The 115,343-nt window shown below is 34.6% G+C and carries 118 protein-coding genes, 2 pseudogenes and 1 riboswitch (1 of these 121 cut by a window edge); of the genes and pseudogenes, 75 read left to right on the top strand and 45 right to left on the bottom strand.

Annotated features, from left to right (window positions below):
• Positions 1 to 29 precede the first annotated feature (29 nt).
• Entirely contained in the window at positions 30 to 362 is a 333-nt protein-coding gene (locus ACIQXJ_RS12070) for a DUF6176 family protein (protein ID WP_403053790.1), read from the bottom strand.
• 551 nt (positions 363 to 913) lie between these two features.
• Between ACIQXJ_RS12070 and ACIQXJ_RS12065 the strand changes: the two genes are divergently transcribed.
• The 3 genes from ACIQXJ_RS12065 (at position 914) to ACIQXJ_RS12055 (ending at position 2,376) form a co-directional block, all read left to right on the top strand.
• A complete protein-coding gene (locus tag ACIQXJ_RS12065) occupies positions 914 to 1,375 on the top strand; it encodes an NUDIX hydrolase (protein ID WP_403053787.1) in 462 nt (153 codons plus the stop codon).
• 178 nt (positions 1,376 to 1,553) lie between these two features.
• On the top strand, positions 1,554 to 1,943 hold the full coding sequence (locus ACIQXJ_RS12060) for a tautomerase family protein (protein WP_403053784.1): 390 nt from the start codon (positions 1,554 to 1,556) through the stop codon (positions 1,941 to 1,943).
• Positions 1,944 to 2,019: 76 nt separating this feature from the next.
• Positions 2,020 to 2,376 (top strand): hypothetical protein, encoded by a 357-nt coding sequence (locus ACIQXJ_RS12055; protein ID WP_403053781.1) that lies wholly within the window; start codon positions 2,020 to 2,022, stop codon positions 2,374 to 2,376.
• 113 nt (positions 2,377 to 2,489) lie between these two features.
• Here ACIQXJ_RS12055 and ACIQXJ_RS12050 read toward each other — a convergent pair whose 3' ends face one another.
• Positions 2,490 to 3,554 carry a branched-chain amino acid aminotransferase gene (locus ACIQXJ_RS12050; protein ID WP_403053778.1) on the bottom strand — a complete coding sequence of 355 codons (1,065 nt, stop codon included), beginning with the start codon at positions 3,552 to 3,554 and terminating at the stop codon, positions 2,490 to 2,492.
• Between the two features lie 417 nt (positions 3,555 to 3,971).
• Here ACIQXJ_RS12050 and ACIQXJ_RS12045 point away from each other — a divergent pair, with 417 nt between their 5' ends.
• Positions 3,972 to 4,835 (top strand): AraC family transcriptional regulator, encoded by an 864-nt coding sequence (locus ACIQXJ_RS12045; RefSeq protein ID WP_403054902.1) that lies wholly within the window; start codon positions 3,972 to 3,974, stop codon positions 4,833 to 4,835.
• A 147-nt stretch (positions 4,836 to 4,982) separates the two neighbouring features.
• Here the strand turns inward: ACIQXJ_RS12045 and ACIQXJ_RS12040 are convergent, their stop codons facing one another.
• A complete protein-coding gene (locus ACIQXJ_RS12040) occupies positions 4,983 to 5,246 on the bottom strand; it encodes a phospholipase A2 family protein (RefSeq protein ID WP_403053775.1) in 264 nt (87 codons plus the stop codon).
• A 363-nt stretch (positions 5,247 to 5,609) separates the two neighbouring features.
• On the opposite strand from ACIQXJ_RS12040, the gene ACIQXJ_RS12035 reads away from it, so the two are divergent.
• From ACIQXJ_RS12035 to ACIQXJ_RS12025, 3 genes are all read left to right on the top strand, one after another.
• Complete coding sequence (locus ACIQXJ_RS12035; protein WP_403053772.1) at positions 5,610 to 6,656, top strand: DUF418 domain-containing protein; 1,047 nt, start codon at positions 5,610 to 5,612, stop codon at positions 6,654 to 6,656.
• A 148-nt stretch (positions 6,657 to 6,804) separates the two neighbouring features.
• Entirely contained in the window at positions 6,805 to 7,515 is a 711-nt protein-coding gene (locus ACIQXJ_RS12030; RefSeq protein ID WP_403053769.1) for a hypothetical protein, read from the top strand.
• A gap of 22 nt (positions 7,516 to 7,537) precedes the next feature.
• Positions 7,538 to 8,803, top strand: coding sequence for a glutathionylspermidine synthase family protein (locus ACIQXJ_RS12025; RefSeq protein WP_403053766.1), 1,266 nt, complete (start codon positions 7,538 to 7,540; stop codon positions 8,801 to 8,803).
• Between the two features lie 94 nt (positions 8,804 to 8,897).
• Here ACIQXJ_RS12025 and ACIQXJ_RS12020 read toward each other — a convergent pair whose 3' ends face one another.
• Positions 8,898 to 9,371, bottom strand: a complete 474-nt coding sequence (locus tag ACIQXJ_RS12020; protein ID WP_403053763.1) for a YbaK/EbsC family protein — start codon at positions 9,369 to 9,371, stop codon at positions 8,898 to 8,900.
• A gap of 138 nt (positions 9,372 to 9,509) precedes the next feature.
• Between ACIQXJ_RS12020 and ACIQXJ_RS12015 the strand changes: the two genes are divergently transcribed.
• From ACIQXJ_RS12015 to ACIQXJ_RS11970, 10 genes are all read left to right on the top strand, one after another.
• Positions 9,510 to 9,875: a cupin domain-containing protein gene (locus ACIQXJ_RS12015; RefSeq protein ID WP_403053760.1), complete on the top strand. Its 366-nt coding sequence runs from the start codon at positions 9,510 to 9,512 to the stop codon at positions 9,873 to 9,875.
• Between the two features lie 249 nt (positions 9,876 to 10,124).
• Complete coding sequence (locus tag ACIQXJ_RS12010; protein WP_403053757.1) at positions 10,125 to 10,646, top strand: GNAT family N-acetyltransferase; 522 nt, start codon at positions 10,125 to 10,127, stop codon at positions 10,644 to 10,646.
• A 78-nt stretch (positions 10,647 to 10,724) separates the two neighbouring features.
• A complete protein-coding gene (locus ACIQXJ_RS12005) occupies positions 10,725 to 11,621 on the top strand; it encodes a DUF2268 domain-containing putative Zn-dependent protease (protein ID WP_483869689.1) in 897 nt (298 codons plus the stop codon).
• Positions 11,622 to 11,631: 10 nt separating this feature from the next.
• A complete protein-coding gene (locus tag ACIQXJ_RS12000) occupies positions 11,632 to 12,495 on the top strand; it encodes a hypothetical protein (RefSeq protein ID WP_403053751.1) in 864 nt (287 codons plus the stop codon).
• A gap of 156 nt (positions 12,496 to 12,651) precedes the next feature.
• Positions 12,652 to 13,083, top strand: a complete 432-nt coding sequence (locus ACIQXJ_RS11995) for a hypothetical protein (protein WP_403053748.1) — start codon at positions 12,652 to 12,654, stop codon at positions 13,081 to 13,083.
• A 40-nt stretch (positions 13,084 to 13,123) separates the two neighbouring features.
• Positions 13,124 to 13,297 (top strand): hypothetical protein, encoded by a 174-nt coding sequence (locus ACIQXJ_RS11990; protein WP_403053745.1) that lies wholly within the window; start codon positions 13,124 to 13,126, stop codon positions 13,295 to 13,297.
• Between the two features lie 93 nt (positions 13,298 to 13,390).
• Positions 13,391 to 13,828: a replication initiation and membrane attachment family protein gene (locus ACIQXJ_RS11985; protein ID WP_403053742.1), complete on the top strand. Its 438-nt coding sequence runs from the start codon at positions 13,391 to 13,393 to the stop codon at positions 13,826 to 13,828.
• Between the two features lie 265 nt (positions 13,829 to 14,093).
• On the top strand, positions 14,094 to 14,549 hold the full coding sequence (locus ACIQXJ_RS11980; protein ID WP_403053739.1) for a GNAT family N-acetyltransferase: 456 nt from the start codon (positions 14,094 to 14,096) through the stop codon (positions 14,547 to 14,549).
• Between the two features lie 102 nt (positions 14,550 to 14,651).
• Positions 14,652 to 15,305, top strand: coding sequence for a DUF3885 domain-containing protein (locus tag ACIQXJ_RS11975; RefSeq protein ID WP_403054900.1), 654 nt, complete (start codon positions 14,652 to 14,654; stop codon positions 15,303 to 15,305).
• Between the two features lie 49 nt (positions 15,306 to 15,354).
• On the top strand, positions 15,355 to 15,846 hold the full coding sequence (locus ACIQXJ_RS11970; protein WP_403053736.1) for a hypothetical protein: 492 nt from the start codon (positions 15,355 to 15,357) through the stop codon (positions 15,844 to 15,846).
• A 251-nt stretch (positions 15,847 to 16,097) separates the two neighbouring features.
• Here the strand turns inward: ACIQXJ_RS11970 and ACIQXJ_RS11965 are convergent, their stop codons facing one another.
• Complete coding sequence (locus tag ACIQXJ_RS11965; RefSeq protein ID WP_403053733.1) at positions 16,098 to 17,768, bottom strand: S-layer homology domain-containing protein; 1,671 nt, start codon at positions 17,766 to 17,768, stop codon at positions 16,098 to 16,100.
• Positions 17,769 to 18,020: 252 nt separating this feature from the next.
• On the opposite strand from ACIQXJ_RS11965, the gene ACIQXJ_RS11960 reads away from it, so the two are divergent.
• From ACIQXJ_RS11960 to ACIQXJ_RS11950, 3 genes are all read left to right on the top strand, one after another.
• A complete protein-coding gene (locus ACIQXJ_RS11960) occupies positions 18,021 to 18,455 on the top strand; it encodes an NUDIX hydrolase (RefSeq protein WP_403053730.1) in 435 nt (144 codons plus the stop codon).
• A gap of 687 nt (positions 18,456 to 19,142) precedes the next feature.
• On the top strand, positions 19,143 to 20,054 hold the full coding sequence (locus ACIQXJ_RS11955) for a glycine betaine ABC transporter substrate-binding protein (RefSeq protein ID WP_403053727.1): 912 nt from the start codon (positions 19,143 to 19,145) through the stop codon (positions 20,052 to 20,054).
• Positions 20,055 to 20,197: 143 nt separating this feature from the next.
• On the top strand, positions 20,198 to 20,938 hold the full coding sequence (locus ACIQXJ_RS11950; RefSeq protein WP_403053724.1) for an alpha/beta hydrolase: 741 nt from the start codon (positions 20,198 to 20,200) through the stop codon (positions 20,936 to 20,938).
• A 75-nt stretch (positions 20,939 to 21,013) separates the two neighbouring features.
• Here ACIQXJ_RS11950 and ACIQXJ_RS11945 read toward each other — a convergent pair whose 3' ends face one another.
• On the bottom strand, positions 21,014 to 21,886 hold the full coding sequence (locus ACIQXJ_RS11945; protein ID WP_403053721.1) for a DMT family transporter: 873 nt from the start codon (positions 21,884 to 21,886) through the stop codon (positions 21,014 to 21,016).
• A 328-nt stretch (positions 21,887 to 22,214) separates the two neighbouring features.
• Here ACIQXJ_RS11945 and ACIQXJ_RS11940 point away from each other — a divergent pair, with 328 nt between their 5' ends.
• The 8 genes from ACIQXJ_RS11940 to ACIQXJ_RS11905 all read left to right on the top strand — a co-directional run bounded on the left by ACIQXJ_RS11940 (position 22,215) and on the right by ACIQXJ_RS11905 (position 26,968).
• A complete protein-coding gene (locus tag ACIQXJ_RS11940; protein ID WP_403053718.1) occupies positions 22,215 to 22,706 on the top strand; it encodes a GNAT family N-acetyltransferase in 492 nt (163 codons plus the stop codon).
• Positions 22,707 to 23,177, top strand: coding sequence for a DinB family protein (locus ACIQXJ_RS11935; RefSeq protein ID WP_403053715.1), 471 nt, complete (start codon positions 22,707 to 22,709; stop codon positions 23,175 to 23,177).
• Positions 23,178 to 23,198: 21 nt separating this feature from the next.
• Positions 23,199 to 23,744, top strand: coding sequence for a hypothetical protein (locus tag ACIQXJ_RS11930; RefSeq protein WP_403053712.1), 546 nt, complete (start codon positions 23,199 to 23,201; stop codon positions 23,742 to 23,744).
• Between the two features lie 16 nt (positions 23,745 to 23,760).
• A complete protein-coding gene (locus ACIQXJ_RS11925; protein ID WP_403053709.1) occupies positions 23,761 to 24,087 on the top strand; it encodes a hypothetical protein in 327 nt (108 codons plus the stop codon).
• A 112-nt stretch (positions 24,088 to 24,199) separates the two neighbouring features.
• A complete protein-coding gene (locus ACIQXJ_RS11920; protein ID WP_403053706.1) occupies positions 24,200 to 24,829 on the top strand; it encodes a class I SAM-dependent methyltransferase in 630 nt (209 codons plus the stop codon).
• A 66-nt stretch (positions 24,830 to 24,895) separates the two neighbouring features.
• Entirely contained in the window at positions 24,896 to 25,660 is a 765-nt protein-coding gene (locus ACIQXJ_RS11915; protein WP_403053703.1) for a DUF4085 family protein, read from the top strand.
• Between the two features lie 206 nt (positions 25,661 to 25,866).
• The gene (locus ACIQXJ_RS11910; protein ID WP_403053700.1) at positions 25,867 to 26,520 is read left to right on the top strand and encodes a hypothetical protein; all 654 of its coding nucleotides are present in this window, start codon (positions 25,867 to 25,869) and stop codon (positions 26,518 to 26,520) included.
• 130 nt (positions 26,521 to 26,650) lie between these two features.
• On the top strand, positions 26,651 to 26,968 hold the full coding sequence (locus ACIQXJ_RS11905; protein WP_403053697.1) for a hypothetical protein: 318 nt from the start codon (positions 26,651 to 26,653) through the stop codon (positions 26,966 to 26,968).
• A gap of 124 nt (positions 26,969 to 27,092) precedes the next feature.
• On the opposite strand, the pseudogene ACIQXJ_RS11900 reads toward ACIQXJ_RS11905, so the two are convergent.
• Positions 27,093 to 27,677, bottom strand: a pseudogene (locus tag ACIQXJ_RS11900) (methyl-accepting chemotaxis protein); the annotation flags it as partial.
• Between the two features lie 34 nt (positions 27,678 to 27,711).
• Here ACIQXJ_RS11900 and ACIQXJ_RS11895 point away from each other — a divergent pair.
• The 9 genes from ACIQXJ_RS11895 to ACIQXJ_RS11855 all read left to right on the top strand — a co-directional run bounded on the left by ACIQXJ_RS11895 (position 27,712) and on the right by ACIQXJ_RS11855 (position 33,084).
• Positions 27,712 to 28,572: a phosphotransferase family protein gene (locus ACIQXJ_RS11895; RefSeq protein WP_403053694.1), complete on the top strand. Its 861-nt coding sequence runs from the start codon at positions 27,712 to 27,714 to the stop codon at positions 28,570 to 28,572.
• Positions 28,573 to 28,738: 166 nt separating this feature from the next.
• On the top strand, positions 28,739 to 28,996 hold the full coding sequence (locus ACIQXJ_RS11890; protein WP_403053691.1) for a DUF3953 domain-containing protein: 258 nt from the start codon (positions 28,739 to 28,741) through the stop codon (positions 28,994 to 28,996).
• A gap of 74 nt (positions 28,997 to 29,070) precedes the next feature.
• On the top strand, positions 29,071 to 29,220 hold the full coding sequence (locus ACIQXJ_RS11885; RefSeq protein ID WP_403053688.1) for a hypothetical protein: 150 nt from the start codon (positions 29,071 to 29,073) through the stop codon (positions 29,218 to 29,220).
• 33 nt (positions 29,221 to 29,253) lie between these two features.
• Positions 29,254 to 29,436, top strand: a complete 183-nt coding sequence (locus tag ACIQXJ_RS11880) for a hypothetical protein (protein ID WP_403053685.1) — start codon at positions 29,254 to 29,256, stop codon at positions 29,434 to 29,436.
• A gap of 115 nt (positions 29,437 to 29,551) precedes the next feature.
• Entirely contained in the window at positions 29,552 to 30,340 is a 789-nt protein-coding gene (locus ACIQXJ_RS11875) for a GNAT family N-acetyltransferase (RefSeq protein ID WP_403053682.1), read from the top strand.
• Between the two features lie 76 nt (positions 30,341 to 30,416).
• Entirely contained in the window at positions 30,417 to 30,857 is a 441-nt protein-coding gene (locus ACIQXJ_RS11870; protein WP_401008635.1) for a cell wall hydrolase, read from the top strand.
• A 196-nt stretch (positions 30,858 to 31,053) separates the two neighbouring features.
• Complete coding sequence (locus tag ACIQXJ_RS11865) at positions 31,054 to 32,199, top strand: PstS family phosphate ABC transporter substrate-binding protein (RefSeq protein ID WP_403053679.1); 1,146 nt, start codon at positions 31,054 to 31,056, stop codon at positions 32,197 to 32,199.
• Positions 32,200 to 32,230: 31 nt separating this feature from the next.
• A riboswitch (guanidine-I (ykkC/yxkD leader) is annotated at positions 32,231 to 32,328 on the top strand.
• 100 nt (positions 32,329 to 32,428) lie between these two features.
• Positions 32,429 to 32,770 carry a DMT family transporter gene (locus tag ACIQXJ_RS11860; RefSeq protein WP_401008631.1) on the top strand — a complete coding sequence of 114 codons (342 nt, stop codon included), beginning with the start codon at positions 32,429 to 32,431 and terminating at the stop codon, positions 32,768 to 32,770.
• A complete protein-coding gene (locus tag ACIQXJ_RS11855) occupies positions 32,770 to 33,084 on the top strand; it encodes a DMT family transporter (RefSeq protein WP_403053676.1) in 315 nt (104 codons plus the stop codon). Before ACIQXJ_RS11860 ends, ACIQXJ_RS11855 begins: the two co-directional genes overlap by 1 nt.
• Before the next feature lie 215 nt (positions 33,085 to 33,299).
• On the opposite strand, the gene ACIQXJ_RS11850 is transcribed toward ACIQXJ_RS11855, so the two are convergent.
• The 4 genes from ACIQXJ_RS11850 to ACIQXJ_RS11835 all read right to left on the bottom strand — a co-directional run bounded on the left by ACIQXJ_RS11850 (position 33,300) and on the right by ACIQXJ_RS11835 (position 37,198).
• Positions 33,300 to 34,175: a glycine betaine ABC transporter substrate-binding protein gene (locus tag ACIQXJ_RS11850; RefSeq protein WP_401008628.1), complete on the bottom strand. Its 876-nt coding sequence runs from the start codon at positions 34,173 to 34,175 to the stop codon at positions 33,300 to 33,302.
• 88 nt (positions 34,176 to 34,263) lie between these two features.
• Entirely contained in the window at positions 34,264 to 35,118 is an 855-nt protein-coding gene (locus ACIQXJ_RS11845; RefSeq protein WP_401008626.1) for an ABC transporter permease, read from the bottom strand.
• Positions 35,111 to 36,310: a quaternary amine ABC transporter ATP-binding protein gene (locus ACIQXJ_RS11840; RefSeq protein ID WP_401008624.1), complete on the bottom strand. Its 1,200-nt coding sequence runs from the start codon at positions 36,308 to 36,310 to the stop codon at positions 35,111 to 35,113. The genes ACIQXJ_RS11845 and ACIQXJ_RS11840 overlap by 8 nt, the downstream gene beginning before the upstream one ends.
• 252 nt (positions 36,311 to 36,562) lie before the next feature.
• Positions 36,563 to 37,198 carry a GntR family transcriptional regulator gene (locus ACIQXJ_RS11835; RefSeq protein WP_401019088.1) on the bottom strand — a complete coding sequence of 212 codons (636 nt, stop codon included), beginning with the start codon at positions 37,196 to 37,198 and terminating at the stop codon, positions 36,563 to 36,565.
• Positions 37,199 to 37,471: 273 nt separating this feature from the next.
• Here ACIQXJ_RS11835 and ACIQXJ_RS11830 point away from each other — a divergent pair, with 273 nt between their 5' ends.
• The 8 genes from ACIQXJ_RS11830 to ACIQXJ_RS11795 all read left to right on the top strand — a co-directional run bounded on the left by ACIQXJ_RS11830 (position 37,472) and on the right by ACIQXJ_RS11795 (position 45,107).
• Positions 37,472 to 38,197: a GTP cyclohydrolase II gene (locus ACIQXJ_RS11830; RefSeq protein WP_403053671.1), complete on the top strand. Its 726-nt coding sequence runs from the start codon at positions 37,472 to 37,474 to the stop codon at positions 38,195 to 38,197.
• Positions 38,198 to 38,217: 20 nt separating this feature from the next.
• Positions 38,218 to 39,327 (top strand): bifunctional diaminohydroxyphosphoribosylaminopyrimidine deaminase/5-amino-6-(5-phosphoribosylamino)uracil reductase RibD, encoded by a 1,110-nt coding sequence (ribD, locus tag ACIQXJ_RS11825; protein ID WP_403053668.1) that lies wholly within the window; start codon positions 38,218 to 38,220, stop codon positions 39,325 to 39,327.
• On the top strand, positions 39,324 to 40,409 hold the full coding sequence (locus tag ACIQXJ_RS11820) for an FAD-dependent monooxygenase (protein WP_403053665.1): 1,086 nt from the start codon (positions 39,324 to 39,326) through the stop codon (positions 40,407 to 40,409). The genes ribD and ACIQXJ_RS11820 overlap by 4 nt, the downstream gene beginning before the upstream one ends.
• Before the next feature lie 16 nt (positions 40,410 to 40,425).
• Positions 40,426 to 40,989, top strand: a complete 564-nt coding sequence (locus tag ACIQXJ_RS11815) for a 5' nucleotidase, NT5C type (protein WP_403053662.1) — start codon at positions 40,426 to 40,428, stop codon at positions 40,987 to 40,989.
• Between the two features lie 1,165 nt (positions 40,990 to 42,154).
• Positions 42,155 to 43,003, top strand: a complete 849-nt coding sequence (locus tag ACIQXJ_RS11810) for an ABC transporter ATP-binding protein (RefSeq protein WP_403053659.1) — start codon at positions 42,155 to 42,157, stop codon at positions 43,001 to 43,003.
• 3 nt (positions 43,004 to 43,006) lie between these two features.
• On the top strand, positions 43,007 to 43,663 hold the full coding sequence (locus tag ACIQXJ_RS11805) for an ABC-2 transporter permease (protein WP_403053656.1): 657 nt from the start codon (positions 43,007 to 43,009) through the stop codon (positions 43,661 to 43,663).
• A 32-nt stretch (positions 43,664 to 43,695) separates the two neighbouring features.
• Positions 43,696 to 44,376, top strand: coding sequence for an ABC-2 transporter permease (locus tag ACIQXJ_RS11800; protein ID WP_403053653.1), 681 nt, complete (start codon positions 43,696 to 43,698; stop codon positions 44,374 to 44,376).
• Positions 44,377 to 44,411: 35 nt separating this feature from the next.
• Positions 44,412 to 45,107, top strand: coding sequence for an ABC-2 transporter permease (locus tag ACIQXJ_RS11795; RefSeq protein ID WP_403053650.1), 696 nt, complete (start codon positions 44,412 to 44,414; stop codon positions 45,105 to 45,107).
• A gap of 512 nt (positions 45,108 to 45,619) precedes the next feature.
• Here ACIQXJ_RS11795 and ACIQXJ_RS11790 read toward each other — a convergent pair.
• The 4 genes from ACIQXJ_RS11790 to ACIQXJ_RS11775 form a co-directional block, all read right to left on the bottom strand.
• Positions 45,620 to 45,823, bottom strand: a complete 204-nt coding sequence (locus tag ACIQXJ_RS11790; RefSeq protein WP_403053647.1) for an IclR family transcriptional regulator domain-containing protein — start codon at positions 45,821 to 45,823, stop codon at positions 45,620 to 45,622.
• Positions 45,741 to 45,923 (bottom strand): IclR family transcriptional regulator domain-containing protein, encoded by a 183-nt coding sequence (locus ACIQXJ_RS11785; RefSeq protein ID WP_403053644.1) that lies wholly within the window; start codon positions 45,921 to 45,923, stop codon positions 45,741 to 45,743. Before ACIQXJ_RS11785 ends, ACIQXJ_RS11790 begins: the two co-directional genes overlap by 83 nt.
• Before the next feature lie 110 nt (positions 45,924 to 46,033).
• The gene (gene solA, locus ACIQXJ_RS11780; RefSeq protein ID WP_403053641.1) at positions 46,034 to 47,152 is read right to left on the bottom strand and encodes an N-methyl-L-tryptophan oxidase; all 1,119 of its coding nucleotides are present in this window, start codon (positions 47,150 to 47,152) and stop codon (positions 46,034 to 46,036) included.
• A gap of 117 nt (positions 47,153 to 47,269) precedes the next feature.
• Positions 47,270 to 47,902 carry a nitroreductase family protein gene (locus ACIQXJ_RS11775; protein ID WP_403053638.1) on the bottom strand — a complete coding sequence of 211 codons (633 nt, stop codon included), beginning with the start codon at positions 47,900 to 47,902 and terminating at the stop codon, positions 47,270 to 47,272.
• A gap of 129 nt (positions 47,903 to 48,031) precedes the next feature.
• Between ACIQXJ_RS11775 and ACIQXJ_RS11770 the strand changes: the two genes are divergently transcribed.
• Positions 48,032 to 48,376, top strand: a complete 345-nt coding sequence (locus ACIQXJ_RS11770) for a winged helix-turn-helix transcriptional regulator (RefSeq protein ID WP_340825448.1) — start codon at positions 48,032 to 48,034, stop codon at positions 48,374 to 48,376.
• A gap of 283 nt (positions 48,377 to 48,659) precedes the next feature.
• Here ACIQXJ_RS11770 and ACIQXJ_RS11765 read toward each other — a convergent pair whose 3' ends face one another.
• Positions 48,660 to 50,012: a uracil-xanthine permease family protein gene (locus ACIQXJ_RS11765; RefSeq protein WP_340825447.1), complete on the bottom strand. Its 1,353-nt coding sequence runs from the start codon at positions 50,010 to 50,012 to the stop codon at positions 48,660 to 48,662.
• Positions 50,013 to 50,123: 111 nt separating this feature from the next.
• Positions 50,124 to 51,494: a guanine deaminase gene (gene guaD, locus ACIQXJ_RS11760; protein ID WP_403053634.1), complete on the bottom strand. Its 1,371-nt coding sequence runs from the start codon at positions 51,492 to 51,494 to the stop codon at positions 50,124 to 50,126.
• A 383-nt stretch (positions 51,495 to 51,877) separates the two neighbouring features.
• On the opposite strand from guaD, the gene ACIQXJ_RS11755 reads away from it, so the two are divergent.
• From ACIQXJ_RS11755 to ACIQXJ_RS11740, 4 genes and pseudogenes are all read left to right on the top strand, one after another.
• Positions 51,878 to 52,519, top strand: coding sequence for a hypothetical protein (locus tag ACIQXJ_RS11755; RefSeq protein WP_403053631.1), 642 nt, complete (start codon positions 51,878 to 51,880; stop codon positions 52,517 to 52,519).
• A 271-nt stretch (positions 52,520 to 52,790) separates the two neighbouring features.
• Entirely contained in the window at positions 52,791 to 53,984 is a 1,194-nt protein-coding gene (locus ACIQXJ_RS11750; RefSeq protein WP_403053628.1) for a YbfB/YjiJ family MFS transporter, read from the top strand.
• 63 nt (positions 53,985 to 54,047) lie between these two features.
• Positions 54,048 to 54,218, top strand: a pseudogene (locus ACIQXJ_RS11745) (HAD hydrolase-like protein); the annotation flags it as partial.
• 226 nt (positions 54,219 to 54,444) lie between these two features.
• The gene (locus ACIQXJ_RS11740) at positions 54,445 to 55,578 is read left to right on the top strand and encodes an Rpn family recombination-promoting nuclease/putative transposase (RefSeq protein ID WP_403053625.1); all 1,134 of its coding nucleotides are present in this window, start codon (positions 54,445 to 54,447) and stop codon (positions 55,576 to 55,578) included.
• 55 nt (positions 55,579 to 55,633) lie between these two features.
• Here the strand turns inward: ACIQXJ_RS11740 and ACIQXJ_RS11735 are convergent, their stop codons facing one another.
• The 9 genes from ACIQXJ_RS11735 to ACIQXJ_RS11695 form a co-directional block, all read right to left on the bottom strand.
• Positions 55,634 to 58,018, bottom strand: a complete 2,385-nt coding sequence (locus ACIQXJ_RS11735) for an ABC transporter permease (protein ID WP_403053622.1) — start codon at positions 58,016 to 58,018, stop codon at positions 55,634 to 55,636.
• Between the two features lie 3 nt (positions 58,019 to 58,021).
• Positions 58,022 to 58,780, bottom strand: coding sequence for an ABC transporter ATP-binding protein (locus ACIQXJ_RS11730; RefSeq protein ID WP_403053619.1), 759 nt, complete (start codon positions 58,778 to 58,780; stop codon positions 58,022 to 58,024).
• A gap of 162 nt (positions 58,781 to 58,942) precedes the next feature.
• Positions 58,943 to 60,382: a HAMP domain-containing sensor histidine kinase gene (locus ACIQXJ_RS11725; protein ID WP_403053617.1), complete on the bottom strand. Its 1,440-nt coding sequence runs from the start codon at positions 60,380 to 60,382 to the stop codon at positions 58,943 to 58,945.
• 13 nt (positions 60,383 to 60,395) lie between these two features.
• On the bottom strand, positions 60,396 to 61,103 hold the full coding sequence (locus ACIQXJ_RS11720; RefSeq protein WP_403053614.1) for a response regulator transcription factor: 708 nt from the start codon (positions 61,101 to 61,103) through the stop codon (positions 60,396 to 60,398).
• 25 nt (positions 61,104 to 61,128) lie between these two features.
• A complete protein-coding gene (locus ACIQXJ_RS11715; protein ID WP_403053611.1) occupies positions 61,129 to 61,830 on the bottom strand; it encodes an ABC transporter permease in 702 nt (233 codons plus the stop codon).
• A 16-nt stretch (positions 61,831 to 61,846) separates the two neighbouring features.
• Positions 61,847 to 62,725, bottom strand: coding sequence for an ABC transporter ATP-binding protein (locus ACIQXJ_RS11710; protein ID WP_403053608.1), 879 nt, complete (start codon positions 62,723 to 62,725; stop codon positions 61,847 to 61,849).
• A 176-nt stretch (positions 62,726 to 62,901) separates the two neighbouring features.
• A complete protein-coding gene (locus tag ACIQXJ_RS11705; protein WP_403053605.1) occupies positions 62,902 to 63,918 on the bottom strand; it encodes an ABC transporter permease in 1,017 nt (338 codons plus the stop codon).
• Positions 63,915 to 64,643: an ABC transporter ATP-binding protein gene (locus tag ACIQXJ_RS11700; protein WP_403053603.1), complete on the bottom strand. Its 729-nt coding sequence runs from the start codon at positions 64,641 to 64,643 to the stop codon at positions 63,915 to 63,917. Before ACIQXJ_RS11700 ends, ACIQXJ_RS11705 begins: the two co-directional genes overlap by 4 nt.
• A gap of 55 nt (positions 64,644 to 64,698) precedes the next feature.
• Entirely contained in the window at positions 64,699 to 65,595 is an 897-nt protein-coding gene (locus tag ACIQXJ_RS11695; protein WP_403053600.1) for a hypothetical protein, read from the bottom strand.
• A 298-nt stretch (positions 65,596 to 65,893) separates the two neighbouring features.
• Between ACIQXJ_RS11695 and ACIQXJ_RS11690 the strand changes: the two genes are divergently transcribed.
• Entirely contained in the window at positions 65,894 to 66,325 is a 432-nt protein-coding gene (locus ACIQXJ_RS11690) for an NUDIX domain-containing protein (RefSeq protein ID WP_403053597.1), read from the top strand.
• Between the two features lie 122 nt (positions 66,326 to 66,447).
• Here ACIQXJ_RS11690 and ACIQXJ_RS11685 read toward each other — a convergent pair whose 3' ends face one another.
• Both ACIQXJ_RS11685 and ACIQXJ_RS11680 read right to left on the bottom strand, forming a co-directional pair.
• Positions 66,448 to 66,759 carry a hypothetical protein gene (locus ACIQXJ_RS11685; RefSeq protein WP_403053594.1) on the bottom strand — a complete coding sequence of 104 codons (312 nt, stop codon included), beginning with the start codon at positions 66,757 to 66,759 and terminating at the stop codon, positions 66,448 to 66,450.
• A 207-nt stretch (positions 66,760 to 66,966) separates the two neighbouring features.
• Complete coding sequence (locus tag ACIQXJ_RS11680) at positions 66,967 to 67,848, bottom strand: LysR family transcriptional regulator (RefSeq protein ID WP_403053591.1); 882 nt, start codon at positions 67,846 to 67,848, stop codon at positions 66,967 to 66,969.
• 105 nt (positions 67,849 to 67,953) lie between these two features.
• Between ACIQXJ_RS11680 and ACIQXJ_RS11675 the strand changes: the two genes are divergently transcribed.
• Entirely contained in the window at positions 67,954 to 69,132 is a 1,179-nt protein-coding gene (locus tag ACIQXJ_RS11675; RefSeq protein ID WP_403053588.1) for a YbfB/YjiJ family MFS transporter, read from the top strand.
• A 48-nt stretch (positions 69,133 to 69,180) separates the two neighbouring features.
• Here ACIQXJ_RS11675 and ACIQXJ_RS11670 read toward each other — a convergent pair whose 3' ends face one another.
• The 5 genes from ACIQXJ_RS11670 to ACIQXJ_RS11650 form a co-directional block, all read right to left on the bottom strand.
• Positions 69,181 to 70,041 carry a YitT family protein gene (locus ACIQXJ_RS11670; RefSeq protein ID WP_340825419.1) on the bottom strand — a complete coding sequence of 287 codons (861 nt, stop codon included), beginning with the start codon at positions 70,039 to 70,041 and terminating at the stop codon, positions 69,181 to 69,183.
• 57 nt (positions 70,042 to 70,098) lie between these two features.
• Positions 70,099 to 70,635: a helix-turn-helix domain-containing protein gene (locus tag ACIQXJ_RS11665; protein WP_340825417.1), complete on the bottom strand. Its 537-nt coding sequence runs from the start codon at positions 70,633 to 70,635 to the stop codon at positions 70,099 to 70,101.
• Between the two features lie 378 nt (positions 70,636 to 71,013).
• Entirely contained in the window at positions 71,014 to 71,187 is a 174-nt protein-coding gene (locus ACIQXJ_RS11660) for a hypothetical protein (protein WP_340826544.1), read from the bottom strand.
• Positions 71,171 to 72,598, bottom strand: a complete 1,428-nt coding sequence (locus ACIQXJ_RS11655) for a recombinase family protein (RefSeq protein WP_403053585.1) — start codon at positions 72,596 to 72,598, stop codon at positions 71,171 to 71,173. The genes ACIQXJ_RS11660 and ACIQXJ_RS11655 overlap by 17 nt, the downstream gene beginning before the upstream one ends.
• Before the next feature lie 329 nt (positions 72,599 to 72,927).
• Complete coding sequence (locus tag ACIQXJ_RS11650) at positions 72,928 to 73,533, bottom strand: hypothetical protein (RefSeq protein ID WP_401008558.1); 606 nt, start codon at positions 73,531 to 73,533, stop codon at positions 72,928 to 72,930.
• A gap of 267 nt (positions 73,534 to 73,800) precedes the next feature.
• Between ACIQXJ_RS11650 and ACIQXJ_RS11645 the strand changes: the two genes are divergently transcribed.
• Positions 73,801 to 73,950: a hypothetical protein gene (locus ACIQXJ_RS11645; RefSeq protein ID WP_173478347.1), complete on the top strand. Its 150-nt coding sequence runs from the start codon at positions 73,801 to 73,803 to the stop codon at positions 73,948 to 73,950.
• Positions 73,951 to 74,119: 169 nt separating this feature from the next.
• On the opposite strand, the gene ACIQXJ_RS11640 is transcribed toward ACIQXJ_RS11645, so the two are convergent.
• Positions 74,120 to 74,776: a CatB-related O-acetyltransferase gene (locus ACIQXJ_RS11640; protein WP_403053582.1), complete on the bottom strand. Its 657-nt coding sequence runs from the start codon at positions 74,774 to 74,776 to the stop codon at positions 74,120 to 74,122.
• A gap of 376 nt (positions 74,777 to 75,152) precedes the next feature.
• Between ACIQXJ_RS11640 and ACIQXJ_RS11635 the strand changes: the two genes are divergently transcribed.
• Positions 75,153 to 75,893 (top strand): hypothetical protein, encoded by a 741-nt coding sequence (locus ACIQXJ_RS11635; RefSeq protein WP_403053579.1) that lies wholly within the window; start codon positions 75,153 to 75,155, stop codon positions 75,891 to 75,893.
• 320 nt (positions 75,894 to 76,213) lie between these two features.
• On the opposite strand, the gene ACIQXJ_RS11630 is transcribed toward ACIQXJ_RS11635, so the two are convergent.
• Positions 76,214 to 76,771, bottom strand: a complete 558-nt coding sequence (locus ACIQXJ_RS11630; RefSeq protein WP_403054898.1) for an Ltp family lipoprotein — start codon at positions 76,769 to 76,771, stop codon at positions 76,214 to 76,216.
• 399 nt (positions 76,772 to 77,170) lie between these two features.
• On the opposite strand from ACIQXJ_RS11630, the gene ACIQXJ_RS11625 reads away from it, so the two are divergent.
• Positions 77,171 to 77,905 (top strand): hypothetical protein, encoded by a 735-nt coding sequence (locus ACIQXJ_RS11625; RefSeq protein WP_403053576.1) that lies wholly within the window; start codon positions 77,171 to 77,173, stop codon positions 77,903 to 77,905.
• Positions 77,906 to 77,991: 86 nt separating this feature from the next.
• Here the strand turns inward: ACIQXJ_RS11625 and ACIQXJ_RS11620 are convergent, their stop codons facing one another.
• A complete protein-coding gene (locus ACIQXJ_RS11620; RefSeq protein ID WP_403053573.1) occupies positions 77,992 to 78,531 on the bottom strand; it encodes a hypothetical protein in 540 nt (179 codons plus the stop codon).
• A 760-nt stretch (positions 78,532 to 79,291) separates the two neighbouring features.
• Between ACIQXJ_RS11620 and ACIQXJ_RS11615 the strand changes: the two genes are divergently transcribed.
• Together ACIQXJ_RS11615 and ACIQXJ_RS11610 are read left to right on the top strand one after the other, a co-directional pair.
• Positions 79,292 to 79,465 carry a type II toxin-antitoxin system HicA family toxin gene (locus ACIQXJ_RS11615; protein ID WP_403053570.1) on the top strand — a complete coding sequence of 58 codons (174 nt, stop codon included), beginning with the start codon at positions 79,292 to 79,294 and terminating at the stop codon, positions 79,463 to 79,465.
• A gap of 50 nt (positions 79,466 to 79,515) precedes the next feature.
• The gene (locus tag ACIQXJ_RS11610) at positions 79,516 to 79,899 is read left to right on the top strand and encodes a type II toxin-antitoxin system HicB family antitoxin (RefSeq protein WP_403053568.1); all 384 of its coding nucleotides are present in this window, start codon (positions 79,516 to 79,518) and stop codon (positions 79,897 to 79,899) included.
• A 135-nt stretch (positions 79,900 to 80,034) separates the two neighbouring features.
• Here ACIQXJ_RS11610 and ACIQXJ_RS11605 read toward each other — a convergent pair whose 3' ends face one another.
• Positions 80,035 to 81,324: a hypothetical protein gene (locus ACIQXJ_RS11605; protein WP_403053565.1), complete on the bottom strand. Its 1,290-nt coding sequence runs from the start codon at positions 81,322 to 81,324 to the stop codon at positions 80,035 to 80,037.
• A 451-nt stretch (positions 81,325 to 81,775) separates the two neighbouring features.
• On the bottom strand, positions 81,776 to 83,386 hold the full coding sequence (locus ACIQXJ_RS11600; RefSeq protein ID WP_403053562.1) for a glycosyl hydrolase family 18 protein: 1,611 nt from the start codon (positions 83,384 to 83,386) through the stop codon (positions 81,776 to 81,778).
• 385 nt (positions 83,387 to 83,771) lie between these two features.
• Here ACIQXJ_RS11600 and ACIQXJ_RS11595 point away from each other — a divergent pair, with 385 nt between their 5' ends.
• The 4 genes from ACIQXJ_RS11595 to ACIQXJ_RS11580 all read left to right on the top strand — a co-directional run bounded on the left by ACIQXJ_RS11595 (position 83,772) and on the right by ACIQXJ_RS11580 (position 87,911).
• Entirely contained in the window at positions 83,772 to 84,371 is a 600-nt protein-coding gene (locus ACIQXJ_RS11595) for a TetR/AcrR family transcriptional regulator (RefSeq protein ID WP_403053559.1), read from the top strand.
• Between the two features lie 199 nt (positions 84,372 to 84,570).
• Complete coding sequence (locus tag ACIQXJ_RS11590; protein ID WP_403053556.1) at positions 84,571 to 86,661, top strand: MMPL family transporter; 2,091 nt, start codon at positions 84,571 to 84,573, stop codon at positions 86,659 to 86,661.
• A gap of 185 nt (positions 86,662 to 86,846) precedes the next feature.
• Positions 86,847 to 87,470: a hypothetical protein gene (locus ACIQXJ_RS11585; protein WP_403053553.1), complete on the top strand. Its 624-nt coding sequence runs from the start codon at positions 86,847 to 86,849 to the stop codon at positions 87,468 to 87,470.
• A 78-nt stretch (positions 87,471 to 87,548) separates the two neighbouring features.
• Positions 87,549 to 87,911 (top strand): hypothetical protein, encoded by a 363-nt coding sequence (locus tag ACIQXJ_RS11580; protein WP_401008541.1) that lies wholly within the window; start codon positions 87,549 to 87,551, stop codon positions 87,909 to 87,911.
• 298 nt (positions 87,912 to 88,209) lie between these two features.
• Here the strand turns inward: ACIQXJ_RS11580 and ACIQXJ_RS11575 are convergent, their stop codons facing one another.
• From ACIQXJ_RS11575 to ACIQXJ_RS11565, 3 genes are all read right to left on the bottom strand, one after another.
• Positions 88,210 to 88,617 (bottom strand): DUF2000 family protein, encoded by a 408-nt coding sequence (locus ACIQXJ_RS11575; RefSeq protein ID WP_401008535.1) that lies wholly within the window; start codon positions 88,615 to 88,617, stop codon positions 88,210 to 88,212.
• A gap of 105 nt (positions 88,618 to 88,722) precedes the next feature.
• Complete coding sequence (locus tag ACIQXJ_RS11570; RefSeq protein WP_403053550.1) at positions 88,723 to 89,499, bottom strand: AraC family transcriptional regulator; 777 nt, start codon at positions 89,497 to 89,499, stop codon at positions 88,723 to 88,725.
• Between the two features lie 25 nt (positions 89,500 to 89,524).
• Positions 89,525 to 90,100 carry a LysE family translocator gene (locus ACIQXJ_RS11565; RefSeq protein ID WP_403053548.1) on the bottom strand — a complete coding sequence of 192 codons (576 nt, stop codon included), beginning with the start codon at positions 90,098 to 90,100 and terminating at the stop codon, positions 89,525 to 89,527.
• 482 nt (positions 90,101 to 90,582) lie between these two features.
• Here ACIQXJ_RS11565 and ACIQXJ_RS11560 point away from each other — a divergent pair, with 482 nt between their 5' ends.
• From ACIQXJ_RS11560 to ACIQXJ_RS11550, 3 genes are all read left to right on the top strand, one after another.
• Positions 90,583 to 93,453, top strand: a complete 2,871-nt coding sequence (locus tag ACIQXJ_RS11560) for an NEAT domain-containing protein (protein ID WP_403053545.1) — start codon at positions 90,583 to 90,585, stop codon at positions 93,451 to 93,453.
• 524 nt (positions 93,454 to 93,977) lie between these two features.
• Entirely contained in the window at positions 93,978 to 94,772 is a 795-nt protein-coding gene (locus ACIQXJ_RS11555; protein ID WP_403053542.1) for a methyltransferase domain-containing protein, read from the top strand.
• Positions 94,773 to 94,799: 27 nt separating this feature from the next.
• A complete protein-coding gene (locus tag ACIQXJ_RS11550; protein WP_403053539.1) occupies positions 94,800 to 96,095 on the top strand; it encodes an opine metallophore biosynthesis dehydrogenase in 1,296 nt (431 codons plus the stop codon).
• Between the two features lie 59 nt (positions 96,096 to 96,154).
• Here the strand turns inward: ACIQXJ_RS11550 and ACIQXJ_RS11545 are convergent, their stop codons facing one another.
• The gene (locus ACIQXJ_RS11545) at positions 96,155 to 96,418 is read right to left on the bottom strand and encodes a TetR/AcrR family transcriptional regulator (protein ID WP_403053536.1); all 264 of its coding nucleotides are present in this window, start codon (positions 96,416 to 96,418) and stop codon (positions 96,155 to 96,157) included.
• A 523-nt stretch (positions 96,419 to 96,941) separates the two neighbouring features.
• Here ACIQXJ_RS11545 and ACIQXJ_RS11540 point away from each other — a divergent pair.
• From ACIQXJ_RS11540 to ACIQXJ_RS11520, 5 genes are all read left to right on the top strand, one after another.
• Positions 96,942 to 97,451, top strand: coding sequence for a phage tail protein (locus ACIQXJ_RS11540; protein WP_403053533.1), 510 nt, complete (start codon positions 96,942 to 96,944; stop codon positions 97,449 to 97,451).
• Between the two features lie 13 nt (positions 97,452 to 97,464).
• Positions 97,465 to 97,965: a phage tail protein gene (locus tag ACIQXJ_RS11535; RefSeq protein WP_403053530.1), complete on the top strand. Its 501-nt coding sequence runs from the start codon at positions 97,465 to 97,467 to the stop codon at positions 97,963 to 97,965.
• Between the two features lie 20 nt (positions 97,966 to 97,985).
• Positions 97,986 to 98,510 carry a phage tail protein gene (locus ACIQXJ_RS11530; RefSeq protein WP_403053527.1) on the top strand — a complete coding sequence of 175 codons (525 nt, stop codon included), beginning with the start codon at positions 97,986 to 97,988 and terminating at the stop codon, positions 98,508 to 98,510.
• Positions 98,511 to 98,557: 47 nt separating this feature from the next.
• Positions 98,558 to 103,495: an S-layer homology domain-containing protein gene (locus ACIQXJ_RS11525; RefSeq protein ID WP_403053524.1), complete on the top strand. Its 4,938-nt coding sequence runs from the start codon at positions 98,558 to 98,560 to the stop codon at positions 103,493 to 103,495.
• Between the two features lie 359 nt (positions 103,496 to 103,854).
• On the top strand, positions 103,855 to 104,943 hold the full coding sequence (locus ACIQXJ_RS11520) for an ABC transporter substrate-binding protein (RefSeq protein WP_403053521.1): 1,089 nt from the start codon (positions 103,855 to 103,857) through the stop codon (positions 104,941 to 104,943).
• 97 nt (positions 104,944 to 105,040) lie between these two features.
• Here ACIQXJ_RS11520 and ACIQXJ_RS11515 read toward each other — a convergent pair whose 3' ends face one another.
• A complete protein-coding gene (locus ACIQXJ_RS11515; protein ID WP_403053518.1) occupies positions 105,041 to 105,715 on the bottom strand; it encodes an MBL fold metallo-hydrolase in 675 nt (224 codons plus the stop codon).
• The gene (locus ACIQXJ_RS11510) at positions 105,705 to 106,346 is read right to left on the bottom strand and encodes a TetR/AcrR family transcriptional regulator (protein ID WP_403053515.1); all 642 of its coding nucleotides are present in this window, start codon (positions 106,344 to 106,346) and stop codon (positions 105,705 to 105,707) included. Before ACIQXJ_RS11510 ends, ACIQXJ_RS11515 begins: the two co-directional genes overlap by 11 nt.
• Positions 106,347 to 106,989: 643 nt before the next feature.
• On the opposite strand from ACIQXJ_RS11510, the gene isdC reads away from it, so the two are divergent.
• From isdC to ACIQXJ_RS11485, 5 genes are all read left to right on the top strand, one after another.
• A complete protein-coding gene (isdC, locus tag ACIQXJ_RS11505; RefSeq protein WP_401008508.1) occupies positions 106,990 to 107,655 on the top strand; it encodes a heme uptake protein IsdC in 666 nt (221 codons plus the stop codon).
• Positions 107,656 to 107,727: 72 nt separating this feature from the next.
• A complete protein-coding gene (isdE, locus tag ACIQXJ_RS11500; protein WP_403053512.1) occupies positions 107,728 to 108,651 on the top strand; it encodes a heme ABC transporter substrate-binding protein IsdE in 924 nt (307 codons plus the stop codon).
• A 21-nt stretch (positions 108,652 to 108,672) separates the two neighbouring features.
• Complete coding sequence (locus ACIQXJ_RS11495; RefSeq protein ID WP_403053509.1) at positions 108,673 to 109,641, top strand: FecCD family ABC transporter permease; 969 nt, start codon at positions 108,673 to 108,675, stop codon at positions 109,639 to 109,641.
• A gap of 15 nt (positions 109,642 to 109,656) precedes the next feature.
• The gene (locus ACIQXJ_RS11490; protein ID WP_403053506.1) at positions 109,657 to 110,427 is read left to right on the top strand and encodes an ABC transporter ATP-binding protein; all 771 of its coding nucleotides are present in this window, start codon (positions 109,657 to 109,659) and stop codon (positions 110,425 to 110,427) included.
• Between the two features lie 372 nt (positions 110,428 to 110,799).
• Complete coding sequence (locus tag ACIQXJ_RS11485) at positions 110,800 to 113,973, top strand: NEAT domain-containing protein (RefSeq protein WP_403053503.1); 3,174 nt, start codon at positions 110,800 to 110,802, stop codon at positions 113,971 to 113,973.
• 578 nt (positions 113,974 to 114,551) lie between these two features.
• Here the strand turns inward: ACIQXJ_RS11485 and ACIQXJ_RS11480 are convergent.
• Positions 114,552 to 114,878, bottom strand: coding sequence for an antibiotic biosynthesis monooxygenase (locus tag ACIQXJ_RS11480; protein WP_401008498.1), 327 nt, complete (start codon positions 114,876 to 114,878; stop codon positions 114,552 to 114,554).
• A gap of 216 nt (positions 114,879 to 115,094) precedes the next feature.
• Here ACIQXJ_RS11480 and ACIQXJ_RS11475 point away from each other — a divergent pair, with 216 nt between their 5' ends.
• A protein-coding gene (locus ACIQXJ_RS11475) for an ABC transporter substrate-binding protein (protein ID WP_403053499.1) crosses the window boundary here: on the top strand, positions 115,095 to 115,343 show its beginning. 720 nt of this gene lie beyond the right edge of the window; 249 of the gene's 969 nt are visible here — the first part of the coding sequence; it begins with the start codon at positions 115,095 to 115,097; the stop codon falls past the right edge of the window.

Genomic DNA, 115,343 nt, shown 5'->3' with positions numbered 1-115,343 from the left:
AACTTCATATTCAATGCAAAGAAGGAAATTTAGGTACTGCGAGATAGAATCATGACTACCTCAGTTTGCAACTCTACAGGTTTGAAGGTTTTATCAATACATTCATCCCAGTATTCAATGTGCTTTTTATCAAGCCAATGTTCGGATGTTTCGTCGTCAATTCCGCCAGTGCCTTGAACAACATACCAATACAAATATTCCTCTTCATTTAAAACTTCTCGAAAAATCGTTTCAACATACATTCGCTCGCCTTCAAGGGTAACGAGTACATCGTCCATATGTTCATTCAAGAAAGCTAACCACTCATTTACTTTTTCTGTTTTACCTTGTTTCACGCGATATCGTGTGCACTCAATATTCACTACTTCCTATTCCTTTCTGTTATGTATTCAACAATCTTTATTTCAATATTTTAAAATATTTAATTTTATTTTCATATTTATCGAAGTGCACCGTTCAAAAGACATTTATAATTGAAAAGCATGAGGAAGTGCCATATGCTGGTGGATTGAAGGCTTTTAACATAGTGTTGGGCTGTAGGAATGTTAAAAAGTATAATCAATCTGTAGACATTCTTGTTTATGAACATAAGTAAAATGGAACTTTTCCTTTGGAGCATGATTATTTATTAAGTTATTTATTTCCTTAGGAACCCTTTTAAGAACCTATAAAATTTAAACTAGCTCTATATACTTGAGCTAATTTTTAAAATGGCTTTCTCCATCAAACATTCAGATGATTGAAGTTATTCAAAAATGTGCGAAAAAATGACATTATTAATATAAAATAGAAATACCTGTATCTCTTTTGAGAATTGAAATAAGCTAAGGAGATCAGATGGGGGATTTGACGGAGTAATAACTTAAAAGGGAAGAGAAGTCTAAAATTGACTCCCTATATCAAGGAGGGAAAAATGAGTTACATACAAACAATGCGGCAGCTCATTGGCAATGAAATGCTAATGACGGTAGGGTGCGGTGTTATTCTTGAACATGACAATCAAATTTTACTACAACATCGAACGGATCGAGATGTTTGGGGCATACCTGGTGGCATAATGGAGCCTGGCGAGTCGTTTCTTGAAGCGGCCGTAAGAGAAACTTATGAAGAAACAGGTTTAAAAGTTGAACAATTAGCGTTGTTTGGTATTTATTCTGGTGAAGAAGGATTTGCAGCATATCCGAATGGCGATAAAGTTTTTAGTGTCCAAATTATTTTTCACTCAAGCTGTTTTTCGGGAGAATTAATTCAACGTTCGGAAGAAAGTCACGAACATCGATTCTTTTCCCGGAACAACCTTCCGCAGTTAAACGTTCATCAAGAAAGATTTATTTATGATTGGGTAAACAAGGTGAGCTTGCCAGTAATTAAATAATAGGCGATAGGTAGAGGGTATTTAGAAAAAGCTCTAGACCTAGTAATCGTAATAGAGTTAATTTCTATTGCAAAATCAATTACTTAGGTTAGTGGTGTTCCCCTTGTGCAGTACCATTATTCGTGGATTATTTTTATGTATTAGAAATAAGTGGTTAGAAGAGAAAGGTGAGATGAGCATGAGCCAAATTAAAATATATGGTGTTAAGGACAGGTTAAATCCTATTAAGGCAGCATTATCAACTATTATTCATTGTTGTATGATGGAGGCACTGACATTGCCATCCGATAAGAAATTTCATCGTTTTTTCCCAATGGATAAAGAAGATTTTTACTTTCCTAGTGAAAGAACTGAAGCATATACCATTATTGAAATTAGTATGTTCGAAGGTCGAACGATGGAAACGAAAAAACAATTACTCGCATTGCTATTTGAAAAAATTAACAGTCAATTGAGTATAGCTCCTCAAGATATAGAAATTACTATTTTTGAAACACCTAAGCATAACTGGGGGATACGAGGACTTCCTGGGGATGAGTTAGCATTGAATTATAAAGTTAATGTTTAAGTTTTTTCATTGAGAAAAAGTAGAGGCATTTTTAAATTTTAAGCCCTGTTAACAGATCAAAGAGGGGTTGAACATAGTGATAAGAAAAGGATACTTTATCGACAAAGAAAAAAAACAGATTTATCATGATGAAGTGGTAGTTTCAAGTAAAATTTACTCTGAACTATTTACGTTACAGGAACTGGGACAAATGATTTTTAATGGCGAAGTAGAAGAAATATTCATCTGTAACTATCAAACGGAACGAAAAAGTAAATTAGAGTGTTTATTAATAAATGATGTTAAGTCAGAATGGAATACAAAGTATAAAAATAACATTTGCCTTGATGATGAAGCATATTTAAATGATTTTCCAAATGGTTATTGCTTTTTTGTTGAGCTTTGGGAAAGCGAAGAAGGTACAACTATTTTGGTGTTATTCCAATATCATTAAAGGTCAAAAAAGTGGAGACGGCTATTTCAGTGGCTTACGTTGCGCTACAAAAACGTTCACAGTAAAAAAGTGTTAGATTGATTGCGGTCAATCTAACACTTTTTTGTATATTTTTATAATTTAATCGTCCAACCAAATGTATCTTCAAGCGTGCCATTCTGGATGCCTGTTAATGTTTCGTAAAGCATTTGTGACACTTCACCAATCTCACCGTTATTAATCACTATTTTTTCATCTTGCCATTTTAATTCTCCTACAGGTGAAATAACCGCTGCTGTTCCTGTACCAAATGCTTCTTCCAAAGTTCCATTATGATAAGCCTCTACCACTTCATCGATTGAAATACGACGTTCCTCAACTGGAATGTTTTTCGCCTTTAATACTTTAAGCATTGAATTACGTGTAATCCCAGGTAAGATGCTACCATTTAATGCTGGTGTGATGACAGTTCCGTTTATTTTGAAGAATATATTCATGCTACCTACTTCTTCGATGTAACGGTGTTCCTTACCGTCTAGCCATAAAGTTTGAGAGTAGCCTTCCTTATTGGCAATTTCTTGTCCTTTTAAGGCGCTCGCATAGTTACCAGCAGTTTTTGCTTCGCCGGTGCCGCCAACTACAGCTCTTACAAAATGTTGTTCCACCATGATTTTTACTGGATTAATGCCCTCTTTGTAGTAAGAGCCTGATGGAGACATAATGATGATAAATTTATAGTTTTTAGAAGGGTGTACACCCAAGTGTGGCTCAGTAGCAATAATAAATGGACGGATATAAAGAGATGTTCCAGGTGCCTTTGGAACCCATTCACGATCCAATGTTACTAACTGCTTTAACGCCTCTAACGCCAATTCTTCATCAATTGCTGGAATGACAATACGCTCATTCGAATGATTTAAGCGGTTAAAATTACGGTCAGGACGAAATAAAAGGACCCTATTATCCACTGTTGCATAAGCTTTTAATCCTTCAAATACAGCTTGTCCATAATGGAAAACCGCTGCCGAAGGATCTATAGAAAGGGGCTGATACGGGATAATGCGTGGATCATGCCAACCCATACCTTCTGTGTAATCGACTATAAACATATGATCTGTAAAAAATTGACCAAAACCTAATTGGTCTACTGCAGGTTTTTCTTTTGGGTTTGTTGTTATCTCTTTTGTTATTTCTAACATGTCATATCCTCCGCGTATTGTGTCATTAGATGAAATATCTATAATACTTAATAATACTGTTTATTTTAAATTAATTAAATACTAAGAATCTACTAATAATTAATAAAATTGCTCATTTATATATTTTCATCAACAAATCACACTCATTGCAAAGATTTTATTCGTAGCGTAACGCTACAAGCGGACGCTTTCCGCTCACTTAAATATTCATGTGCTTCTTGAAATTTTTATGTTATTGCTTCTTATAAATAATTATTATTGAAGGAGTAGCACCTTTTAAGTAAAGGTTTGGAAAATTGACGATATGTAGTAGACTATGCATACAACTGAGTGGACCAGTCCAAAGATAGCATAAAAAGACAGGAAGAAAAAACTAGTATACGTTAATCTTTAATCAAGGAGTGAGGGCATTTGAGTTTGAGTTGGATTGAGTCGATTCAAAAGGCAATAAATTATATAGAGGAGCATTTGCAAGAAACGATTACAATGGAGCAGATCGCAAACGAAGTGAATGCATCTGTTTTTCATTTTCAACGAACATTTTCTATTTTAACGGATATGTCAATTGCGGATTATATAAGACGAAGAAGATTGACTTTAGCAGCACAGGAATTAATCAATACAGATGTAAAAGTAATCGATCTCGCCTTCAAATATGGCTACGACTCTCCTGAAGCTTTTACAAAAGCATTCCGAAAGCAACATAATGTAACGCCGAGTGAAGCACGAAAACAGCAAGGACCATTACAATCATATAACCGCCTCGTAATCCAGGTGAGTCTGAAGGGAGCAGAACCAATGAAGTATAACATTGTAGAAAAAGAAAAGTTCCAAGTTGTAGGAGTGAAAAGAACGTATAATTGTCAAAAAGGCGAGAATTTGCAAGGCATACCTCTATTTTGGGATGAAGTAAATCGCCAAGGAATGGACGAGCAATTATTTGCATTAAATGACGGACAAATTAAAGGGGTACTGGGTGTTTGTGTACCAGACGAAAACTATAAAGAAAATAATTTAATGGAATATTGGATTGGAACAGATCACGTAGGGGATATACCGGAAAATTTATTAGCAATGGAAGTGCCAGCATCAAAATGGGTTGTGTTTGAAGTACATGGCCCAATGCCGGATGCGATGCAAAATGCATGGAAGCAAATTTTCTCTGAATGGTTCCCATCCAATCCATATGAACCTGCTGGTACAGCTGAATTAGAGGTATACACGGACGAAGACCCATCAAGTGAAAATCTCTATTCGGAAATTTGGATCCCGATTAAGTAAAAGTGCCCTTAAAAGTGCCAGGCACTCAAACAATTCTCAAACAATTTTGCGGCAAGCGCCGCCCGTAGCGGAAATCAACGGCAAAAGACATCTATATTACTTTGAAGCCAAGAATGTAACTTGTTGTTCATTCTTGGCTTTTGACGTTTAAAAGAAATTATTACGCAAATCGAAAACTTTGTAGAACAGTCTAGCATTTCTGCCCATTTTGCTATTGGTATTCATATGTGCTAATAAACATTGTTGAAACAATACATCGCATTTTTTTGTTCTACCGTATCTTGAATAACATTCATCATGCTTCTTACAACAAGAATCAACAGCATTTGTTGGTGAACCAGGTCCTGAACATCCAGGTCCGCAATATTTATAGCCAGGATAACAAAATCTTAATCTTCTATTCCTCTTCACCTTGGTCACCTCTTTTCAAATTCAAAATGTCTACATACTATAAATTATGTTGTCTTAACTTTTGAAAAGGGATGAAAAACTAATGAAACATGAAAAAGAATGAGACAAAATTTCACATTCCATTAGCTGCTGATACATTAGATTACGCTTGATAATATCATAAATAAAAGAATGGTCTTGGAAATTAATTCAGACCTTTTTTAGTGTGTGCGTAAGAAACTGCAATTTTAAATATATCGTTAAGATAAATGAAAATCCTTCAGTTAAGGTTTTTGTAAGCTAATCAACAAACTGCTGTAAGGTTGCGTAGATATAATAGCCAAGGAGCATGAATTGCAGTATTGAAGATAAGGAGTTGAAAGCATGAATCCATCTATTACACAAAAAGAAAGAATTATGTCCTTAGATATTATTCGTGGATTAGCGTTATTTGGCATTCTATTTATTAATGTAGGTGCCTATCAAATAGTAGTTGAAGGAGGACCGGTGCCTGCCTATAGTAAATTCAATAGTATTATTGATACACTAATTGATATATTCATTGAGAAAAAATTCTTTTCCATTTTTTCATTTCTTTTCGGTGTCGGTTTTTATATTTTTGCTTCCCGCGCTGAAGCAAGAGGTGATAAGCCTCGATGGCGTTTTGCAAGACGTTTACTAGCATTATTTGTTATTGGGATTGTCCATATAATTTTTTTCTGGGGTTCGATTCTTTCTGCATATGCAGTAATTGGTTTATTCTTACTACCATTTTATCGAGCGCAGATTAATACAATTCGTAACTGGCTTATTGGCATAATCACTGTTCACATTGTAAGCATACTTGGACAATTGTTTTTGCCAAACCTAGCTATCCTTTCAACAGTTTTCGATGTATTAGGAAATGATACAATAACTATTTTTATTATGTTTTTAACAGGTTTTCTAGTAGCAAAAGCTGATTGGATAAGAAATGTGAGACAACTTACCAAACAAATAAAGTTGGTATTATATGTAACAGGTCCAATATTTGTAGCTATGTCTAGTTGGATTTGGTTTGCATCTCAAAATGATGATAATCAAAAGCTACAATTATTACTAGGATTAGGTGTAATCCCGACTACATATTTTTATTTAGCGAGTTTATTCCTGATTCTAGAACACAAAAAAGTTGTGAAAATTCTAGAGCCAATTGGACGTGTCGGACAGATGGCGTTTACAAATTACTTAGCTCAGAGTTTTATAGGGTTAGCTATTATATCTCTAATGGGACTCGAAGTGCTTTCGACTTCCTATATTGTCATCATTGCCATTATGATTTTTGTAATTCAAATGATCATTAGTATCATTTATTTTAAATTTTTCAAAATCGGGCCATTGGAAAAAGTATGGAGATGGATGACATACGGAAGAAAAGTAACGACAAAATAATGATTTCAACGTCAGAGTATCATGGCTCTGACGTTTTTTTATAGGAATATTATTGTGCTATTATTTTATAGTATAAATTTGTAAACAAAATGAAACTAAATATCAGGTTATTCGTAAATTAAGTATTGATAATAAGGAGCGTAAGAATATGGCAAAGCAATTAAAAAAATATATGGCAGTGACTACTGCATCATTTATGGTCATGCAATTAGCAGCGTGTGGCAATACTGAATCACAGACAAACGAAGAGTCTAATGATCCCGTCAATACGACGAATACGTCAGGAACTAATAATGAACCTGCTAATAATGAGGATATATTAAATGTACATAACAGTGAAATGGCTGATGCTTGTGATGAATGGCAAGAAGGTGATGATGGTTCGTTTGAATGTTTAGATGAAAATTCACCGTATTACGCCCAACATTTTTTTAATGGCTTAATGTATGCCACTGCAGGTGCAATGATTGGAAGTGCCATCTATAAAAGCCGCAATCTGAAAAATGGAACAGACAAGGACGATAACAGTAGCGGTTCGGCAGGATCATCGACAACGTCTACTAAAAAATCGAACGCTACAAATGCGAATTCAAATGGCATTACAACAGGTGGCTCCTCTTCGCCTTCATCTGGTACATCAACAAATAGTTCTACATCAAATAACCCAACGTCTAGTGGCTCAAATACTAATTCGAGTAACACGAATTCTTATTCGAGCGGTCAGCGTTCATATTCGAATGGTTCAAGCTCTTCTTCAAGTAATACGAGCTCTTCTAATTCGTATTCGAACGGCTCGTCATCTGGAAAATCAGGCTTTGGATCTGGAGGCGCATCTAGGGGAGGCTCTTCATCGTCCTAACGATTGAAAAAGGAGAATCTCGATGGAACAAGATACTTATAGTAAACAACGGCAAAAATTCTATTCACAATTTCCTAATTTCTTTTCCGATTTTGAAGATTTAGAGTATGCATTATATGATGTGATGGAGCTGACAAAGGAGAAAATAGACGAACTTTATTACGCGTCGAAGATTCTTTGGCAAATCTTTTTAAAAGTAGGTAAACAATTTAAGCATTTAACTGATGAGCAGCTTTTTGCTCTTGGTATTCGTTCAGAAATGACACCTTATATTGAATTGGATTATTTACAACAACAGTCTATACTTGCTCGTTTTGATTTTGTTTGTACTGAGGACGGCAACATAAAATGTCTCGAACTGAATGGAGAAACGCCTTTTCTTGTGCAAGAAACGTTTGAGATGAATGATCAGCTTTGTCAGCATTTTCATCTAGAAAATCCTAATGATGTGTCCGCATTACATAAAACGTTATCCGGTGCACTTTTTGCCGCAATGCAGTATTTAGAGGATGTGAAAAAGCCTAAAATCGTTATTACAGGTAAAACAGCAGAAGAGGATTATGAGGAGTATTGTCAGGTACATTTTTTGAAAACATGTGTGCCGTTTGATGTTGAATATGTACCTATCGAAAAGCTTATAATTTTTTCTGATGATACGCCAGATGTAAAGAGAGGGCTCTATACGCCTTCAATGGAGAGAATCGATATTTTGTATCGACCCGCACATCCAATAGAATTTATAATTGATGATGTAGCCCCCGATGGCGAAAGAATCGGTCTGCAATTATTGGATCTTGTGAAAGATCGTAAGCTTGCGATTATAAATGCTCCAGCGGCATATGTCCTTCAATCGAAAATTTTGTTATGGCTAATTTGGGAACGTAAAAATGATCCATTGCTATTTAATGCTGAGGAGCGAGCTGCAATTAATAAATATATGTTACCAACGCATTTATCAGCAAAGCCATTATTAGTAGATGGAGTGCCTTATGTGAAAAAACCTGTCTATTCTCGAGAAGGAAATACGGTAGAAATATATGCAGGAGATGGCTCTAAAACAACTGGTTCTGCGTACAATCATTATGATGACAATTTGTTTATTTACCAGCAATACGTAGAAATGCCTTCAATCAACATACAACAGGGTAATGGCCTCCATTCTAAGAAATGGCTAATCGGTTCTTTCATTGCAGATAATCGCGCTTGTGGCTTGTCTTGTAGAGTGGGCAATCAGATTACCGAATGGGATTCACATTGGCTAGCTGTAGGCTATAAAAATGTCCCATAGGCAGTTTAAGAGTTTAAGGTAAAAAAATCCACTTTGTTTCCTCGCATGCAGGAGACTTTGTGGATTTTTACTTTTGTATTGAGTATTTAATTTATTAATCGTTCCACCCTTTACAGACATCAATCCATTGCTGATAAGGTGTATATGCTTCTAGCTCCTGGATGGTAAGTTCAATTGCAGAATTGCTGCTGCCGCAGGCTGGGAATACAGTTGCAAAACGTTTGAGTGATTCATCTAAATAAACAGCAACCCCTTTATTAATACCGAACGGGCAAACCCCTCCGATATCATGCCCAATTCGTTCATTGACTTCTTCCTTTGCAAGCATTTTCGCTTTCGTTCCAAACATTGCTTTATATTTCGCATTGTCAATTTTGGCATCCCCCGCAGCTACAATTAAAATGGCACCATCATTCACTAGAAACGATAGTGTTTTAGCGATACGTTCTGGTTCACAGCCAAGTGCCTGTGCTGCCATTTCAACAGTTGCAGAGCTTTCATTCAGTTCCTGTATTTTATGCTGTAAATTCCATTGTGCGAAATGCTCGCGTACTTTTTCAATTGCCATATGTAAAAACCTCCTTGCAGTATCCTTTTATTTTAACATAATTTTCAGAATTTAAATGACGAATTGTAGTTGTGAAAAATTACATGTTTCACAAACCTCTGGTAAAATATAATAAAAGGAAAAAAAGGAGGTATTTACATGGACTATCAACCTATTAATTTAAGCGAAAAGTTATCAAAGTTTACTGAGCAGTGGTCTCCTAAAGTTATTGGTGAAATGAATGACTACCAGTTCAAATTAGTTAAGATTCAAGGTGATTTTGTATGGCATCAACATAGTGAGACAGATGAGGTATTCATCGTACTAGATGGGGAGATGGTTATTGCATTTCGTGATGGAGAGGTCAAACTATCTAAAGGAGAAATGTATGTAATACCAATGGGCGTAGAGCACAAGCCTTATGCTGAAAAAGAGTGCCAAATAATGCTAGTGGAACCTAGAGGCGTTGTCAATACAGGTGAAACAAATAGCGAAATGACTGCAGAAAACGATGTGTGGATTTAAGGTGATAAAAACATCGCTGATTGCAAGGGCTAAATTGCCAGCGTGAAGGAAATCGCAACTAGCAGGGGAGAAAATCGCTGATAACCCCCCCGAAATCGCCGATAAGAGTGGCCAAATCGCCGATAAAACACCCGGCAAACGCCAAAAAAACAAAGGGGGATTCCCCCTACACTAGCAGGAATCAAATCGACACAATACCGGTGCAAATCACTACTAAAAGGATATATCAACCTCAATTGGAGTGAACGTATGGATAAAAAATTTAAAATTAGAAAAGCAACTGAATCAGATGCAAAAGGAATAGCGAAAGTACATGTCGACAGTTGGAGAACAACATATGCCAACATCGTTCCCGACGAATACTTAATGGATTTATCATACGAAAATCGAGAGCTGCTATGGATAAAGAATATTACGAATGACGCTGTATTTGTTGCCGAAAACAACGAAGGGGACATTCTAGGTTTTTCTTCAGGCGGTAAAGAAAGAAGCGGTAAATATATCGGTTTTGAAGGGGAACTATATGCTATTTATCTTTTGAAAGAATACCAAGAGCAAGGGATTGGGAGAGCACTTGTTGCAGCAATCGTAGAAGAAATTAAGGGGATGGGGTTGTGTTCAATGCTCGTTCTTGTTTTGAAAGATAACAGTTCTCGTCGATTTTATGAAGCACTTGGTGGGAAAAAGATAGATACTGTTGAAATTCTGATTGCTGGCAAAAAACTCGCTGAGCTCGTTTATGGTTGGGAAGATATTCGAACTATACAGTAAATCGGTAAAAAGGGATGGATATTATTGATAAAACTTCCGAAGATAGTTGTAGCATTTATTCTAATAAGCACAATTCTAATGCTCGCTTCCTGTACCCAAACAGAAAAACCACATAAAAAACAAGATATAGAAAGTATCGTTACATCTTTTGAACACCCTCAAACAAAGCAAAAGTATAAAATAGTCAATGCCTATAAACTTTATAGCAACTATCAAGATAAAGTTGAAAGTAACCCAAAACAATCAAAACGAGAAATTTATCAAGAGGAGGTTATTGAACCAATCTATAGTGATTGTTTTGACAATGGCGAATATCTTCATATGGCGCATTATGCACTAAACGTCGCGCCGGACCAATTAACAGAAAATCAATTATTAAGTGAAAAAATTGATAGGGAAGAAACAGAAAAGCTTATAAAAGAAGCTCTTTTCAAATCTTCAGACCTTATACCGTCCGAAATAGAAACGACTGTATGTGTTCTTCCTGCCACTAATGTAAACGCTGAAATGGTAACGGTAGGGGCAGGGAAAATAATCGTTCTATACAATAAAGATTATACGGAAGATAGATTAAGGTTTAGTATGGCCCACGAATATCATCATAGTATTTGGACTGAGAAGTATGGAAGTAGAGATATGCAGTTTACGATTTTAGATAACATGGTTTTAGAAGGAAAGGCAGTGATGTTTAATAAATTAGTTTATCCTAAATATTATGAAAATATATTGTACTATGCATACGATAGAGAAAATTGGTCAAAAGTTGTAGGAGATTTAGCTAGTACTAACTTTAAGCGCTCACAAGAAATTAATTATGGAGGAGTTGATCTACCATATTCATATGGTTACAGTGAGGGCTATAAAATGGTGAAATCCTACCTTGATTTACACCCAGATGTAACACCTGAGGAATGGACTGCCCTAAGCGCAAAAGAAATATTTGAAAAGGGTAATTACCTCGAACATTATCAATGAGGGATGGAAGATGGAGAAAATAAATGAAGTCATTGAAATACTAATAAATAATGGTTTGATAAGTAACGATCGTCTAACATTAAAAACTTTAAAAAGCGGGACGACGAATGGCGTATTATTTACGCTCAGCATTAACAATAAGCCGACCTTTGTAATAAAAATAGATAACCCAGCCATTATTACTGCAACGAATGATTTTCTATCCGTATATCGTGATGTAAAGCTATTGCCTGATGTTCTTTATACAGACGTAAACAAAGAATTTATTGTCTACTCTTATATTTCTGGAGAAACACATGTTATTCGAGGGTCCAAATTGGAATGGATGGAAGTTATAATAAATGAGTTGTTTCATGCATACCAACGAGTGGAAAAAGACATTCCATGGGGAAGGGTCAATGGACTACATAGAAAATATTGGTCAGAATTTAACGAGAGTAGTTTAGTATTTGCACAAAAGAGCATAGAAGACTTACTACCATTAGAGGACCATAAAAGAGTAGAGATGTTGGTTAAGAAATTAAGTGCTTATCATATCCAAGAAGAGAAGTATTATTTACATGGAGATACGGGTGTTCACAATTTTGTATTTTTGGATAATAAAATCAACGGCGTTATTGATCCTTCACCGTTAATTGGGCCAAAAATTTATGATTTTACCTATGCCTTTTGCTCTTCCCCAGATAGCTTAAATATGAATACACTGTTGTCATCATTTGCGTTGTGGAATAGCGATTCTACATTTTCAAAAGAACGGCTGGTGGACGAGGTGCTTTTTCAGTTATACACACGTATTGGCGTATGTTTTCAAGTACATCCACACGACCTAGATGCTTACTTGGAAGCATGGCAAGAGTGGAGAAAATACCTATAATAATTGTAGTATTTATCGACCAATGAGTTGCTACGGCAGCTCTTTTTTACTAATAGAAGGTTTAATGAGCCAGCCTTATTTGTATTTATGGGATTATTTGTAACTAAATTGAGTTTTAATCGTCTAATCAGTAAATATATTGAGGGAGTGTAATGCTTGAGGTATACAAAACTTATATTATTTACAGCGATTATAGTCTTTTCATTTTTTCCGTGTAAAGCAAAGGCAACAAGCTGGGCATATCCTTTCGTTGTTTGGGATGATTATATTTATGTAATTAGCGATGAATATGTAGAAAAGATTAAGAAAAAAATTGGAGAAGTCACGAAGTATTCAGATATGGAACAATATGAAGGCAACTTTTCAAATGTCTATCCAAAAGGGACGAAATATTATTCAATTGAGGGAATAGATACAGATATTGCAATTGCAATTGATATAGGGGATAGTCATTATATAAAAGCAATTAGAGAAGGCGAGTATACTTACCGTAAAAGTTACCCCCAATATGTCTTTAAAGGTTTAGGTATTTTTGCGATTTTCATTGTAGGTTTTATTATCTTTACTCAATCTAGAAAAAATCTTTAACAATATACGGGCTCTCTTTAATTATGAGGAGGTATTATTTGTGAAATACATTAAAGGCTTATATGTAATACTTGCACTAATGATGTTCGTTGTTTTGGTAAGCACGACAATATTTGATGATAAATATTCGGGGATATCGATGTTCGTTTGTTTAGGATTATTTTTAATTGGATCTACCTTTTTTATCAATGCCAAACAATTAAAAGGAAAGTAAGTTGTTCAATCATGGGGCGTTAATGATCGATTATTGAGTTGCTACGGCAGCTCTTTTTTCTTTCGTGAATAAGGTCGAAAAGGGATGAAATAAATGAGTGATGATCAAAAACGATATAAGGAAAAAAATGGCAAAGCAATATACGGCACGACTACTGAAGAACGATTTAAAGAAGTTCATGGAATAACAATCGAGGAATGGAAAGCAAAAGAAGAAGCAAGGTTTAAAGCTATAACAGGAATGAGTTCCGACGAATGGTATATTAAAAAGGTTCGTTCTTCGACACCAATTGATTACCTTAAAAAGCTCAATGGTGTGGTTTCTCAGGATGATGTAGACCTAGTTAAGGATTTACAAGTGTTAGGGTTAAATGATGGTGTTATAAATGTATTACTGGATTATGTGAAATTGGTTAGTAGAATTGGGTTTATACACTCGTTGGTAAGAGAAATGGGTGAAAGTTGGCTCAAGAAGAATGTCTCAACTATTGAAAGCGCAATGGCCTTTGTAAGGGAAGAATGGAAAAACTAAAGTCCTCAAATTATATTTTCCAACATCAAAATCCACTTTGAGATAACGGGGTGCTTAATAAAATTTAGTGCAAAAAGGATTCTTATGAAAAAAATGGTATAATTAAAAAACCTAATTATCTATTAATATAATTTTAGGCAGTAGTAGTTAGAGGAGGCGTTCATTATGACAAGTACAAGATTTTATATTATTAATGGCAACAAGGGGATAACGACTCATTAACTAAGTTGTTTGGCGTTTCCCCGTATTTTGAAAGGGGAAAATTATGATTAAAGAAAATGTGAGAATCGTAGAATTAAATGCAGAAAACTGGTACGACTGCTGTGAATTAGATATATCAACAGAACAAAAAAAATACATCGAACCCAATGCCATATCAATAGCTCAGTCAAAGTTTGAGCCTACTTTAAAGCCATATGCTATTTATTTAAATGAAAAAGTGGTCGGCTTTTTAATGTACAATTCTGTTCAAGAAGAACTTGATGGTTATTGGGTGTATAGAATAATGGTCGATAAGGAATTCCAGGGCAAGGGTATAGGTAAAGCTGCAACTAAATTAATGCTTACAGAGATGGCTAAATTACCGAATTCAAAAAAAGTTGTTGTAGGTTATCATCCTGAAAATTTAGGAGCACATCATTTATATGCGAGTCTAGGATTTATTGATAAAGGTAATCGGTTCGGTAAAGAAATGGCAGTAATAAAATATCTTACCGAGTGACAGGATGATAGAATATTGAAATGAGTAAGGGCCATTTTTTTGGTCCTTTCTTTTTGTGCTAACGGTGCGTTAAAAAACAATAAAAGAATGGAGTGAACAACGATAGATTTAGGTCAATATTTAACTAGTACATTTCCAGGACTTACGTTAGTGCCTAGTCTTTATCATCAATGGGACATAGGTATTCACTTTGAATTAGGAGCTGGAATGTATCAATTTAAAGACGATGGTAATCTCAATTACGAGATGTTTGAATGCGTGTATAGTCAGGCATTGTCTATTTTCAACGAACTTTTCTCTGATTCAGATGAAATTTTTCTTGTTACGAATGTTTATCAGCACAAGTCTTACGAAATGAATCGAATAAATGTTTATAATCACTATTTAAAAAATAAAGATGTAAAACTTCATTTAAGGCAAGAAACGTTGCCAAATGTATTTAATGTTGATGAGTCAGATGATCATTATACATCGCGCTTTTCTTTAAAGTGTCGCAAACAAGATATTAAATATCCATTACTTATTAAAGCAGCGTGTAATGAAGATTTCCCTTTAAAACCAAAATTCCGTCGGGTTACTAACTATCCAGATGTATTTTTTATAAATATCACTAAAAATGTGGTCTTTTTTATTTATGATGATAGAGGATGCGAGGTCATCGCAACGAATAAGGAAACCATTGTACCTTTATATGAAAAATACGGCGATTGGCTCGATGAGTATTCACGAGAGGAGATTGTTAAACGTTTTAAATAAAAGCGGCCTTATTAATCAAACGAGTTTGGCTATGCTAGGAGGTGAAAAAATGGATTATTTTGAAATGAAAAATGTGAAAGATACTTTAAATAAAAGTCTTATTCTTTCTAAACCATTAACTAACTATGATGCAAAAGTGAACCTATCCAATACCTATTTTGAAGATGAAGAAGAAAATTTTCTTCCTAAACAATGGTTTTGTAGTATGACTATAGCACAATGGGAAGGGGTAGAAATATTTGTACAAGGGGATAGCGAAAAGCCTTATGCAAAATTTATTGACTTGGCGGAACGAATATTCGACCAGCTACATCAACATGTTAGCAGTGCCTTAAAGTATTTAAAGAACTTCTTTCCTGCTCAGGTAGTGGATGACTTCTATCTAACGACAATATCATTTGGCAAGATTCTTAATTTTGATGGTCATATTCTTTCAGGTTTTAGTTTAGCTTTTTATAGCGAGTATCCGAATGAATTTCAGTATAAAGTAAAATTCAAAGAAGATGGATGGCCTATAGGTTTTGAAGGTGGTCCTTTTTAATGGAACTGGGTGTTATGAATTTATATTATAAATGTTTTTACCAAGATTCGTCAGTTATAATCGGATACGATAAACAGAACAGCAATGTTTCTCGTATCAAAGTGTTAGAAATACTTACTCATCAAGAGACGAGAGACTATTTTATAAAGTATTTAACTGATTAGCTAACGTATGCTTAGCCAACTAAATAAAAAATGCCTCGACTTATAAATCGAGGCATCTTGAACTTGCCAATTAGACAATGCATTAAACTATTCTTTCATATTTTCAAATAAACGATATAAAAACACTGAAAAATGTTCACGGCTTACTGGTGCGTTTGGCATAAAATACCCGTTACTACCCGTTGAGATGCCATTAGAGGCTAAAATTCGAATATATTCATAAGCATCATGTTTTGACGATACATCTTTAAATTCTTGTGCAGTGTCTTGCATTTTTAAATCAAACGTATTTACTAAAATTTTCGCAAGCTGCGCACGTGTTAAGTTACTGCTTATGTTCATTTTTCCATTGGAGCCGTCAACGATGCCAGCACGATAAAATGGTAGGACAAGCTCATAATCCAGACTAAAACGTCTTAAATCTTCAAACTGTTTCATTTCACGTATTGGTGTTAAATTTATATCACTATAACGAGATAACATGGTAAACACATGTCGACGTGAAATTGAATCAGTTGGTTTAAACAGCCCATCGCTATACCCTTGAATAATTCCCATCGTTGATAGATTCATAATTTCGTTATAATAACGATAAGTAGGAGGCACATCACGATACGTCACTTCATCAAATTGGATGGTGTAATTTACCTCATCTTGTTGTGACCAAAGTGTACTCGTCTCGATATTATATTTGCCTGCTTGTAAAATTGCAGTAATCGTAAATCCCGCTTGTTGCTGCACGAAATCGTATTCATAATCATAAATTTGTTGATATTCGCCCGTTGCATTAGCTTTTTGAAGGATTGCTGACATTAACTCTTGTGAATCGGTCGTAACCGTAATTTCCACCTTTTGTTTTCGGTCTAGCGTAAAATAGTAATTATCGTTGCGTCCTAGAAAGCCACGAATTTTTTGGCCAGCTGTAAGCGTTGTACCAAAAATACTATTTTTAAAGGTCTCAGGCTCAATAATAGTTTCCGTTTTTACTGTAAATTGATAAGCAGGATTATACTCTGTTTCGCTCGCATCTACTTTCACAGTATACGTTCCAGGTGGTAAAACTTCTGTCGCCGATTTAGATAAATCTCGACTTGTCATCGTTTCTAAATAACGGTAGCCATTTACGTCATTAATATTGATATACAAATTGGGGCGATACCCTTGTACTTGTGGCTTAAATTCTTCCGTTTGTAACGTTACTTTACTTGTTTTATCCAATGTAAACGTATAGTAATCTTCGAAAGCTCCGACAGTTCCTACACTTTTAATTGGTTTGTTAAGCGCAATGGGGTTTGCTTGCTGTGAAGTATTGTTCGGTTCTACATCAAAAGAAGAGTGGAGCGGTGCAAGCGTGTACGTCGCATTGTATGGTTGTCCATCAGGTCCATCAGGTCCGTCAATTCGTACATAATACAAACCGGCATGTAATTGGAGCTGTTGAACCGTTTTATTTTCATCCCCGTCATCTTTCGTAGTTCTTACATAGGCAAAGTCTCTTCCTAGTTCAGTACCATTATCTTGTATTAACGCAATTAATACGGAAGCTTTAATTGGATCATCGAATGTAAAAGTGACAAGCGAATCCTCATTTAACTGCAAGCGATAATAATCATAGGAATAGTCTGGTACTTTTTCAATCCATGTATTTGCTGGCCAAAAAGGCGCATTTTTCATATCATACCCCTCGGACGCCGCCTCTGCTTTCCCTCCAATCAACAATATTCCAAAAAATATAATCAGTAATATCCATTTTTTCAATAGTCGTTCCTCCATGTCGAATATTCATTAATTATTGTATAATAATATCTTTTATTAGCTATATGTTTTGTAAAAAAGAAACAATATACCTATGAATATTGTGAGACGATAGAATGAATGGCATATAAAAAGCTCTTTTTTAATGACGTTTGGTGTTGCAATTGTAGTTGGCGGACTGAGCAATTTAAAGGATAATTCAATAGTGTAAAGAATTATGTGAAGAATAGTAACGATAAAATTTGAGGTGGAAAAATGAGTATTCAATTTTATGATTTAGGAACTGTTAATGAGAATGATTTAAAATTTGCAGTAATAAGTGCTATTTATAAAGGGAAGTGGCTTTACGTAAGACAGAAAGAACGAGTGTCATGGGAAATTCCTGGAGGTCACAAAGAGACCGGGGAAATCATTATTGAAACAGCAAAAAGAGAATTATTCGAAGAGACTGGGTGTGAAGCAGTCGATATAGTTTCGGTTTGCGACTATTCAATGGATGATTCCGTTAATAAGATTTTTGGAAGGCTATATCTTGCAAAGATAAAGAAAATTGGCCAATTGCCTGTATCAGAAATCTGTGAAGTTAAACTATTTGATACCCTCCCTAAAAACCTAACTTATTCAGAGATTCAACCAAAATTATTTAAAAAGACACTTGCTTTCATGCAAAATAATAAAGGTTACACTTAAAGCAGCATGCATAAGGGAGGATAGGATGAGAGGGGCTATTTCTCAAGTCCTTTGTTTTACTTTTCGAATATTGATGAGTGTTTATCTATATTAATTGTATTTCTAATCTCATATTAACAGGTAAATCCAGGCTATTACGCTTTCTTCTTTCCTATACTTCAAGACGACACCAATGAAAATGAAAAACAGGTATACCTCAATATAAGTAACGTAGTTTAGTTGACCCTCGTTATAATACCCTATTACAAATATTAATTTTAATAATAATAAAATGCTTCCCATAAATAAAAATATATTTGCTATTAAATTTCTATTTAAATCTTTCCACACATCACATCTCCTCACCAATAATCTTCCCTCCAACTTTTACCTTAATTTTAATTCATTCAATTCATTTATTAAATAAATTATGGAAATATACCATGGAAAACGATTCTTATAAATTTACTAATATTATTATTTTAGATTAAAGGACTGAGCGCCATTTAAAAGGCTCTTTTTATAAATAATTATGTTAGTAAATATGCAGAAATGGGTATGTCTAGTAAGGGAGTCGTTTGACAAAAGTAACAACCTGTTGATAAAATCGAGTTGTTACTTTTGGTAGCCGAGTAAAAAAATTTAAATAAAGGGTTTCTTAGGAAGACGATGAAACGCTAAGTTTTGAAACTAGGGGGATGAAAAAAGATGAATTTAAAATCGTTAGGACTCACTTTAGGGCTAGCCACTATGCTACTTTTAACAGGGTGTGGTGATGGAGATAGCAAACAAGAAAATGGCAATTCAACAGAAAATACGCCAAGCATAGGTGAGCAAGTAGATTATAAGATTACTGGAATTGAACCAGGGGCTGGGTTGACTGAGCTTGCAGAAAAAACGATAGAGAAATATGAAAACTTAAAAGGCTGGGAACTTGAACAAAGTTCAACACCAGGGATGTTAGGCTCATTAGAGCAAGCTATTCGAAATGAAGATCCAATTATTATTACCGGATGGACGCCACATTGGATGTTTTCATCTTATGATTTGAAATTTTTAGAAGATCCTCAAGGGACATTAGGCGGATCGGAAAATATTAATACACTTGCGCGTAAAGACTTGGAAAAAGACTTACCTGATGCGTATACAATACTGGATAGATTTTATTGGGAACCTGAAGATATGGAAGCAGTTATGTTTGAAGCACAAACGAGTTCATTTGAAGATGCAGCAGACAAATGGATAGAAGAAAACCAAGAAAAGGTAAATGAATGGACAAAAGATGCGAAAAAAGTAAACGGAAAAGAAATTGAATTAGCTTCTACTCCGTGGGATTCAGAAAGAGCTTCAAGTAGTGTACTTCAGGCAGTATTTGAAGAACTCGGCTACACAGTCACAATTACACCAGTAGATCCTGCCATTATGTTTCAAGCAATCGCTACAGGAGTAGCTGATGCAACAGTAGCTGCTTGGTTACCAACAACACATAGCTCATTTTATGAAAAATATAAAGATGACTTCGATGATTTAGGTGAGAACTTAAAAGGAACAAAAAATGGATTTGTAGTTCCAGAATATATGGATATAGACTCCATTGAGGATTTACAGCCGAAGAAGTAACACCAATACGAAAGGGGAATTTCCTAATAAAGAGGGAAATTCTCCTTTTACATTTTTATCTCACCTTGTCGTTAAATCAAGTTTAGATGTTATACTCTAATGTAATTAATGAAAGTCAAAGTATACGTCAGTGAGGTATTCAAATGATGAAAATAGTACCCCCTAAGCCCTTTTTCTATAAAGGTGGTGATAGAGCTGTTTTACTATTACACTCTTTTACAAGCAATACAATTGATATGAAAAAGTTAGGGAAGTATTTGCAACAGAACAATTATACTTGCTATGCACCCTTATATAGGGGACATGGCTTAACAGCAGAAGAGTTGCTCACATACAGACCGACAAATTGGTGGCAAGATGTATTAGACGGTTACCAGTTGTTGAAGGGGGAAGGCTATGAAAAAATAGCCGTTGTTGGCCTTTCTCTTGGTGGTGTACTTGCATTAAAAGTTGCGCAAGAGCTTGCGGTAACTGGTGTTGTGACAATGTCAGTGCCAATACGTAGGGAAGCTTCTTTTCTACAAAAGCGTGTTTTTCATTATGCAAAAGGTTATAAACAGCTCGAAGGAAAAAATGAAAACCAAATAAATATAGAAATAACACGTTTGCAAAATATGTCTATCGATTCATTAGTGGAGTTTCAATACCTCATTCAAAAAACGATGGATAAATTAGCACTTGTAACGTCACCAATCAGTATTTTATATGGTGCTTTAGATGATCCGTTATATAAAGACAGTGCAGCGGTAATTTTTCAAAACGTAGCGACACAGCAAAAAACGATGAAAGGGTATCCGAACTCCAAACATTTAATGACATTGGGTATAGACAAAAATGATGTGAACAAAGATATTCTTGCATTTTTAAATGATTTACTTTGGTAATTTTTAATTCATAGAAGCATGTAATAATAAAAAACAGTGGGAATGAAATACACTTCCCACTGTGTATGAAGATATTTAATGTTTTAAAAATTTAAGTGATTTTATTTCGCTAACAAATGTTGAGGCTAACAGTAACGTACCACCGAGCATCTGAAGCACTGTCATTTGTTCTTGCAGTATTAAAGCCGAAACTAATATGGCTATAAATGGATCAACATAGCTTAACATGGCAATACTTTGCCCTTTCAGTTTCTCCATGCCAGCAAAGAATAACCAAAACCCAATCCCCGTATTAAAGATCCCTAAAATTAAAATAAAAGGAATGGAAGAACTCGCTACATTAAACATTTCAAAGCCAGAAGTTATGAAAACATATGGCATAAGGAGAATAGCAGTTGTGCCGAGCTGAATCATTGTCAGCTCCAGTTTTTCCATCTCTTTAATAAATTTATTTAATAGCAATAATGCAGCGTAAAAAGCAGCGGCAATTAATCCATAAAAAAGTCCGAGGAGATCATCCATTTTAGATGCACTCAGACCTTCACCTACAATCAAAAGTAATCCCATAATAGCGACAATAATACAAACTACTTTTTTAAATGACAATTGTTCTTTAAGGATAATTGGGGATAGTAGCATTACAAACACCGGTGCAAAGTAATAGCCGAGTGTTGCGTTGGCAATTGTCGTATGGTCATAGGATTGGTAAAGAAAAATCCAATTTCCAGCTAATGCTATACAGGAGAAAAGCAATATGGAAGCATTCGACTTCACTAAATGCCATGATATTTTTTTCTTCATCATAATGAAGAGTACCGTTAAAAATAAGCAACCTATAAAACTGCTTAGTAAAGCTCTTTCGCTCGAAGCAAGATCAATTTTTCGAACAACTAAACCGATTGTACCGAAAATGATCATTGATAAAATAAACTGAAATTTAGATTTCATCGTTTACTCCTTCGAATCTGCGAAACAGCTTATATATCGCAGATTCTTAATCTGTTTTGTATATAAGCATGTTCAATGCTGCCTGAGCAGCTGGAGTAAACGGTGGTGGTGATGTTGAAAATGGCTTCCAAATGCAAATATTTGATTTCGATAATGACATAAGAAATCCCTCCGATAGAATAAAAAATTTTTATTTTCGTATTGCAATATATATGCTGATGAATATTTAAAAATGTTCTAAGTAACCCCTTCTTCCATTTATAAAAGGGAAACAGCCACTATAAATAGAAGTAAATAAAATATAAAAAATATCAGGGGTGAAATATTCATGGTCACAATTAGAAATGTTGAAACAAAGGAATTGGATTTTTTGACCGATATGCTTTATGAATCGATCCATATTGTTGAGAACAAACCTAAAAAAGAGGATTTAATCAACTCAAGTCATATTAAAAAATATCATGAAGGCTGGGGGCGAAATGGAGACACAGCATTAATTGCAGTAAATACGAATCATCAACCTGTGGGTGCTGTTTGGTATCGCTTGTTTAACGAAAGTAATAAAGGATATGGCTTTGTAGATAGGCATACGCCTGAATTAGGAATAGCTGTAGCTGAAGAGGTTAGGGAAAAAGGAATAGGAACGTTGTTGATGAAGGCAATAATTAATCAAGCAATTAATGAAGGATATAAATCTATTTCTTTAAGTGTAGATCTTGAAAATAGCCATGCAATTCACATTTATAAAAAATTAGGTTTTGAGGAATATGAAGTATCCGGAACATCTATGACAATGGTGTTTAGAGTTAAGGGAGATTAGATGAGTATTTATTGTAAGAGCGCACTACATCAAATCAAAGTCGCTGTAACGACAATTGTTCAAATGATAGAAAAGTTAGCAGAACAAGAATTGCATAAAAGACCTACACCGAATAAGCATTCCATTGGCGAGTTAGTAGAGCATATTGCAATGATTTGTGAAGCAGATGCCCTTATTGCAGACGGGACTTCCAAAGAAAAGATGGATGAATATTATGCTCGTGTCTCCTATAACAACTTAGCTGACATGAAAGAAGGGTTAATAAAAAATTATCATTTTTTAGAAGATAAATTTATGAATTATACAGAAAAAGAACTTCAGGAGGAAGTGACCTCTTATTGGGGTGTGACATACTCACGCTATGAATGGTTGTTAGAGATCGTTGCGCACGTTTACCATCACAGAGGACAATTACACGCTATGCTTGTGCATTGTTATGGTATCGATCTAAAGGTTTCGTTGTTTGAATAGTGTAAAAGCGGAGGGATGAATATGAAATTTATTGGCTTAAATAAGAAAACGAAGCGATTATTTTATGGGTTCATTTTGTTTTTAGTTTTGGGATTAATAAGTATTAATTTGGCCGATTCTGCAAAATTGAACTACAGAGATGCTCGTAATAACTTTATTAGTGAGTTTAATGGAAAAAACCTTTATGGTAATGATATTAAAAACATCGAACTTACTCTTCAAGCGATTAATGAACGATTTCATACTTCAGAAAGCATTGCGATTTATGACAAAAAAGACGACATCCGTGATGTACAATATTTAAATTTAGATTTTAATGAGGCAAAACATGTCTTTCCGATAAATGCGAATAATAAAGAGAATTTGCTAACTATATTATTTTATGTAACTGAAGGATTTAAAGCAGGGGATTATTACATTGTAAATCGCTATTTTCCCGATTGGTTTTATGTATTCCCAATCGTATTTTTCACTGTAAGTGCGGTGTTGTTTGTACTTTGGGCTGTATTGCAACTTAAGTATATTTACAAGACAAAACTTTTTAAATTCACACTTAAACTTAACTAATTGATGAGGTGGGAAAATGTATTGGGAGACTCTTCCTAATTGGGTTTGGATTATTTATTACACATTTATACTAGCAACATTGGGTGTTGCAATATTGAGGATAGTAAAAAAGAAATTAGTGATTGTATCTATTATTACGATTATTCTAGCTATGACTATTCCGATAATTAGTATTATCAATAGCATTGGGAGAGAAAAAGGGGTGGATGAGTTCGAACATTTTATTACGCAGTTACAACAAGGCTATAACTGGCCTATTTACGTAATTGTAGGATTCTTTTATTTATTTGTTTGGTGGGCTGTTTATCTTATCAAAAATAAAAAGAAGGATGTATCTTATTGAATACATATGGGGAACATTAGCGATTACGGTAGAGCAAAGCTAATTAGTTGAATTAATGTGATAGCTGAGAGAAACTTAATTTTACAAAATTAAACTAGCTAGGAGATACGATATGACAGAATTTTGGGAATCAAGTTTTATAGAAAAACAAACAATGTGGGGATTTGAACCGACAGACTCAGCAATCGTAGTAAAAGATTTTTTCCTTGAGAGAAATGTTAAAGATATATTAATACCTGGTATTGGATACGGTAGAAATGCAAAGGTTTTTACTGACAATGGAATCGATGTAACTGGTATCGAGATTTCACAAACAGCGATTAACTTGGCAAGACAAAATGGGATTGATATTAATATTTTTCTTGGTTCCGTAACTGATATGCCTTTTGATAATAAACTTTATGACGGTATATTTTGCTATGCTCTTATTCACCTATTGAATAAACATGAGCGAGAAAAGTTTATTCAAGATTGCTATAATCAGCTAAAGCCAAATGGGTATATGATTTTTACAACAGTTTCACAAAATGCCCCTATGTTTGGAAAGGGCAAACAATTAGATAAAGACTACTTTGAGGTAATGGAAGGCGTCAACATGTTTTTTTATGATGCAGACTCCATAAAACAAGAATTTAAACAATTTGGGCTAGTAGCGTTTTCAGAAATCGACGAGCCAAGCAAACATGCGGAAAATAAACCTCCTATAAAATTTATAATGATAAAATGTGAGAAAGAATTATAAGTACATTAGAAAATTGTAAATCGCTTATAAATCTGCCCGTATTTCATTAGAGAGAGGCGAGATTCAATGAAATATTTTACTAAAGAATGGTATGAACTGTGTCAAAAAACAAGTTTTCATTTGAATTTAGAGGAAGAAAAGCAAGCTGAAACGTTTTCGGAAGAATATTTTCAACAACTCTACAATAACGAGTTAAACAGCTGGCTTGATTTACAAGAAGAAATTTCTTCTATATTGGAATCAAACGATGATGATCAAAACGAATATGAACCTTTTAATAAAAATGTGGCCATTAAACAATTTCATGATGGTTTCATCTATAATCAACATCGTTTAAAAAACGAATTACCAGAAACGATTTTAAATCAGATAGCTGATATACGAGTTTTTGCTTTATATAAAGCAACTCGTACAGTTATAAACGCGGTAACTAAATTTTCTGAGGAAAATGAAAGGTCAGTTACCGCAACAAGTGCCGAATATAGAAAATATTTCAAAGAAGCTTCAAGTTCATTTGAAAAAGACATAGTTGAAAACTTTGGATTTCATGATTGTACGATTTTAAAATCTGTTCAGCATGACAGGTCATTAACATTACACCTTGATAATACAGGTGGTTTTACAGATATAGAGGAAGTCACCTTTGAAAATTATCAAATAATTAAACAAGATGGTTTGTTGGAAGATTCATGGTGGTTGTATAACGAAGTATATAAAGTAAATGACAAATACGAGTTCCACGTCCTGCTTCAAAATAGCGAAATGGGGTTAATTGACTTTATTATTTGTGCTAATCAAGTTTCCTTTAAAAGTAACAAAAATCATGAATAATTCGCTGAGGGCTTTACTCTGATCCAGAGAAGAGCCCTTATCTTCTTTTATTGTTTTAAATTGAAATACAAGGATAATGTTTCAGTCTAAAGGAAATCGCCGATAGTACAGGGAAGAATTAAAAATGAATAAAAGCAAAAAAGAGCGATTGTTTCTCGTGATAAAGGCGTTAGTTTTCAAAAGACGTCTTAAAAGGAGGGGATAAAATGATAAGAAATAAAGTCGCACTTATTTGTTCAATTGTTATTTTAAGTATATGCATGTATTTATATTTCCCTTTTCCTAACAATGTAATGTTAGATGCTTATTCTACATTCATGTCGTTTCCTACTCGCAATCAAGATGGATATATTGTGCTTGGAATTATAGGTTCTGCTATGTTTCTAATTGCTATTATTTTACTTGTTATAGGCATGAAGAAATATCATTTCCGAACTATAGTAATAGTCGTAATAATATATACAATTTTACCGAAGTACCTCATTATGACTTACCAAGAAACATTAGCGAGTGGCATTATGGCAATTTCATACGATGGGAATGGCAAGTGTAATTTTGAAAATGTGAGTGAAGACTTAATAACTGGGGAATGTAACCTTGTATTACATAATAAAAGCAATAAAGCAGTGTCATTTGAATTAGAATTTTTAGATTCTTATTTCATGGAAGATGGAATACGAATGGAGTCACTTATGAATGTAGCTGGCCCATATAGTATAACAATTGAAGCAAATCGAGAAAAATCAATTCATTTAAAGGAATTACTCGATTTATCAGGCGTTCTTAAACATATTGAAAGTGGAACATCATTTAATGTTCATGTTAATTTAATTGACGGAGAGACAAAACGAACTCTATAGGTCAATTTTGATTGGATAATGATTGGGTGTGCTACTTAATAATTGTAAACGGTTGGTTATTTTTTGAAACTTAGTCATGTGTTGAATCGTAAAAGTATTAACTACAAAAGTTAATGGGGGGTGGAGGCACATGAGTAGAAGTAAAACATTCACTATCTTTTTCTTAGTCATCTTTGTAGGACTGATTGTAGTGGGTTTTTACACTATTAATGATGTACAAATCGAAAGCACCTATCAACTTGATGAGCAAAGCATTATAGAAAGAAATGGCGAACACTATTTGTTAATTGATAATCGCGAGTTGTCTTTGTCGAAGAAGTATTACGATAAACTCGAATTAGAAAAATACAACGAATACAAAATTAAGTATGTTTATAATCGATTGAAAAATAATGATGGTGAAGTTGTAGCGCTTAAAAGATATGGCGAACAGCCTTGGGGGCAATAACGGAATGGGGAATCGCCGATAAAATAACGAGAAATCAACGATAAAACAGCCAGAATCGCCGTTACCTCCTATTGAAAAAAAAGATGTGTACTGGAAAGGATTTCAGTACACATCTCAACTTTAATTAAACTGTAAATTTTTTAGTAATATGATTTAATTGTATGGATTGGTCAGCTAGCATTTGTGAGCTTTCTAATATTTGTTCCATTAAACTAGCTGTTTCTTCTGTTGATGCAGACGTCTCTTCTATACTAGCAGCGGATTCCTCTGAGACGCTAGCAATATTGCAAATGGATAAATTCAGTTGTGCACCTTTGTCGACGAAATTTTCAAGTTTACTAGATATAATACCAACATTCGTTGTCATGTCTTCAATAAGTTCAGCAATTAAATTAAAGGTTTCGGATGTTTCTTTAATTTGAGAGGAACTGTTTTGAATGGTTTTATATCCGACTTCTAGTGATGCTGCAACTTCGGCAGATTCTTGTTGTACAGAGTTGACAATGCTTGTAATGTCATTGACACTAAATTTCACCTCTTCTGCAAGCTTTCTTACCTCGTCAGTCACTACAGCAAAACCTTTTCCGTTGTCGCCTGCTCTTGCAGTCTCAATTGCGGCATTTAATGCAAGTAAGTTGGTTTGTTCTGAAATATTCGTAATAACAGCGATGATGTTGTTTATTTGTGTCGTTTTTTTATCTAACTCTTTTACCTTTGTTACTTAATGAAAAGGGAGGTTTTCTATGTTAAATCGTGTTCTTGAACAATTTAGATTGCAAGTACGATCCGTTAATGAGGTCGAAGATTCCCATAGTTCAACAGTCTTTAAATGTACATTGTTTAATGGAGAAAATGTTTTTTTGAAAATTCCTTATTCAAAATTAAAGTGTCAGCGTGAGCTAGAAGCTTATGAAATTTTAAAAGGGAAGGTAGCCATTCCAGAAATGTTAGATTATTGGGCAGGTGATGAGGAATGTACGGGTGCATTTTTATTATCTGAATTAAAAGGGAAACCACTAATAACGAAGGCTTCACCAATAGTAGCGTTTCAAGTTGGGGTCCTTCAAGCTTCCATGCATACAATTCATCCGCCAGCACAAAAATTATCAGGTATTCAAAACGAATTTCCCGATTGGTCTAGATTTGTAGAACGCCAATTTTATAGTTTTGCTGAGGATGTAAAAGATATATTAGACAAACGCTTATACATACAAGCCATTGAAAAATTTGAAAAAATGAAGCAACAGCTCCCAGCCCCAGATGGACCAAGCTTTATACATATGGATTTTCGTCCAGCAAATATAATTGTGGATGGTCATAATGTGTCAGGTACCATCGATTTTGAATCCGTACGATTTGGCGCAACAGAAATTGATTTTACTAAATTGTATCGTGATTTTTTACGATACGATTCGGCTTTGTATCATGCTTATCAAGAGGGCTATAACAGTGTAAGACCATTAATTGATTTAGAAGTTGTTTTGTCTTTTTATCGTTTTACAGATGCATTCAATAGTATCGGGTGGTGTAAACGGCGAGGTATGGAAAAAAACGCTTTATTTTTTGAAGAGAATTTAGCGATTTTGAAAAAATTTTTAAAATAACGATGGCCACGATTGTTCTTTCAAAAGTTTTTTTGAGGGGGCATTAACCATGTAGATTTATATGACCAAAGGGGCAATTGGAATGATTTCATTTATTCTTTTTTATTTAATAGGAATACTAAAAAGAATTAAGTAAGATCATTGATATTTGTGGGAGGTATAAAAAATGAAAGAAAAAAAGTTTGATACTTTAATGGTATTGCACATATTGTTTGCATTCCTCGTTTTGGGAATTAGTATATACGTCAATGTTACGGAAAATTATCAATTTTTTCCATTTCTGTTCGCGCTGATGGGTGTCATGTTTTTAATAATAGGGTTAAGAGAATATAAAAGAACGAAGAATTTATTGTGGGGAATTTTCTTTTTATGCACTGCGTTCTTCATGTTATTCGTTGCTGCTCAAGGTATTGTGATTAATTAATAGAATATTTGACTAAAGGGCGCTTGCTAAAACGGCGAGGTTAAGTCACAATGTTTAAATTTAGGAGGGGTTTAATGGAAAATGGCCAAGAGCACTATCAATTACAGGATAGCTATTTTTTCGTTATTGATCCATTTATGTGTGGTATTATCGGATTTTTAATGTTTGTTGTGATTATTTTATTTTTTGTATGGAAAAGTAGAAAAAAGAAAACTATTAATTAAAGAAGCTTTTAATAGTTTAATGGAGGAAAAGCAATGGATTTATTATTTTTTATCTTTTTACCGCTGTTATTTTCTTTTTTATGGTTTATTAATTTAGTTCAGTTATTAGAAAAACTAAAGCAAAATAGAAATATTAAAAATCAAAAAATACTTGGTTCATTATGGAGTATTTGCTTTACATTATCGATTCTTTTATTCGTATTAACGCTATATTAATGGAAAATATGTACAATTTACCTTTGAATTTAACCGTGTTTATTAATTCAATAAAATATCTTATAAAAAAATGTATCTGCGTATTTTGAAATATACATAAAGGAGTTTCAGCAAAATGATTTTAGTACCAAAAGAGCATTATAGTTTAATAAAGAACAAACTTGAAGAAGCACCAACGTTTGTATTTAGTGTGTTGGATTCTACTATAGAAGGAACTGTTTATGCAAATTGTGCCGATTACAAATCATTGCTTATTCAAACCAATTCAGGATTGTACTATATTGCAGGGCAAACAATAGATGAGCTATTAATACAGACCATTGTTAAATTTTTTGAGACATCTGTATATCAAGCGAAACGCTTTACATTATTTTCTGCTAATCCTGCTTGGGATCAAGCAATTGAGAAACACCTTAATACGAGAGTAGGGAAAATTCAAAGGTATGCTTTTTCTTTTGATGCAATGAAGTATGAAAATAGAAGAAGAAGCGATAATTACGAGTACGAAGTAGCAAAAATAGACCCATTGGATATTCAACATTGTTTGGAGTTTGATAAAAATTACTACGATGAATATTGGGATTCTACGCATAATTTTATTCAAAATGGAATTGGATTTTGTGTGAAGGATAGAGGGAAGATTATTAGTGAATGCGTTTCGATTTTTAAATCTACAAAATATGCAGAAATAGATATTGTTACCGACTTGAATTATAGGGGGAAAGGGTTAGCGAGTATTGTGGCTGAACAGTTTATAGATTATTGCCTAGCAGAAACAATTCAACCACGCTGGGATTGTGATGTTGATAATAGTGCTTCCATTAATTTAGGTAGTAAATTAGGTTTTGCAAATGCGAGGAAATATAGCGTCTATTTTAAAAATAGCCAAAATGTCCAACGGTGAGCTAAAAAGGATTCTTCTTAATTAACAGTGGCACAATTTACTCCTTCCTGTCATACAATATCGTGGGGTGATTAAATTGCCAAGAGCAAAATACCGCGATGCAGATGTCGCTTTAATGGCGAGGATGATGAGGGCAGAAGCGGAAGGTGAAGGAAAACAAGGGATGTTGTATGTTGGAAATGTCATTGTTAATCGCCTAGTATCAAATTGTTTAGATTTTAAAGATTTAAGGTCAATTGACGATGTTATTTATCAGGTACAGGGCGGAAATTATTCTTTTGAAGCGGTTCAAAAAGGGAATATGTTTTATCAACGGGCAAGGGAAACCGAGAAAAGATTAGCGAAACAGAACTTGGACTATTGGAGAGACCACCCAGCGAAATTTGCACTCTGGTACTTTAATCCATATGCTCCGTGCCCTCCAACGTGGTATGGTCAACCATTCACTGGTCAATTTAAAAATCATTGTTTCTATGAACCTGCACCAGATACATGTGAAGGGGTCTACACTGGATAGGTAACAATTTCGGATTGAGGAGCTTTTGCAAGCTCCTTTTTTGCTGTAGATTATGTGTGTGCCACGCTCGTGCATTTTGCTATTTCATTCTTGAAGATTACAATATTAATTACCAAAATTTTGTTGCCTTTTTCTCTGAAATCTTATAAGGTAAATATAAATAGTGTAATTTTACACTTTTGAGGAGGACAAGGCAATGAGAGTTTTGCAAACAATATTCGTGTTTATGGGTGTGTTATTTTTTACTGGAATATTTGCTTTTGCTTTTTTATTAAATGGTGCTATTCATTATTTAAATCTTCTTTACGTACTATCGATTAGCTTCTTTTTACTCTTTACGTGTTTAAATTTTGAATGGTTTAAGACGAGGCAGCGGAAAGTATTGTTTTCGACAATTATTGGTATTGCTGTTATTTTCGCTTCCATTGCACCGATTAAGTATCATTATAAAATGAGTATGGCTACTGTCGATGCAGAAATTAATGAGTATTACTATGAACCATTCGTAGAGCAAAATAAGGTTGTGAAGAACGATAAAAAAGCTTCATTACAATTGGCGGAACCACTTCCACGCTTAGATGGCGCAACGGCAATGTATCCATTATATGCAGCTTTTGTGGAAGCGACATATCCAAAAAAGGACTATCCGTACTATGATAGTGAGGTTAAGGTAAGTCGAACGCCTGAGGCTTATCAAAATTTAATTTCAGGTGATGTGGATGTCATTTTTGCTGCGGCGCCATCTGCGTCACAAATTAAATCAGCGGAGATCAATGGGCTGACATTTGATATGACACCGATAGGGCGAGAAGCATTTGTCTTTTTTGTCCATCATAAAAATATTGTTGAAAATTTATCCCTTGAACAAATCAAACAAATTTACGCTGGAGAAATAACAAACTGGCGAGAAGTTGGAGGTGCCAATGATTCTATTCGTGCATTCCAACGACCAGCTGATAGCGGGAGTCAGACGACATTAGAAAAAATGATGGGTGATAAAACTATAATGGAGGCTCCGGCAGAAGATGTAGCATCAGGAATGGGCGGTATTATCCATGAGGTATCTCAATACCGTAATTATAAAAATGCAATTGGTTTTACGTTTAGGTATTATTCGACAGAAATGGTCGGTAATAAAGAAATTCAATTACTGTCTATTGATGGTATTGCGCCGACGAAGGAAAATATTCGAAATGGTACATATCCACTAACGTCGGAATTTTATGCAGTGACTACTGGGACAAAAAACCAAAATGTTAAGCAGTTTATTGAATGGATTGTGTCACCAGAGGGGCAGGCATTAGTTGAAAAGGTTGGCTATGTTCCAGTGGAAAGTTTTTAAATTATTTGCTATACTAAAATGACAATTAGATATGATAGTTTTCTAGGGTTCCGTAGCGATAGCTAGTCTGGTCCGAGAGAAAACCACAAAATGTATTTTGTGACACGGAAGGATAAAAGCCTGGGAGATACTGTTGAAAAACAGTGTTTCTTTAGGCTTTTTTATTTGCCTTCAATACACTTTGAAGCTGTTTTGTGTCTCATATCTATTATGAAATGGAGGAATACAAATGAACAAACAATGGATCAGTGTCTTTGTTGCAGCTTTTTTTGAGGTAGGCTGGGTAATTGGCTTAAAGCATGCAACAAGCATACTAGAATGGCTTGGCACGGCTATTGCCATTTTTATTAGCTTTTATTTATTAATTAAGGCTGGTGAGTATTTACCTGTTGGGACGGTCTATGCAGTGTTCGTAGGACTGGGAACTGCAGGTACGGTATGCGCAGACAGCCTGCTGTTTGGAGAACCATGGAAGCTAGCTAAAATATTATGTATTGTGGTACTGCTCGCTGGTGTTGTAGGTTTGAAGCTTGTAACAGGTGAACCGAAGGATAAAGAGGTGAAAGTATAATGGTATGGGTAGCATTAGTTATCGCTGGGATCTGTGAAATGATGGGTGTTTTTATGATTAGTAAATACAATGATGTAAAATCGGTGAAAAATTTAGTTTTAATGATTGTGGCTTTTACGGTTAGTTTTTTAGGGCTTGCCTTTGCAATGGAAACTTTACCGATGGGGACAGCTTATGCCATTTGGACAGGTATTGGGGCAGCAGGCGGAGCATTGTTAGGTATGCTCTTTTTCAACGAATCTAAAGATTGGCGACGAATCGTTTGTATTGCCCTAGTTTTAGGAGCCGCCATTTGCTTAAAATTATTATCTTAGTGCCAGTCACTCAAACAATTTTGAATAATTTTTTATGTATAACTAAGTAAAAATCCACGAAGCCTCCTGAGGGAATGCACGTAACGTAAGTCGCAACAAAGCGCGCGTTGCAACTTACATCGTGTCCGCAGAAAGAGAAGTGGATTTTTACTAAATAGAAAACGTCTATTTTGCTAGGTGCCCATACTAAGTGCCAGGCACAAAAACAATTTTGTTTATTGTTCTTTTACATCTTTTGTCCATTCAGCAACTTTATCTGGATTATTTTTAATCCATTCTTTCGCTGCATCTTTAGGATCATCACCATTTAAAATGTCTAGCATAACTGCTTCTAGATCTTCTGATGTCCAGTGGAAATTATCTAAAACTGAATATACATCGGGTTGATCTTCTTTTAACCCTTTACGAACAAATGTATTAATCGTTTCTTCTCCGCCATAAACACCTTTTGGATCATCTAAATATTTCAAATCATATTTTGCGAATTTCCAGTGTGGAGACCAGCCAGTAACGATAATTTCTTCTTTATTTTTAATTGCTTTTGAAAGCGCAGTTGTCATAGCACCTGAAGATGAAGTTAATAGATTCCAATCTGCTAGGTTATCATATTCCTCTTGTGCTTTTTCAGTTGCCGCTGTAATGCCGGCACCAGGCTCAATTCCTGTAATTGTATGATCTGCTTCATTTGTTAAATCTTCAATTGAATTTACATCCATATAGCTTGGGACAACTAAGCCAATTTTTGCACCAGCAAGGTTTTCACCTAGCTCGTCTAAATCTTTTTTATATTTTTCGTATTGTGTTCCATGTGTATGTGGAAGCCAAGCAGCGACCATGCCATCAGCTTCACCTTTTGAAACAGCTTCCCACATAATTGCGTTATCAAGTGGTGTTAACGTAACGTCATATCCTAAGTCTTCTAAAACTTGACCGACAACGGTAGTCGAAGCGATTTCTGTATCCCACTCAACGTAGGCTAAATTTACATCTTTCGAATCCTCATTCTTAGTCGAATCACTTTCACTACATGCAGCTAGCATAAAGCCAAGCCCTAAAGCCATCCCTAATTTTGATAATGTTTTCAGTTTCATCGAATCTTCCTTTCTTCCCTCAATATTTAGCATTCTAGCAAAACACAAAACGTCTGTAGTGCGCTCTTGTATTTGCTTATATGCACTATTACTGCTCTTTCTTTCTATTAAAGCTTTGAGTTAAGCGATCGATAATAATCGCGAAAATCACGAGTCCTAAACCTGCAACGAAACCATTCCCTACTTGTGTACGTTGCAATGCTGTTAATACTTCACGACCAAGACCTGGTGCCCCAATCATAGAAGCAATAACTACCATTGAAAGTGATAGCATAACGGTTTGGTTAATGCCGGCCATAATTGTTGATTTAGCAAGCGGAATTTCCACTTTAAACAACTTTTGCCCTGCAGTACTGCCGTATGAATCCGCAGCTTCCACTAATTCTTTTGGTACTTGTCGAATCCCTAGATTTGTCATACGTACAGTAGGGGGTAATGCAAAGATAACGGATGCAAATACACCTGGCACAATGCCAATACCGAAAAAGGCAACTGCCGGAATTAAGTAAACGAAGCCAGGCATCGTTTGCATAAAATCGAGAATCGGTTTAATAATGTTTTCGGCAACGCTTGACTTGGACATTAAAATACCAAGTGGTATACCAATGATGATAGAAATTATACTAGAAAATAAAACAAGCGTTGTGGTTTCCATGAGATGTTCCCATAAGCCTTGGTTATAAATAAATAAAAGGCCTATTAGAGTAAAGCTTGCGAGCCCAAATTTTTTGCCTACAGCGAAAAACGCTAAAATAACGACAAGTAAAATGAGAATAATAGCGGGAATGCCAATTAATAAATCAGTGACCTGGTTCATGAGTAGTTTTCCGTATTTTTGAATCACATCAAAGAATGCTGAAAAATTACTCGTCAACCAGTCCATAGCTGACTCTACCCATGGGGCAAGTGGTAAGGTTGGAATATTGTCTAAAAAATTATTCATGTGTTACTTCCTCCTCAGTGAATGTTGAAAGTGCTTCGATAACAACACCTCGGATGAGAACACCAAGCAAGCGTTCATCTTTAACAACTGCAATAGGAGTAGGGGAATTATGAATTAAACCTAAAATATCCTGTAAAAGCATATCTGGTGGAACGGTTAACATCTCGGATTGAACAATCGAATGTACCGTTTGTTCCTGTTTTTTAGCAGCCGCTAGTGCGTCATCGGCGGTAATAAAGCCTTTTAAATGTCGATTTTTATCAACTGCTATCAGTAAACTAACAGCTTCTTGGCGCATTCTTTTCAATGCTACTGTAGGTCCATCAAGGTCGACATTGACATAGACAGGTCGAACCATCACGTTTTCAGCTGTTAATACTTTAGAGCGATCGACATCTTCAACGAATGTTTTTACGTAATCATTTGCTGGATTCGTTAAAATTTCTTCACCAGTTCCGATTTGAATAATGGAACCATCTTTCATTATGGCAATACGATCACCAATGCGAAGCGCCTCATTTAAATCATGCGTGATAAATAAAATTGTTTTTTTCAATGTTCGTTGTAAATCTAGTAATTCATCTTGCATTTCTTTACGAATCAAAGGATCTAGAGCGGAAAATGCTTCATCCATTAATAAAATCTCTGGGTCGTTTGCGAGTGCACGTGCTAAGCCTACACGTTGCTGCATCCCGCCTGATAGTTGGTTTGGATATTGATCTTTGTAGGCAAGTAAGCCTGCATTTGCAAGAGCTTGTTCCGCTTTTGCTTTGCGCTCTTCTTTTGAAATGCCTCTAATTTCAAGGCCGTATTCGGTATTTTGTAGAAGTGTACGGTGAGGGAATAAACCGAAGTTTTGAAAAACCATACTCATTTTGCTTCGTCGTGCGGTTCGTAAGCTTTCTTTCCCCATTTTAGAAATATTTTCTCCATCGATAAAAATATTGCCGCTTGTAGGTTCGATAAGTCGATTTAACAGTCTAATCAGCGTCGATTTACCACTACCTGATAAGCCCATGATGACGAAAATTTCACCTTCATTTACAGTAAAGCTGGCATCATATACACCAACTGTTGCACCTGTTTCTTTTAAAATATCTGTCTTACTTTTTTGTTGTTTGACGAGTTCTAAAGCTTGGGGAATATGTTTACCAAATACTTTAGAAACATGTTCTACTTTTATTTTTTCCATAGAACCACTCCTTTCGTGCGCTAATCCCACTTGTATAAGCAGTGAGATATCAACCTCGGATGTTACTTTCATAAAACGGATAAAGAAAATCCATATGACAATTGTTTCGTTTTCATTACACTATTTGAGGATAATGATAACCAAAAATAAACAAGTAACAACTTAACAATAACAAAAGGTTGTTACTTTTGTCAAATCGCTAAATAAGAAAAAAACCGCATAAACGCTGTTATATCAGCGCTTATGCGGATTTTAATTTGGATATAAAAAACTCTGTACGCGACCTAGACTTTCGTCATTGCCAATAAAATAAATAATATCTCCTTCTTCAAATGAAGCATACGGTCCAGGTGAAAGTAATAATTCATTTCCACGGCGAATACCGACTATTGTGCTAGACGTATTTTGCCAAAAATTTAATGCTTGCAAAGTTTGATGAATACAAGGACTTTCAGCAGTCATTTCAATTTGATATGGAATGAAGGGATTGACCGAGCGGAAATGTTCCGTTCGACTAATAAGCTGTTTCGTTTTTTCCTGTAAATGCAGCAATTCATGTTGTTGCTTTTGAATACTTATTAATAGCTCATTTTGTAGCTCATGAACGGATTGGACATCTTGGAATTGTCGGACAAAGCGTGCCGCCATTTCATACGATTTAATGATGACACCACTACCTTTGGAAGCTTCCACAATTTCTAAATCTTGCAAAACTGCTATCGCTCTTCTTGCCGTTTCAGCCGATACATTGTATTGGCTAGCTAATGAAGATCTTGCGTAAATTTTATCACCAATTTGATATTTTTTTTCTACAATTTTTGAGGCAAGATCCACCGCAATTTGCTGGTATTTTGGCTGCCTTACTTGAACATTTTTTTCTAAGTTCATGCTTAAACTTCCTTTCATCATAACAAACCTACCTTCGCTTATTATAGACTAGCCTGCACAGAAAAAATAGCACCCCCATAAGCTATTAGTATATGATTTAAGCATCATTTAACAGCTTTTTATTAAGATATGATATTTTAATAAAAAAGAGGCTGTTGTTTGACAGTTTTCAGTTATTATTATAAACTTAGTTACGTTAAGTAAGTTATGTAAGTAGAAGCGTTTAATTAGCAAATTCAACTAAATGTTTAGAATAGAAAGTTGGCGATAAATATGACAATTACTACTAAAGTAGTGGATATAGTGAAGGACAAAATGACAATTGTAAAGCATTCTGAAGCAGAAAATATTTGTCTAGTAGGTCCAGTAAAGTTACCTATAAAGCAAGGTGAATTTTCAGCGACTTTTCAATGGTATAACTGGTTAAAGGTTGATGGCAATTTGTCAAAAGAAGAAATTATGGATGGGCTAGCAACGGCAAATTTAGCATTTTCTCAGCAATCATCCGTACTAGTTTACGGTGATTTCGCCCATGAAGAAAATGCTTTAATCCGCATGCATAGCATTTGCCATACTGGCGATATATTTGGTAGCCAACGCTGTGACTGTGGTTATCAATTACATGAATCTATGAAAATGATTGTCGATCATGGATGCGGAGCGATTTTCTATTTAGCTGATCATGAAGGACGTGGCATCGGTCTATTTTCGAAATCTCTTGCTTATTTATTACAGGAAGAAGGTTTAGATACTGTAGAAGCAAACCTTGCACTTGGTTTTCAAGATGATACGCGTTCGTATGAAGAAGCGGTTACGGTATTAACGGCTCTTCGTTCGAAGCCTGTTACATTGATTACAAATAATCCGAAGAAGCTATCTGCTTTACAGATGCACGGTTTAGCAGCAGATGGGCATATCCCATTATGGGGAGGTTTGACTGAGACAAATCGCTATTATTTAGATACAAAGGTAGAAAAATCTGGTCATATCCGGAAGTGAAGTAAGTGGAGGGTACAAAGATGACGACTGATGAAAAATACATGCAGTTAGCATTAGATTTGGCAGCGAGTGCAAGAGGGAATACGAACCCCAATCCTCTTGTTGGTGCTGTTATTGTAAAAGATGGTGTTATCGTAGGCACTGGCTTACATCGAAAAGCGGGGGAACCGCATGCGGAAGTGCATGCCTTTCGTATGGCAGGAGAGCATGCAAAAGGTGCTACTCTTTATGTAACGCTTGAGCCATGTTCACATTACGGTAAAACGCCCCCTTGTGCTAATTTAGTCAAGGAATCAGAAGTGAGCCGAGTTGTAGTAGCGATGCAAGATCCAAATCCAGCTGTGGCAGGTAATGGTATTCAATTATTACGTGATGCAGGTATTGAGGTTGAGGTAGGTGTGTTAGAAGAAAAGTCACGACGTTTAAATGAACGCTTTATTCACAATATGCTCACTAAACGACCTTTTGTTATCTCAAAATATGCGATGACATTGGACGGGAAAATCGCTGCACATACAGGGCATTCCAAATGGGTAACTGGTGCAGAAGCTCGGGAGGATGTCCATCATATTCGCCACGAAGTTGATGCAATATTAGTTGGTGTTGGAACAGTGATTGCTGATAATCCTTCTTTAACGACGAGACTAAACGATCGCCACGGCAAAAACCCAATACGCATCATTATGGATAGCTCTCTTCGTACACCGACACATGCCAATGTTCTAAATGTAGAAGAAGCGAAAACGATTATTGTTTGCGGTGAAGATGTTAAGCAAGATCAAATCAACGTTTTAGAGGCTAAAGGTGTCACTGTCCTACCTGTCCGAAAAAGTAACGAAGGTCTTCATATTGATGATATGTTAGAAAAGCTTTATGTACTTGGAATTACTGATATTTTAGTCGAGGGTGGAAGTGCAATTAATGCTTCTTTTTTACAAAATGCTGCCATCGATAAATACGTTATTTACGTAGCGCCTAAAGTTTTAGGTGGAAGTTTATCTTTAACACCTTTTGCGGGCTATAATGCGGCAACAATGGATGAGGCGTGGGATGTTGCATTTGATTCAGTTGATAAGATAGGGCAAGATTTACGCATGATTGCTTATCCGAAAAAAGGTGAAGGTAAGTGAATTTTCAAGCGGATGTATGTATAGTAGGGGCTGGACCAAGTGGTGCACTTCTCGCTCATTTGCTAGCGAAAAAGGGTCTGTCCGTGATACTGCTGGAACAAAGCGCAGCACTTGGGCAGGCTTTTCGCGGTGAACATTTAAATGAAGAGGGCGAGACTGTTCTCAAAAATCATCATCTTTTTCAAGCGATAGAAGCACTTGGCTTATTACGAATGGAAAAAATAGAATATTATGCGAAAGGCGAAGCGTTTAAAACGATTTTTCCAGAAGCTTCTGTAGGACATTTAGGTATTCACGTTCCTCAAGCACATTTGCTTAAAGGAATTCTCCAACATACAGCTCACTTCCAAAATTTTAAGTGTTTCCTAAATACAAAGGTGACAACACTAATGACGGATTCTTCAGGCCGATATATCGGCGTTATCGCGACAAAGGACGAAGAAACGATTGAAATTAAGAGTCAGCTTATAATAGGAGCGGATGGTCGATATTCTACAACACGAAAACGAGCACACATTACCATCCAAAAGCACAAGCATGGTTTTGATTTACTATGGGCAAAAATTCCTGCGCCTCAAGGCTGGGAGCCCGCTATTAAAATGGCGCTCATTGATGATATGCAATTGTCACTTTTCTCACAGACAGGGGGCTATATTCAAATTGGTTGGAATATTAAACAGGGTGATTTTCCGCAGCTTAGAAAACAGGCAATTACTCCGTTTATTAGCCAGCTTATAAAGGCCTTTCCTGAATTAGAGGATACCGTTACTCACCAAATTCGTTCATGGCAAGATTTTGTCTTACTTGATGTGTTTAGCAGTCATTGTGACTGCTGGGGGACAAAAGGACTTGTCCTTTTAGGCGATGCTGTGCACACGATGACACCTACTGGCGCATTCGGTTTAAATAGCGCGCTAAAGGATGCTGATTGTCTTGCGTCATTATTAAATAAGGGCTCTATTAAAGAATTCAATGTGAGAGATTTTCAGCAACTGCGAGAACAGGCCATTGAAGAAGTGTTGGCGCAGCAAATTGAAAAAGAACAAACTTTTGCCTTTCACTTTATAGATCAGGCATCTTGAAAGGAAGAAAATATAGATGAAATTTGGCTTTGATATAGATGATACGCTGATTAATTTACGTGCACATGCCTTTTCGCTTTATAATAAAAAGCTAGGCAAAAATATAACAGACGAAACCTTTCAAGCTTTGCAAAGAGTAGAGATTCATGAGCCCTTTGGATTAACAGATGCAGAGGGCTCAGCAATGTGGAACAGTTCATTGGATGAAATCTATTTTACGGATTGTCCAATTTTCGAAGCCGCACTTGAAACATTGCAAGCATTACATCAGCAAGGACATGAAATTTATTATATTACGTCACGTCCAAAACAATATTGTCAACAAACGCAACAATGGATGAGAGCGCAAGGTTTCCCTCTAGAAGAGGGTCATTTCTATTGTGGTATGCAGGATGCGGAGAAAATAAATATTATAAAAGAACTTACTTTAGATGTTTACGTTGATGACAAACCAGCAGTGTTAGAAACGCTACAAGGTATTAAGACAAAAGTGATATTAAAAAATCAATCGTATAATCAGCTTGTAGATTTACCACGTTTGCATTATTGGCATGAATTTTTAAGCATAATTAATGACTAAATGGATTGGTATAACGAAGTCGTTGTACCAATCTTTTTTGATTGTTTTCGTACATAATAGTGAAATTATTAATGGTTTAAATGTATGAATTTAAAGACTAGTTATAAATAAAAGCTTGATAGTTAGTTTAAGGGGCTTTGGAGATGGGGTTAGCGAGGATAAGGTGGATTTATTGTTAGTTACTATTTGAGTATCATTTTTTGTAGTGCTTTTCTAATTGGATGTATTGTTGATTGCAAGATTTAATGAATCTATTTTATAAAGGTGTTAAAGCTGTATACTTCTGACTTAAGATATCAATTTTGTCCCCATATTTTTTTAAAAAAAGCTTTCCTACCTCATCTAATTGCAAAATATGACATTTTTTTGATGTACTATCATTTTACATTTCAACACTAGAGACCTATATTCTAAGTTGTTTTTCAGTCAAGAAGAGTAAATATTTCACATCAACCGACAGAAAAATGACGGTTACCGACAGAAAAAATGTCGGTTGAAATAGCGGTTATGGGGATGATAAACTAGTAATAACATTAAATAGTAAGTGGGGATATAGCGGTTTCCTATCATTATGATACAAGCAAAATAGCTATATTTCTCTATAAACGAGAGCACTTGTAAAATAATTTATTGAACTATTGTAAAACTGACGGACTTGAATACTATGATTCTGTTCTAGAAATCGGTAACGCAACGTTTATTCCGTTACATATCAGAAGTCGATTCTCCCACATCATATAAACTTCCACGCATTGAAACAAATAGAACGAGATTCGACATACTTCGCATTTTTGCAAAACACTTCTAGGCAGAATAAAGGGCTAAATAGTTTTCTAAACAGGAGGAAACTTCAAGGTCATTTATTCCATGAAATAATACCTCAATTCACTTAATAAAGCTGAAGCCTTTTTAGCAATTACAATTATACTATTCCACACCGTCACCCCCCTTCGGAAATAAACACCATTCATAAAACGATGACAACGACTAAGATGTTAGCAATGTGTAAATCTGTGCAACGATTTATTTCTATTTGTATAGATAATAAAGAGGAAAGAATACCATTTTTAAAAATTATAGACTTTATTTTCTGAATGTTATAACTAATTAGGTGGAGCTAAGCTGTTGACATATTAATTTTATATAAATAAAGGAGGACGAAATAATGTCAAATCTTTTAGAAATTAATAATCTTAGAAAGTCATATGGTGACAAAGTTGTCTTAGACGATGTTTCATTTAATGTACCATCAGGAGCAATTGTAGGATTTATTGGTAATAACGGGGCAGGTAAATCGACAACATTTAAAGCTGTGTTGGAATTGATTCATAAAGAGAGCGGTACAGTGAAACTATTTGGTAAAGAAAATCTAAATAAAGAAGTTGAACTAAAAGAAAAAATAGGGGTGGTATTTGATGCGATCAATCTGCCGTCTAACCTTACAATAAAGCAATTAGGTAAAGTGTTTGTCAAAGTGTTTGATTCTTGGGATCAAAATGAATTTGATCGCTTAGTAGATATTTTCTCTTTACCTAGAAATAAAAAAGTCGGTTCATTCTCACGTGGGATGTCGATGAAAATATCTATAGCGGTTGCATTATCACATAAAGCACAATTATTAATCCTAGATGAAGCAACAGGCGGTCTTGATCCGTCTTCAAGAGAAGTGGTGTTGGATGAATTGGCGAATTTTGTGAATGAAGGGAGTCATGGTATCGTACTTTCGTCCCATATTATGAGTGATATTGAAAGGATAGCAAGCCATCTTGTCTTTATTAGTGAAGGTAAAATAACTTTAAATGTGGAAAAAAATAAAGTGTTTGAAAAATATGCTTTTGTGGATCTGGATAATGAACAGCTAACACAATTGAACAAAGATATTGTCGTTGCCCGAAGAAGACATGGTGCTACCGTCACGGCACTTGTATCGGATAGGGGAAAATTACCAAGTGGTGTAATGGCTCGAACAGTTTCAATGGAAGAAATCAGTGTGTTTTTAACAGGGAGTGAATAATAAATGAAAGGTCTATTATTTACAAACTTTTATTTAGTTCATCGAAGCATTTTGGTATACACATTGATAGGAATAGGGGTCACTGCTTTTTGTTTGAAGCTAACTGGAGGGGCATATGCAATTTTTAGTGCTATTACGTTGGGTTTAGTAATAACAATGCCTGTATGGGAAATTCTAAAAGTTGAGGCTCAGTCTGGTTATAATAAGTATGTACTCACTTTACCGGTTAGTAGAAAAAATATTATACAAAGTTATTACTTAGTCTATTTTTTAGTAGTAGTTATAGGTATAATACTATTTGTTGGTATCTTTTATGTCTATGGTCTATTTTCAGAGGTTTCAATTGACCTTAGTCTATTTCAAACTATTGCTTTTGCAATTCTCTCAATGTTAACACTTGGAGCGATAATATTTCCATTGATTTTTATGTTGGGGGAAGAGAAGTCTGATTTTATTCTATTGCTGAGTCTATTGTTCATGGGTTTAGTAGTAAATTCACTCCGCTTGGGCGTGTACTCCTTAATAGAGCAACCACCGCTGTTAAAGTTTAATCTCGATCCATTAAAGCATGTTCCGTTAATATTGCTTCTAATAGGTATTTTAATTTTTCTTATATCTTTTTTTATTTCTCTATTTATTTATTGTAAAAAAGAATTTTGACTTACACTTTTAAAATAGAGGTGACTAAAGTAATGAAAATGACAGGTTTAGTATTGACAAACTTTTATATGGTTTATCGAAGTATGATAATATACACGGTTGGAGCAATAGTAACAGGTGCTGTTCTTTTTATATATATAGGGGATGAGAAATTTTTTGGAGTTGATGCAGAATTCTTCGTTCCTAGGATTATTTTTCTATTAAGTATACTTCCTGCATTTGAAGTTTTAAAAGTTGCAGCGAAGTCTGGTTATGATAAGTATGTACTTACTTTCCCAGTCCGAAGAGGAACTATTGTGAAAAGTCAATATATTTTCCTTACTTTAATTACAGTTGTAGGGATAATGGTAGCTCTTGGTGCTCTTTATCTATTCAGTCTACTTTCTTGGATATCATTAGATATTTTTTTATATCAAGAGGTGATATCTATGTTTACCATATTTATTTTAACTGGTTCTGTAACATTCCCACTTATCTTTATGTTTGGGGCAACAAAGTCAGATATTTTTGTATTGCTAACTTTCTTTGGTTCGTATTATGTTGCGGGTTTAATAAGTAAGGCAATGCAGTATATAGCCAGTTTAATGGATATAGATTTGCATAATTTCAATGTATTTATAGGTTTTTCAGTGATATTTGTTTTGATTGGTATGTTAATCTATATTCTTTCTTATTATTTTTCTGTAACTATTAATAACAAGAAAGAATTTTAAATCATACTTTTAAAAAGAGGAAGAGTGAATAGATCATGCAAATGCTAGGTCTTCAATATACAAACTTTTATATGGTTTATCGAAGTGTTTTGATGTACGCAGCGATAAGTATAGTATTATCTGGTATTTCTATTTGGGTTTCAGATGTCTCAGTGGATTCAGAGCCTTTCGTATTGGGTGAGGGTGGTCAGTGGTTAGCTATTAGGTTTATTATGCTGCTTATGATGTTCCCAACATTGGAATTGTCAAAAATTGAGGCTAAGTCCGGTTATGATAAGTACGTGCTTACTTTACCAGTTCGTAGAAGTACTATAGTACAAAGTTACTATCTTTTTTATTTTTTATCCATAACTATTGCAGTTATACTATCTTATGGCGTCGTATATATATATACGTTATGCTTCCAGCTATCCTTTAATAGTAATAATGTTGTTGAGTGGATTGCTGTCGATGCCGTTGCTTTGCTCCTAGCGGGAGCAATAATATTCCCACTTCTTTATAACTTTGGAGTAGAAAAGTCGGATGGTATTATAATTGCAGGAGTATTTGGACCGTTTTTTGCTATAAATTATGTAGGAGAGATACACTATTTACTGGAACGACTACCGTTGTCAAATTTTAATTTAAATCTATCGACACATCTGCCAATTTTATTGCTTCTAGTGGGTATTTTGCTTTTTCTTCTATCTTCTTTTATATCACTTGTTATTTACGGTAAGAAAGAATTTTAAGCTAAATAAAAGTTAGGGCGTATTGGCTAGTTATATATGGATAATAAAGTATTAAGGAGAGGAACTTTAGTTTCTAAATCTTCTCCTAGCAAATTGAAACTTTTAGTGTTACTACACCGTAATTTTCTTTTATGAAAAAATCTAATAGCGAGCATGTATGAATGTAGCTTTTACATTAAATGGAAAAGCTTAGATTAAGAGGATTTATGAGGTTGAAATATGATATTGCAATCTTAGCATTTTAGAGGAGCAAATGAATCCTGGCAGAAAGTAAATCAAAAGAAGTTCAATAAAAAGGGATTTTTTAAATTATATCTAATAAAGAAATCGGTAAGGAAAATTTAGTTATGAAAAATTTGCTTTGGCAAAAATAAAATACCGTTTCTAAGGTAAATCTGCATTTTCGAAGTAATAAAATATGGTACAAGGAAAGTCGTTTTTACATACCTTTTTAATTAACATGATTGTTTTTCTATGTCTATAGCGACATTTTGAATGGTGGCAATTAATTGCTACTCAGCGTAAATACTGTAACCGACTTCCGGTATAACGAGTGTGACAGAAGCGATGATTTGACGTAAAGCATTTAAAATTGGTGCTGATACAGAACGTGCGCCACGCGCACGCTCGCTATTACTTTTGGCAAAATGTTGCACGCGAATTTGCTGTAGTTCGTCGCTCTTTGGAACAAATCGTCCTATCGGTAATCGGTTCAAATGTTAGATGTTCTACATAATCTTCAACATTAGGCATAAAAGCAAGTAATGTTTTAGAGGATGCACTTGCATACAGCGGGAAGGTGTCACTAACAAACATTTTTGTGAGTCCATGAAAAGTCATTCTTTAGCATACTGAGCGTAATGTTTTTAATCATATAATGTAACGAAAACAACCAAGAGACATTATGGTCTCTTGGTTGTTGTTATTTAAGCAAAGCGGCTAAGCTGAAAGTGGGATAAATCTTGCTTACTTTCTCCATATAAAATAAGATCAGCTAAAACTTCGCCAACTGCACTACTGAATTTAAAGCCATGACCTGAAAAGCCTGCTGCAATCACAATATTTTGATGGTTAGGTAAGAAATCTATAATAAAATGCTCATCAGGGGTTACTGAATATTTGCACGTTTTTCCGAATGATAGTGCACCATGCTGTGGCATAAAGCGGTTAATAAAATGCTGTAATTCAGCACCATCTTGCTCATCAAAAGGACGTAGTGGCTCATTCGGATTGATGGCCTCACCACCGTCATGACGTCCAAGTTTTAAACCAGCACCGTCGATACTTGGAAAACCATAATACGAAGAATTTGCAAATTCGAAACAATAGGCAGGAAAAATAGCATCGCGATACAGGCGATCATCTGCTTTAAACCAAGCAAATGTTTTTCGAGTAGGGGTAATTGGCAGTGAAAGGTCCATTGTTTGAAGTAATTCAGAGGCCCAAGCACCTGCTGTTACAATAAGTTGTTTTGTTTCATAGACGCCCTTTTCTGTATGTATTTGTATTATTTCTTGCGCCTGAATAGTGTGCACCTTTTCATCTGTATGCAAGAGTGCGCCTTGTGCTAATGCTAATTTTTTGTAGGCATGAATACAAGCTTCCACCCGTAACACACCAGCAGTTGGTTCAAAACATACGACCATTTCTTCAGGTAATGTTAACCCCGGCCATTTTTCCATTGCCTCTGCAGCTGTATATTGTTCTAATGGTAGATTGTAGAGCTTAGCGCTTTCCCTTACATTTTTAAGAAAAGTGTGATTGGTTTCGCCAACATTCATTACACCTGTTTGTAAAAATAATGAATCGTTTGTTTCAGCTTCAAGTTCTCTCCATAATTGTCCAGCTCGTTTGACAAAAGGTACGTAACTAGCACCTTCACCGTAAGCAAAACGAATAATTCTCGTGTCACCATGGTGACTACCTTCTTCATGAGGCGGATCAAAAGCATCGAGCATAAGGACGTTTTTACCAGCTTTCGCTAAATAATAACCCGCTGCCATTCCCATCGAGCCAGCACCTACAATAACTACATCATAAATCATCTTAATCCCTACTTTTTTCCTCTAGTATAGCAAAATAAATTGAGAATTTTATAAATTTTTTTGCAAAAACATCACCCCCGCACAATTACATGTGCGGGGGTGGTCAAGTATTTACTATTAAATAAAACGAGCAATATCTTGTAAAGGTAAACGAGACGAGCCATAAGCAGGTGCAGCACCTTTACCGATAGCGATAAGGACTACAGGGAAAATATGCTCTGGTAATTCGAATCGTTCAGCAAATTTCACTTTATCAAAACCGCCCATTGTCACAGTATCATAGCCTTTTTCTTTGGCGATAAGCATAAGTTGCATTGAAATAAGACCTGCATCAAATGTAGCAATATTCTTTCGTACCTCTAATGGTGCAGATGGGTAAGTACGTAGGGTATTCGCAATCATTAAATCCTTCTGTGCATCACCCATATGACCTTCTGCGACATTTTGTGTATAAATTTGTTCAACTTGTTGATACATTTCGGCATTTCCTAACACCGCAATAACTGCTGATGATGTTTCAACTTGTTCTTGGTTATTGGCAATAGCACGAAGCTCTGTTTTCACTGTTTGATCTTGAATGACAAGAAATCTCCATGCTTGAAGATTGCTAGATGACGGTGCACTTGTTGCTTCTTGAATGATTTCTTCAAGCTCTGCTTGAGGTATTTTAAAAGTAGGATCATAAACACGCACTGATTTTCGATCCTCCATAATTGTATATAGTTCTGATTTGTTATTTGTTGTTGACATAATTTCCTCCTAAAAAACTTACTAATGGTAAGTTGATAAAAGAATCTTACCATTAGTAAGTTTATACGTCAAATAAAAAATATTATATGTTACAATAGAAATATGGAATTAAAAGTGGGAGGTTATTATATGACTAAATCTAATTGTTCACATATATGTAGTAGCTACCATCAGGCAATTGAATTTATAGGAAAACGGTGGATGGGCATGATCATCTATACGTTATTGCCTGGTCCAAAAAGGTATCATGAAATACATGCCACTATCCCTGGCATTTCTGATCGTTTGCTAACAGAACGTCTAAATGAGCTTGTTCAAGCGGGTCTAATCGAGAAAAAATATATTGATTCGTCGATAAAAAAAGTAGAATATGCGTTAACACCGAACGGCTTAGCGTTTCAGGAAGTCATACTGTCTATTCAAAAATGGATTGATTTATGTGATTTTGAACAGACTACGAAAGAGTCAACATAAAAAAGACAAAATACATTGAGAGTGCCACCCTCTTAAGGTATTTTGTCTTTTTTTATAGAAAATATTTAGTTTTCCTATAAATCTTACTCAAAGCAATTGAAGTCCATGGGTAGTTGCTCTGCAATTTGGATGAACCTAATATTCTACATTAACATCAAATACAAATGATTCTTTTCCGTTGTTCCATAAAGCATTGATTTCATAAATAAAATCAACTGAACATAAAAGAGACTGTAGGCAAACTCACATTGTAAGTTTATCTACAGTCTCATACTTTATCAATCTATTTAACGTTCGGTAATATTTTATTTAAAAGAATGGCAGCTAGAGCAGCAGTTGCTACTGGAGAGCCAAATAAGTATTGAACCGTTGTTGGTAAAGAATATAAGAAATCTTTCGGTAGTAATGTTAACGCTAATGTTAAAATGACTGGTACAGCGATGACGTACATTTCTTTTTCGCCGATGCGTTCATTTTTCATTACTTGTAACCCACTAATCGCAATGATGCCACAAACGATAACGAAGACACCACCGATAACTGCGGATGGAATAGCAGAAATTAATGCAGCTAACTTACCTGAAAAACCGAACAAAATAAACCAAGCACCTGCAGCAATAAAGACACGACGACTTGCAATACCTGTAATGGAAATAACACCTGCATTTGTTGAATAGCCTGTTACTGGTGTAGAACCTAATAATGAGGCGATGAAACAGCCAATACCTTCTCCGATTACTCCACGATTTATTTGCTTATCTGTCAATGGTTTTTCAATGACATTACTAACCGCAAACCATGTACCTGTTGTTTCAGCCATTAATACAATATAAATAATAATCATTGTCAAAATAGCTGAAAAGTTAAATGTAAAGCCAAAATCTGCGAAAGGAATTTGTGGTAAGCTAAACCACTTTGCTTTTCCAACTGCTGATAAATCTAATACACCCATTATATTAGCAGCGATACAGCCTATAAGTAACGCTATAATGACAGATGCGATACGAAATGCACGACCTTTTTGACGGAACACAGAGCCTAGCATTACACAAACAATTAATACGATAGCGGAAATAAGAGCTAAATAAATATTTTGGTTAATCGTAGCGCCAGCACCTTCAAAAATATTACTACTTAAACCAACTGGCATTAGCGATAATCCAACAACGAAAATAATTGTACCTCCTACAATTGGAGGAATAAACGTTTTAACAATTTTATTGAAAATACCTGTATAGCCTAAAATAATGACAAAAATTGCACCAATTAAGCTTGCTCCTAACACAGAGCTCCAACCAAGTTCGCCACTGCCACTAGCCGCATAAATACCTACAATCGCACCTAGTGGAACATAAGACGGCCCTTGTGCGATTGGAAGCTTCATGCAGAAATGAGTTTGAACAATTGTCGCAATCCCTGCAGCAATAAAAGTCGATTGTATTAATGCACTTGATTGACCTGATTGCAAACCTATTAACATCGCAATAAGGAAGGGAACTACATAGACGTCCATTGCCATAACATGCTGTAAACCTAGAAGAACTGATTGGCTAAATGGCACTTTTTCATCGGGTAAAACGGTTAAATGTGTGGTATTACTTTTATCGTTTGCTAGATTGTTTTTTTGCGTTTCCACTAAGATGTACACCTCAAAGTTTAAGTTTTTATATAATGATTAGTATTTTTATCTTTGTTCGTGACCTCCCCCTGCTGCTATAGCGAAGGGGAGAGTATTGTTTGTGTAAAATTATTTGCTTCTTTCATGAACTTTCGTTCCTTGCACCCACACTTCACGAATATTTTCAGGACGAACTAGATACATAATTTTTTGGAAGATATCGATCAATTCTTCATTTTTATCGTAGATTGGAAGTTTGGCAGATGCTATTTTTGTATCGATTACTTGAACATCCCACGTAAAGTTTTCTTGTAAGCGACCAACTGGTAGGCTTAAGCTTTCACCACCGCCAGCTGTTGCTAAATAAAATGCTTCATTGATTGTAATGCGTGAATCTGGCACGCCACGTTTGTCTGCAGGTAGCGCTGTATCAACACCATCTTCCAACATTCTAGATGACATAACAGCTTGTTTCGCATTATCGAAAAGACTCGGAGAGAAGCCACCTGAAATATCTGATCCTAAACCAATATCCACCCCTTTTGAATGGAAACGGGCAATTGGAATGACACTGTTTGCAAAATAAGCATTTGAGATTGGACAATGACCGATCGCTGTACCTGTTTCAGCAAATAATTCTGCATCTTCATCGTTTAAAAAATTGCAATGTGCCATAACAGACTTATCACCTAATAGACCGAAGTCATGTAACGCATAGGCGTCATTTTTGTTGAAGCGGTCCTGTACATAACCATGCTCCCAATCGCTTTCACTACAGTGAGATTGGATATGTGTATCATATTTAGCAGCCAATTCTCCTAAACCTTTTAATGCACCATCTGTACAACTCGGAATAAAGCGAGGCGTTACAACAGGATATACACCTTGTTTTGTAGTTTTTGCTAATTCTTTAACAGCTAAAATAAATTCTTCTGTGTCTGCTAATGCTGTATCTGTGTTTGCATCACGATAAAATTCAGGGTTTTGTTCAGGGTCATCCATAACAACTTTCCCAACTAGACCACGTTGTCCTTTTTTAGCACATATTTTAGCTAACAATAAGCTCGCCTCTTTATGGACAGTTGCAAAGTATAACGATGTAGTTGTGCCATTGGCAAGTAGGGTACTAACTAAATCTTCATAGACCTCTTTGGCAAATGCTAAATCAGAGAACTTAGATTCGATTGGAAAGGTATATGTGTTTAGCCAGTCATTTAGAGGAATGTCTAAAGCCGTTCCAGCTTGAGCCCATTGGGGTGCATGTACATGCAAGTCGACAAAGCCTGGGAAGAAATACTGTCCGTCAGTTAATTGATGGAAATTGTCTTTCCCTTCGTATGTATTTAATAAGGTTTGATATTCAGGATGTTCCGGTGCAATAGTTTTTTCTATCATGCCGTCTGCGTTAATGCAAAAAAGATAATCTTTTAATATTTGTACTTCTTTTGAAGACTTACTTGAAAAAGCAGTCCCTTTAAAAATTTGCGTATATTCACTCATGGTTTACACCTCAACGTTCGTATTTTAGTATCAGCAGGGAATATTATAGGACAATTAAACTGTAAAGTCTATAAAAAAACGAATAAAAGCTTTTTGATTTAATAGAGATTTAAGGGGAATTAACATAAAATGAAAAGAGTTTTACAACAATTTTATGGAATGGAAATATATAGTGAGGCGGAAGAGGAATGAAAATAGGGGTTGAAAACTTAAAAATTTTTGAATAAAATATAGTTGAGAATCATTATCATTTAAATATCTTGCGAAAAAGGGAGGTAGCAGTATGGTTTATTGAATCCAGTAAGGCATAAAAATAGAGATTAGATTATTATAATTTTCACTGCTAGAGTCACTATATTTCTAAACGGAGAAAGGAGCATACTATGAAAAAAATAAGTAGTGGATTCATTTTATTTGTAGTTATTTTAGGATTAGTAATTCCTCATTTTGCTTTGGCTGCAAGTGAGGGCCGACAAGAAAATCCATTTGAAGCGCCAGAAAAATATGTTTCCTATCTAAAGTCATTTGGTGATACTTACGATGAATTCATACAGCAGTATAGTGAATTATCGAAAGAACAGCAGGAAATAATTTTAGATGTACTACAAAATGGCGGTAATTTTGATGTAGAACTAACTGAAAACAGTATGCAAAGCGATGAAAAACAAAGATTTACTAGAGCTACCGTAGGTAATAGACCTGTATCATTTGATGCAGATTTTAGATTATTCGGAATAACTTTTGTGAAAGTGAGATTAGAAGGTAGATTTGAATATAGTAATCAAAAAGTAACTTCCGTACAGTATAAAAATGCTTACATTGTTCAGAATTTTGTCCCTTTAAGTGGATTTGAAAGAACATCTTTAGATGCGTATGTAAGTGATGATAAATTCTATGCGAGTGCTGCATTTACGGCTTTTGTAGGTGCAAAAATAGGAGATAATATTATTGGCGTGCGTCCAAGAACCTTTAACATTCAATTAAATTCTGATTATAGAGGGAATGTGAATGGACATGCATGGTAACAAAGCAATTGTTGTGTCGGGAATATGTTTAGTTGTTTTTTTGATTATTTTATCTATCGTTATTAGTTTAAGAGCCAATTATTAATCAAATAGATTTACCAAAGGACTCAAGTGTAAATACTTGAGTCTTTTTTGTGAAAAAAATCGGTGCAACATATATAAAATATTGTTTTATAAATTGATTACTGGAAAAATTTTATAAATTATATGTTTGCTTTATTAATATTGATTAAGTATCCTTTTATTAACAATAAAAAGTGGAGGGGATGCGATGAATCGTCAACATATAGGGGTATTATTTGGAGGAGTATTGTTGCTCGTAGTAGCAATGGGCATTAGCCGTTTTGCTTTTACACCTATTTTGCCATTTATGCGGGAGGATGTCGGTTTTTCATTTAATGTTGCCGGCTTTTTAGCATCCAGTAATTATATTGGTTATTTTATTGGTGCATTGTGGGCTGGATTTATCTATCGACAAAAGAAAAATTTTTTACTCTTGAGTGTTATGTTAAACGTCATTTCTGTTGTCCTTATGGGGCTAATTGAAATTTATAGTGTTTGGCTTGTCCTGCGCTTAGTTGCAGGGATTACAGGAGGGCTTATATTTGTTTTAACATCTAGTATTATTATGGATTATTTAGCTAAACAGTCACTGACAAAGTGGTCAGGTTATTTATTTAGCGGTATAGGGCTTGGCATTGCCATATCTGGCTTGTTCGTACCTTTCATTGAAGTACGTTTTGCTTGGCAAGGTACTTGGATTGGCTTAGGAATTTTATCAGCACTTTTATTAATTATTACATTGATCTTATGGAGAAATTTACAAGTTTACGATAGCGTGAAAGTTACTAAATCGTCTGATACAAAAATGTCGCGAGGTTTTATGCCTTGGCTTATTGCTGCATATGGGCTTGAGGGGCTTGGTTATATTATTACAGGGACATTTTTAGTAGATATTATTCACAACATTCCATCGCTCCAAGCGTACTCTTCCTATAGCTGGGTCATTGTTGGTGTAGCGGCAATTCCATCTGCCCCAGTTTGGACAGTTTTATTAGAAAAGTTTTCTGCAATTAAAATTTTGTTTGTGGCATACATATTGCAAGTGCTAGGGATTTTGTTGCCCGTATTTTCACAAACAGTATGGAGTGTCTTATTGTCTTCATTTTTATTTGGCTTAACATTCGTCGGCATTGTAACATTAACAACCGCATATGCTAGACAGCTTTTTCCAACCCAGAGTGGCCCAGTCGTGTCAGTATTAACGACATTTTATGCATTCGGACAAATAATCGGGCCAATAATTGCTGGACAGCTTGTAGTAATATACAACAGCTATAAAGCAGCACTCATATTTGCTGGAGTTATTGTATTCTTAGCATTGATAGTGATGTTATGCGGTAAATGGATCGTCATGAAACAACAAGAAAAAATAGCAAATTTAAACGTGCAGTCTACACCTTAGTGGAATTCTTGACGGTGCCAGGCACTCGTAAGATTCTAAATTGTTTGTGTGCCTGACACCGAAATTATTGAAGCTGTGCTGTTTGATTTAGATGGTACATTGTTAGACAGAGAGAAGTCATTGATTGCATTTGTTTCACATCAATATGAGCGTTTAACTCCTAAACTCTCAAGTATTCCAAAAGAGGACTATATTAGCCGATTTATTGAGTTGGACAATAATGGATATGTGTGGGGGTAGGTGTGACAACTGCACTATTAAGGAGAAATGATATTCAGGTTATTTCAGAAGAAACATTTTTTTAGAAAATCAATAATGATTAAAACAAATTCCTTTTTTAATAGGAGTTTGTTTTTTTATTACATACTGTAACATGTGATTTGACGAAATATTCATTAAATCATTTTTTCCTAAATGGACAAAATGTTATAATTGAGGTAAATCAATTGGAGTGATGCGAATGAGTGTAAAGACTTTACGTAAAATCCCACTTGAGAGATTTGTAGATTTAAAGGTAGATTATGCTTTTAAACAATTTTTTGGCACTGAGCAGAATAAAAACATCACTGTCGCTTTCCTAAATGCTATTTTAAATCCAACTGGCCGCGACGCTATTAATGAGATATCTTTTATGAGGCAAGAATTTGGTAGCGAGCATGTAGATGATAAGCAATCACGTTTGGATATTTTAGTTAAAACACAAGATGATTTATTTATAAATGTTGAAATTCAACTAACAAATCAATACGATATGATGAAACGAACACTGTATTATTGGTCAAGAATTTATACGTCTCAGCTTCGTAAAGGGATGGGTTACCATAAACTACGACGGACAATTACTATCAATATTTGTAATTTTAGTTTATTTGAACAAACAGATAATTACCATTCTGTTTTCCAGCTTTACGACAATTTAGAGAAGTTTAAAATGGATGATGTGCTCGAAATCCATTTTATCGACATGAATAAATTTATAAAGCAATGGTATGCAAAGCAATTAGATTCATGGGAAAATGTACTTGCTAGATGGCTAATGCTACTGGGAATGGTTGATGGACGCAAAGAGAAAGTTTATGAAGAAATCTATTGGAAATTGGAGGAGCTCGCCATGAAAGATGAGGAGTTATTCAATGCTTTTAATGTTTGGCAAGATTTAAGTCAATCCCCTGAAGATTATTATGCCTACCAATCTCGTTTGAAATATATCCTTGATGAAGCGGCGAAGCTAGAAGATACAAAATATATAGCTGAGCAAGAAGGGCTATTAAAAGGATTAGAACGAGGTATAAAACAAGGAATTGAACAAGGAATTGAACAAGGGATTGAACAAGGGATTGAACAAGGGATTGAACAAGGGATTGAACAAGGGATTGAACAAGGAATTGAACAAGGGATTGAACAAGGAATTAAACAGGGTATAGAACAAGGCCTAGAGAAAGGGATAGAACAGGGCATCAAACATGGAGAAAAAAAGATGCAGACAGAAATTGCATTGAAATTATTAAAAAGAAACACCGATCTTGAAACAATCGCAGAATTAACAGAGCTAACAGTTTCAGAAATTGAAGAGCTAAAAGAATTACTCGATTAATATTTTCCTATTTCATTTAATCTAAAATGCCCCCAATAATACTAGGGGGCATTTTTTAATCGACAAGCAAGACACGGGGTGAAGTTTTTGTAATCACATTCGTCGATAACCAACATCCAATACATGCAGCAACAATGCTTAAGCAAGCGATTGCAGTAGCTAAAGGCCAGTTTACAACGAGTGGCAGCTCAATTAATCCGTAATCTAAAATAATGTTCTTTAAAGCCATAGGAATTAATTTAATTCCGAAAAAAATACCAAGTATAGCACCGATAGTTGACAATATAAAAACAACAAAAGTGATGGAACATCGAATGTTCATGGAAGTCAATCCAAGTGCTTTATATATGCCATATGTGCTGCTTTCTTTTCTAACATTAATCCGCGAAATACTAAAAATAATAATACATGTAACGGTCATAAATAAAATGCCCATAACGGATAGTGGTATTATTAAAACGGCAATTACCTCTTTGAATACGGAGTCTAATAATGTTTGTTGCGTAACAGCTGATAAAGAGTCTTTAAATTTTTGGGACAAATCATTTACTACTTGATCCGATAATGTTTCATCCATTAAATTAATCATACTTATTTCAGAGGCAGAATAGTCGGCACGATAAACTTTTATAACATCTGCAGTGATTCTTGCAGAGTTGGACATATTGGCTATAGATTGATAAATGCCCGTAATGAGTAAGTGATGGTGCTGTCCTTCAATATAAACGTCTATAACATCACCTAGGCTTTTATCTAATGTTCTTGCAACATTTATACCGATAGCTATTTCATTTTTAGTAGATGGGTTATGACCGATAATGTTTACATAACCAAGGTCATCATAGTTTCCTTCTATAACATTAATATTGATGTTCAAAGTTTGATTTGTTTTGTTTGGTAACACACCAGTGAATTGATCTTGCCATGCGTAATTTTTAATTCGTCTATCATCATTCAGTTGTTTCTCAAAGCGTTCTTTTGAAAAAGAAGCTTCGTTGAATACGGTTACTATTATATTCGAATCGTCGTAGCCCCATGCTGGTGAAGTCTTTTTAATGGACACGAAGCTATTTAGTATAACAAAACTAAAGACTAAAATTGCGGAAGTGATAGAGGTTAAAATAATGGTAAGAATTGAAGCTTTCATATTCTTGGTTATATTTTTTAGACCAATCTTTAATTGAATTGGTAGTTCTATAAAATGTAATATTCGATTGGAATTGTTTAAGCGTCTATTCATCTTACTGTTAGCGAGTTCAGACATGCCATATTTGATTGCTTGTACGGGTTCAACAAGACGTGCTTTATTAGCATAAAAATATGCAGTAATAAGGATAATAGTAAAAATCAATATGCCAAGTAATAAATTTAAGCTAAAATTATGAATAATAGTTAACTGCTTTCCTGCTTTCAAAAAAGATAAAGAGCTTTCAATGATAATCCGAGAAAGTATATTACTTGCTAATAGACCTGGGAAAATTGCAATGACTGCTAGCAATCCGTATTGCATGACATATGTGGCAATAATACCTTTTGATGTAAGACCAACTGATTTAATAACGCCAATCGTTTTGTAATTGGATAAAATGGCATCAGATATACTAAAACCGATGATAAATAATGAAATAAAGAGCATTGCTACACCTAATATAATCATGATAAAGCCTATAATTTTATTAATAATTAAATAAAAAGATGCAATTTCTTCATATTCCATTTTTAATTCAAGATAGGGACCATTTAAATTTTGCTCGAATGCAGTCCAATATGTTGCATGCTGAGAATAGTCATCATATCTTAGGGACAGCATGTATTGATCTGAACCTGTCATTGAGTAGAGCTTTGCATTGTAATCGTGGTCATTCATCCATATACGCGCATTTGTTGTGAAAGGACCACCGTAGGCCATATCTACAACAATGGCAGTGACACTAAGTTTGAAGTTATTTCTACCTGCATGGAATTCCACCATATCCCCAAGATCTATACCGAAAGTTGTAGCCATTGATGTTGGAATCCAAATCGTTCCTTCTTCGGGATATAACTTTTTTTCTCCTTCTGCAAAAACAAGTTGGTCAATGATTAAAGGAGTCCTAGGTGTGTTCATCATAAATAAATATAAATGTGGTATTTCGGTGCCTTTAATTTTTATGCCTGAAAGATTTCTAAACGGGATGAGTTCTGAAGCAGTGACACCAGGCTGTTGCGCCCACCATTTATGCACTGCCACGGGATTATGAATTGCATTACCCATCGTTAAAATTTGATGAGCGCCATTTGATTCTTTGTGTGCTCTTTCGAACATATTACTTGTGTTGATGATAATGGTAATAGCTGTCACTAATAGTAGCGTGGACAATAAAATAAGAATTGCAATAAGCGAGTTTTGGATTTTTCTTTTCCTTATGTGTGCAATACAGAGAGTAATAATTGCCTTCATCGTCTACCCCTTTCTAGAAACATAAGAAAAGATTATATGTTCACGTTCTTGAAGGTCTTTATTATCAAATTTTTCGAAATCTAAAATGCCATCTATTTTCCCATCTTGAATAATAATAAGTCGATTAGCACGACAGGCAGCTTTAATATCATGTGTAATCATCACAATGGACTGACCATTTCTATTCATTTCCGTTAAAATATCTAGTACCGCAACACCTTGATCATAATTTAAACTACCAGTAGGCTCATCTGCAAAAAGTATTTCTGGACTATTGACTAAAGCTCTGGCAATTGCAGTTCTCTGTTGCTGTCCACCAGAAATTTGAGAAGGTAAACGGTTGTGTAGATCTTCCAAACCCAATGCTTGTAATAATGCCTCTGCCCTTTTTAGAACTTTTCTTTTCGCAGTCTTGGCAATATAACCTGGTAGGGCTATATTTTCAATCAATGTCAAATCGGGCACGAGATTGCTATTTTGATATATGAAGCCTATCTTTTTTGTGCGGAAAGCTGCTAACTGTTTTTCCGTAAATGTATCAATTCTATCCTCCCGAAAATAAACTTCTCCAGCAGTAATGCTATCAAGTCCACTTAAAAGATAGAGAAGAGTAGATTTGCCCGATCCAGAATTCCCCATAATGACAGTGAAATCACTCTTAAAAATGTCTAAATTAATATTTATTATGGCATGATATTGTTCTCTTCCTGTCGTATATGTCTTACATAGATTTGCAGCACGAATCAGTATTTCTTTTTCCAACCTAAAACCTCCTAAAATGCTTTATCTATTTATTTATTGTAAGAGCAATTTATTAAAAGGTTCTTATTGAAATATTAATAAAGTCTTACAGTTGAAAAAAACGCTAAGCGTAATACTGGTTGTTCGTCTCTTGTAGCCTGACAGAGGAATATGCACAAGATGTTAACAAATAGGAAGTAGTAGAGTAAAGGCTGTTCCTTCATTTTGCTTACTTGTAAATGAAATAGTACCATTATGAGCCTCTATAATATGCTTACAAATGGATAAACCTAGACCAGCACCATCATTTTTAACAGCTGTTTCTTCTGTAGGATGAACACCTCTGAAGTAACGTTCAAAAATAAAGGGCATATCTTGAGGGCGCATACCTTTGCCAGTATCAATTACCATAATTTTTATCAAATGATTCTCTATATCAATAGAAACAGTTATTGAATCACCAGGACTAGTATGTTTAAGTGCATTTGTGATGAGATTAGATAAGACTTGTTCTAACCGTTGCTCGTCTACACGAATAAGTACATTCGGTATGTCTGTCGGTTCTATAAATTGAATACCGTTTGTTTGTACGTAATGACTAAAAGGACGGAGAATATTAGCAAATAACGTTCCACAATATTGCTCCTTTAAGTTCACAGGGATATGACCGAGTTCTTTTAACGTATGAATAAATAAATCATCAATTAGTCTCGACATTTTTTCTGTATTTGTTTGCATGATGTGAATGTAGGTCATCATCGATTCCTTGTCTGGACAAATACCATCAGCAATGGCATCTAAATAGGCTTTAATAGTAGTAAGTGGTGTTTTTACATCATGAGAAATGGTAGATATGAGCTTTTTTTGGTTCAGTTCTTGGATATCACGCTGTTTATTCAGATTCAAAATTTCTAATCGCATTTGCTCAAATACTGCATATAAATCGCCAATTTCATCAGATTTTGTATAGTCTGCTTTTTGTTCATAATTACCTCTAACGATTTGTTCAGTACTTTTTTTTATATTGTCGATTGGATAAAGAATATCTTTTTTAGTTTTATAAATAATGCAATAGATAAGCGCCAAAAATAGTAAGCTTAAACAGCTGATAATTATTATTATTGTAATATTGTTCGAACTAGATTGGCTTATAGGTATTAGTGATTCATCCATCGTGAAAATAGCATTACCTATTTGACTTTTCGTTTCCTCATTTATGATTGGGAATGCGATTTTAATGATTCCTTGATCTTGTTTGGATGTATATAAATCATAATGTAAATCATTTTTTAGATTGATATAGGTAGGAGAATCCTTTTTTATTGAACTGAAAATAACTTTACCATCTAGTTGACTAACAATAACATCGATTTTTTGGCTGTTACTCATTGCTTGTAAGGAACTTTGTAAATTAGTATCCTGTTCGAGATTACTAAAATGGTCTTCTATGTAGATTAATAGATGGTTTACATTTAGTCTGATTTGATTTATTACATTAATGTTATTAGGCTCTTTAGGAGATGTTGAATTTATAAAAAATAAATAGCTAAAACATCCGTATATTAGAAATAAACATACGAACATAGCTTGTAACCATTTCTTCATCCACGTTTTTAAATACATAGCACGCTCCTATTTAGGTGTTTTGGTTATTAAATTTATATCCGACGCCCCAAACAGTTTGAAGATAGATTGGACTGGATGGATTGTTCTCGATTTTCTCTCTTAATCGTCTAATATAAACAGTAATTGTATTTTCATCCCCATACGAATCAAAGCCCCAAATGGCATCAAGTAGCTGACTTTTTGAGAAAACTTGATTACTGTGATTAATTAAAAAATATAACAATTCAAATTCTTTCGCTGAAAGGAGAATCTGAATTTTTTCGCGTGTAAATGTATGCTCTTTTTTATTAATCACCATATCGTCAATTTGAATTACTTCTTTTTTATTAGCTTGTTCCTGTAGTAATCTACCTTGCTTTCGTAAATGTGCATTGATTCTCGCTACAAGTTCGCTTAAGGAAAATGGTTTTGTCATATAATCATCTGCGCCGAATCCTAGTCCCAGTACTTTATCTGTATCACTGCCTCTTGCACTTAAAATAAGAATAGCAACATGACTTTTTTCTCGAATAAGTCGACATAATTCAATTCCATCATAATCTGGAAGTGTCAGATCAAGAATGATGAAATCGGGGATTTCTTGTTGAATAGAAAGGATAGCTTCTTTTCCAGTGCTTACAATTGTAGGTTCGAAGTGATGAACGGTCAGATAGTCTTTTACTATATTCGCAATATCTTTTTCATCTTCAATAATTAAAATTTTCGGGTTCTTTATCATGCAATTCACTCCTTAGTCGTTGTTCTTACATTTTCTTTTTACGAGTCAAAATAAAGAAGTATAACCAGATTACTAGCAAGCTATAAACAAAAATCCAAATAAATTGCCAATAAAAAACGGCCGGAATTGATTGGAGACTATCCTCTGAACTCATCATTTCTAGAGAAAGATGTACAGGGGGGAATAGCCATATAAGGCCCTTTATTTCATTTTTCAAGGAGACGATAGCTATAGAAATGATTAGCATACTAAGAACACCCCACCAAGAATTTTGTTTATTTTTCACCAGTTCCCTTGTGAAAAGAGCAGAGAGTCCAATAGCAAGAATCGATAGGCTAAAGTGAGCTAGGAAGCCCAATACTATATGTACAGGTCTTGGTCTCTCACCAAATGCATCTATCATAATAGGGTACATTACTGACACCCAGCTGAGACAAAATCCAATCGCAATACAAATCAAATAAAGCGCCCAAAAATATGGTTTTTGTCCTTTAGAATGTAGAATAGTTATTACTTTTTGTCCTTCGTCCTCCGCATGAAATATTGTTACTGTAAACCATCCCATTAACAAGAAGAGTAGAGTCGAAGTAAACGAGAAACTATCTAAAATTGGGTTTGGCACAAATGCATAATTGACTACCATACATAAAATGAAAATAAAAAAAGGGGGGATATATTTATAAGTCCTGAGATAATTTATCAATTGATAGTGTAATAAACTAATCATTTCACTAGTAAACCTCCTAGAAATGGTTATAAAATTGGTCCTTTTTATGATTTATAGGGAGAAGCTGTTTAATGGTAGCCTTGCGCTGAAGTAATGCCAGTAAGAGCTTATCTGTATTCATCTGACTAACTGTTACTGTTACCTCTTGATTCCCATTATTTATGGTGCGCATTTGTTTGATTTGGATAAGGGGAAGGAATTCTTCCAGCGACCATTGACTGGGAAACTCAAAAACTAATTGATTGCTTGGAATAGCGGTTTTTGTTAATGCCTCCATTTGCATCACTTGACCACCTTGAATTAATAAGACCCGATCCACAAGATTTTCTAATAATTTTGTTTCATGACAAGTTAAAACGATACTGTAGCCGTTTTCTTTTAAGGATAAAAGGATATTTTCTAAATCATTTTGGGCGCGAGGATCAAGTCCAGATAGGGGTTCATCCAAGATGAGAAGATGTGTTTCTTCAAGCATCGCCTGCATGATCATCATTTTTTGCTTCATACCTTTTGAAAAATTAATCATACTTGTGGTACGAGCTTCTTGCATATTAAAAATCTCGAGTAAGTCAGTTATTTTTTGTAGTAATGCCCTTTTGGGTATGCCACTAATTTTGCCCATATGAAAAAGATACTCTTCTGGTGTAAAAAATAGATGAGAAGGAATGACTTCAGGTACGTAACCAATTTTTAAAGATTGTACATGTTTGTTCACTTCACCGATATCAGGATCCACTAAGCTCCCAATAATTTTGAGTAGCGTACTTTTTCCTGAACCATTTTTCCCTACAAGTGCTACAATTTCCTTGGTATAAATGGAGAATGAAATGTTGTCTAAAACTTTCTTAGCTTTATATTGTTTAGAAATGTTTTGTATTTCCATTATCGTATTCATTCGTACACACCTTTTTTGTTAGTAATAAATCTATAAAGTCTTATAAGAATATTATAAATTAATCTGTCGTGAATTGCTTTTGTAATATGGAGCATTTTTCTATTTTTGTAGATTAATACTTGAGTTAAAAAATAAAAGCTCTGCCAATGATTTTGTGGGCAGAACCTTTTAGAAAGCTATAATGAACGATATTTTTTTAAGCTAATAATATTTAACATAATAAAGACAATAGCAAAGCAAGCTAGAATCACTAAATTTACTACAATTTCATTAAAGGAATACCCTTTATACATAACGCCATTTAATGCATCAGCTGCATAATACAATGGCATGATGTGACCAATGCTTTGTAACCATTCCACCATATTGTCAAGTGGGAAAATACCAGAAAAAAATACTTGTGGCACAATAACAATCGGTATAAATTGCATCATTTGAAACTCTGATGCAGCGAAGCTAGATAAAAGTGCGCCTAATGATAACGATACAAGTGCAATTAAAATATTAATAAGGAACACGAGCCAAATAGAACCAACATGGACGATATCGAGGATATAAATTCCAAATAGGACAATAATAATTGTCTGCATAAAGGCAAACAATCCGTAACCAATCAGATAACCTGCGACAATTTCTGAACGTTTAATTGGAGTTGCTAATAATCGCTCTAGTGTTCCTGAAGTACGTTCCTTTAATAAGGCAATACCAGTAATTAAAAAAACAAAAAAGAAAACAAAGAAGCCGATAAGCATTGGGCTGAAAATATCAAAAATAGCCGTATCTTTGTCACCATATACATAGTCGGTTGTAATCGTCATTTTAGAAGCTTGCTCAAGTTGTAATACTTGTGACAACTTTATCTTAACGGCTTTAGCAGTAGTAGGATCATCATTTAATAAGTTGAGCTTTATTTGATTGTTGTGAAGTGCTAACCAACTATCATATTTGTGTTCTTTTAGTTTGGCTATAGTAAAATCATTATTTTCTATAACTTCAAAATCCGCAGCCTCCAGTTTTTCAATAAGCTCTGTAGGAACATGTGAGACAACAAGCGTTATAACTGGCTCATTACTATTAAATATAAAATACATTAATGAAAGCACGAGGAGGGGGGCAAGAAATAGCAATGCAAGTGTACGTTTATCGCGTCGCATTTGTTGAATAATTCTTGAAACTAATGCGCCAATTTTCATAGTATTGTACCCCCAGCTTTTAAAAACACTTCATCAAAATCTTTTGCTTTATATTTTGCTTTCAACTCTAGCGGTGTACCTTGTGCTAAAATGTGGCCGCTACGTAGTATGGCTAATTGATCACAGCGTTCAGCCTCGTCCATTGCATGTGTAGTCACTAAAATAGTTTTATGTTCTTGCTCTTTTAGACGAATAAGCTCCTGCCAAATTTCTTGTTTCAATACAGGATCAATCCCGACTGTTGGTTCATCCAAAATTAATAGCTTTGGATTTTGGATAAGGGCAATTGCCAGTGACAACCTCCTTTTCATCCCCCCTGAATAATTCATTACTTTACTATTTAATTCATCAGTTAAACGAACAAGATTTGCAGCGTACGCCACACGCTCAAGCCGTTCTTTTTTTGATAATCGATAAAGTTTTGCAAAAAAATGTAGATTTTCGGCACCTGTTAAATCTGTATAAAGAGCATCAGATTGCGCCATGTACCCTATTTCCATTAACAATTGCTTATGGGGAACAGTGTACTCAAATACATGAATAGTACCATTATCTGGCTGTAGCATTCCCATTATTAATTTTATCAATGTCGTTTTCCCACAACCAGAAGGACCAAGTAAGCCAATTAACTGACCTGTTGGAATGTCGAAAGATAGTGGTGCAATGACTTGTTTATGATGAAAACGTTTTTCGACAGCTTTTAAAGTAATCGCATGTTCTTTCAAAAAACCAACTCCTTTGAGGTGCCTGACACACAAACAATTCAGAATTGTTTGTGTGTCAGGCACCGTAATACGTATTGAGTGCTGCTTCCAAGCGTTCTTCTAAATGCTGGGAAATATAAGTGAAAACAAACTGCTCTTTTTCCATCTCAATTTGTGAGGACCTAAAAATTTTTGCGAAAAATCCTGCCTTATTCTCTAGTGAAAATTGTTGCAGTGCTTCGGTGCGTAGTGTTGAAACGATTTCATTTTCAATATGGCGTTCACGGATTTTTTTTACGATATCCTTTACGCTACCTTCTTGTAACTCTAGCATTTGCTTTTGGAGATTTTCATTTATATGTTTCAGTTCATTTGTTTCATTTTGGATGTCTTCGATTTTTCGGCTCGATTCAGAAGAAAGGACATTTTGAGCTAAAAAATCTTCGTTAATCGTAATGTGCAATGTCCCTTGCTTTTCATTAGGTTCCATATGAAATAAACCGGTTTGTATCATTTGCTGTAGGACACTTCCTAAAACATCGACTTTATGGGCTAAATCATCTGATGAAGCAAGAGTGGTTGCAGTAATTTGATGTTTAATTTGCTGACCGCTATCGTCAATTCCTAGAAGAAGTTTTAAGCCCTTTACACGGTATTCGTCCTTTAAAAGTAGTATCATACGAAGTCGTAAAATGGCAGGGAGGTCCAACCGAATATTCGTGATTTGATGATTAGAGGCGCTATCAAAAATATACTGGTCAAAAGGTTTAATGTAGTAACGTAGCATAGCATCCGTTATTTCAAACCAACCTGCAACTTCTGAAATACTATAATATTTTTTTTCATGGATGTGTGTTAAATAGGCATCACCATAAAGTGTTTCTTCTAATGGTGTATGTTGTAGAACGACAAACAATGGATCATGCTGCACAATTCCGAGTACCAATTCTTTTGCATCACTTATTTCAATCATTTCTTCTACACCCCACTTTATTTTTCATTTGCTAAATTTTGCATTATCTCTCTATTAGGTTTCTATTCTTTTTAAGCCAATTGTATGCATATTTAGAGCAGTATAATTTAATGTTTCTCAAAATGATTGTAATTTGATGAAATCCAAATCGCTTTTTCAAAATTAAATAGGAGACTATTGTGCTAACTATTTAGCTAAAGAAAAAAGGATTGGCGAGTAAGAGGGATTTGTGAAATGTTATAGAAAGGAAATATAAGGCTATTTATTAAAAGAAAAATATTCAAAGCGGGGGAGATACATGCAGACTATTATGGTTGACTGGGATGGAGGCAAAGGAAAACTAACTTGGATGCCTCAAATGAAATTAACTAATTCATTAATTGTGACAAGTGTTCATGCTGTGTATATGAAAGATGGGAAGGTATTGTTATCTCATATAAAACATCGTGGTTTTAATTATCCAGGTGGTCACGTAGAAACTGGGGAGAACATAGAAGAAGCTATACTTCGTGAGTCCTATGAAGAGGGATATGTAAAGGGAACAATCCAATACACAGGTTCAATCGAAGTGAGCCATAAAGAAAATCCATCGTTTAATTCAAAAGGTAAATATCCTGTAATTGGTTACCAGGCATTTTTTAGAATGGATGTTCTTGAATGCTTACCTTTTCTCCGAGAACATGAATCGTGTACTAGAATTTGGGTTGAACCATCTGAGTACCATTTGTAATTAATGACCATGAACTTTCAAAATTAATCTTACTCGATGCAGTAGCTTTAGGTACGTGTTGAACGAATCTTTATATGTTAAATTACCTAAATGTGATAACCCCACTGTTTACCTTTAAATAATTACTTAGGTAATAGTGGGTGTATGGAAACTATGTGATTGCACAGTAACTGGTCAGTGAGCATATCATGCATTTCAGCAAATATAGTTTTATCCTTAATTAAAATTTGCATTTCAGTGTACTTATATTGACATTGGAATTCTCGAATATATTGAGTAATAATTGGTAAATTGTCGCTATTTTTAATTTCAACTTCTACAAAAAAGGGCAATGTTAATTGCGGTGGTGAAAAACAACCACGGCGAATCCAAATCGCTTCATTTACATAATAACGGATTGGCAATTGGCGATCACTAGCTATAAATAAGTCCATTTAGTTCTCCTTCATAACGTAAATTCAAAATGTTTCATCACTATATTTAGTATAGCTTTTTCTGCTTAGATTGTCGTGAAGTAGCCTTGGGAAATGATATCGTTTAGCTAGCGACCACATTATGTTTGTTATGCAGTTTAGACTGTTAAAAGTAGAAGCTTCGTCTCTTGGTTATCCGTCTTTGAAGGCTGTCATTATCGGCAATTTTTATAGTTGTCTAAGCTGTTGGTACGCTCCAATCGAATCAATGAAATATGATAGCGCAGGTGGTTGAAAATTATCCTGACGATAAATGAACCAAGTAGGGATTTGTGTTTGCTTTGTTGCCAATACATGAATGGCGAGAGGTTGCGTAGCCAGATATTTTTCTGCAATTGCACGTGGCAGGAGAGTTACCCCAAGTCCGGCAGCTACACAGCCTATAATTCCATCAAGTGTTCCAAACTCCATTCTTTTCTGTGGTTGCACACCGTCTTCATGTAACCAATGTTCTAAAATAGCCCGATAAGAGCAGCCGTGTCGGAAAGTAATAAGTGTGCAATTTTCTACATCGCGCAATTTCTCAATTCGTTTATGCGCGTTTGACGAAATCATTACAAGCTCCTCATTAATAAATTCCTTTGCTAAAATATGCTCTTTATAAACAGGCCCTGTAACAAATGCTCCGTCTAGCTCATAATTTTCTAATCGTTTAATATTCTCCGCCGATGTACTCGTTAAGACTGTTAACTCTATTTGTGCATAAGACTTATGAAAATTAGTTAAAAGTGTTGGTAAATGTAGAGCAGCAGTAGTTTCCATTGAACCAATACGCAAAATACCTTTTTGTTCTCCCGTATCATGGAGCATTTCAAAGGATTTATCATACAGATGTAACATTTTTAATACGATTTCATAAAATTGTTGTCCTTTAGGTGTTAAACGAATCCCACGATGCCCACGATAAAAAAATGTTACATTATATAATTCTTCAAGATTTTGTATTTTCATTGAAATATTAGATTGTGAGTAATTGAGTTCTGCAGCTGCTTTAGAAAAACTCCCTGCTTGTACGACCGTCCGAAAAATAAATAAATCATTAAAATTCAAGATATTTCCTCCAGCTATCAATTTATTTGATATCTATTATAAATAATCCGCTCTATTTGTGATACCAAAATATTAGTTATAGTGAATATGAGAGGGAGGGGAAATATGAACAAGCAAACAATTCATTATTTAATAGGGGGAGTATTTGCATTCATCGTTGCAATGGGCATTAGTCGTTTTTCGTATACGGTCATTTTACCGTACATGCAAGAAGCTTTTGCATTTAGTCGAGCAACTGCAGGTTTTTTAGCTACGAGCAACTATTTAGGCTATTTTGTAGGTGCAATTATTGTCGGTCGTCTACAAATACAAAAGAAACGGATTCCCTTCTTACAACTAGCATTAGTTATGAGTATTGTAACAACTGGTTTAATGGGGTGCACTGAGGCGATTTTTGTTTGGTATGTACTTCGGTTTATTTCTGGTGTAATGAGTGCCTTTATTTTTGTCATTGCTGCAAGTCTAGTGCTTGATCAATTAGCTAATAGCAGGAAATCACACTTATCAGGTATTTTTTATAGTGGTGTGGGGATAGGTATTGCATTAAGTGCTTTAATTGTATCTCCAATACATGCTTTATTTAACTGGTATGGCACTTGGATTGCCTTAGCGTTTTTTAGTAGTATCTTACTAATATTTATAGTAATTTTTATAAAGCCAATTATACCTAACACACAACGGGAACCTAGTGAAGCTACTGTAATACGAACATCCCTACCGACAAGTTGGATAAAATGGCTAGTATTTGCCTATAGTCTAGAAGGACTCGGCTATATTATTACTGGAACTTTCATTGTATCCATTGCAAAAGAATCAACAAGCTTTCAGGGCGATGCAGTCTTTGTATGGTTTGTCGTTGGGATTGCAGCCATTCCATCTTGCTTTATTTGGTCAAAACTCGCACAGCGTTGGGGCTATGTAAAAACATTATTCATAGCTATGTTGTTGCAGGCATTTGGCATTGTCCTACCAGCTTTTACAACAAATACTGTTACACTTTACACAAGTGCTTTTGTGTTCGGTGCTACATTTATGGGGATTACAACGGTAGCAACTACTTTAGCAAAGCAAATTGTCCCTATGAATAGTCATAAAATATTAGGTTTTTTAACAGCAGGCTATGCATTAGGACAATTGCTGGGACCTTCACTGGCAGGAATATTGGCCAACTATACAGACAGTTATCACTATGCGCTAATAGGTGCATCAGCTGTTGTATTAGTAGGTGCATTATGTCTAATAAACGGTATAAAATATGAAAAAATAATAGCGAACTCACACTAATGCAATAAAAAAAAGTAAGCAAGTGATGACACTTGCTTACTTCTACTATTAGTGAATATCTCGTTTTTTGAAATTACCACCGCGAACTTCTGAAACATCAGAAATAACGACAAAAGCACTGCTATCAATATCTTTAATAATTGTCACAAGCTTATTTTCTTCCATACGGTTAATGACACAGTTTAAAATTTCAGTTGGTTCGTTTGAAAAGCCACCGCGCCCTTGTGTATAAGTAACACCACGGCCTAGACGAGCTTGAATGGCATCACCAATCTCCTCAGATTTGGCACTGACAACACGGACATCTTTTGATTTTTCTAAACCAACTTGAATAATATCAATAACGTTTTTCGCAATATAGTACGTTAAGGCTGAATATAATGCACTTTCTAATCCGAAAATAAAGCTTGCACCTAAGAAGATAAAGGCATTAATAAATAATATAATATCTCCGACTGAAAACGGAATTTTTCGTGATAATAGTACAGCTAACACTTCAGAGCCATCTAATGCACCACCGTTACGTAAGACAATACCTATTCCAATTCCGAGTAACATACCACCTGATAAGACAATTAATAAAGGATCTTCTGGACCTAAAATTGTTTTAACATCATGTAAAAGAACTGTGGAAATCGATAAAGCAGCTATCCCAGTACTGCTCATTAATGCAAATGTTTTTCCTACTTGTTTGTAGCCAATATAAATAAATGGGATATTAAGTACAAAGAGTAGCACCCCTAACGGAATTCCGAATAAGTGGGCACCCATAATACTAATACCTGTTACGCCACCATCAATAACATTGTTCGGTATTAATACCGCTTCAAGTCCATACGCTGCGATGATTGCGCCTATAATAATCATGATAAATTTTCTTATATTTTCAACTGACTTGCCTTTTTTCATAAATCTTCTCCATTTCTTTACAATTTAAATCCAGTTATCTTGCCTAGATATTGTTACTTAAGATTTTGGAATAATATTTAATGCAATTGTTTTTGTTTCAGTCTTATTGCTTGAATCGGACATATTATAGTATCTCGTTAATAAATCATTTAAATCATTTTGAAAGTTGTTAAACTGTTCCTTTGTTAAAGATAAGTCAAGTAATGAAAAAGTAGCTGTATCCTCGACGCAATCTTCCTCAAATAAGTTTAAATAATTTTGATATTGAGACAGTAATGCTAGTTGATAGTAGGAAATATAGTTTAGTTTTTGCTTTTTCGTTAGCTTGGACCACTCCTCCGCATCTATTTTTGCTGCTCCCTCATTTAAAGCATAAAATTTTTCCGTAACAGAACGTACTTTGCGTTCTTTTACAATTTGAATAATGTTTTCATCCATTAATATTTGAATATGGCGATATAAAGTAGCTTGCGGTACATCTTTAATTAAAGAAATCATCTCTAACGTACTTAAACCTTCTTCTGTATTATGCATCAGTGCCTGTAAAATTTTCATTCTTACAGGATGCATTAAAACCTCCGCTTTATTAAGCATTAATCGAGCCCCCTATCTGAAGAAAAGAGATGGTATCAATGGAAAAAATCAAATGTTATCAATGTGAGAACATTATCAAAAAATATAATATATTTTTAAACAGATGTACAGTAAAAAGCTAATGAAATTATTATATGAATATGATAATATTATTTGTTTGTTATGTAACAAGGCGATTTAGATGAAATCAATATTTTTTACTACGGAGAATGATGTAAGGTGAATTGCTGTTGATTTCCGTTAGTAGATTTAATGTGCAGGCTACTGACAGTAACGTAGCCAACGCTCCAATTAACAGAATAAAAGGCATCAAGTTGAACTTCTCGATGCCTTGTGTCTAAAAACATATATTCAATTTTTATTTAGTTCTCGATGATATTAAATTAAAAATAGCGCAACAATGGTTGTTACAAGAAGTCCTATCGCTACTGGCAATAAATTGCGCCGTGCAAGCTCAAATGGACTCACGTTACAAATAGCAGCAGCGGGAATGAGCGCCCATGGTATAAGTGTACTGCCACCAATAAAAGACATATTATTTAGCTGCAACAATGATAATTTCTCTTGCTTGTTTACTGCTCGTATAATCATCCTTCGTATCAACGATAATTTGCTCAAAGATCGTGGTCATTAATTGTTTACGTTCGTTATCATCAGCATTCAACCAGAGTGTATCAATATTGCGGATAACAGTCCGGATTTCAACATGTTGACGCTGATCCTGCTGCTGTAATTTTTTTAGCTTTGCTTGAATCTCTTTTTCTTTGTTACGAAGCTTTTCACTTTCATGAATTAACTCATCAATCCCGATAACGTCGTGCTCAAACATTGTCTTCTTTTTGTGTGAAAGTTTTTGAACAACGGATAATTCTTGTTGTAATGCGATGAGTTGTGCCATAGGAAATGTAGCATCGCCTTCATTACTTTGAAAATGTCCACCTACTAAGTCATCCCATTTTGCAAAGATGGATTGCACTAAATTGCTTTCTAAAATCATATGACTGGTACAAGCTTTTCCAGCTTTCTTTCCAGAACATCGATATGTTTTTTTCTTACCAGCTTTGTGACCCGACATCGCATGCCCACATCGAGCACATTTTAATAGCGAGGAAAAATAGTAATTGCTCGATTCTCGTTTCCCTCCTAAGGTTCTACGTTTTTCTAACAAATCTTGTAGCTCCCAAAACTCATCGCGATCTATAATGCGTTCATGATTGCCTTCAAATAGTACCCGTTCACGAGGAGGCTTTTTTATGTCTTTCGGATTAGAGCTAAACATTAAATAACCAGCATATGTCGGATTATTGGCAATATCTCGAACACTATCGACATGCCATTGTCCGCCTTTTCGAGTGGGGATTCCTTTATTAGTTAATTGACGGGCAAGGGAGTAAAACCCTAACGATCTTGCTAACTTAAATATATCCTTCACAATTTGAGCCTCTGCTTCATCGATGACTAATTCACCATCTACTACTTGGTAGCCGAGGGGGGGCGTGCCACCTTTCCAGTGACCTAATTTCACTTTCTTTTCCATTCCAAAACGCACACGCTCTGCTGTATTTTCTCGCTCCCACTGTGCAATCGCAGCAACAAGTGTAATAAATAAACGTCCCATCGCATTCGTCGTATCGTAAACTTCTGTAGCGGATTTAAATTTACATTCGTATTGATCTAATTCAGCTAAAATTGTATGAAGATCAGGGACAGAGCGAGTTAAGCGATCAAGCTTATATACAAGAAGGACATCAATACCGCCTTGCTGAATGCGCTCAATCATAGCCTGAAAATGTGGCCTAATTAAATCTTTAGCAGAATACCCATCATCGACGTAGGGCTCCTCAACAATCTCCCATCCTTGTGAAACACAATAAGCTTCCAATTTTTCAATTTGCGCAGCAATTGAAAACCCATGTTTAGCCTGTTCATCCGTGCTGACTCGAACATAGATGACGCATTTCATAAGTATTTCACTCCTTCTAAACTTCCTTTCTTCTATATATTTTACTATCTATAGAAATAATACTTTTATATGTACATGGTGTTCGGATTTGGATGAAAAAATTTCATCATTTCAAGTAGCGGATATGAATTTTGATGACAGGAAGAGCCTGTTATATGTTCAGGCTCTAGCTTTTAATTAACAGTTGTATGGTAATTGCACAAGCTTCAGCAAGCACGAGAAAAGGTTGGATTTTGCATTTTATAAAATTGGGTAGTGGGTGTAATAAGGGAAGTGAGAGCAATGTGCACAAATTATATATGTTTAAAAAAATGAAATGGATTAGACGCTTAATTTCTCCAAATATTTTCGTATGTTTGTGCTTCTAGTTGAAGTGCTTGAAGAATTTTTGGGTTTGTTTGAGTAGCTACATGTAATTTAGCTGTTTTAACGTTTAACACAGCATATACAATAGTTGATGGGGTAGGGTCCTTGCATTGTGCTTCTGACATTAAAGTGAGGATTGGTTGAATGTTCCGTTCATTAATTTTTTCAGTGTTCCCTTTAAAAAACAATTTTATTAAGTGAGGGATGCCGTCAATAACTAAACCTAATTCGGGAGACGAACGAACAACTAAACCATTATTAGATGTCCACATTGATTTAGGTGGATCAAACCATTCGATTTCCTTGTTACGAGTAAATTTTTTAAATGCCTTTATTGCTTGGGTATAGGAATTAATTTTTCTCTCATGAACTTCAGACAGTAACGAATCTAAATTTTCAAGAGATTGATTTTTCTCATAGCATAATTTAATTCGTTCTCTTAATTGTTTCCAATGATCTTTTACTGGATGATAATCCCCTTGATTTTTAATTTCAGTAATTTTGTTCATCTTTGCTAACATTGTTTGCCTAACTGTAAAATCAATAAATTGTGTTAAACCGACAGACAATTTCTCCTTTTCCACTGTCGTTATTTTTAATCACTTCCTTTCTAAAATCATTTTAACAGAAAGTGGATCAAATGGAGATAGTAAATTGGATTTAGTTGGTATCCAATATTGTCTGGCAGTAACTACATCGGAGAAATTGTATGTTGTGGAGAAACAGCCTGAATTGATTAAGAAAGAAGGAGCGCTTGGCATTTATCCAATTTGAAATTTGGCTTAACGAAAGTGACAAGCCTATTCGACATATTCTGATAAAAAAGGAGTGTGCGTATGAAGGCTGTAAAAATGACAGAAGAAAAGGTACGAAAGTTGTTGCCAATCATTGAAAGTATTCTGTCACGGGAATATGGCAGACAGGTAACGCTAAAGGACTTAACAGTTGGTGGCATTACGGTTTATAAAGACGATTGCGCGAAATAGCGCAGTCTAATAAGTTGTGGTACAAGCTTTAAGTTAGGTGAAATAATTGGACTAACATGTGAGAAAGCATGGATATAAAGCACTGAAAATGATGCTTTACAATACTAATAGAAAAAAATACATATCAATAAAAAAACTACATCCAAATTAGATGTAGTTTCAGTAGTTATTATTTTTTTATTTCCTTTAAATAAAAATCATACAATTGATCGATGGAACCATTTGATAACAAAGGAATAGCCTTTTCAATTTTCTCTCGTTCCCAATCAAACCAACGCATTTCTAATAATTTATCTATTTCTAAATCTGAAAAACGTTTTCGTATTGCTTTAGCTGGATTTCCTCCGACAATCGTATAAGGCGGAACATCTTTTAATACAACAGATCCTGCAGCAATAATCGCACCCTCACCGATAGTAACCCCAGGCATTATCATTGCATTCATTCCAATCCAGGCATCACTTTTAATAACCGTATCTCCTTTTGGCTCATAAGAACGTTCTATTTGTTCCGTAAAAGGATACACTGTTATCCATTCTGAATGGTGATTATGATTACCACCCATTAAAATGATGACACCACTTGCAATACAAACGTAGTTTCCGATAATCAGTTTATCTAAATGCCAACCAAAATCATTAATAGGATTAAATAACTCACGAGATTTATTGTCACCCCAAAGGTATCTGACACACCCGTCCTCAAAATTTTGATTTCCATAATAACCCGAGTAGTATGAATAGTCTCCAACTTCAATGAGCGGATTTGTCACTAAATCCTTAATATATTTAATTTCTGACCAATGATTATATTGTTGATTGTTCATTATGCGTACCTCGCTTCTAAGTAATTAGTTTTAATTTATCTACCTAGAAGCTTAATCGCACAGCGACGTTTTTAAGTTTTCTTAAACGACGTATCATCGTCCTCAACCTCTCACGTTTAATGAGGAAATAGTAACTTAAAATAATCATTGTGTCAATGAAAGGTATAGGTTAATACTATTTCTTCTGTAGTCTTCTACAAATAGTACAACGTGAAATAGCGTTTAGAAAATTGACGAGAAGGGTAATTGGATGAAAATATATTGTGGAAAAACACGTTATTTTTGTTATTTTTTTGACATTCTGCATTGCTATTGATAAAATATTACAATATTAGTATATGAAGAAATTAACATAAAGCTGTGAAGGAGGAGAATAATGAAAAAAATAATTATGGTGTTGTTAGCTGTATTAGCAGTAGCAGTATTTCACCCGACAACATCAGAAGCAAAAGTAATGCATGATGGAGCAGAAGTTGTCAAAGGTCAAACAGGGAAAATGACTTTTACAAAGGACATCAAGGTATATAAGAAAAATCCAAACGGCACATTTGATTCATTAGTAGTAAAGCGAAATAACTTCTTTAGAACATATGATATAGAAAAATATGATGGTAAAACATTTTATCAGATGGGGCAATATCGGGTACAAGCAACAGATTTAGTCGTGTTCAAAGAAGTCCCATTAAAAATTCGTACATCCTTCTATCAAAATCCAACGTATATTAATATTAATCGTGAGAATGGAAATTATGGAAGGTACTTTAGAAAAGAGCCTACCTGGAGTATTGTTTTCAAGGATAGCGTAAATGGACAAATACTGGAGTATTGCGATGGCGAGAATGATGGGACTTACGATCCCTGTAGACGTTATCTAGGTACAGATCTTAAAATCGCTGACACGATAGTAAGAGAAGAGATGCGTTATGAGCTAATGGAAAATACAATAGGGAAACACGCTCCATTAAAAGAAGCTAAACCAGATATTATGTATGAAAAGGGGACCATTTTTGTCACAAATGGCCCGATAATTAACGGTTATGTATTAGTCCTTGCAACAGGAAAAGGCTACGATGTTTGGCTACCTGATAATTTATTAAAGCAAGTCGGAGATAAATGAAGCTCTCTTTATAACTTTAGGAGTTACTTTAAAATAACCAAGATAGCTTAATCGTCATCTTGGTTATTACTTTTCTTTAATAAGTTTATGTTAGAAAATAAAATTTTTAATCCGATTATAAAATAAATAAACCCAAATGTCTTTAATGTGATATTCGTGGTTATGTCACTATCGGTTATGCTCATGAATAAATTGCCGACGAAGACTAAAATAAGTCCAATTAATCTAGTAATATATCTCAATGATTCATTTCCTTATTACAAAAAGCCACTCGGGTGAGTGACTCGTATTGTGTCTTACACAGTTAAATGCGGTTGTGCTTATTCTAAATTATCAATAGCATATTGAGCTTCTTCTTTAGTGAATTTTTCCCCGTATTCTGATATTAATTGATCGTAGATAGCCGAATTTGACATATTCATCATATCTGCGTATGATTTTGCTTTTTTCAATGCATTTTCTTTCCAATCAAATACAATATTATTTATAGCGTATTGAGCAGCATCCGCCGGGAAATTCTCCCCATATTCCGATGTTAATTGATCGTAAATCCCTGCCTTTGACATATGCATCGTTTTAGCATAGGACTCTGCTTTTTTTAATGCCGACTTATGCTCTCGTGGGACACTTTCCTCTTTTGCCTTAGCTTCTGCTTTAGCTTTGGCCTCTGCATCTGCTTTAGCTTGTGCTTCTGCTTTCTCTTTTGCTTTTTGTTCTGCTAACGCTTTTTCTTCTGCCTCCTTCGCCTCAAGTGCAGCTTTTTCTTCTGGCGTTTCTTCCACTTTCGCTACAGTTTCTACTTGTTTTTGTGTATCTTCTTTTTCTGTTGTTTCTACTGGATTTGCTGTCATGCCAAAACCAATAAAGGATACAATCATTACTGATACTGATATTCCGGTAAACTTAATTTGCTTTTTAGCTTTTGAAACATCCTTTTTAATAAATTGAACAATAGCCATAATTGCAAAAACTATAACAGCTAAAAAACTTAACATTGATACAATTAAAAATATATTATCCATGAATATATCCACGCTCCTTATTAACTATTTTATTGGTAAAATTGGAAAAAGTATATATAAAAATAAACAATTTTATATTATTAAAGCCTATTATTGATATTGGTTTTCAAATTTTTTTTTAAGATTGTTCATCGAAAAAATGTGGGAAAACGAGTTAATTTTGTTATATTTTTGACATTATTGTATTCTATTGATAAAATAATACGATATTAGTAGGTAAAGAAATTAACTACAAAATTGATGAGGAGGAGCATAATGAAAAAATTATTTATTGTTTTGTTAGCCACTTTTATTTTAGCGATAGTCAATCCAACAAAATCAGAGGCTATTAGATTTGATGGAGCCGAGGTGCATAAAGACCAAACGGGAAAAATGACGTTTACGAAAGATATTAAGATTTATAAGAAAAATGAAGATGGTACATTTGATTCGTTAGTGGTGAAGCGTAATAATTATTTTAAAACGTATGAAATTGAAAAATATGATGGCAAAACATTTTATCAAATGGGGCCATATCGTGTACAAGCAACAAATCTAGTAGTTTTTAAAGAGGTACCGATGAAAATTCGCGCATCTTTCTATGCAAATGTAACGTATATCAATATCAATCGTAACAGCGGAGAATATGGCAAACTCTTTACAGAATGGCGTGATACGTCCATCACAGATATGAATGGAGATCAAATGTTGAGATATTGCGAGGACACTGGAAATGGCTTGAAGTGCGAAAAGCATTATCCTGGTTCAGATATGAAAGTTCTTGACACGAAATTTAAAAAAACAGGTGTTCGTTATGAAGTAACGGAAGACTCTGAAGCGAAAACCTATCCATTAGAAGGTTCTAAAACGAAAAAAGCAATGCCAAAAGGAAGTATGGTTTATTCAGTGAGTGATTCCATTAATGCGTTTTTATGTGTAAAGGAAGACTTAGAAGCAAATGACCAGCAATGTACTTGGCTTCCTGTTGGAATATTAAAACCAATTTATTAACGTGCTGAATAGGAATGCATACTGTACAACAAATAAGCCCAGAACTTCAATGAGTCTGGGCTTTTTATTTTAATTTTTTTACTAGTTTAAGGCCATGTACGTTCTTGGTAGAGGCAAGTAAAGAAAATCCCTCCCATAGATGCTGCAATACCCACAGCATTTCCTTTAATACCAGCTCTTAGTAATCTTAACGCAGCAGATTTGTAGTCTTTCTCTTTTATATAAGCTATGACTGAACTAATAACAACTGTAGGAATAAGATCTTCAGAAGTGAAAAAATCTTTAACTTTTCTTTCAATGCATCGGTCCAATCCTGGATTGTTGTATGCTATTATGCCTTTATGCTTCTTCTTCCCAGTGGCATTTTCAACCTTTTCTAAATCAGGACTATTACCATACTTTTCTTCTATTTTATTAAAGTCTATGCCTATAACTTGTCCTAATTCATCTTTTACCATCGCTTGTTCAAATACATACTCTAAGGCTTCTGTTAAATCTTTTAGTTCCTGTGCATCAATCTTTGAATTTTCTACTATGGTATTCGCATATATTTTTGGTGAAAATGCTGAAATTACTAAAGAAAAAACAAGTATAGATGCGATTACTTTAGTTATAAAATGTTTCATATATTTTCCCCTTTTCTATTTGTAGAATACAAAGTTAATATAAAATGGTGATTAAAATATGTCAAATATTGTTAAATTAGTTTTATTTTTTTGTGTGTTTTTTGGAGCTAAATAGGGACGTTAAAAATATGAAAACAATGACGACCCATATAGAATAGAAAAAGTTATAAAGCAAATTCCAATTCCCATCTCTAAAATAATCCCACATAGATAAAGTTATAAATAAGGTTGCAAAGTAAAAAAAATATATGTATTTTTTAATAATCTCCATTTTTTCACCTCAAAAAATTAACTTAAAATCTTAACATCCTCGTTTGAAAATAGAACAAGTAGTTTAATTTATTGTATTTGCAAATAAACAATTTTGTAAAGAATAATGAAAGTGTATTGTTCATTAAATGTTTAATGAATATAAAGACAAAATTATTTAAACTATGCAAAATAATCAATGAACATGCATGTCGTCTGATTATGTAATAAGACGATAAAGCTTAGTTTAGTAACATCTTTCTTCATCTCGTTATTTTCATCTTTCTACTCTAAATACTTATCTTTATAGTTTTTTGTTTGTCCTTCAAAATCCAAAACAAAAATGAGCATAATCGTAGCAATAACAACGGCTACATATAGTGAAATGGCGATGAACATAAATAAATTATCGCTGCATAAAATTTTAGTTATACGTAAACAATACGTATAAATTCATTGACTCCTTTTTTTTGATACGTATAATACACGTATAGCGGAAAGGGATAAAAAAATGAAAAAGAGAGAGTTAGAGAAACGCTTCTCGGCTAAAGGGTGGAAATTCTTAACCCATGGTGGTAAACATGATATATGGGTGTCACCAACAGGCAAGAAAGAACAAATCCCAAGGCATAGAGAAGTTAATGAAGATTTAGCAAAAGGGCTAATCAAAAAGCACAACCTGTAAAAGAGTTGGTTTTCAAGCCTAATAAAAATAGAATCGAAAGAAGGTAGAAAATGAAAAATGTTGTAGTTTATCCTGTGGTTATTTCCCCCCTATCAGCAGACGGCTTTCACTTAGTGACAATTCCTGATATTGACGGGATTACACAAGGGGAAACTATTGCTGAAGCTATTGAATATGCAAGGGATTATATAGGTAATGCCATAGCTTTTGCTAATGAACCAATAAATAAACCGAATACAGTTCCTTTCACGCCAAAAGAAAAAGATATTGTAACACTTGTAGACGTTGATATAGAAGCACATAAAAGAGCTTTAGATTTAACACCCGTTAAAAAAACTTTAACTATACCTAGCTATTTAAATGATTTAGGTATAAAACAAGGTATAAACTTTTCTCAAACTTTGACGGATGCTTTAAAAGATAAATTAGTATAATAAATATAAAAAATAGCATAATAAATTAACTCTCTCTTTTTATTTTCGGCTTGATCATTTCAAGCCGTTTTTTTATTTTTTTCAAATTCTTTCCGTTTTGCTTTAAATTGATACCTTGCATTAGAAGCCCCTTTATCATATGTCTTCCATTGGTGACAGTGTACCCCCGCCAACCCAAATGCCAGTAATTTGCCCGAGTGCAGTTAGGGTTGCAGTACCTCCGCCAATAGCATTGCCGAATAAACTACCTACAGAACCGGCTAACGAAATGCCAGAGAAACCAGAGCCGTCTAAACCAGTAATGGCACCTACGATTGCAAGAGTAATGACCGCAATTTCTTTCGTTAAGGGTACAACAGCGGCTAAGCCGACGCCTAGATCATTCACAATTCCATGTGAAGCGGAAGGGAGATAGTCACCGATAATTTTGGAAAATCCTGAGTCACCAAGGTAGAAGAAGGCTGCGATAGGGATGACAGGTCCAAATACTTTAAATCCAAATTGGAATCCTTGAATTAAGTAACTGGTCGATTTCTCAAATCCTTGTTTTTTGTGTGCCACTAGACAGAGGATTAATAAAATAAAGACAGCTGTTCCTCCGATAAGGGCAGTGGCATCACCGCCTTGTAGTTTCAAAACGGACATTGCAATAACATCGAGTAAGAAGGTGATGGGAATTAGAATGGCAAAAAATCGTTTTTGACCCTTTGTTAGCAAATGTTCATCTTTCACTTGCTCGATCCCATCTGTTGCTTCGTGCGCTGTCTTAAAATGAAGTTTCCCACGCTTCATATCACGTTTTAATAAGTAAAAAGCAACAATCGTTGTCACAAGCCCCATCGTAATGACTAGAGGAATGCTTGCTGATACAACGTCGCCAACTGGAATTCCCGCAGCATCAGCAGTTAGCTTCGGAGCCCCTTGAATAACAAAATCACTAGATAGTGCAATGCCGTGACCAAATAAATTCATTGCCATCGCTACACCTAAAGCAGGTAAGCCTGCACGAATAGCGACTGGTAAAAGCACAGCTCCTAAGAGTGCAACGGCAGGAGAGGGCCAGAAAAACCAAGAAATAATCATCATTAAAATACCAATTGTCCAATAGGCAAGTGTCGGTGTTTTAATAATTTTTGTAAATGGCGCAACCATGACTTCATTAATACCAGAAGTCATTAACACACGACTCATTGCGACAATGATGGAAATAATTAGGATGGTGGATAACAGCTCTGTAATAGCATAAATAAAGCTATTAAAAACACCACTTATTGATGAAGTGATATCACCAGTAGCGACAATCGCAAGTAGGAATATGCCAAGAATACAAATGAGGGTGGTATCTCGACGTTTAACCATAAAACCAATGATTAAGACAATAAACACAACATAAATCCAATGGAGAGCAGTTAATTCAATCCCCATAATTTTTCCCCCTCAAAATAGGTCTAATTATAGAATATGAGAGGAATTTTAGATGGTGCTCAGTTTCGGAAATAAAAGGTGGGAGTCGATGTGATAAAAATACACAGCAAGTTCGTTTTATGAAATTTTTTTAATGCCATTAGTCAGTGGATTGTAATAGTGGTAACTTTGGAATTGTAAATGTTACACATTTTAATAAACCCTAGTAGCAATGTTAAACAAAATAAAAAAATGTACACTATTAAAATTGAATTTAGTAATGTACATTTTGATAAAATGTGCAACATTATAAACAAGTTATGATGTAAGAAACCATCAAGTACAAATTCTTGTCTTTTATATACAGATTAGTTTGAAGGTTTTGGATTGAATCGTTTACTAACTGCCTCTTTTTTGGTGAAGAGCATTTTATTTAAACTAGTTGAGTTATTATCAACTATTGTGAAGGAATTTATTTTTTTACTGCATACTTTTCTAAATCTGCACTTGCCCGGTTTACCATCGCTGCCATTTGACCTCTCGTGACATGATCAAATGGATAAAATCCTCCATCTTCTTTTCCTTGAATAATCCCTTTACTACTTAATTTTAAAATATCTGCATATGCCCAAAAATCTTTTGGAACATCATAAAAACTGGACTCATCTGTAGGCAATGGATAATTTAACACTCTTGATAATATACCTGCTAATTGTGCTCTTGTGATATTGGCATTTGGATCGAAAATGTTCTCATTTGTTCCATTCACAATATGATACTTATAGGCAATTTCAATAGCACGTTTTGCCCAATGATTTGCTGGCACATCCTTAAAATAATTAGGTACAGTTTCGTTTGTTTTGTCTAAACCGATGGCACTAATAAGGATAGCAGTAGCCTGAGCTCTTGTTAAATTACCATTTGGATCGTAAGTGTATTCGTTTTTGCCGCTAATCCAACCTTTTTGGTAAAGAGCCATAATATCCTGTTCTGCCCAATGGTTTTCGGTATCTATAAAGTTATGTTCCCCATTCGCCCAAGAAGAATAAAATTTCCAAATACCATTATCCGCTTGAGGTAACTCCCAGCTACCTGTTCCTCTTAAATGATATTTCTCTACAAGTCTTAACTTATATTTTAAAGATAAATCATTTTCGTACCAAATCGTGTAATTTCCTGGTACAAGCTTTTTACCATCGATATAAGTAGGAGAGTCACTGCTTTTTACTGTAAATTTGGCAAATGCTGATTTTGAAGTATTATCAAAAAGAAATTTTCCATTATGGCTATTCACAATAGATTTTACTGCATTATTAGCAATGCCGTCGCCTCCTATTTCCTCATCATCCTTCCAAATTCGTCCATAAAAAGGGAGGCCTAATACTATTTTATTGGGATTAATCCCTTTATCTAATAAATATTTAATCGAATTTTCAACAAATGATAAACTTGCGACAGGACCAACTGAACCACCATTATAGCTTTCATCATACGCCATCACCATTAAATAATCGCTATACTCACTTAGTTTCATGTAATCATAAGAACCATGCCACCCAGTTGTCCACCCATATGGATTTGCAGCTACTGCAATGGATATTGTTTTATTATTAGGCATTTTTTCACGTAATAATCGGATGAAATCTGTAAACTCTTCTTTATTTGTATAGTTTAAATTTTCTATATCAATATCGACGCCATCTAAATTATTTTTTAAAACAGAATTGACGATTTGAGTAGACAATGTTTCTCGATTTGTCATTGCGGTTTGTGCCAATTTACGGTCCCAATGATTAGAAATGAATGGCACAACTTTTAATCCTCTATTATGTAATGCATCGACTAAACTTTTATCAATCGTAGCACTCAAACTACCATCTGCATTTAAATCAAAAAAGCTAGGTGTCGCCGTATTTAACGCACCTTGAGTCATATCTATATTTTTTATGAAAGAGCTAGTATTTCCGCTATATAAATATGACATATGTATATCATTCTCTGAGGCGTTAGCACTAAATGGAGTAGCTAATAATGTAGTGAGCAAAGCTGGTATTATCAAATATTTTTTTAATGGATTCTTCATTACTTTCTTCCTTTGTAATAGATTTTATCCACTTTATTATCTATTACTTTAGTAAACGATATCAATTATTAAAATATGGTTTCATTGAGTTGTTTTGTAAATTTATGATATTAAGAGTTTAATAAAATCAAGCTTTCAAGCAGGCTATTTTTTACATGTTAAGAATTTGCACTTCTCATAAAGCTTCATTAATTGTAGTTGAAATTGAAAAATTTCGTTTATGATTAGCATTTACATAATTATTGGTATGGGAGGCATTTTGGATAGGAGAAAGAAGTGCAATTGCGTGCTTGTGTAGTATACTGAAAAAAATAATTAAAATAATTTACAAATAGATTTTCGCATGATAAGCTAAAAAAGTCCTAAAATGAACGGAGGTTCACGTATGCAATATTTAAAAGAGGAAATAAAAAATCGAATCTTATTAGCTGCATTGGATGAATTTAAAGAAAAGGGTTATTCAAGTGCATCCATTAGAAATATAGCTAGTAACGCTGATATTGCATTAGGTACAGTATACAAATATTTTAAAAACAAGGAGGATTTATTTAATTCGATAGTAGACCCCGTCTATAATGATTTGTTTGCTGCCATTAATAAAATCATAATGACTGAAGTTAACCCGGATGATAAATTGATTGAAATTAAAAATAAGATTTTAGACATTTTCAAAGGGCACAGTAAAGAACTATTAATACTTTTTGGTAAAAGTAAAGGTTCTAAATATGAGTATTTTAAGGACGAACTAGTTGATGTACTACATAAAATTCTTCAAAAAGAAACATTCTCTCGTTTTGAAGATAAAAGCGTTGTGAAAGAACCATTTATTTTCTATGTCCTTTCAGCAAACTTTATAGAAGGAATATATACCATTTTGAAGACACAAGAAAATGGTGAAAAAATTGGTATGCTCATTGACCAGTTAATATTTTTATCATTTCACAGTATTGAAAGACGATTTAAAGAAATGTCTCACATTTACTAATGTGGGTATTTTTTTAGAACAAAAATGAACATATGTTCACGGTTGTTCATTATAGTAATTTTACGTATTTTAGCACATTCAACAGGAGGAGATTACAATAGCAAAGTATCTTTATAAATTAGCAAATTGGTCGACGACACATAAAAAATCTGTTCTTTTTAGTACTTTAGGGATACTGATTATACTAGTAGCCTTAGTATTGTATTTTAAACCATCATTTAAAGGAGAGCTTACTATTCCGAATACGCCAGCTGACAAAGCAGCTGAACTGATTAAAGAGGAATTTGCAGGTGCTGCCAAACAATCTTCACTAAACATCGTATTTAAGGCACCAGACAAAGAAACGCTAGAATCAGAAGATTCGCAAAGCGATATTATGGCGGTTCTTAACGAGATAAGTGAAGATTCCAACGTAGCAAATGTTCTATCACCGATAGAACTCAACAATTTAAATGAAGATAAAACGATTGGTTACGCACAAGTAACGTTTGCAGTAGAAGCAGATAAAGTTTCAGAGAAGTCGAAAGAACATATTTTAGATAGTATTAAAATTACAAGAAATGCAGGTATTCAAACAGAAATAAAAGGAGGAGATATAGCTTTTTCTGACATAGAGTTTGAAGGGATTTATGAAGTTATCGGAGTAGTAGTTGCCTTTATCGTGTTAGCAATAACATTTGGATCATTTATTGCAGCAGGCCTACCAATTCTTATAGCGGTATTAGGTTTAGGTATTAGTTTACTAGGAATTATGTTTGGTGCTTATTTTATTGATTTAAATTCTATTTCAATAATTCTAGCAGCAATGCTAGGTTTAGCGGTAGGGATTGACTACTCACTATTTATTATTACGCGATTTAAAATAGAATTAGCAAAGGGTAATAGCATTAACGATTCAATCGCAATAGCCATCGGAACATCTGGAAGTGCTGTTGTATTTGCGGGGTTAACTGTTATTATTGGCCTTTTAGGTTTATCAGTAGCCCAAATACCATTCTTAACGCTTATGGGTGTTTCAGCGGCTATAAGTATATTTGTAGCAGTTCTTATTTCAATTATCACTTTACCGGCAATTTTAGGTATGGTAGGCCATCGTTTGTCACCTGCGAAGAAAAATTTATTATCGAAAAAGATTGCTGGTAATAGCAAGAAAAAGGATGGAACGAAAGCGGACTTGTGGGGGAGATTAGTTACTAAACACCCTGTCGTTGTATCGTTATTAGCTATTGCATTCCTTGCCATTCTTACAATTCCATTCTTCCATATGAATTTAGGTCTGCCATCTGATGGGACAGCTAAATCAACAGAGATGACGGAAAGAAGAGCGTATGATTTACTTACCGAAGCGTACGGAGAAGGCTTTAATGCACAATTAATTGTTGCCGCAAAAGTAGATGAATTAACAGAGGAAACACAACTAGCTGCAGGTGAGATAGTTCAAGAATTAAGTGAATTAAAAGATGTAAAAACTGTTTCACCGCCAATTCCAGGCCCTTCAGGTAAAATCTTTATGATACAAATTACACCACAGTCTGGACCAGATGATTTAAAGACAAAGGATTTGGTAAATCTTATAAGAGAAAAATCTAAAGAAACCACAAAAGAACATGGTATTGAACTAATGGTAACTGGAACAACGGCCATGAACATTGATATATCACAACAATTGAATGATGCACTACCATTGTTTGCATCCTTGATAGTCGGGCTTGCCTATATACTTTTAGTAATGGTCTTTAGATCACTATTAGTACCGTTAAAAGCTGTTTTAGGTTTCTTGCTTTCTTTAGGAGCAACATTAGGATTTATGGTATTCGTTGTGCAGGACGGACATTTCGTCAATTTCTTTGGCTTCCCAGCACAATCTCCAATACTAGCATTTTTACCTGTTATTACAATTGGAATATTATTCGGATTAGCGATGGACTACGAAATATTCTTAGTTAGTAAAATGAGAGAAATTTATATCCATACTGGAGATAGTCGTAAAGCTATCTTATATGGTATGAGAGATAGCGGCGGAGTAGTAACTGCTGCAGCGCTAATCATGATGGCAGTATTTTTCGGATTTATGATGAACCCCGATGCGATGATTAAATCAATAGGAATGGCTCTCGCTTTTGGAGTATTCTTCGATGCATTTATAGTAAGAATGACCATAGTTCCTGCTGTCATGTCTCTCATGGGGAAAACTGCGTGGTATATTCCTAAGTGGTTAGATAGGATTCTTCCGAATATAGATGTTGAAGGCGAATCTATTACACATACAGAAAAAAATAATATAAATTAAGAAAGCTGCATTATGCAGCTTTTTTATGTAGCAAGAATATGAGGTGGGATATCCCTGTATTTAGCTATATAACATAATTTAGAAGTAGGTAAAAATCATAACTTATTCAAGAATTTGCGTAAGATATTTAAGTTAAAAACTAGATAATTCATGTTTTAATTTAGGTTAATAATAGGGGGAATACTATGATAAAAATTGTAAAGTTATTGTTTACGTCTTTTTTATGTATAAGCATTTCCTTATCATTAATCACCTATGTTTCTGCGAGTGAAGATGGAAAACTTGAAAAGTTTATTACTCCATATCAGGAAGTAATGGATAAACTGACTGATGAATTTGCAGTAGAATTTTATATTAATCCTGAAAAGATGGACCAGTTTTATAACAATGTAAGAGATATGAGTCCAGAGGAATTAGAAAATATATTAAGAGAACAGTATAAAAAGTTTTTAGGAGATTCTTATCAGGATGTGAACTCAAATAGCAACTATTTAATTTCGACATTATCTATAAGTGAAGATATTACACAACAAGTAGCCTTACGTTATAATTCTTCAATGTACTTGAACTCCAAAATTTTTAGTGCAACAGGTAATCCAGGCACTTACACATACCAAAGTATAAAATCATATGGTACAACTTGGCCATCTGATTATACAGACTATCATTGGAAAGTTGATCATGCCTCACATAAATTAAGCAGTGATTCAAAAAGTTGTACAGTCTATCTAAGAGGTCATCCTGAAAATGCTTACGGAGTTGCACTTGCACTTTCTTTAACTGCATCACATACTTTTTATGCAAATTAATTGAAGTATTTAGTTAAAACAAATCTATTATATTTTAAGTTGCGAATTTTGACAGATAAAATAAGGGAGAGGAAACGAATGAGGAAAGGTATAAATATCACACTAATTTGTCTAATGGTTTCTGTTTTTTGTTCAACTACTCATTATCGTGCTGAGTCAACATATGACAACGATCCTGACCTATTACTCATACCTTACAAAAAAATATTAGAAAACTTAAGTAATGAATATGGGGTAAGAATGTATATTCCAGAAAAAAACAAAGAAAAATTTTTAAATAGCGTCCAAGATATGACACTACAAGAATTTGAAAAACGATTAAGACAACAATACAAAGATGCAGAAAAGTATATAAATCAATCTACTGGAGAAAGCGTTGTTTTCTATCCTCAACCAATTCCTAACGCAAACCAAGATGTATTAGCAATTCCGTTAAATTAATACTAAGAGAAACAGTTAAGTCAAAATTGTCTTTAAAATAGACTAACTGATTGTTAAAAAGTAGAGGCGTTGAATCAGATGGTTCCGATTTTAAACTTTTTATCAATGATTGTTTTAATAGTTGCTATATATTTAAATAGAAAATAGCTGATTTAAATATAAACGGTTGCCAGTGGAAAAATGCATTGGCTACCGTTTTATTTCATACCCATACAATTGCATTTTCTTTGTCACATGCGGCTCTAATCATATCGAAATAAAAAACTTTATCTTCCGAGTCACTGAGACCTAGTTTCTTTTATTTATGCAAATCATAGCCTTTTAGTAATTTATCTACATGATTTTTCTTGCCTCGTATTCCGACTCCAACAAGATTTAGTTCATTCGTCTTGAATTTTGCGACCATTGCACGATTATCCTCGTCATTATATGTATTAAACAATTCTTCAGTGTAAATTGTAATAACGACATCTTTTGTTAGAGCCTTTTGTAAAAGCTCATTCAAACGTTCACCAGTAGAAGAATGGATCATAACTGGTTGCTGTGACATAGGTAAATATTGAGCATTATCCTTATCTAAATAGGGTTGTCCAATAATGTTTTGAGTGCCCGCAATTCCACTCATTAGGAATGCTGTTACGTTCAATTTTTGCCACATTTCAAGGTCATCTTTTAAAACAATTTTAATTTTTGTATCAAATTCCATGAACTCAACACCTTTCTTTTTTATGCTGAAAATTATCTCCCACCTAATGCATCGAGTAATTAAAAACGGAGACATCCGAAATACTTAATAAGATAGATAATACGTTCAATTTACATATGAAAAATACTCAAACGCTGTTGTTCCAAAAACACCTTTAAAATGTTTATTCAGATGGGTTAAATCAACAAAACCACATTCAGCGACAACTGAATAAATATCTCTTTTTTGTTCGATTAGCTGCTTTGCACGTTCTATCTTGCAGTTAAGAAAATATTGGTATGGTGAAATGCCAGTTTGAGCCTTGAAAGATCGAATAAACGTAAATTTCGATAATTCAAGTTCTTTACATATTTCATCAAGTTTAGGTATTTTTTCTAAGTTGGTATGAAGCATATCCTTTGCTTTATTAATTAGAGTGTCATCTTTCTTACAGTCTGTAGAAAAATCAGTCTCAACAAGGTTATCTGTGAGGGATAATAGTAATTCACTACACAATGCCTCATCTTGATCATTTAAAATTGCATTAGCAAGACTTATTATTTTATATTGAAGTCTATAATCATAAACAATAGGGTTTGAGAAACGAACGAAATCTTTTTTATCAATAACCTCTAAAAGCAATTCCGGCTCAATATAAAGCATTACATAATCGAGACCTGTTTTGTCATGTGCCATTCCATCATGAACCTGTTCAGGATTAAAAATCATAATGCCGTTTTGGTAAGACAATTGTAAACTGCCCTCTAAGTTATAGTGTTGAATACCACGTAATGTAACACCGATTGCATACTCTTTGTGAGAGTGCTTTTTATATGAAAAGTCAGTCATACTTGCTGATAATGCGGTAATACCTGCCGATTTTTTATAGATAAATTTATCCATCTATTTCACCTCTCAAATAGCTTACCTATATCCATATCATGATTGCAGCATAAAGTAAAAATAATGCCATCAATAGGTTAACTATCTTTTTATGCTTCTGTAAAAACTCCTTAAAGATTGTACCGAAAAGTACCCATGTAATAAATGCTAAAAATCCAATAACAGTTATCGTGAGAACACCTACTGTAACAGCAGGTATTGAAACATAATAGGGCATAATATAGGTAGGAATAACAGTCATTGTAAATAGCACTACCTTAGGATTTGAAAACTGCGTAAGGAACCCTGACATAAAGGAACCAGTGTTATTTACATTAGCTTTTGATGAATCCATTGTATAAACTTGATAAGCAAGATACAACATATAAAAGCTTCCAATAATCTGCATAACAATTAAAATTTTTGGAATAATCGTTGCCAGTAGCGTATTTAACATTGCAGAAATAGCAAGTAAGAAACCAAATGCAATCGTTGCTCCATAAGTATATTCCATTGCTTTTTTTGTCCCAGAATTATGCACTGTAGATAATATGACAATATTAGTTGGCCCTGGTGTAAATGTAACAATGAAACAGTAAAAGACAAAAGATGTAATGTTCAAGAGGACCACTCCTTTCAAGATATCCTCATATAATCATATATACTAAAATACATATAGTACGTTATTGCGGTATTGTTCTTTAAAATAACCATACAAATTTAAAGTTTAATAGAATACTAGCGTCTTGGTGCAATTTATTGGCTTTCCAAGTCAAAATTGACCTTACTTTTCAAGAGTATTGACACTAAAGCATGTCTCACGAAATATTCTAACTTTCTTGACAAGAATAATGAGAGGGATATAATTAAATTAGAATGAGAATCATTATCAATTAAAGAGAATTATATACTTTAAAACATCCATGTTATTAATAGATGTTTTCTTTGTCGTTAATTGAAAATGATATTCATTTTGAGTTTAGGGATAGTACTAGTAAAAGCTTTAATTATAAAAAGGAGGTAGAAACTTTAGAAGAGGTATAGTAATTGAAAATTCTGGATTCCTTGCGATTTAAATAATTAAATATTCAGGAGGTCAGAGTAATGAAGAAATTTTTACAACAAGTAGCTATGGTAGTGCTGATGCTAGGTGCCATATTACCGGGCTTTGGCATGGAAGTAAGGGCGGAGGAGAGTACCGATGCTAGCTGTACAATTGACTATTCAGCAAGTCTTAATGTTCGCGATGAATCTCAAACAAAAGATTCAGTAATGAATAGCTATATTAAAAAGGACGTTACAATCCAACAACAAAAAGATGGTCAATATACGGTAGCGATTACGGTGCCGAAAAACTTCGTAGAATGGTATAAAGGTTTTAAAGTGAAGTCAGGTGGCGAATTAAAAGAATCTATTAAAAGAACGAATGACAAGGTGGGTAATGAAACATACACATTCGTCATCGACCGACACGATGAATCAATCGAGGCGTGGGTTCATGTTGACGTTCCAGCTTTCAATTACAGAGATAAAAAATATATTGTTTACCTAGTACTCTCGAATGTTACGGAGACTAACCGCGTTTGTGAAGAAGCACAGAAGCAACCAGAAACATTAGAGCAAAATAAAGATAATGCAAAAGGAAATACCAACGGCAGTGAATCAGGTTCTGGCGAGAACAATAAAAATTCAAATACCGATGGCAATCACAATTCTAACACTGAGGACGTTGGACAATCAACTAATAGCGACACAACAGATGGTTCAGCTAATAAAGACACAATGGTTGAAGGAACTACAGCAAACTTTAAGCAAGAAGGAGTAGTTCAATTTGAATTTCCACAACATGAAAGAGAAATAACGACATTCTTACAAACATCAAATACAGTATTTGAAGATAACAAATACAAAGTTACTCTTTCGTTAAATACACAAAATAAATTACAGGAATTCACTGTAAAACAAAATGAAAAAGAGATTGCAAAATGGTCCAACAAAGTAGCATCAGTGGTACCTGTTGTAATGTCAAACACAGCAACATTATCATTTGAAGCTGACACTCTAGATAACCTTGTTTTTGAAGCGGTAACGACTGATAAATTAATAACTGCAAATGTAACAGCTACAGTGAGAGATGAAGCTTCAGCTTCAAAACTTAATAATGCAACAGTGCCGGTTACAGGTGGGGTAACGAGTGGTGGTTCTACACAATCAACTAATGGGCTGTATACAGTGGATTATACGTTTATAAAGGGATCAGGTTCTGGTACTTCAATGATGGACCAGTATGTAATTAAACCAGCGTATGTCGTGAAAAGTGGTTCTTCCTATCAAGTTCAATTAACATTAAAAAATAGTTCATGGATTACTGGGTTTACTGTGAATGGTTCAACACCTACTACGATAAGCGACACCAATGATGTACGAGTCGTTCAATTTACATTACCAAATTTAGCGGATCGTTATGATGCATGGGTAAAAGTAGATATTGAGGATATAAAATATCATCATAACTATAATATCTTTTTACAATTCAATGAAGGTTCCCTTTCAAAGATAAGTGATAGTACAACCTTCCCAATTACAAGTGGCCCAATTGATACTCCACCAATGAATAAAGATTTACCTAAAAAAGAAACAAAGATAGACCAAACTGTAGGGAACTTTATCCAAGAAGGAGCAGTTAAATTTGAGCTTCTACAGAATGTAAAAGAAATAACGGCATTCCTACAAAAAGCAAGTACAGTATTTGAAGATAACAAATATAAAGTGACACTCACATTGAATACTGGAAATAATTTGAAAGATTTTATTGTGAAACAGAATGGTAAAGAAATTGCAAAATGGTCAAATAAAGCAGCATCTTTAGTGCCTATAGCAAATGAAAAAACAGCTACACTTTCATTTGAAATTGAAACACTTGATAACCTTGTTTTTGAAGCAGTAGCGGCTAATAAGACATTTATTTCAAATGTAACTGCAACAAAGACAATGACAAATGAAAAGATTACTCGTCAGCCAATCACGTATAAAATGGAAGCTGATCCAAATGGTAAAATCCCTGATTTTATTACAAACTATTTAGCACCATACTTCACGAAAGCGGAATTAGTGACGATTGACGATAAACGTTATATCGAGATGACACTAATCGGTAAGGCGTATGGCTTCGAAACACTTGCTTATATTGATGCAGACGGTAAGCAACAAGATATCGAGATCATTAGTTCTACAGGCGAAAAATTGGATCAAGTACGTGTAGTCCGTTTACCATTAGTTCAAGATCAAAATGGAGTAACGAAAATATTTGTCGATTCAGGGAGCTTAGGTTATGGTGCATACACATTATTCTTTACGTTTAATGTGTCCGCTGAAGAGGAAGAAACAAAAATCGTAGAAGAAGATACAAATAATACGAATACAAATCTTCAAAATCCTTTTAAGGATATCGATAATGTCTTCAGTAAGGATGAAATTTTAGCTTTATATGCTGCTGGCATTACAAAAGGAACAACAGCCACAACATTTAGTCCAAATAGAAATATCACGCGTGCGCAATTTGCAGTGATGATAGCTCGTGCTTTAAATATTTCATCCGATAAAGCAACTGGGTTTAAGGATGTTAAAGGTCAGTGGTATGAAAAAGAGGTACAAGCACTTGCAGAGGTCGGTATTGTAACAGGTGTCAATGCCACAACTTTTAACCCAAATGCAAATATTACACGTCAGCAAGCAGCCGCAATTATTTTGCGTATGCTTGAATACAAAGGCTATAAAGTAACAGTGGATAAAAATGCTTTAACGTACAAAGATGCTAATAAAGTATTTGATTACGCAAAGCAAGCAGTATCAGAATTGCAAGCACTAGACATTATGACAGGGTCTAATGGCTATTTAAACCCGCAAAGTTATTTAACACGTGCACAAATGGCGAAAATATTAAAACGTTCACTAGAGTTAGTAAATTTAATCTAAACGATTACTAATTTAAAGTCAGGTACTAGTACTATTCCAAAAACTCTTTCAAAAAGTTGGATGATGTGATTAGGCTTGCTTGTGAAGCTACGAGCATTTTGTAGTCTTGAGCACATTGCCTCATCCAATCGTGAAAAAATGCAATTCAAGTTGAACTTGAATTGCATTTTTTATCTTTATTAAACATTCTAGTTACCTTCAATTTGTAGCACAACCATAGCCTTTTCTACTACTTTTTTTCCACAATTCGTTAAAAAACCCCTCTATATCCCTGTGAATAAGTAAATGCAAATGCTTTTGCCATTTTTGATATAGCACCTAATTTCATGGATGCTTTCAAAATAGACTGTGTTTTAGCAACCTCCACTAGATATATATAAACCACTAGTTTTACTACTACCGAAGCGGCAATATTTATTGCTCGTTTTTATTGTGAAAGGAAACATATCTAAGGAAGCGATGAAATAGTATGAAAAGAAACGGCATATATTTAACTTTAATCCTCAAACATAGGAGTGGGGTAAGTGAAGGATATAGATTTGTTTTTAAAGAAATTACATTACTTTGATAAGAAATTTAAGTTAATAATCAACCAAAACAATAATCATCTAAAAGTTGAGTATGTTGAGTTGTGTGAGTTAATCGATAATTATTCTTCTTTTATTACAAATCGTGACAATGAAAAACATTGGAATTATATAAAGCAATCGATTGAAATAATAGCATTAATCGAAAATCTCAGAAATAACTCTTCTGTTTGTATCCAAATCGTAGAAAAATATCGAGCTTTAGTATTGGGATTAGAAAACGAGAAAATAACGGATTATTTTCGTAACATAGAGGACTGCATTGAAAAGGAATTTGGGGATTTTCAAATTAACAGTCAGTCGAAAGTCCTCATGGTAGGTTGTGGGGCTTTCCCTTTAACATTATTAATGGTTGCGGAACGAACAGGCGCAGAAGTTTTTGGGATTGATATTGATGATGAAGCGATTCACTTGGGAAGATATGTAGTAAATAGATTAGGAAGACATTTATCGATTCAAATTGAGAAGAAGACAGTAGGGGACCTAACAGTTATGAAACAGATTAGTCATATTATATTTAGTTCAACTGTCAGCAATAAATATGCCATATTAGATCAATTGTATGATTTGACTAATAAAGATGTGCTAATTGCTATGCGTTATGGTAATGGGTTAAAGTCTCTTTTTAATTATCCAAAGCAGAAAGTAGACGAAACCAAATGGCAAATAGTTGAGGAAATTATACACCCTCATAATGTATTTGATGTTATTTTGTATCAAAAAGTACAATGACATATATAAAAGAAAAAGGAGTAGGCAATGACTGATTTTAATAATGTTTTATTGTTAGGAACCGGGCCAACAGCAATTCAACTAGCTGTGAATGTCAAAAATTATTTTAATAGTAAAGTAGCGATTGCCGGTCGAGAATCTTTACGTTCTAAGGCTTTCTTTGAAACAGTCATACAGCATCAACTTGCACTTAAAGTATATGTACAAAATAACCAACATCAGTCTGTTGCAGGAGAATGTACAATTGATTCTTTATTTAAAGGTTATCATTTAGTATCTGGTAATTGGGATACCATTATACTTAGCATTACAACAGATTCTTATTTATCAGTATTAGCACAAATCGATCCTACAGTGTTGAAGAATGCTAGCTGTTTTATATTGATTTCACCTACATTTGGCTCTAGTCATTTAATGACAAATTTCTTGAAAAATCTATCCCCTTTGGCTGAGGTAATTAGCTTTTCAACATATTATGGGGATACTAGATGGTTAGATAGTATTCCATCAAATGAAGTATTGACAACAGGTGTGAAGAAAACAGTTTATATTGGATCAACTTACTTAATATCGGATAGAGTGGCTGAATTATCTAAACTGTTTCGTCATTTAGGGATTCAATTAAAAAAATTAGCATCTCCTCTTGAAGCAGAGACAAGAAATATTTCTTTGTACGTGCATCCTCCTCTATTTATGAATGATTTTTCATTAAAAGTAATTTTTGATGACAATCGCATAACGAAGTATGTTTATAAACTTTATCCTGAAGGTCCTATTACTTATACTACGATTCGGTATTTATTAAATTATTGGAAAGAAATGATGGAAATTGTCAAACACTTCAATATTGAACCTCTTAATCTATTACAGTTTATGGTAGATGATAATTATCCATTACATCCAAAAAGTATAGCTAGACAAGACATAGAGAATTTTATTAATCTTGAGCCCATACATCAAGAATATCTGCTTTATATTCGTTATGCATCCTTATTAATTGACCCATTTTCTATACCAAATGAAGAAGGAAAATACTTTGATTTTTCAGCAGTTCCTCTTAGAGGAATTTTTATAAATCACGACGGACAATGGGATATACCTAGAATGCCAAAAGAGGACTACTATCGTGTGAAAATCATCCAAGGGATTGCGAATGCACTAACATTAAAAACGCCAACGCTTGATCATTTTGTAGAAACCTATGAAGAAAAAGTGCGACAAGCAGTTGCATCATCTGAGAATAAAATTTATTCAGAAGCATTCCAAGTAAAATCTTTTTCACAAGAAATCGAGATGATTTATAAGGAGATTAATACTAATTAAAAACATACAAATTTCAGGTTTTAGAGGCAAAAGTGAATATATTCAAGACTGATTTATTCCTATTTATCTTCTGAAGCTATTCCTGCAAAGGTAAATGGTTGTATGGGAACATCCAGCATCCATGCAATGGCTCGTATTGTCACAAAATCGTATCCTTGTTTAGAAAATAACTTTCTCGCTGATTCTACTATCTGCTTTTTTATTTCTTCTGACCGTTCCGCCTGTTTATTTTCCGCTAAATTTCCTACTTTCATTGCATAGTAATGATTGGTTAATTTAACGTCAACTTTTTTGTGGAAATTCCAATTAGTATACCATTGCACGTCACTTGACCAGCTTGCTCTTGAATTTGATGATAATGTTCATTGATTATTAAATAACATGCGAATAACGCTATGCTACTTAACACTAGTGGTACTTGATAGACCTTATAATTTTTGTCCAGTTAAGTGTAGACATATTAACGTGAATTAGATGCAGTATAAGAAAAGTCGATTAAAAGGATGAGTAAGCACCCTTTTATCGACTTTTTTTATAGCAACTTATTATCTTAGAAAAGGTGGTTCATCATTTCTGCTTGTAATTCTCTGAACAATGAAAGAAGAAAGAAACTCTTATAGATAGTTAAGGATATTTTTTAATTGTTAATTCTCAAACCATTAACATTTGTCAATATTATTTGGTTTCTTTCTTTAGTATTTTAAAATTGAGTGTACTTTTTAAAAGAAAATGTCTGTCAATCATACAATCATACTTTTGTAATGGTGATTACGAGCACACATTTTACAGCACTCATTTATTTATATAAACAATTTAAATATTGATTCTTAAAGGAAGGTGTTAGTAATGGAACCATATATCGGTGAAATTCGAATGTTTGCAGGTAATTATGCTCCACAAGGATGGAGTTTGTGCAATGGGCAACTAATATCTATTGCTGAAAATGATGTGCTCTTTTCACTCATAGGTACTACGTATGGAGGGGATGGACAGACGACATTTGCTTTGCCGAATTTTCAAAGTAGAGTCGTTGTACACCAAGGACACAACCCAGTAACGAGCACTCAGTATGCGATCGGTCAAATGGGAGGGGTAGAGTCTGTGACGTTAAATACATCACAACTTCCAGCTCATACGCATCAAGTAAATGCTTCTTCACTGGAAGGCACAACACCTAGTCCAGAAAATGCGGTATGGGCCAAAAACATGCAATATTCAACACAACCACCAAATAGCACAATGAATGCAACAATCGTTTCAAATGTTGGTGAAAATTTGCCGCATGATAATGTTATGCCGTTTTTAACAATTAGTTATATCATTGCGCTTTCTGGTTTTTACCCATCATTTGAATAGGAGGAATGTAAAAATGAGTGATCCATTTGTAGGTGAAATTAAATTATTTAGCTTTAGACGTGTTCCAAGGGGATGGGCATTATGTGACGGGCAATTACTGTCAATTAATACAAACCAAGCTTTGTTTTCCTTGTTAGGCATAACTTATGGTGGGAATGGAGTTACCACATTTGCTTTACCTGATTTAAGAGGAAGGGTTCCGATTCATGTAGGGAACGGTGTGACACTCGGACAAAAAGCTGGACAAGAGACACATACGTTAACAAGTAATGAGATGCCAGCACATACCCATGTTGTGACTGCTAGCGCGGAAAGTGCTACGTTGAAAGTAGCTACTGGTAATGTATGGGGAACAACCACTGTTAATATGTATGCATCTAATCAACTGAATACCCATATGAATGCACAAGCTTTATCTCCATCAGGAAATTCGCAGTCACATCAAAATATGCAGCCCTACAGTGTGGCAAATTATTGCATTGCTTTAATAGGCATATACCCTCCAAGAAATTAATAACAAAGGAAGTGAACAAAATGTCAGAAGCGTATATTGGCGAAATTAGAATTTTCGGCGGTACTTTTGCACCTCAAGACTGGGCTTTTTGTAATGGACAACTATTAAATATTCAGTCGAACAGCACCTTATTTGCCATTTTAGGAACCATGTATGGAGGAGATGGAAAGACAACCTTTGCTTTACCAAATTTAAATGGTCGGGCAGCGATTCATCAAGGAACAGGTGCAGGGTTAACGACAAGGAATATTGGCGCAGCTGGAGGTTTGGCAACTGTTACATTATTAACAACACAAATGCCTAGGCATAATCATAGCGCTACATGTAACAATGACCAAAAATCAAATAATGAGCCAACGGGGGCAATATGGACGGAACAACAAGGGAGAGGATCTCACCCTGTCTATTCTGTTTCAGGGAATACTGCAATGAACGCATTAACTATTGAACCAGTGGGTGGAAGTCACGCACATAATAATATGCAACCGTATTTGGGGGTAAATTTCATTATTTGTTTATATGGAGAGTGGCCTCCTAGGACCTAGGAAAGAATTGATCGAAGGGTGTGAAACAACTAAAAAGGAGTACAAAAATGGGGAAAAAGATTTTTATTATAACGCTATGTTCAATGCTAATTACTTTTAGCCAGTTGACGGGGATAAGCTTGATGTCTCCTTTAAAAGCGGATGCCGCAACTTGCGATACACCCAATTTGCCAAAGTGTACACAAGATTTAACGCAATCATCCTGGCTAAATGATACAACTAATGGCTTTATAGTTAGTGGTATTCCTGAAGATAATGGTTTTGATTTATTAAAGTATAGTGATGGGCAACCATATCCAGCTGGTTATTATATTGATGCAAATGAATTTTCACCACCAAAATCAATAAAAATTTCTGCTGGTGAAGGCTTTACGGATGGTATCTTCGATTTAAAATCATTAAAAATTGATACGATAAATCCACATATGGAAAACGATGCGTTGCGCTTAAAGATTCAAGGGTATGATATAGACGGAAATCCAAAGGGAAATCCCGTAACCTTTAAGACAGTTGCCAATTCTAATCCTATTTACGATATTCCTTTAAATATGGATGGTATTAACTCATTTGTTATTACTGCAAGTGTACAATATATACCAACTGTTTTTGCGGGCATATGGGATATAACATTTACACAATTTACAATTGATATTCCTACCCCAAGTAACCCACCAACCATTACAAATGATGCGATTACGGCCTCAAATATAACGGCATCAGGCGTACAGTTGGATTGGGCTAAAGCATCTGACGATTTAACAACTCAAGGGGATTTACAATACCGTGTCTATCAATCTACTAGTCATAATATGGATACGGTTAGTAACATTGAATCGAATGGGACAGCTTTAGGAAGCGGTTATGCCAAAGATATTACTTCGTTTATTGTTACAGGTCTCGCCGCCAATACAATCTATTATTTCAATGTCATTGTTAAAGATGCTGATGGCAATAAGAGTGCTTATATGATGCAACAAGTAACAACCGTTGGGTTAAATAAACCTCCAACATCGAGTGATGGAACCGTAAATGTAAATGAAGGTCAAGTGTATACATTTAATAGTACTTCCTTTGCGTTTTCGGATGAAGATGCTGGAGATACGTTGCAAGCGATACAAATTGTTACAATCCCAAATAGCGGACAGCTCTTTATTGATAGCAATAATAATCAGCAAGTTGATGCTGGAGAAGCGATTACAAATGGTGTGACTACTATTAGTAAAGCCAATTTAGATACCGGTCATTTAAAATATTTAATGGATAATGGATCTACTTCATCTTTTACATTTAAGGTAAGTGATGGTATTAATTTTAGTACAAGCTATACGATGAATCTAAATGTTGATACAAATCCAACCGTGACTATATCATCAAACCAAAGTAATCTAACAAATAGTAATCCAATTACTATATCAATCGTATTCAGTGAGCCGGTGGTAGATTTTACGGTATTGGATGTAAAGGTTACAAATGGAAATGTATGGTCTATTTATGGGGATGGCACTAGATTTACTGGCACAATATCACCTATTGCGGATGGAGTTGTGAAAGTTAAAATTCCTGAAAAGGTTGTTACGAACAGTAGTGGTACATTTAATAAAGCATCCAATGAATTACAAATAATCTATGATGCTACACCGCCTACTAATATTGAACTTACTAATACGATAGTCCAAGAAAAGGCGCCTATAGGTACACCTATTGGGACATTGACAGCAACAGATTCAGGAAGTGCACAAACATTCAGATATGCATTAAAGTCTGGGGATACAAGTTTCTTTACGATTGAAGGCAATGTATTAAAGACAAATGCGCTGTTTACCTATGATACGAAAAATAGTTATAGGATTACGATAAGCGTAACGGATCAGGCAGGCAACACGTCTGATAAGGAGTTTACTATCCAGATTACTAAAAATCACGCTCCTACAGGCACTATTCTCATTAATAATGGAGCAGTATATACAAGTTCTTCGAATGTTACTTTAACAATGACGGCAACGGATATAGAAGGAGAAGCGATAGATATGCGCTTTTCAAATGATGGTTTTACTTGGTCGAGTTGGGAGTCAAAAGTGTCTACGAAAAGTTGGACATTATCAAGCGGGGATGGTAGTAAAACCGTATATATGCAACTAAAAGATTCAGCAGGTAATATATCGAATGCATTTTCAAATACAATTGGTTTAGATACAACGCCTCCATTTATAACAGGAGTTACAAATGGAGGTATGTATAACACTGACGTAACCATTAGCTTTAATGAAGGAACGGCTACCTTGAATGGATCTTCTTTTAAAAGCGGCAGCACTGTAACGTCAATTGGAAGTTATACGTTGGTTGTAACAGATAGTGTAGGTAATACCTCGACGATTTCATTTGAGATTGATAAAACGCTGCCACAGGCTGTAGAAGTGACAATCAAATCAACTAATTTCAATCCGACAAAGGCTAAGATAGGCGACACCATCACATTAGCAATAAAAACAGATAAAAATATCCAAACACCAACAGTTACCATTGCTGGAAAAACTGCTGCTGTAAGTGGAGCTGCAACGAACTGGCAAGCGACTCATGTTATAGCCAATGGTGATATTGAGGGATCAGCACCTTTTACGATAAATTTTAAAGATTTACTAGGCAATTCAGCAACAGAGGTAACGAGCGTAACTGATGGAAGCTTCGTCATAGTGGATAGTAAAAAGCCAACTGTTAAAAAGTTGACAATGGCTTCAAATAATGCGAACCCTGCAGTTGCTAAAGTAGGTAATATTATCACTATTGATTTTGAAACAAGTGAGGACATTCAATTGCCCAAAGTAGCTATATTAGGACAAACAGCAAATGTAAGTGATAAAGGTGATGGCGATGCTAAAACTTGGCAAGCAAACTATACACTAAAGTCAGTAGATACAGATGGACCTATTAACTTTACAATTGATTATCAAGATTTAGCAGGGAATGATGGCTCACAGGTTACAGAGATTTCAACAGGAGCAATGGTGGAGTTTGATAAAAAGGCTCCTGAAATAACAACCTATTACCCAGCGCACCTTGCAACTAATGCGCTGCCTACAGGTAATCTCGTGTTAACGTTTAATGAAAAAATCTTACCTGTAGCTAGTAAAAACATTTTCATTCGAAATGCTTCAACTAATCAAATTATCGAAACAATCGGTATTTCACAAGCAAACGTTTCGATCACTAATGAAACTGTGACAATAAATCCTACAGTGGATTTGGACGATAACACCGTTTATAGCATTCAAATTGACGCAGGAGCATTTATAGATTTAGCTGGAAATATGTATGACGGAATTACTAATAATACTACTTGGAGTTTTACGACTAGTGCAATACCAACATACACCGTTACGTATGACAGTAACGGAGCTGTTGGAGGGAAAGTGCCAACAGACTCGAAGCAGTATAAAGGTTACGAAACAATTACAGTCCTCGGAAATACCGATAATTTAAGGAAAACAGGCTATACATTTGTAGGATGGAATACGAAGGCTGATGGCAAAGGTATTGCGTATAAAGCTGGACAAATGTTTCAAATAGGGAAAGGGAATCTATTATTGTATGCTGAATGGTTTAAAAATGATGTACCAGCAGATGGAGGATCCTTCACACCAAGTACGGACCCTGTAGTACCAAATAATCAATTTTTAGTGAATGTTGTAGATCCTAGTATGCCAGATGAGGTACTCATTCAATCAGTATTAACACGTGTATTTCGTAACGGTAGCTTCCAAGATACAGTGAATTTTACAGTTGCTAATGCCAACGAGTTCCTTCGCAAATTAGCGAACAAGGAAGAAAAAAGACCTCGACTTATGATTCCCGACATGGAACAACCAGCAAGTGAAACAAAGGTCATACTCGCTCGAGAGGCCGCTAAACGATTACTAGAGGGCAAATCTAATTTTGGCATAGATACGGGACTAGTCAAGATAGATGTTCCTTTTGCTTCAATGAATGATTTCAATGACGATATTTATTTTCGAATGATACCGATAAAAGATGCACTACTGCAAAAAGCTATCGAGGATCGGGCTAAACAAGCAGAATTAGTCTTACAACAAAGTCATGGGGTGAAAGTAAAGCTCGTCGGTCAACCAGTAACTATTGACACAAATCTACAAAATCGTCCCGTGACATTGCTATTGCCATTACCAGCGAACCTAACATCAGCTCAGCAAGAAAGTATCGTGATTTACGTAGAGCATAGCAATGGAACAGTCGAATTAATTCGTGGGCGTATTGTAGAATTTTCGAAAGGACAAACAGGCATTGTCTTCGATGTACATCATTTTTCTACTTTTACTTTACTATATGTAGAACAAGGGCAGGAAGAAGAACAACAACCAGAAGAGGTAGATAGGAAACTTACGTCATATATACAAGGCTACACAGATGGTACTTTCCGTCCGAATGCATATGTCACACGTGCACAAATGGCAGCAATGTTGGCAAGAAATTTGAGTGACAATGATGTACCAGTAGCATCTCAACTATTTTATGTGGATACAGCTGCTACTTGGGCAAAAAATGAAATTGAGTATATTCGAACACAAAAAATTATGCAAGGACGTCAAGATCGTGTATTTGCTCCGAATGATATGATGACGAGAGCCCAAATGGCAGTTATTGCTGTAAGATGGATAGAACAGCAATGTGCAGAAGGGTCTAAAGATAACCAGTATTGTCAACTAACAACGAAGGGCGAAACGTACAGTGATGTCGCGCCCACGCATTGGGCAGCAAACGAAATCGATCGCATTAGCGCAATGGGTATAATGATTGGCTCAGGCGACGGCCAATTTAGACCGGAAGAGAGACTAACACGTGCACAGGCAGTAAAGATACTCAATCGGATTTTTAATCGACCATTACCAACTGAAGAAACGGAACAAATCTTTATAGATATTCCTAGTGAACATTGGGCTTTCTTTGAAATTCAAGCAGCTACAACGAAATGAAAACCTAATGGCAATAGCAGAGTGTGCACAAGGGATTGTCACTTGCGAAACTTCTTTTCACTCAGTGGATCTTGAGCTTTTAAGTCGTCTATAGGACAAATTAAAAATAGGGCCCTCCTGTTTGATGTAGAGTCAATTATTTTGACATGTATGCATCATACAGGAGGGCTTTTTCTCTTTCCAGATAAAGTTTCTCTCCATTATATTTCTTTTAAAGGTATGTTGAAAAAATTTTTAGGTGAGGGCATTAATATAGTAGAAGGTATTGACTCTTAGAACGACTATCCTGTAGAGTATAAATGATATTGATAATCATTATCGATACAAAAGAAATTTAATGTTTTAGGAGTGTCAACCACATGAATTGGAAATACCCATTATCAGCTTTAGCCATTTCGGCGTTATTAGTCGGCTGTACTCAGTCAGACAATGCAAATAAATCTGCATCAAATGAAACAATGGAAACGAAAGAAGAGGCAATAATAAAGGACGAGCTAAATCGGAAAGTAACAATCCCAATGAATCCTGACCGTGTTGTAGTAGGAGGCATCCTACCATATTTCTCAACGTGGTATATTGCAACGAATTCGACGAAAGAAATCGTTGGTATGCATCCCAACTCTTATAATGCAGCGTCTCATTCAATATTAAAAGATATTTCACCTGATATATTGAAAGCAGATACATCCTTTATTCAAAATGGGGAAGTGAATATTGAAGAATTGATGAAAGTGAATCCTGAAGTCTATTTTGAAATTGCATCGGATGAAAAATCAATTAATAAATTAGAAGAAGCGGGGGTTCCAACAGTTGCACTCCAAGCAACAGCAGATTCTGATGATCCATTAGAAATTTTAAATCGATGGTTAACATTAACGGGTGAAATCACAGGGACAACAGATCGCCCCGAACAAATCATCCAAGAAGGTAAAAAGAATCAACAAGAAATTAACGATAAACTAGCCAATGTACAAAAAGAGGATATGCCTCGAGTATCAGTAGCAGGCTCGAACATGCATGGCAATCGATGGATTAAAGCTACGGGTGGAATAGATGTTGCAGAAGCGGATGTTCAAGGCATTAAGGCAGTCAATATGGAACAAATATATAACTGGGATCCAGATATTATCTACATTACTAACTTTACTGAAACACAGCCTAAAGACTTATTCGATAATTCAATTGATGGGCAAGATTGGAGTCAGCTAAAAGCAGTAAAAAATAAACAAGTGTATAAAGTGCCGCTAGGTATTTATCGCTGGTATCCACCGAATGGTGATGCACCACTTATGTTGAAATGGATGGCACAGCACAATCATCCAGAAATATTCGACTATAATATGACCGAAGAAATTCAACATTACTACGCTAAATTTTACAACTATGATGTGACAGAAGAACAAGTAAAAGACATTTTAAATCCTTCGTCTGAAGCTGCTAAATATTAAGAGAATGCCAAGTAAAAGTGAATTTAATTTTTTTGAGTTACAAAGAGAAGGAAACACCTATCCTCTAATGAAAGGCATTATCCTTCTCTCTCTAATACTAGCTCTCTAATTTTCTTGTCGTTTTTTGAACATATTCTTCTAGTTGATCTGCAGGACGAAATACTGTACTTCCATGACAAACTTCTAATCGCTCGGGTTTCAATTCTTTTACAATTAAACTGCTTTGTAATGCTTCTTCCATATAGGGTGTAAACATTGGTGGATGAAGCTTTCCTTTTTTAGAGTTGAAAAGGTCACCAGCTAGCAGTACTTGATCTTGTGTATGGAAATAAACAACGTGTCCTGGAGAGTGACCCGGCGTTAAATAGGGTGTAAGTCCAGCAATTGTTTGTAACTTTCCATCCGCACTCTCTGTGAGTGGCTGGGCTAATTGCTTAGGCAGGTTGTATTCAAGTTTCTTTCTTTTTGGATAAAGAACTTCACCTTCCATATAAGGTATTTCAATATCGTGTGCGTATACGGGTACTTTATTTTGAGTCAATATTTTCTTTACTGCGCCAACATGATCCGAATGTCCATGTGTTAAGAGAATCCTACGCAAAGGACCAGCATTTAGCTGCTTTATGAATTTCATAATTCCTTTTGCCATCATCGGCATCCCTGTATCTACTAAAGTGACCCCGTCCTCCTCAATAACTATCCAGACATGAATTGGAACAATCATCCATGTCTTTAGGCTCCAGATATGCTCAGAGATTTGTTCAGCTTTCATTGTCATTTCCCCTTTTTAATTTTTCTTTAAAGCCGATAAGAAGAATTTCTATTGCAAGATTAAATGTTGGCGTTAATCTTTCCATTAAAACGTTAAGCGGTTCATGTTGATACGAGTAAGTGCTAAGAATGCCATTAAGGTTGAAGTAATAAATTCGGGAAAAAGCTAATAATTGTTCTTCATTTGAAATAGCAAGACATTCCCGAATTATTTTCTTCATTATTTCAAAGATTTCAATCCGCAGTCTATTTATCTCAAGTTTTGGATCCCCCTCATCTACCCTTGTAGACTTTGCGTTGAAGAAAATATCATACAAATTTCGATTCTGTAGGCAAAAGTGGATATATTCAAGACTGATTTGTTTCAATTTGTTTTCTGAAGATAAAGTACTTAAGCTCGAAAGATACAGAAATTGTTCGTGTAGCTCTTGCAAGGGTGGCATAGAGAGCAGGTGTAATAATTCTTCCTTGTCTTTAAAGTAAAGATAAATAGTTGTATGAGAACACCCCGCATCCTTTGCAATTGCTCGTATTGTCACTGAATCGTATCCTTTTTCGGAAAATAACCTACCTGCTGATTCGACTATCTGCTTTTTTGTTTCTTCAGACCGTTCCGCCTGTTTACTTTTCATTATAGGACCTACTTTCTGCGTTTACTAACCAATGGTTATATAATAACCATCGGTTAGTAAACTGTCAATAATTTATGGAAATCCAGATAAGTATCATTAAGTGAAAGGGATGTGATTTGATTAAATTTACGTTTAAATGGTAGGGCTTAATACTTTAAAGCCAATAGAATGAGTAGTGGGGAAGAGGATAATAAAGCTACCAAAAGAAAAAGTTACGTTTTTTTGTGTGAATGTAATTTTATTTTTTCAATTTAATAAAATGGTAAGGTTGTGGAGAAAAGCACTTACGGGAATCGTTAGTTTACGGAGCAAATAAGAAAAAGGAATCTTCATAAAAAATGAATTTCCTTTTTTATATGTAATCACAACATTCAAATTTAACAGCGCTTTTTCTTATAGATATGAGAATTAGTACACTTGTTGTTTGCGCGTAAGTTATATTGAAATCCGATTTTACTTATAAATTTATTAAGGAAAAATAATCTATTTTGTATTAGTATTGACAATTAAATTTTTACATATTATTATTTAATTAATGATAATGATTATCATTATCATTAATTAGTATATCGAACACGCAGAATAAAAAGGGGTATTATTTAATATCCCTTTTTATTTACATAGTGTTGATAATGATTATCAATTGAAAGGAGGTTTTACTATCAAAAGGTTATTTTCAGTAATGTTAATTGCATTATTAACAATTTTTGTTACACCTTATTTAGATGCGTCTGCCGCACTTGCAGATGGGAAATACACAATTAATTATCAGGTGAATAAACCAGATTCTTCATCTGCTTCCATTGCAAATGATTATTTTTTAAAGCCTGCGACAATTATAGTTCAAAATGGCACTTCAGTTGTACAAATTAAGATGAAAAAAAGTGCGTGGATAACGAAATTTGAATCGAGTACAGGCGGTAATAAAGTCGTAAGCGAAAATAAGGCAGAGGATACTCGTATTGTCCAATTTGCATTACCTTCTTATACATCAAAAACTGCTGTTACGATGAAGGTGGATATTGATGACTTAAATTATCACCATGAATATACAGTAGATTATGTGTGGGATGCAGCGTCATTGAAAAATGAAGATGGTAGTGCAGTAACAGCTACAACAGTGCAAAATAACACTAACACGACTAAAAAAGATGCTAATACTGGAGTAACAAATACTTCGACAGTAAAAGAAAAAGAAGCAAATCCTCAAACAAGCGATGCTTTTCCAATAGGTATACTTTTATTGTTCGGTGTTAGTGGATTTATCTTATTTAATTTTAAAAAACGAATGAAGGAAGAAATCAATTGAAATATTTCGGAAGCACCCTCATCTACTTCGCTAAGGTAGGAGTAGGGTGCTTTTTAAAAGGAGTGAATGACCATGATAAAAGCTACAAAAGTTAATATTAATAAGTTACATATTGTGGCGCTATGTATTATTTTTGTCGTTCTTTCAGCATGCACTAGTTCAAATAAGAAAAATGAAAATACGGTAGAAAAAGATAAAGAAGAAAATAATACAACGGTTCAAGATGAAAATCGAATTATTCCAACGACAGTTGCAGTTGCTCACATTTTAGATGCACTAAATTTAGACGTCGTTGCTGTTCCTACGACTGTTTATGATTTACCTAAACGATATGAAGGTTTACCCGAGGTTGGTAGTCCGATGTCACCGGATATGGAAATTGTAAAATCTTTGAATCCAACAGAGGTTTTTTCAGTAACCACTTTGGAGGCAGATTTAAAAAAGACATTCGATGAAGTTGGTATTAATGCTTCCTATGTAAATTTACAGAGCATTGATAATATGAAAGCTGCCATTTTGGAAATAGGGAAAAAGTATAATCGGAGTGATGTGGCAACAAAGTTAGTGTCAGAGCTGGAAGGAAAGATTGCAGCCCTTCGAATGCAAATAGAATCAAAAGAATCCCCTAAAGTTTTAATTTTACTTGGTATTCCAGGTAGCTATTTGGTGGCAACAGAAAATTCATATATTGGGGACTTAGTGAGATTGGCTGGAGGTCAAAATGTAATGAGCGGGCAAGAACCTGAGTATTTACCGTCTAATACGGAATTTTTACAACAAAGTAATCCAGATATTATTATTCGTCTGGCACATGGATTGCCCGATCAAGTCGTGGAAATGTTTAATGAGGAATTTGCTACAAATGATATTTGGAAGCACTTTGATGCAGTGAAAAACGGACGTGTATATGATTTAGAGGAACCTTTATTTGGAACAACAGCAACGCTTGCAGTACCTCAAGCACTTGAAGAACTGATTAACATTATGTATCCATAATGAGAAATGTAGAGGACTCAGATGAATAAAAAAATTAGTAGTTTTATAGTTGTAAGCTTATTGCTTTTAGTTGTAATTATATATTCTGCAATCACAGGCTCTATTAAAATGGATATTGCGGAATTTATTAGAGCAATATTTGGTGAAGAAAATTCAAATTACGCAGTTATTAAAGATTTACGGTTTCCACGGATTATCGTCGCAATTTTTGCAGGGGCAGGCTTATCAGTTGCCGGGGTATTATTGCAGGCAGTGATGCGTAATCCATTAGCTGATGCAGGTGTAATCGGTATTTCGGCAGGGGCGTCATTTGTACAATTATTAGTCATTACCTTATTCCCAATGACGTTTTTCTTCACACCAATATTGGCTTTTTTGGGTGGAGCATTTGCTTGCTTTTTAGTATTTATGTTGTCGTGGAAATCAGGCTTAAATCCTTTGAAAATTATTTTAGTAGGTATTGCGATTAATGCGATGTTTACTGGTCTAACAGAAGCGTTTGTTACGCTATGTAGCTATATGAATATAATGGTTGGTGGAGCAGGGGGCTCTAATTTGTCAATGCGAACTTGGAGTGATGTACGTTTAATTTCATTTTATGGTGTTATAGGCTTACTAGCCTCCCTACTAATAGCTTCGTGGTGCAATTTATTGGCTTTACAAGACAAAACAGCAAAGAGTTTAGGTTTTAATGTGACACGTGCACGATTAATTATTGCAGCAATAGCGGTATTACTAGCGGCAATTTCAACTGCTACAGCAGGCGTTATTGCATTTGTTGGGTTATTAATTCCGCATATTTCAAGAAGATTAGTAGGTTCCGACCATAAATGGTTAATTCCATTCTCAGCAGTAGCTGGTGCCTTACTGATTTTGACTGCTGATACGCTAGGCAGAATAGTGGTTGCACCGTTAGAAGTCCCAGCATCAACAATAATGGCCATAATTGGTGGGCCATTCTTAATATTCTTAATCCGAAAAGATAAGTAAAGGGAGGTGAGTGCAATGAAAGTATCTCAAATAGAACTATCTTATGATCAGAAGAAAAATCATTTAGATGGAGTTACAACAACGATTGAAAAAGGAAAAATCACGACGATTATTGGACCGAATGGTTGTGGGAAATCCACATTACTAAGTGTTATCTCCCGGAATAATATGCCACAAAAAGGATTAGTAACGTTAGACCAGAAAGATATAATGGCTTACAAGGCAAAGGAATTTGCGAAAAAACTTGCAATTGTTTATCAACAAAACATCGTGCCGCAAGATATCACAATAGAAAAACTAGTTGCTTATGGACGGGTACCTCATCAACAATTGATGAAAAAAGATGTTGAAGAAGATGAGGCGGCAGTAAATTGGGCATTGGCAGCAACAAATTTAACACAAAAACGTACGAGTAAATTGGATGCCTTATCAGGCGGTGAACGTCAGCGTGTTTGGATTGCGATGGCACTTGCTCAAAAATCATCCATTCTTTGTTTAGATGAGCCAACAACATATTTAGATATTTTTTATCAAATCGAATTAATGGAGTTAGTGAAGAAGTTGAACAAGGAAAATTCGTTAACAATTGTGATGGTGTTGCATGATATTAATCAAGCAATAAAATATAGTGATCATATAATTTTGATGAAAGACGGTAAAATTTTATGTGAGGGGTCACCTATAGAAACAGTTACAGCGGAACGTATGAAAGAAGTGTATGGTGTTGAAGTAATTATTCAAACACATGAAATTGTTGGCACGTATATGATGCCAGTAAGGATTTAGTGGGATTTTTTAGACATATCATATTATTAACTTCGTCCAGATTTAATTGAATTAAATTGTTATTAATTCTTTTGTTTACATATGGCCTTACTTTTTAGGTATGTAAACAAAAATAATATCTCGTAACATATCTTTGCTTTGTTGACAATAATAGTATGTAGGTTATAATGAGTGAGAATGAGAATCATAATCAATTACAAGGGATTGTATACTTTAAAACATTCGGGGAATCCATAGATGTTTTCATGAACTTTAATTGACAATGAGAATTATTCGAGTTTAGGGATAGTACTAGAAAATCTTTTAATAAAAAGGAGGTAGAAACGCACAGCATAGGTCAAAATAATTTGAAAAATTCAGGAGGTCAGTGTATTGAAGAAATTTTTGCAATATGTAGCTATGGTAGTGCTGATGTTAGGTGCAATATTACCGGGCTTTGGAATGGAAGTAAGGGCGGAAGAGAATACCGTACCTAGTTGCGCAGTTAACTATTCAGCAAATATCAAAATTCTCAATGAACAACAAACAGCAGATTCAATGATGAATAGCTATGTACAAAAGGAAGCTACTGTTAAGCAAAAAAATGGTCTATATACAATAGACATTACTGTGCCACAAGCGAATACAACATGGTATGAGGATTTTAAGGTTGAATCAGGTGGCGAATTAAAAGCAGCTATTGAAAAAACAACAGATACTAATGGTAACGATATTTACACATTCGTAGTTGATCAATATGCGCAAACAATAAAAGCATGGGTTGATGTTTACATTCCGATGATAAATTATGACCATGACTATATTGTGTATTTAAAAGTTGCCGATGTTACGGAAGTTAATCGTGTGTGTGAAGAAGCACCAGAACAACCAGGACAACCAGGACAACCAGGACAACCAGGACAACCAGGACAACCAGAACAACCAGGGGATAACACAGAAGAAGTTATCACAAAGAACGTTCCTTTCACATTTTTAACAAATAATAAGACATATGATACGTATTTTAAAAGTTATATTAACTATGCTGATTTAGCTACAGAGGGTGAGGAAAAATATGCATATATTAAACTAACAGGTCACACATATGCATTTACGACACTAAAAGTAGGCAGTGAAAACGGAGAAGACGTAGAAATCGTAAGCTCTGAAGGAGAAGGAAATTCATTAGTACGTGTCATAAAAGTAAAATTAGATGCTGATTTAAAAGCTACAGTTATTATGTCAGGTGACAGATATTCAGCAACGCCGTTTACATTTGATTTTAAACCAGTAAAAGAAACAAGTGTTTATTTACCTGAGCATTTCAACTCAAACAACCAAGTGATTGAGTTTGGACTGACAGCTGTCAGCTCTGGTGCACCTGCTCATACAATAATCGCATCACTTTTAGGACAAGCATACGCAACAAAAACAGCAGACAATAAAATAGCTGTAACAATGAATTTAGTTGTAAATGATACAACGAAGGGCTTTTCTGTAAAACAAGGAAATAAAACAGTTGCAGAATGGACAGCAGGAAGCACGAAAAGGGTAATTAAATTTACAGTAGATTCATTAGAAAATTTAGCGTTCACGTTAACAACTGAGCGAAATGGGAACGCTTCGTCTATGAGTACGACAGTTGAAAAAGTTCTATTAACAGGTGAAATTGCAAAGCAAGAGGATAATAGTTCAGAAGAAAATACCAACGGCAGTGAATCAGGTTCTGGGGAGAACAATAATAATTCAAATACCGGTGGCAATAACAATTCTAACACTGAAAACAATGAACAATCAACTAGTGGGTTATATACAGTGAACTTTACGTTTTTAAATGAATCAGGTACTGGTAGTTCTATTATGAACACATATGTAGATAATCAAGCATATGTAGTGAAAAATGGTTCTTCTTATCAAGTTCAATTAACATTAAAAAATAGTTCATGGATTACTGGATTTACAGTGAATGGTGCAACACCTAGTACGATTAGCGATTCAAATGATGTACGAGTAGTGCAATTTACAGTATCGAGTCTATCTGCGCTTCAAAATGCGTGGGTAAAAGTAGATATTGCAGATCTTAACTATCATCATGACTATAATGTTCTTTTGAAATTTGATGAAGCGTCACTTTCAAAGATTAATGGTAGTACAACATTCCCGAGTACAGGTGGTTCAACTAATAGTGGTTCCACAAATGGAAATCCCACAAATAACGGAACAAACACAAACACAGGTACTACAGTGAACTTTAGTCAAGAGGGAATAGTTAAATTTGAATTTGCTAACAATGCAAAAGAAATAGCTGTATTTTTACAAAAAGCAAAAACAGTATTTGAGAATAACAAATATAAAGTGACACTTTCAATAAATATTGAAAATAATTTACAAAATTTTATTGTCAAACAGAATGGTAAAGAAATTGCGAAATGGTCGAATATAGTAGCTTCATTAGTACCGGTTGCAATTGCAAAAACAACAACACTTTCATTTGAAGCAGATACACTGGATAATCTTGTTTTTGAAGCGGTAACGGCGGATAAGACAATTTCCTCAAATGTAACAGCAACGACGACAAATTCAATTGAAAAGCATACACGTCAGTCAATTACGTATAAAATGGAGGCTGATCCTAACGGTAATATGGCTGATTTTATTACAAACTACTTAGCACCATACTTCACGAAAGCTGAATTAGTAACGATTGACGGTAAACGTTACATTGAAATGACATTAATCGGTAAAGCTTATGGTTTTGAAACACTAGCTTATATTGATGGATATGGTAAGCAACAAAATATCGAAGTGATTAGTTCAACAGGTGAGAAAATGGAACAAGTACGTGTTGTACGTTTACCATTAGTTCAAGATAGCAATGGCGTTACAAAAATATTTATCGATTCAGGGAGCTTAGGTTATGGGGCGTACACATTATTCTTTACTTTTAATGTGCCAACTTTAGAGGAAGAAACAAATAACTCTAATAATCCTAATCCTGATAACCCTAATAATACTATCCAAAATCCTTTTACAGATATCGAAAATGTCTTCAGTAAGGATGAAATTTTAGCTTTATACGCTGCTGGGGTAACAACAGGTACAACAGCAACAACATTTAGTCCAAATAAAAATATAACGCGTGCACAATTTGCAGTGATGATTGCTCGAGCTTTAAATATTCAATCAGCTAAAGCAACTGCGTTTAAGGATGTTAAAGGGCAGTGGTATGAAAATGAAGTACAAGCACTTGCAGAGGTCGGTATTGTAACTGGTGTAAATGCCACAACATTTAACCCAACAGCAAATATTACACGTCAGCAAGCAGCGGCAATGATATTATGTATGCTTGAATATAAAGGCTATAAAGTAACAGTTAATGAAAATGCTTTATCGTACAAAGATGCTAATAAAGTTTTTGACTACGCGAAGCAAGCAGTATCAGAATTGCAAGCACTTGATATTATGACGGGCTCTAATGATTATTTAAACCCACAAAGTAATTTAACACGTGCTCAAATGGCAAAGATTTTAAAACGATCATTACAATTAGTTAGTTTAATTGATTAATTTTTAAGTAAGAAACTATTACTATCCCATAAACTTTGTCTGAAAATTTGATGAGGCAATTGTACTTTGTGCTCCTAAGATATATTCAACTCGTACTATTGCTGCAGAATCCTCATCCAATAAAAAAATGCAATTCAATTTTAACTTGAATTGCATTTTTTAAACGATTAAAAGCCTAGTTTTTATTGAGTTTGGAAGTAACCTAAAAAGTACACTTAAATTCAAGTGAGTGCTTTTTTAGTTTAATTTATGTAAAAAATAAGGAAGAGTATTATTTTTTATTTTCAACTGAAAAGGGGAAGTGTTCTAAATTTAAAATTTGGAAAATAAGATAGTTTGCTAAAGTAGAATAACGCCTAATTTAATTTAGCTGTCAAAACTATTGTTTATGAGAAAAGACCCACAATAATCTATTGTGGGTGGATTTATAAGAGAATATTAAAAGCGTCCTTAAACGAATTGAGTTAGAATGTTAGCCTGTAAACTCGATGTGAAACGTCTGAGAACGTATAGTTATTATTCTTGAATTAATACTCATATGTGTAATGGTAATCTTGAAAGAAATCCATGTACTGAAATTACTTTACTAAAGTTGCAGCAATTTCAGAAATAACAATTCGATTATCTATTATTGGTGATGCTTCGCTGCTTTCTTTGTTACCAATCTCTTCACGTCGGTGTAAATTTTTAAAGTCATCAGATTCGCGCCAAGCTTTGAATTGCTCGACTGTATCCCAGAACATCATAACGTTCATTTCATCGTGATCTTCTGGTTCAGAGCAAACGTTCACTTCAACTTTATTAAAGCCTTCCCAGTTCAATAAAGTTTTATCAGATATAAATAATGGTGCCATTTTATTCGCAAAGCCTTTTTTTACTAAAAAGCGGTTAGTAACTGTAATCATATTTATGACCCCTTTATAATAGTTTTAATTGATATTGATTATCATTATCAATTAAAACATACATTAATTGGCTATGCAATAAAAAAATTAAAAAAACAACATTAAAAACGCGTATTGACAATTATTATTATTTAAAATAGAATCATAAACAATCGTATGAGAATGATTATCAATTTCATTTCAATTTTAAATAAAAAGAAAAGGTTGGTAGTTAACATGAAGAAGATTAAATTTCTATTAGTAGGTGCTTTAGCATTATCATTAGTAGCATGTGGAGAAGAAAATAAACAAGCGAATGGGAATGCTTCAATAGATAAAGTAGAAATGGAACAACAAGTTGAAACAGGGGAGACGGTAACATTAATAGATGACCTTGGAAATAAGCATGAGTTTGCAGAAATGCCAGCTTCAGTTGCAACGTTACATCGAGGAGTACTGGATATTTTGCTTGCGTTAGGTGCAAAC

Origin of the sequence: Lysinibacillus sp. NPDC097868, assembly GCF_044761135.1 — a bacterium.
In the GTDB taxonomy this organism is placed as follows: Bacteria; Bacillota; Bacilli; order Bacillales_A; family Planococcaceae; genus Lysinibacillus.
The sequence above is the reverse complement of the archived record's forward strand: the minus strand, read 5'-3'. Positions and strand labels throughout refer to the sequence as shown.

Excerpts from the sequence above, each read along its gene's own strand:
- ACIQXJ_RS11570 (WP_403053550.1), bottom strand. The coding sequence starts at position 89,499 with ATGGATAAATTTATCTATAAAAAATCGGCAGGTATTACCGCATTATCA.
- ACIQXJ_RS12050 (WP_403053778.1), bottom strand. The coding sequence starts at position 3,554 with ATGTTAGAAATAACAAAAGAGATAACAACAAACCCAAAAGAAAAACCT.
- ACIQXJ_RS12060 (WP_403053784.1), top strand. The coding sequence starts at position 1,554 with ATGAGCCAAATTAAAATATATGGTGTTAAGGACAGGTTAAATCCTATT.
- ACIQXJ_RS11600 (WP_403053562.1), bottom strand. The coding sequence starts at position 83,386 with ATGAAGAATCCATTAAAAAAATATTTGATAATACCAGCTTTGCTCACT.
- ACIQXJ_RS11945 (WP_403053721.1), bottom strand. The coding sequence starts at position 21,886 with ATGAAATCTAAATTTCAGTTTATTTTATCAATGATCATTTTCGGTACA.
- ACIQXJ_RS11755 (WP_403053631.1), top strand. The coding sequence starts at position 51,878 with ATGAAAAAAATAAGTAGTGGATTCATTTTATTTGTAGTTATTTTAGGA.
- ACIQXJ_RS11480 (WP_401008498.1), bottom strand. The coding sequence starts at position 114,878 with ATGATTACAGTTACTAACCGCTTTTTAGTAAAAAAAGGCTTTGCGAAT.
- ACIQXJ_RS11675 (WP_403053588.1), top strand. The coding sequence starts at position 67,954 with ATGAACAAGCAAACAATTCATTATTTAATAGGGGGAGTATTTGCATTC.
- ACIQXJ_RS11640 (WP_403053582.1), bottom strand. The coding sequence starts at position 74,776 with ATGAACAATCAACAATATAATCATTGGTCAGAAATTAAATATATTAAG.
- ACIQXJ_RS11605 (WP_403053565.1), bottom strand. The coding sequence starts at position 81,324 with ATGGGGATTGAATTAACTGCTCTCCATTGGATTTATGTTGTGTTTATT.
- ACIQXJ_RS11905 (WP_403053697.1), top strand. The coding sequence starts at position 26,651 with ATGAGTAGAAGTAAAACATTCACTATCTTTTTCTTAGTCATCTTTGTA.
- ACIQXJ_RS11865 (WP_403053679.1), top strand. The coding sequence starts at position 31,054 with ATGAGAGTTTTGCAAACAATATTCGTGTTTATGGGTGTGTTATTTTTT.
- ACIQXJ_RS12065 (WP_403053787.1), top strand. The coding sequence starts at position 914 with ATGAGTTACATACAAACAATGCGGCAGCTCATTGGCAATGAAATGCTA.
- ACIQXJ_RS11855 (WP_403053676.1), top strand. The coding sequence starts at position 32,770 with ATGGTATGGGTAGCATTAGTTATCGCTGGGATCTGTGAAATGATGGGT.
- ACIQXJ_RS11915 (WP_403053703.1), top strand. The coding sequence starts at position 24,896 with ATGAAATATTTTACTAAAGAATGGTATGAACTGTGTCAAAAAACAAGT.
- ACIQXJ_RS11525 (WP_403053524.1), top strand. The coding sequence starts at position 98,558 with ATGGGGAAAAAGATTTTTATTATAACGCTATGTTCAATGCTAATTACT.
- ACIQXJ_RS12005 (WP_483869689.1), top strand. The coding sequence starts at position 10,725 with ATGCTCGCTTCCTGTACCCAAACAGAAAAACCACATAAAAAACAAGAT.
- ACIQXJ_RS11705 (WP_403053605.1), bottom strand. The coding sequence starts at position 63,918 with ATGAAAATTGGCGCATTAGTTTCAAGAATTATTCAACAAATGCGACGC.
- ACIQXJ_RS11955 (WP_403053727.1), top strand. The coding sequence starts at position 19,143 with ATGAATTTAAAATCGTTAGGACTCACTTTAGGGCTAGCCACTATGCTA.
- ACIQXJ_RS11620 (WP_403053573.1), bottom strand. The coding sequence starts at position 78,531 with ATGAAACATTTTATAACTAAAGTAATCGCATCTATACTTGTTTTTTCT.
- ACIQXJ_RS11495 (WP_403053509.1), top strand. The coding sequence starts at position 108,673 with ATGAATAAAAAAATTAGTAGTTTTATAGTTGTAAGCTTATTGCTTTTA.
- ACIQXJ_RS11950 (WP_403053724.1), top strand. The coding sequence starts at position 20,198 with ATGATGAAAATAGTACCCCCTAAGCCCTTTTTCTATAAAGGTGGTGAT.
- ACIQXJ_RS11930 (WP_403053712.1), top strand. The coding sequence starts at position 23,199 with ATGAAATTTATTGGCTTAAATAAGAAAACGAAGCGATTATTTTATGGG.
- ACIQXJ_RS11770 (WP_340825448.1), top strand. The coding sequence starts at position 48,032 with ATGACTAAATCTAATTGTTCACATATATGTAGTAGCTACCATCAGGCA.
- ACIQXJ_RS11520 (WP_403053521.1), top strand. The coding sequence starts at position 103,855 with ATGAATTGGAAATACCCATTATCAGCTTTAGCCATTTCGGCGTTATTA.
- ACIQXJ_RS11515 (WP_403053518.1), bottom strand. The coding sequence starts at position 105,715 with ATGAAAGCTGAACAAATCTCTGAGCATATCTGGAGCCTAAAGACATGG.
- ACIQXJ_RS11785 (WP_403053644.1), bottom strand. The coding sequence starts at position 45,923 with ATGTTTGTTAGTGACACCTTCCCGCTGTATGCAAGTGCATCCTCTAAA.
- ACIQXJ_RS12035 (WP_403053772.1), top strand. The coding sequence starts at position 5,610 with ATGAATCCATCTATTACACAAAAAGAAAGAATTATGTCCTTAGATATT.
- isdE (WP_403053512.1), top strand. The coding sequence starts at position 107,728 with ATGATAAAAGCTACAAAAGTTAATATTAATAAGTTACATATTGTGGCG.
- ACIQXJ_RS11740 (WP_403053625.1), top strand. The coding sequence starts at position 54,445 with ATGAGTGTAAAGACTTTACGTAAAATCCCACTTGAGAGATTTGTAGAT.
- ACIQXJ_RS11715 (WP_403053611.1), bottom strand. The coding sequence starts at position 61,830 with ATGATTAGTTTATTACACTATCAATTGATAAATTATCTCAGGACTTAT.
- ACIQXJ_RS11935 (WP_403053715.1), top strand. The coding sequence starts at position 22,707 with ATGAGTATTTATTGTAAGAGCGCACTACATCAAATCAAAGTCGCTGTA.
- ACIQXJ_RS11610 (WP_403053568.1), top strand. The coding sequence starts at position 79,516 with ATGAAAAATGTTGTAGTTTATCCTGTGGTTATTTCCCCCCTATCAGCA.
- ACIQXJ_RS11920 (WP_403053706.1), top strand. The coding sequence starts at position 24,200 with ATGACAGAATTTTGGGAATCAAGTTTTATAGAAAAACAAACAATGTGG.
- ACIQXJ_RS11645 (WP_173478347.1), top strand. The coding sequence starts at position 73,801 with ATGAAGGCTGTAAAAATGACAGAAGAAAAGGTACGAAAGTTGTTGCCA.
- ACIQXJ_RS11940 (WP_403053718.1), top strand. The coding sequence starts at position 22,215 with ATGGTCACAATTAGAAATGTTGAAACAAAGGAATTGGATTTTTTGACC.
- ACIQXJ_RS11840 (WP_401008624.1), bottom strand. The coding sequence starts at position 36,310 with ATGGAAAAAATAAAAGTAGAACATGTTTCTAAAGTATTTGGTAAACAT.
- ACIQXJ_RS11775 (WP_403053638.1), bottom strand. The coding sequence starts at position 47,902 with ATGTCAACAACAAATAACAAATCAGAACTATATACAATTATGGAGGAT.
- ACIQXJ_RS11985 (WP_403053742.1), top strand. The coding sequence starts at position 13,391 with ATGAGTGATGATCAAAAACGATATAAGGAAAAAAATGGCAAAGCAATA.
- ACIQXJ_RS11510 (WP_403053515.1), bottom strand. The coding sequence starts at position 106,346 with ATGAAAAGTAAACAGGCGGAACGGTCTGAAGAAACAAAAAAGCAGATA.
- ACIQXJ_RS11890 (WP_403053691.1), top strand. The coding sequence starts at position 28,739 with ATGAAAGAAAAAAAGTTTGATACTTTAATGGTATTGCACATATTGTTT.
- ACIQXJ_RS11800 (WP_403053653.1), top strand. The coding sequence starts at position 43,696 with ATGAAAATGACAGGTTTAGTATTGACAAACTTTTATATGGTTTATCGA.
- ACIQXJ_RS11535 (WP_403053530.1), top strand. The coding sequence starts at position 97,465 with ATGAGTGATCCATTTGTAGGTGAAATTAAATTATTTAGCTTTAGACGT.
- ACIQXJ_RS12025 (WP_403053766.1), top strand. The coding sequence starts at position 7,538 with ATGGAACAAGATACTTATAGTAAACAACGGCAAAAATTCTATTCACAA.
- ACIQXJ_RS11720 (WP_403053614.1), bottom strand. The coding sequence starts at position 61,103 with ATGATAAAGAACCCGAAAATTTTAATTATTGAAGATGAAAAAGATATT.
- ACIQXJ_RS11630 (WP_403054898.1), bottom strand. The coding sequence starts at position 76,771 with ATGATTGTATCCTTTATTGGTTTTGGCATGACAGCAAATCCAGTAGAA.
- ACIQXJ_RS11540 (WP_403053533.1), top strand. The coding sequence starts at position 96,942 with ATGGAACCATATATCGGTGAAATTCGAATGTTTGCAGGTAATTATGCT.
- ACIQXJ_RS11490 (WP_403053506.1), top strand. The coding sequence starts at position 109,657 with ATGAAAGTATCTCAAATAGAACTATCTTATGATCAGAAGAAAAATCAT.
- ACIQXJ_RS11875 (WP_403053682.1), top strand. The coding sequence starts at position 29,552 with ATGATTTTAGTACCAAAAGAGCATTATAGTTTAATAAAGAACAAACTT.
- ACIQXJ_RS12000 (WP_403053751.1), top strand. The coding sequence starts at position 11,632 with ATGGAGAAAATAAATGAAGTCATTGAAATACTAATAAATAATGGTTTG.
- ACIQXJ_RS11880 (WP_403053685.1), top strand. The coding sequence starts at position 29,254 with ATGGATTTATTATTTTTTATCTTTTTACCGCTGTTATTTTCTTTTTTA.
- ACIQXJ_RS11960 (WP_403053730.1), top strand. The coding sequence starts at position 18,021 with ATGAGTATTCAATTTTATGATTTAGGAACTGTTAATGAGAATGATTTA.
- ACIQXJ_RS11695 (WP_403053600.1), bottom strand. The coding sequence starts at position 65,595 with ATGATTGAAATAAGTGATGCAAAAGAATTGGTACTCGGAATTGTGCAG.
- ACIQXJ_RS11815 (WP_403053662.1), top strand. The coding sequence starts at position 40,426 with ATGAAATTTGGCTTTGATATAGATGATACGCTGATTAATTTACGTGCA.
- ACIQXJ_RS11615 (WP_403053570.1), top strand. The coding sequence starts at position 79,292 with ATGAAAAAGAGAGAGTTAGAGAAACGCTTCTCGGCTAAAGGGTGGAAA.
- solA (WP_403053641.1), bottom strand. The coding sequence starts at position 47,152 with ATGATTTATGATGTAGTTATTGTAGGTGCTGGCTCGATGGGAATGGCA.
- ACIQXJ_RS11980 (WP_403053739.1), top strand. The coding sequence starts at position 14,094 with ATGATTAAAGAAAATGTGAGAATCGTAGAATTAAATGCAGAAAACTGG.
- guaD (WP_403053634.1), bottom strand. The coding sequence starts at position 51,494 with ATGAGTGAATATACGCAAATTTTTAAAGGGACTGCTTTTTCAAGTAAG.
- ACIQXJ_RS12010 (WP_403053757.1), top strand. The coding sequence starts at position 10,125 with ATGGATAAAAAATTTAAAATTAGAAAAGCAACTGAATCAGATGCAAAA.
- ACIQXJ_RS11860 (WP_401008631.1), top strand. The coding sequence starts at position 32,429 with ATGAACAAACAATGGATCAGTGTCTTTGTTGCAGCTTTTTTTGAGGTA.
- ACIQXJ_RS11655 (WP_403053585.1), bottom strand. The coding sequence starts at position 72,598 with ATGAAATGCGTCATCTATGTTCGAGTCAGCACGGATGAACAGGCTAAA.
- ACIQXJ_RS11925 (WP_403053709.1), top strand. The coding sequence starts at position 23,761 with ATGTATTGGGAGACTCTTCCTAATTGGGTTTGGATTATTTATTACACA.
- ACIQXJ_RS11735 (WP_403053622.1), bottom strand. The coding sequence starts at position 58,018 with ATGAAGGCAATTATTACTCTCTGTATTGCACACATAAGGAAAAGAAAA.
- ACIQXJ_RS11690 (WP_403053597.1), top strand. The coding sequence starts at position 65,894 with ATGCAGACTATTATGGTTGACTGGGATGGAGGCAAAGGAAAACTAACT.
- ACIQXJ_RS11550 (WP_403053539.1), top strand. The coding sequence starts at position 94,800 with ATGACTGATTTTAATAATGTTTTATTGTTAGGAACCGGGCCAACAGCA.
- ACIQXJ_RS11725 (WP_403053617.1), bottom strand. The coding sequence starts at position 60,382 with ATGTATTTAAAAACGTGGATGAAGAAATGGTTACAAGCTATGTTCGTA.
- ACIQXJ_RS12030 (WP_403053769.1), top strand. The coding sequence starts at position 6,805 with ATGGCAAAGCAATTAAAAAAATATATGGCAGTGACTACTGCATCATTT.
- ACIQXJ_RS11795 (WP_403053650.1), top strand. The coding sequence starts at position 44,412 with ATGCAAATGCTAGGTCTTCAATATACAAACTTTTATATGGTTTATCGA.
- ACIQXJ_RS11625 (WP_403053576.1), top strand. The coding sequence starts at position 77,171 with ATGAAAAAATTATTTATTGTTTTGTTAGCCACTTTTATTTTAGCGATA.
- ACIQXJ_RS11835 (WP_401019088.1), bottom strand. The coding sequence starts at position 37,198 with ATGAACTTAGAAAAAAATGTTCAAGTAAGGCAGCCAAAATACCAGCAA.
- ACIQXJ_RS11685 (WP_403053594.1), bottom strand. The coding sequence starts at position 66,759 with ATGGACTTATTTATAGCTAGTGATCGCCAATTGCCAATCCGTTATTAT.
- ACIQXJ_RS11560 (WP_403053545.1), top strand. The coding sequence starts at position 90,583 with ATGAAGAAATTTTTACAACAAGTAGCTATGGTAGTGCTGATGCTAGGT.
- ACIQXJ_RS11885 (WP_403053688.1), top strand. The coding sequence starts at position 29,071 with ATGGAAAATGGCCAAGAGCACTATCAATTACAGGATAGCTATTTTTTC.
- ACIQXJ_RS11910 (WP_403053700.1), top strand. The coding sequence starts at position 25,867 with ATGATAAGAAATAAAGTCGCACTTATTTGTTCAATTGTTATTTTAAGT.
- ACIQXJ_RS11750 (WP_403053628.1), top strand. The coding sequence starts at position 52,791 with ATGAATCGTCAACATATAGGGGTATTATTTGGAGGAGTATTGTTGCTC.
- ACIQXJ_RS11810 (WP_403053659.1), top strand. The coding sequence starts at position 42,155 with ATGTCAAATCTTTTAGAAATTAATAATCTTAGAAAGTCATATGGTGAC.
- ACIQXJ_RS11665 (WP_340825417.1), bottom strand. The coding sequence starts at position 70,635 with ATGCTTAATAAAGCGGAGGTTTTAATGCATCCTGTAAGAATGAAAATT.
- ACIQXJ_RS12020 (WP_403053763.1), bottom strand. The coding sequence starts at position 9,371 with ATGGCAATTGAAAAAGTACGCGAGCATTTCGCACAATGGAATTTACAG.
- ACIQXJ_RS11710 (WP_403053608.1), bottom strand. The coding sequence starts at position 62,725 with ATGAATACGATAATGGAAATACAAAACATTTCTAAACAATATAAAGCT.
- ACIQXJ_RS11635 (WP_403053579.1), top strand. The coding sequence starts at position 75,153 with ATGAAAAAAATAATTATGGTGTTGTTAGCTGTATTAGCAGTAGCAGTA.
- ACIQXJ_RS11580 (WP_401008541.1), top strand. The coding sequence starts at position 87,549 with ATGAGGAAAGGTATAAATATCACACTAATTTGTCTAATGGTTTCTGTT.
- ACIQXJ_RS12015 (WP_403053760.1), top strand. The coding sequence starts at position 9,510 with ATGGACTATCAACCTATTAATTTAAGCGAAAAGTTATCAAAGTTTACT.
- ACIQXJ_RS11845 (WP_401008626.1), bottom strand. The coding sequence starts at position 35,118 with ATGAATAATTTTTTAGACAATATTCCAACCTTACCACTTGCCCCATGG.
- ACIQXJ_RS11850 (WP_401008628.1), bottom strand. The coding sequence starts at position 34,175 with ATGAAACTGAAAACATTATCAAAATTAGGGATGGCTTTAGGGCTTGGC.
- ACIQXJ_RS11895 (WP_403053694.1), top strand. The coding sequence starts at position 27,712 with ATGTTAAATCGTGTTCTTGAACAATTTAGATTGCAAGTACGATCCGTT.
- ribD (WP_403053668.1), top strand. The coding sequence starts at position 38,218 with ATGACGACTGATGAAAAATACATGCAGTTAGCATTAGATTTGGCAGCG.
- ACIQXJ_RS11670 (WP_340825419.1), bottom strand. The coding sequence starts at position 70,041 with ATGAAAAAAGGCAAGTCAGTTGAAAATATAAGAAAATTTATCATGATT.
- ACIQXJ_RS11585 (WP_403053553.1), top strand. The coding sequence starts at position 86,847 with ATGATAAAAATTGTAAAGTTATTGTTTACGTCTTTTTTATGTATAAGC.
- ACIQXJ_RS11970 (WP_403053736.1), top strand. The coding sequence starts at position 15,355 with ATGGATTATTTTGAAATGAAAAATGTGAAAGATACTTTAAATAAAAGT.
- ACIQXJ_RS11805 (WP_403053656.1), top strand. The coding sequence starts at position 43,007 with ATGAAAGGTCTATTATTTACAAACTTTTATTTAGTTCATCGAAGCATT.
- ACIQXJ_RS11575 (WP_401008535.1), bottom strand. The coding sequence starts at position 88,617 with ATGGAATTTGATACAAAAATTAAAATTGTTTTAAAAGATGACCTTGAA.
- ACIQXJ_RS11595 (WP_403053559.1), top strand. The coding sequence starts at position 83,772 with ATGCAATATTTAAAAGAGGAAATAAAAAATCGAATCTTATTAGCTGCA.
- ACIQXJ_RS11530 (WP_403053527.1), top strand. The coding sequence starts at position 97,986 with ATGTCAGAAGCGTATATTGGCGAAATTAGAATTTTCGGCGGTACTTTT.
- ACIQXJ_RS11830 (WP_403053671.1), top strand. The coding sequence starts at position 37,472 with ATGACAATTACTACTAAAGTAGTGGATATAGTGAAGGACAAAATGACA.